Raw genomic sequence first — 115,343 nt, 5'->3', positions numbered from 1 at the left:
ACATTTTGGCACAAAGGTAAATTTATCAAACAAAAATAATAAAGGTAAGATAGAGATAGAGTACTATTCTGAAGATGATTTACAAAGAATCTTAGATATACTTAATCTATGATGTTTCACGTGAAACAATTATGAAAGGAATGACAAAAGTTGGAGGCTTTAATTGGCAAAATAAATGAATTATCACCATATATATTGAGCATGTTGGTGATAATAATACTATTATTATTTATAATAGTAATAGTTTTAATTAAGGATATAAATAAGCTTGAATCTAAGTATAGAAGATTAATGAAGGGAACTAGTAGCAAAAATCTAGAAGAAATGCTAGTTGAAAAAATTGATAGTATAGAAGATAATAAGAAAATAGCAGAGGATGCATTAGAAGAGTGTAAGAAGCTAGACAAAAAGATTCAACAATGTATTCAAAAGGTATCTATAGTTAGATATAAAGCTTTTGAAAATGTAGGTAGTGATTTGAGCTTTTCTATAGCATTATTAGATAATAAGAATGATGGTATAATTCTTACAGGAATTTATGGACGCCAAGATAGTACTACTTATGCTAAGCCTGTTGATAAAGGAATTTCAAGATATGATCTTTCTGAAGAAGAATTATATGTATTAAATGAAGCTATAAAAAAAGAAACGGATATAAATGAATAAGAATGTTAATGGTACTTCTAAATGGAAAATATTTAGAAGTACCATTTTTGTTTCACGTGAAACATTTTTATAAAATTATTACTAAATTATATATCTTTTAAATTGTCATAAGAATATACTTTGTTATATTTTAATGAAAAATGATAAATTCCTTTAGAAATAATATCAGCTAATTGCATTACCATATATAATCTAGTATTTTGGAGAACTAGAAATTCAAAATTACCAGATATATTAACTATACCAAGAATGCTCATATTACCTACTGGAGGAAGATCTTTATTTAATGCTAAACCGGGGGTTAGAGATCTTTTACTAATATATATTTTTCCTATATTATTTATTTTACCTAAGCAAGAATCTATAGCTATTATATAGGGATTTTTAAATGCTAAATTTATTTTATTTAGAACATCAGATAAATTCTTAGCATGAATAGGATTTTCTAAAGAACCATATATATGAATTTTACCTTTACATAAATATTTTAATTTATATCCTATTAATGGACCTAAAGAATCACCAGTTGACCTATCAGTGCCGATGCAGACGAAAATTATTGGTCTGTTTTCTAAAATGATAGGTTGTAGTTCTGAAAAAAGATAATTGCATATTTTTATATATGCTAATGGTTCAGACGAATCAACTGAAAAATTTTCAACCATAAGTAAACCTCCTTATTAGAGTTATTTCCAATAAAGGAGGTTTTATTCAAACTATAAATATATATTGGTTTTAGATAATTTATTTAAATGATAAAGCACATAATCTAAATCTTCTTTAGTAGAAAAATGGCTGATACTTAATCTTACAGTGCCGTTTGGATAAGTTCCAATAGTTTTATGTGCTAGTGGTGAACAATGAAGACCACTTCTTGTCTTTATTCCATTTGTTTCTAAGTAGTAACTAACTTCTGAAGGATCCATGGACTTCATATTAATTGATATGCATGTAGTTATATTTTTTCCAGTCAAATCACCGTATACAATCACATTACTTATATTTAGTAATCCATTTAATAAATACTTTATTAAGTTATGATTATGTTCATATATATTATTTAATCCAATAGAATTTATATAAGATATTGATTCATATAATCCAACAATACCAGGCATGTTATGTGTACCGCATTCAAATTTATCAGGCAAGAAATCTGGTTGTTTTAATGAATAAGATAAGCTTCCTGTTCCACCCTCTAATAGAGATTTACATGCAGTATTATACTTTTCATCTAATATAAATCCACCAATTCCTTGAGGACCTAAGAGACTTTTATGACCAGTGAATGCAATGGCATTAGCTTTTATAGATTTCATATTGATTTGTAGAACACCAGCACCTTGAGAAGAATCAACTAAAAATAATATATTATATTTTTCACATAATGCACCTATTGAATATAAATTTTGTATTGAGCCAGTAACATTAGATGCTTGTGTTATTACTATAAGTTTTGTTTTAGATGTTATCTTACTCTCTATATCATTTATATTAATGAACCCTTTAGAATCAGCGTCTACAATATCAATATCAATATCAATACCTATGGAATCTTTAAATGAAAAAATTGGACGTATCACAGAATTATGTTCCATAGATGATGTTATTACATGATCTCCAGATGAGAGAACTCCTTTTATTAGGATGTTTAGTGAAGTAGTTACATTATTCGTAAAAATAACATTACTAGGTGAATCAAATCCAAAAAAATTACAAATAATTTCTCGTGTATTATATAAATATCTATTACTTTCAAGCGAATTACTATAATTTCCTCTTCCAGCACTACCACCTATGTTTAACATGTAATTATAAATTCCATCTAATACTTGTTTGGGCTTAGGAAAAGTAGTTGCAGCGTTGTCTAAATAAACTTCCATGTTACACCTCTAAAAATAAAATATTAATGATTATTGTATCACTAATAATAAAAACACTCAAATGATGATTATACAGAATACTTATTTATATAAATACGTATTTATGGAAATACATATTTATAAGAATATAAGAATAGGTATTCTTGAAAATTAATAATCATTATAACTAGAAGATATTTTATATTAAATATTACCATGGGTTTATATTTCAAAATTAATATCCTTAAAGCTAAGTTGTATATATAAATATGAAATTAGGATGCTATAATTTAAGTATATTAGTATTTATATTGTCTATAAATAATGATATTATTTATAATAAATATGAGAAATATTTATATATAATATTAAAAGAGGTGTTAAAATGGATTACTATATAGTAGTTTTTAAAAATACACATGATGCAATGAGTGCAGAAAAAAAATTAAATGAATTGAATTTTAAATTTAGGATAATGCCTACACCAACAACGATAACAATGAGTTGCGGAATTTGTGTAAGAATAGATGATGAAGAAGAAATAAAATTAATTAAGAATGACAACCTATTTGAATATAAGAATATATATTTAAGAAAGAGTGGAGAATATGTAGAAAGCAATTAATGAAGGGAGAGTATAGTTGAATATAAATTATTTAGTTCACATATTATCAGATAATACAGAATTAAACTTTGGAAGAATATCTATAAGTGTAGGAGAACTAGAGGTATTCGTAAATAAGGGATTAAAAATTTTATTTTTAGTTTTCTTGATGTTTATATCAATAAAAATAGGAAACTATATAATAAAAAAGTTTGTAGATAATCAAATAAAAAGTGATGGAAGATTATCAATGGATTCACAACGTGCAAAAACGCTAGGTGAAGTCATGAAAAGTGTATTAAAGTATTCTGTCTATTTTATTGGAATAACGGCTATGGCCTCGATTATATTTGGCGGAATATCTATCACATTTGCAAGTATTGGAGGAGTAGCTTTAGGTCTTGGAGCTCAAAGTTTAATAAAAGATTTAATAAATGGATTCTTTATTTTATTTGAAAATCAGTTTGGAGTTGGGGATTATATAACAATAGGAAATTTTAGTGGAATAGTTAGCAGTATAGGTATTAGAACTACAATAATAAAAGATTTTAATGGTGATATTCATTGTATAACTAATGGATCCATATTAGAGGTGACTAATCACTCTAGAAGCGATAGCAGCTTTATAGTTGATGTAAATATAGCATATAAAGAAGATATTGATAATGCAATTAGTGTTATAGAAAAAACATGTGAAGAATTTAAAAAAGAAAATGAAAAAGACATAAAGGAACCTATAAATGTTTTGGGAGTCGTAGCATTAGGAGCATCAGGCGTTACAATAAGGGTACTAGGAAAGGCAAAGCCATTAAGACAGTGGGATATGGAAAGAGAACTTAGAAAGCTAATAAAAGTTACATTAGATAAGAATAATATTGAAATACCGTTTCCTACTAATATGATCAATACAAATTTTTAGAATGAAGAAAGGATGGATAAATAGATGGTAGAAAACTTTAATCTTGGAGATATAGTTGAAATGAAAAAAACTCATCCATGTGGAACAAATAATTTTGAAATAATAAGAATTGGTGCTGATATAAAGATAAAATGTGTTGGATGTGGAAGAATAGTTATGATTCCAAGACGAAAATTTCAAAAAGATGCAAAAAAAATAGTAGCTGTTGCAGAAAGTTAAAGAAAATACTTGAAATATTTTGAATTGAATGATAGAATATTTAATTGTAATCCCTGCTGTACAAAGTACAGCCGTTAGTCCGAGGGGAGGAGGTGAAAATGATGAGAAAATACGAAACTATATTCATATTAAACCCATCATTCGATGAAGAAACTGTTAAAGCCAACATCGAAAAGTTTAAGGGTGTTATTGAAAATGGTGGAGGAACTGTAGAAAACGTTGATTTCTGGGGTAAGAGAAAACTTGCTTATGAAATATCTAAAGTAAGCGAAGGTTACTATACTTTAATCAACTTTACTGCTGGAACTGAATTACCAAGAGAATTAGATAGAATATTCAGAATCACTGATGGTGTTATCAGACATATCATAGTTAATGAGCAAGCATAAGGTGGTGTTTTGTAATGAACAAAGTAGTTTTAATCGGTAGATTAACAAAAGATCCAGAACTTAGATTTACTCCAGGTACTGGAAGTGCAGTAACAACCTTAACATTAGCAGTTGATAGATATAACACTAAGACTGGTCAAAGAGAAGCAGATTTTATACCTGTAGTTATATGGGGAAAACAAGCTGAGAGTGCTGCCAATTATTTAAGCAAGGGAAGTCAAGCTGCAATAAGTGGTAGAATTCAGACTAGATCATATGATGCTAAAGACGGTACTAAAAGATATGTAACAGAAGTTGTTGCAGATGCATTTGGTGGTGTACAATTCTTAGGAGGCAAAGGAAACAATGCTTCTGGAAATACCTTTGGCGAAAGTAATGAATATTCAGCGCCAATGAATGATCCATTTAGTGGTGCTAATTTTGATGAGGATATCACACCGGTTGATGATGGAGATATGCCTTTCTAATAATTTTAGGTGAGGAGGTAAGAAAATGAGCAGAGAAGAAAATAACGGCAGAAGACCAAACGGAAGAATGAGAAGATCAAGAAAGAAAGTTTGTGCTTTTTGTTCAGATAAATCTGAATTTATTGATTACAAAGATATCAATAAATTAAGAAAATATGTTACAGAAAGAGGTAAGATTTTACCAAGAAGAATTTCTGGAACATGTGCTAAGCATCAAAGAGAATTAACTAGTTCAATTAAGAGAGCTAGAAACATAGCATTATTACCATTCACAACAGAATAAGAGTAATAATACAGCCCCTGAGAAATCAGGGGTTTTTTAGTACATAAAACAATAAATATATGGGAAATATTAGAAAAATATTCATAAAATATTGCAATAAGTATAAAAAAAATTTAAAATAAGAATACAGGGTTTGGGGTGAGAGGAGATTGGTTATGAAAAAAGAGAGTTTTAATATAATGACCAATATTAAAATAATAGAAGAGTTGAAAGCACAACTTATCTGTATCATAGGAGAATTTTTCAGGCTTTTAACTAAAGGAAGCAACGTAGCACAAGATGCCATATTAGAATGTATATCTGGAGCTATAATCATTTTATATGTTTTAGGTGAAAAACTTGGATATTCATTTAAAGAAGTAGATAATATAATGAAGTCAAAGCTAGATTTGGGTATAAAAGCAGAAGATCAAGTTGAAAAAGAAAGTAAAAGTCTAAGTAAATTAAAAAAGTATATAAATAACAGAATAGATTAAACTAAATATATTTTAGGAGGCTTTTTATGAATAATAATGCTATACTTAAACGTATGCTTAAACCTGGATTATTAATAATAAGTTCAATTATATTATTTACAAAAAATTATTTTGGGTTAGGCATAATTGTTTTTATTATATATTTAGTGGATAATTTTTATCAGCTAAATTATTTTTGGAAGAAAGAAAATGATTTGCAGAAGTTTGTAAAAAGCATAGACAATGGATTATCTGAAAATGTACTTCAATTTATTTATCCGTTAGCAATAATAAATAATACGGGAAAAATAATATGGAATAACAATATATTTAATTCTCTTAAATCAAAGGATGAATTAAAAGATAGTAACATATTGAGTATAGCTAGAGGATTAAATCTTGAAAAAATAATAAATGGTGAAGATAAATTACATCAGAGATTAGAAATTAATGATAAGCTATATGATGTATATTTTACGCAAGTTACAATGCAAGAAAAAAACTTATACTTGTTATCATTTAATGATATTACTAAGCTTATAGATTATGAAACTACCCAAGAAAGTGTTATGTTAATTGAAGTAGATAACTTTTCAGAGGCTCTAGATAATACTGATGAAAATAATAGGCCTTTATTAGTTGCGGAAATTGAAAGAAATATAAATTCATATGCAAATAATTTAAAAGCAATGATAAAAAAATATGATACAAATAAGTATGTATTATCTATTCAAGATAAATATATAGAAGATGAGATAACACAGAAATTTAAAATTATAGATGATATTTCTAAGATAGATAAAGGTAATAAGCTTGAAATTACTCTTAGTATAGGTGTAGGAAAAGGTGGAATGTCTCCTCAAGAAAACTATAATAATGCAAATATAGCAAAAGAATTAGCATTAGGTAGAGGCGGAGATCAGGCGGTTGTTAAAAATAAAAATGATATAAAATTCTTTGGAGGAAATAGCAAAGAGTTAGAAAAACGAACTAAAGTTAAGACACGAGTTATAGCTAGAGCTCTAAGTGAATTAATATATGAAAGCAGTAAAATATATATAATAGGTCATAAGAATCCAGACATGGATTGCTTCGGTGCTTCTATTGGACTCGCAAGTATTATAAAGCAAATGGGTAAAAGTTGTAATATAATATTAAATAGGGATATAAACGCAATAGAATATTATTTGAATAAATTAGCTAATCAAGAGAAATATAATGAATTGTTTATATCATCTGAAGAAGCAAAGAATAATATGGATGACAGAACTTTGGTTATAATTTTAGATGTTCATAATAAAAGCTATATTTTAGATTTATCTTTAGTTGAGAAAGCTAATCGAAAGGTGATCATAGATCATCATAGAAGAAGCCCTGATATGATTGAACACGATATATTAAATTACATTGAAGTTTACGCATCATCAACTTCAGAAATGATAACAGAAATAATTCAGTATATGGTTGAAAAGCCTAAATTGACTAGATTAGAGGCAGAAGGACTTCTTGCAGGAATATATATGGATACAAAGGGATTCTCCTTCAAAACAGGTGTCAGAACATTTGAGGCTGCGTCATTTTTAAAATCATTGGGAGCTGATATGATTGAAATTAAAAAGATGTTTACTGATGATTTAGATGATTACTTATTAATTGCAGAAACAATAAAGGATGCAGAGGTTAAAGATAATATAGCTATTGCTGTTGCACCTCCTAACATTGATACTGTTATAATAGCAAAAGCAGCAGATGAATTACTCAATATATCAGGAATATGTGTAAGCTTTGTTATAGGTAAGGTGAACGAAGATATATATATTAGTGGACGTTCTCTTGGTGATATAAATGTTCAGATTGTATTAGAAGCATTAGGTGGTGGTGGTCATATGAACATTGCAGGAGCTAAAGTTGAAAATATGTCTGTAAATGAAGTTATAAATCAATTAGAAGAATCAATACAAAAATACTTAAGGATAGGTGAATAAATATGAAGGTTATTTTATTACAAGATGTTAAAAAGATTGGTAAAAAAGGTGATGTTATAGAAGCATCAGATGGATATGCAAGAAACTTTTTATTTCCTAAAAAGCTAGCACAAGAAGCTACAGAATCTAATTTACACATATTAAATAATAAAAAAGAAAATGATAGAAAGCAAAAACTAGCAGAGATAGAAGCAGCACAAAAGCTAGCTGGTGAATTAAAAGGAAAAGAAATAACTATAAAAGCTAAAACTGGTGAGAATGGAAAGCTATTTGGAGCTATTACAAGTAAAGATGTTGCTGAATTAATAAAAACACAATATAAAATTGAAATTGATAAAAAGAAGATTGTAATGGATACAATAAAATTAGCTGGAGGATATGATATTGAAATTAAACTATATCCAGAGGTTAGTACTAAAATGAAGGTTGTTATTGTTCCACAAGAATAGGAGGAATAAATTTTGGATTCAAAAAAAGAAGCTAATTTATTAAAGGATGTTATCTCGTCTAATCTATCTTTAGAATCACAAATCGATGCTATTTATGCTATAACTAAGAATATCCTTGATAAAGGTGCTTTTAGGGCTAGAACTATAAGATTTAAGTTGGAAAAGTATATACAATCCTCAAGTTTGGCAGAAAGACTTTATGCAATAAATACTATTTTAGCAGAAGGCCAAGATTTGAAAATAGTTCCAAAAGAAGATGAATTACAGAAAGTATTAGATAGAACTGTAGAGCTAGTTTCTAATGAATTAGCAAAAAGATATGTACAAAATAAGATAGAAGCTCAAGTAGAGCAATCTATTATGGAAAAGCAAGATAAATATATAGATGAAGTAAGACTATCAGTTATTAATAAACAAAAAGGTGCAGAAAATAAGAAAACTCTTGGTAAATTAGAAAACTTAATTAAGCTTGATAGTAAAGTTACAAGTAAAAATATAATGAGTTTTTTAAGACCAAAAACATTCGATGAAGTGGTAGGACAGGAACGAGCTATAAGATCCTTAATATCTAAATTATCGTCTCCGTATCCACAGCATATTATTTTATATGGACCTCCTGGTGTAGGAAAAACTACTGCTGCAAGGATAGCTCTTGAAGAAGTGAAAAAATTAGATTTTACTCCATTTGATGAAGAATCTAAGTTTGTTGAAGTAGATGGTACTACATTAAGATGGGATCCAAGAGAAATAACAAATCCACTTTTAGGATCTGTACATGATCCAATATATCAAGGTAGTAAAAGAGATTTAGCAGAGACAGGAATACCTGAACCTAAGACTGGGTTAGTGACAGAAGCACATGGAGGAATACTTTTTATAGATGAAATAGGAGAATTAGACTCTATGCTTCAAAATAAACTTTTAAAGGTTTTAGAAGATAAGAGAGTAGAATTTTCATCTTCTTATTATGATCCAGATGATGAAATGACTCCAAAGTATATAAAATACTTATTTGATAATGGTGCACCAGCGGATTTTGTTCTTATTGGAGCTACAACTAAAAGTCCGAGTGAAATTAATCCAGCTTTAAGATCAAGATGTACAGAAGTATATTTTGAGCCGCTTTCTTCAGATGATATAGTTAATATTGTTGAAGATGCAGCAAAAAAACTTAATGTTATATTAGAAGATGGAGTTGCAAAAAAGATAAGCAACTATACATTTGAAGGTAGAAAAGCTGTAAATATATTAACAGATACCTACGGATATGCTCTTTATTCAAATAAAGAAAATGTTAATAATATTGAGATAAAATTATCTGATTTAGATGAAGTAATATCAATTGGAAGATATATTCCGTTTGAAAGATTAGATGATTTAGATAAAAGAGAAATAGGAAATATATATGGATTAGGAGTAAGCGGATTCTTAGGATCAACAATAAGCATAGAAAGCGCTGTATTCCCTGCAAAGAAAAAAGGTGCAGGAACTGTTAGGTTTAATGATACTGCTGGATCTATGGCTAAAGATTCCGTATATAATGCAGCATCTGTTATAAGAAATATAACAGATAAAGACATTAAAGATTATGATATCCATGTTAATGTAATTGGCGGAGGAAAAATTGATGGACCTTCAGCAGGGGCTGCAATTACTCTTTGTATAATAAGTTCATTATTAAAGAAGCCTATAAGACAGGATATAGCTGTTACAGGAGAAATATCACTTCAAGGTAAGATAAAGCCTGTAGGTGGCATATTCGAAAAGATTTATGGAGCTAAGAGAATGGGAATAAATTTAGTATTAATTCCGAAAGATAATGAAAAAGAGATACCAGTAAATAATAGTGGAATAGAAGTAAAGGCTATTGAATCTATAAATGAATTAATGGAAATTGCTTTTAACTAAATTAAATAGGCTTCCTTTTGTTAGAGGGAAGCTTATTTAGATTAAAATAAATAAGGAAGGAGGAAAATATTGTGGAGAATCCAGCAATGAGAAGTTTACCTCAAAGCATAGAAGCGGAACAGTCCGTTATAGGTTCTATGATTATAGATAAAAATTCTATTGCTAAAGTAATGGAAAGTTTAGAAGAAGAAGACTTTTATAGGGATGGCCATAAGGCAATATATAAGGCAATATTAGAGATGTTTAGAAATGATATGGCAGTTGATCTAGTAACGCTCTTAGAATATCTAAAAAGCACTAATATGCTTGAAAGAGCTGGTGGAGTAACATATATAACAGAACTTAGTGCATCTGTTCCAACAACAGCAAATTTAAGTGCGTACATAAAGATAGTAAGTGATAAGTCTACTTTAAGAAAATTGATTAAGGCATCAACTACAATTATTGAAGAAAGTTACAATAAACAGGATAAAGTTGAAAGTGTAGTTGATATAGCTGAAAAGAAAATTTTTAATATAGCAGAGAATAGAACATCAAAGGATTTTGAACCTTTAAGTGATGTTTTAGAAAGAGGATTTCTTCAAATAGAAAAGTTATTTAATAATAAGGGAGAAATCACAGGCGTTGGTTCTGGTTTTACAGACTTAGATTCAATGACCTCAGGATTTCAATCAGGGGATATGATATTAATAGCTGCAAGACCTTCTATGGGAAAAACAACATTTGCACTTAATATTGCTGAACATGCAGCTCTTAGGGAACATAAGAGTGTTGTTATATTCTCACTGGAAATGTCTAAGGAACAGCTTGCATATAAGCTCCTTTGTTCAGAAGCAAATGTAGATATGTTAAAGCTTAGAACTGGTGCATTAGAAGATAGCGACTGGGAAAATATAGCCAGAGCGACAGGGCCGCTTTCAAAGGCAAAGGTTTATATTGATGATACTGCTGGTGTAACTGTAATGGAAATGAGATCTAAGTGTAGAAGATTAAAGCTTGAATATGGAATAGATTTAATAGTTATAGACTATTTACAACTTATGTCTGGTGGAAGTGGAACAGACAATAGACAACAAGAAGTATCAGAGATTTCTAGATCTATAAAAGCCTTGGCAAAGGAAATGGAATGCCCAGTAATAGCACTATCTCAGTTATCAAGAGCTCCAGAGCAGAGAGCGGATCACAGACCAATGTTATCTGACTTAAGAGAATCTGGATCTATAGAGCAGGATGCTGACTTAGTTATGTTCCTCTATAGAGATGAGTATTACAATAAGGAAACTGAAGATAAAAACATTGGTGAATGCATAATAGCTAAACAGAGAAATGGTCCAGTTGGAACTGTAAAAATGGCGTGGCTTGGTCAATATAGTAAGTTCGGTAATTTAGATGTCATACATAAAGAATAGTTAAAGTTATTAAGGTTAGATATAAGAAATATTTATAGTAGATATTTCTTATATCTAAAATTATATATATAAAGAATATGCTATTTACAATAAAGTCTTTATAAAAAATATTACTATCATGAAATATTAGGTAGTTTTAAAATTTTTAATTTAGCAGTATTATTATGATAAATATGAGATATTTCTTTAATATCAATATTATCTAAATAAAATATTCTAGTGAAAATAGTTTTTGTATTATCTTTAGATTTTATTCTTAAGATTAAAAATTTATTTTTATAAAATAATTCGAAATTATGTTTATGTGTATAAAAATTTTTTATAGTTATAAAATAAAATAAAGGTTTTTCAGTAATCTCACATATAGGAAGATTAGATATAGAATCATTCTTGTGTAATATAGAATCTATGAAATTGTCTATGTCTAATATGGAATTATTATAAATCAAAGAAACATTGTTCATATAAATTCCTCCCTTCATCTTATTTATAGTTTATGAGGAATTAAAACAAGCTATCCTATGATTGTGCTGGATTTAATTTTAAATCTTTATATAAAAGCATAAAAAATCAATTTGTAACAAATAAATTAAAAATGGGGGCATAAAAATGAGTAAAAAAATAGGTTTTATAGGCTGTGGAAACATGGGAAGTGCAATTCTCGGCGGATTAATTAAATCAGGTTTTGTTAATGCAGATGAGATTATAGTTTCTACTAAAACAGAATCTTCTTCAAAAAGGTTAAAAGATGAATTTAATGTTTTAACAACTTTTGATAGTAAAATGGTTGCGAGAGAAGCTAAAACAGTAATTTTAGCTGTTAAGCCTAATATGTATAAGCAAATAGTTGAACAAATAGAAGGTGAATTAACAGAAGATAAGTTAATTATCACTATAGCTGCTGGAATCACAATAAATAATATGGAAGAATGGCTTGGAGATGATGCAAAGATAATTAGAACTATGCCAAATACTCCAGCGTTTGTAGGAGAAGCAATGTCAGCTGTATGTCCAAATGAAAATGTAAGTAAAGAAGAGCTTGCATATTGTATAAAAATGTTTGAAAGCTTTGGAGAATGTGTTGAATTAGAAGAAAAATATTTTGATGGATTTGTTGCAGTGGCTGGATCATCGCCAGCATATGTATATATGTTTATAGAAGCTATGGCAGATGGAGCAGTAAAGCTTGGAATTCCTAGAGCAAAAGCTTATAAAATGGCAGCACAAAGTGTTTTAGGATCTGCTAAGATGGTATTGGAAACTGGAAAGCATCCAGGAGAATTGAAAGATGCAGTTTGTTCTCCAGCAGGAACTACTATTGAAGCAGTTGTTGAGCTAGAAAAACTAGGATTTAGAAACAGTATAATTCAAGCTATGGATAAGTGTGCTGAGAAATCTAAGAATATGCACAACTAAAAAAGCAGCTATGCTACAAATATAATATTATCAAAAATATTTTTAATAAATGCTGTGGATAATTCTAAAAACTAAATTTTTTAGAATTATCCACAGTTTTATTTTTAAAAAGGATTTTATACACAGTGGATAAAATTTTTTTTTGATTTTGTGGATAAATTTTTATAAATTACGATGCTTTAATAAAATGCGTGTTATATTTTAAATTTTAAGTATATTAAATTTGAGCTACACCACTTTTAATAGCGGCTTCTTTAACAGCTTTAGCAACTAAGTCTTGAACTTTTAAATCAAATGCTTTTGGAATTATATTTTCAGCATTTAAATCTTCTGCAGATACAGAGTTTGCTATTGCATAAGCAGCAGCTACTTTCATTTCTTCATTAATTTCTGATGCTCTTACATCTAATGCACCCCTGAATACTCCTGGGAATGCTAATACATTATTGATTTGATTTGGATAATCTGAACGTCCAGTTCCCATAACGGCAATTCCGGCTTCTTTTGCATCTTCAGGGAAGATCTCGGGAGTTGGGTTTGCCATTGCAAATATTATTCCATCTTTATTCATTGTTTTAACCATTTCTTTTGAAACAATATTTGGAGCAGAAACACCTATAAATACATCAGTACCCACCATTGAGTCTTTAAGAGTTCCAGTAACATTATCTGGGTTAGTTATATTAGCTAATTCTTGCATATATATATTATCACTTAAATCTTTATCTCTGCTTATTACTCCATTAATATCACACATAACTATGTTTTTTACTCCAGAAGAAAGTAATAACTTACATATTGCAGTTCCAGCAGAACCAGCTCCATTAATGACTACTTTAATATTATCTAATTTTTTATTTACTATTTTTAAAGCATTTAATAATCCAGATAAAACAACTATAGCTGTACCATGTTGATCATCATGGAATACTGGAATATTTAATCTTTCCTTTAATCTTTTTTCTATTTCAAAACATCTAGGAGCTGAAATATCTTCTAAGTTAATTCCACCTAAAGTTGGAGCAATATTTGCTACAGTTTCAACAATTTCATCAACATTTTTAGTATCTAAAACTATAGGAAATGCATCAACATTACCAAATTCTTTAAATAATACACTTTTACCTTCCATTACTGGTAATGCAGCAAGTGGACCTATATCGCCAAGCCCTAATACTGCAGTTCCATCAGAAATAACTGCAACAGTGTTCCATTTACGAGTATAAGTATAAGCCTTTGATGGATCTTTATGTATTTCACGACATGGTTCTGCAACACCAGGGGTATATGCTAAGCTTAAATCTTTTGCATCTTTTACTTCACAAGTTGGCTTTATTTCATATTTGCCTCTTTTTTCTTCGTGAAATTTTAATGATTCTTCATATATGTTCATAATGGCACCTCTTTATATTAAATATTTTAATTTGATACTAAGATATGTTTATACAATAATATAATAAATTATTATTATAGCTTGATTATGGCTTGGACCAACGTTTAACATTTATAATGAATACAAATGAATATCAAAGTAAATGATATACATTGTAGTAATATACGTATAGAAACATTATACGAATTATTTAGAAAAAAATCAAAAAAATATTCGATATGTAGTTGACCATCAAAAGCTACTTTGTTACTATTTAAAGGGAGAGGTAAAAAGTTTTTTTATGCGCTCTCCCAAGTAGAAGAAAACAATTAATATGTTTATTTAAATTAAGGAGGCAGGATAAATGTCAGCATTTATTGTTTTAGGAGCTCAATGGGGAGATGAAGGTAAAGGTAAAATGACAGACTACTTAGCAGAGGACGCTGATGTAGTTGTTAGATTCCAAGGTGGAAATAATGCAGGTCATACTGTTGTTGTTGGAGATAAAGAATATAAACTACACTTAATACCATCAGGTATTTTATATGATGATAAATTAAATGTTATAGGTAATGGAGTAGTATTAGATCCAAAGGCATTATTTGAAGAAATAGATTATTTAGAAGGTGTTGGAGTTAAAGTTACACCTGAAAAATTAATAATAAGTGATAGAGCTCAACTTATCATGCCATATCATAAAGTATTAGATAGATTAAAAGAAAAAGCAAGAGGAAAAAATGATATTGGTACTACTGGAAAAGGTATAGGCCCATGTTATACAGATAAATTTGAAAGATGTGGAATAAGAGTTTGCGATTTAATGCATCCAGAAGTTTTTGCTGAAAAATTAAAAGAAAATATAGAAATGAAAAATGCTTATATAACAAAAGTGTTAGGTGGAGAAGCATTAGACTATAATGAAATATTAAATGAATATTTAGAATTCGGTAAGAGATTAAAGCCATTTATTGAAGAGACATCAGTTAAAGTTTATAACGATATCAAGGCTGATAAGACAGTGCTATTTGAAGGTGCTCAAGGAATGCTATTAGATATTGACTATGGAACATACCCATATGTTACATCATCAAATACAACTGCTGGTGGAGTATCTAATGGTGTTGGTATTGGACCTAACATGATAACTAATGCTGTAGGTATAACAAAAGCTTATACTACAAGAGTGGGTAAAGGGCCATTCCCAACAGAATTACTTGATGAAACTGGTGAATGGATCAGAGAAAAAGGTCACGAATATGGAGTTACTACTGGTAGATCAAGAAGATGTGGATGGTTAGATTTAGTTATAGTTAAAACTGCTGTAAGAGTAAGTGGATTAACTTCATTAGCTGTTACTAAAATAGATACATTAGCAGGATTAGATACACTAAAAGTATGTGTTGGATATAAATTTGATGGAAAAGTAATAGATTATTTCCCAGCAAGTTTAGAAGATTTAGCAAAATGTGAACCAGTATATGAAGAATTTGCAGGTTGGGGCGAAGAAGTAGCTAATGCAAGAAGTTATGATGAGCTTCCAGAAAACGCAAAGAAGTATCTTGAAAGAATTGAAGAATTCACAGAAACTAAGATTTCTATAGTTTCTGTTGGTCCAAAGAGAGATCAAACTATGAGAGTAAAGGATCTATAGTATAGTGATTTAATCTGATATTGACTTTACTTTACGTATAAAATATAATTTTTGGTGTAACATAAAATTTGACTTTTATACATAAAGAAGGTGAAGATATGATAACTAAAGACATGACAATTGGTGAAATTGTAAATGCAGATTCATCTAAAGCAGAAGTATTAATGAGCTTTGGAATGGGATGTGTTGGATGCCCATCTGCTCAAGCTGAAACTTTAGCTGAGGCAGCTGTAGTTCATGGAATAAACTTAGAACAATTATTGGAAGCATTAAATAAATAAGCATTAAAAAGAGAAATCATTTTGATTTCTCTTTTTTTATTTATAAAATATAAAAAAATTATAGAAAATAAGATATATTTACAAGATAAATTTGTTTTGAAACGAGATTATTTCCTTGGAAATAATTTGAAAATATTTTACTAATTACATTATAATATTTATTATGGTAATATATACTATAATAGATATTAATAAAACTATAAGTTTATTAAGTGAGGTGAAAAATTATATGACTTGGCTTAAGTCATATAAATATAAGATATGGTTAAAAATTATACTAAAACTTATGAAATAAATTATTACGATGTAGATTATAAATTAAAATGTAAGATGTCTTCTATAATAAACTTTATTTGTGATGTTGGAACTCATCAATCAGAATCTGTCGGTGGAGGAATGAAGTATTGTGAAGACAATAATTGTGCCTGGGTTTTTTATAAATATGATATAAAAATGAAAAGATATCCAATGTTTGGAGAAAAAATAAACATAACTACAGAACCAGTTGGATTTAAGAAATTTTATGGATTAAGAAAATATATTATTAGGGATGAAAAAGAAGAAATAATAGGTGAAGCTTTAGCATTATTTTTCTTAATCAACATAGAAAAAAGAAGACCTATGAGAATACAAAAGGAACAGTATGATTTCTATGGAGTAGATGGAGATATAGATTATGATATTTCTATGGAAAAAGTTGAAAAGATGCAAACTGCTGAGTACTCAAAAGTATTTAATATTAGATATAGCGATATAGATTCTAATAAGCATGTGAATAATGTAAAGTACGTTGAATGGGGATTAGAAGTTATTCCAGTTGAAGTTATAACTAATTATGAATTGAAAAGAGTAAAAGTAGATTTTGAAAAAGAAACTACATATGGAGAGAAAATTGATGTTTTTGCAGAAGTGAAGAAAATTGATGATAATCACTTAAAATCTTATCATATAATAAAAGATAGCAATGGAAAAGAGCTGACAGCATTAGAGTTTGATTGGGAAAGAGAATAGATAAAATCAGAGTTTAGTGAATAACAACCGAAATCCAATAAATGATATGATCGATTGTAGGAAAAATTTAGATGAAGATTCTAATAATAGAGGTTATACCAAAACAGTCTACTTTAAAAACAAGTTTTAGAAAAATAATTTTGGAACAACCTCTACTGAAGGATTTAAGAATTCAAATTATTAATATAATACTAAGTACATTTGTATATTGGATTTCTTTGTATTTATCAAAATCATACTTAAGCTGTTTACATAAAGTAAAGCAATCAGAATTTTAGAACTTAATTTTGGTTATTTCTAAACTAATTAAACTAAGTTTATTATTATTTATTATTTGAAGCAGATTTAGCGGATGTGTATCCTGAGCTCCAAGCCCATTGTAGATTAAATCCACCACAATCACCGTGGACATCCATTATTTCGCCGCAGAAGTAAAGATTCTTAATTAATTTAGATTCTAATGTTGATGAATTTATTTCTTTAGTATTTACTCCTCCAACTGTCACTTGAGCATTTGAGAATCCATTTGTATCAATGCATGTAAACTCCCAATGCTTTAATCTATTTATAAATATATTTAAGTATTTCCAATCTATATTGCTACAAGGTGTATGGATATCCTTTATACCACAGTCTTTAAGAATAGTTGGAATAAGCTTTTTATTAATTAATCCTATTAAAGCAGATGACATTTCCCTGTAACTAAACATTGAAAAGTGAGTAGAGAAGAAGTCATCAATTTCTTCTTTTGTTTTATTTGGGAACATATCTACTACTAATTTTACTGTTGAATTTTTGCTTAAAGCCTTAGATGCATAATAAGATAGCTGCATTATTGGAGGCCCTGAAATGCCATAGTCAGTAAATAATACTTCACCTTTTTCTGAGCGGATAAATTCATTATCAATAAATATGGATACTGAACCATCAAATTTTATTCCTGATAAGGCTTTTAGATAAGGATAATCTAGTTTTAATTGAACTATACCAGGAATAGGTTCAATAATAGTATGACCAAATGATTTTGAAATTTTATATCCAGAACCATCAGAACCAGTCTTAGGAGCAACCTTTCCTCCACAACTTAAAATCAATTTATTACATGAAAAATTTTTAAAATCTTCATTATTAGTAGATATTTTAAAATTTTTACTTTTTGATATATTATTAACTTTACAGTTTAAATATAGAGGTATCTGTTTTTCTTCTACAGCAATTCTAAATATATCTATTACAGATGAGGCTTGTAGTGATTGAGGATACATTTTGCCGTTTTCAAGTTCAACAAAAGGTAATCCTAATGATAAAAATAAACTTTTTGTATCTTCTACTGTAAAATTACTTAAAGTGTCACAATAAAATTTATCATTTTCACTATGATAAGCATTAAAAGGTTCAAATATTGTGTTATTACTTATGTTACATCTACCATTTCCAGTGGCAAGAACCTTTTTACATATCCTGTCGTTACCTTCAACTATTGCTACATCCATTCCAAAATCTTTTGCAACAATGGCGGCCATTACTCCTGAAGCTCCGCCACCAATTATAAGTAAATCGTGATGAATCATTATATTAATCACTCCTTATTTTTTATAAGACATATTAAAGAAGGTAAAAATAAGCTTCAATATGCTAAATAGATTTTAACATAGTAATAAAAATGTTAAAAGGAAGGAATACTAAATTTGGTGATTATATTATGGAAGTAAAAGTAATAAATAATAAATTAGAAGATTTTGAAAGAGTATTTAAAGTAAGAAGAATGAATTATGATCAAGTTCTGGTAAATTATTCTGGTGGAAATGGATTAAAATGTTTTGAATTTAACGATGTAGAATTTATGGGAGAAACAAAAATAGATGAGTTTTTGATAGAAAATAAAGAATACTTAAAAATAAAAATAAAAAGAGGAATTTCGGTTGTCTTCTATAGTGCATTAAAAAATTCATTAGAATCAGAAATTCATGAAGAAGCTAAAAGATTAAATGTATTAATAGATAAATATAAAGTAAATAAGAGAGGCATATGGGAAAAGGATATAGTATTGATGATTAATGAAAAAGTTCCCTTACAAGTTAATGCATCTGGACAAAATTTTAAAAAGGATAGCTACAATATTGATATTAGAATAATTCAGAAAGATGAATTTTTACAATTATGTAATGTAGAAATAGAAAGAATTAATAAAGAAATACGTAGTAGAAGATTAGAGATAGATAGCTTTGAAGCCGCAATAAATCAAGTTTGAAAGAGTATTTCATTTAATATTTAAATTTAATATGGATCAAAAAATGAAGTGATTTTAAAAAAATTTTAAAAAATATGTTGACACTTAATCTAATTTTCTGTATTATAGTCTATGTGGTCAGCGCGACAAGGTGTTAAAAGACATCAAGCGAAGACAATATAAAGCATGGCTCCTTGGTCAAGCGGTTAAGACACCACCCTTTCACGGTGGTAACAGGGGTTCGATTCCCCTAGGAGTCACCATTTCTATCTTATGGGCGCATAGCTCAGCTGGGAGAGCACCTGCCTTACAAGCAGGGGGTCACAGGTTCGAGCCCTGTTGTGCCCACCATAAGATGGCTCAGTAGCTCAGTTGGTTAGAGTGCCGGCCTGTCACGCCGGAGGTCGAGGGTTCGAGCCCCTTCTGAGTCGCCATAAAAAACAAGCTTTAATAGCTTGTTTTTTTATTTATTATTAATATTTAAGTATTGTAATGATTTATAAAAAAGAAAATAAATATGTATGTATATGATTATTCAAATTAGCTTTATCTAATTTCGTTTTATTTTTATAGACTAAATATAAGATTTTTGCGTATAATTTGATATAAAAGAGGGTATCCTTAAAAAAATAATTTTTAAGGATACCTTCTTTTATGAACAGATAATTAAAAAATTATCTATTTCTATTTAGATTTTGTTTTATTCTTATATCATCTGAATAGAATTTACACAATTTAAAATCGCCTAAAAGTCTAGAAGCAATTCTTTCAGAATAATGTTTGCTTATTGCAGGAAGGGTTAAATTAGTAGAAATAAGCATCTTTTTATTTGTAAGAATTCTTTTATTTATTATATTAAAAAGTTCTGTAACAGAGAATTCATTTATATGCTCTGCACCTAAATCATCTATAATTAGTAAGTCACATTCTAATAATAGTTTTTCTATTCCGCTATCAGCATTTTTAAATCTTAAATCTCTTAATATCTTTATTAACTCTTCTGATGTTTTATAAACTACTAAGTTTCCTGTGTCTAAAATAGATTTTGCTATACAATATGATAAATAAGTTTTTCCACTACCAGGATTACCGTAAAATAGTAGGTTAGTATTGATTGTTTTAAAGTTAGGTAGATATTCTTGAAGAATGTAATTTAAATTGTTTTCGATATTTTTTCTTTCAGAATATTTTTCATTTTCATTTCTATGAGATGAAAATAAACTTAAATCAAAATTATCAAAATTACAAGTTTTCACTATATTCTCTAAATCAGAATCTTTATAATATAGGTCAATTAACTTTTGGCTATAGCAAATACATTTTTTATTACCTATAAAACCTGTGTCTTTGCATTTTTTGCAATGATAATAGATATTTAGATAGTCAGTAGAATAACCTCTTTCAACTAGCATTTCACATTTTTTAACACGTAAATCAGTGATTTTTTCTTTAAATTCTTCTACGGTTCTTTCGCTGTTATCTGATTTTATTACTGATAGAGCCATTTGTAATGAAAGCTTTTTAATTTTATTATCTAAATCTATTATTTCAGGATATTTTTCAGCTATTTCTGCTTTTCTTTGCTTTAATGCTTTATTTTCAGATGCTCTTATATTATCATATATTTTTAAAAGTTCTGTTTGATAACCATTAATCATCATTATCCCATCCTAATAATTTTTTTTCTAAAGAGTCGTAGTCATATTCTCTAGGTTCAAAGTTATTAAATCTAAGCGGTGGCTTCTCTTTAATATAAGAAGATGTACCTTGAGCCTTATTATACTTATTACTATTGACTTGTTTTTTGTCTTTAGCTGCGATATCTTCTAATGTTCTAAGGTTATTACTATTCCAGTTATTTAAAATACCATCAATATACTTGAAATCTGCTCTATTCAATCTTTCAAAGCATATATCACAGGCTTTTTGAATTATTTCTATGGAATAATTATAAGTTAGTAACCATTTTTCAATCATTTCCTGTTGAGGTTTCATTATATCTGTATTATTAATTCCGAGATAAGATAGTATTTTTCTGATATTTCCCCATTTATCTTCAGTCTTTTTGATTAAATTTTGAGCCTGCTCAATATTAGTTATTTTTAAGTCATGCCATGATAAAGCCACTTTTTCTATATATCTTGGATCGCTTTTACCTTTAGAAATGCAATATTCCATTAGTATTAAAATTAATTCAGAAGAAAAACCAAATTCATTCTGCCAATTTAAATATGTGGACATCTCAGTAGGGGAAAGTGGTCTTGCTAAAAGAGATTCTATATCCTTTAACATATCTTTAGTATTATTGCTATTTAAAGCAGATAGTAAGTCAACTTGATTTTTGTTACCATTATTTGAAGTATTATCTAAGTCCAAGAATTCTATATTAAAGTTTCCCATTTGATCTATCTTATTTAGTCTGATTATTCCTTGATCACTCCAATAATTAAGAGCATTCATTATATCTGATTCTAATAAGTTAAGAGAGGAAGCTAATATTGATGAGCTTACCCCAGGCTCACCTGAAGTATTAAATTTTAATAATAGCAAATAAACTTTTATAAATTCGCCTCTAGCTCCTAGCATATATTTTTCAATGAAAGTATTACTAACAGGAGTAAAGTTTAAAGAATTATTCTTTAATATGAAAGTGCTCATTTTGCCACCTACCTTTTTAATTATATTTATGATTATGTAAATAATTATAGCATATTATACTTCAATGTAGGGAAATAATAAATACTATGTACTCGACAAGCAAAAAAATACAGACCTATGATTAATAGTCTGCATTTCTGTATTAAAGCATGAGCTTTTTTGTATCAACAACTCCTTCACCTTGGATGCTCTTTGAAATATCTTCGATGGGAGTACAAGCAACCTTTAGTAGTGATAAAACATCTTTAAAATTAACTTTAGGATTTTTTTCACATATTAATGCACATAATCCACTTATATAAGCTGTAGATAGGGATGTGCCAGAAAATGTTTTATAAGCTGCATCAAGTTTATGAGGATATAATTTTAAGCCATTTTTTTCTGATATATAGTTCTGATCACAATTTAAAGAAACAATATTAACACAGGCAGCAGATAAATCAGGTTTCACTGATTTTTCATATAATCCACCAGAAGAGTATTCATATGGCCTTAGTGTATTTGATGTAGTATCTAATCCACCAACAGTTATACAATTACTTAAAGTTGATATTCCCATAATTGAATAATTATCTTTTAAGCTGCCTGATGGAAGAACTGGGATTAATCCTTTTGTTATAGCCTTATTCAACATTGAATCAAACAATGATATTATAAATGTATTATGAGATAATAATTCAAAAGGTAAACAGAGAACTTTAATATTATTTTTTTCAGAGATACTTATAACATGTTCTAATGAATAAAGGACATCTGAAGCAAATCCTTTTCCTAATTTATCAAATGCTTTATAGCAAAATAATTTGCTCTTATGGCAGATTCCTTTATATAAATCATTTGATTCAGTACCATTGCTACATAATATACCAGCTATACATGTCCCATGTCCATTATCATCATAAGGATGAGTTAATTCGTTTATTACATCTATGAACAATTCTATTCTATTACTTGGCTTTATTAGATCTTGATGAGGGTAGACGCCACTATCAATGACTCCAACACCAACTCCAGCGCCAGACAATTTTGAATTTGAAGATAAATGAGTTTTATTTGCAGTAGATATACTCATACCACAAAGAAATAAGTATTCATCTAAATATATTTTTTCTATTTCTGGATATTCAATAATACGTTCAATTCCACGAGCTGTCAAATCAGCACTAATTATATTTATGGATTCGATAATATGATAAACTTTACCTTTATATGAACTTACTTTTTTAGCAAGGGAAGAATGAAAGTTCTTATATTTAATAAGTACTCTATAATTTTTATAAGCATTTTTAGATACATAGTATTTTAAATTATTATCTAATTTGCTTTTAGATGAAAACATAATTTTCTCCTCAATATTATTTCATTATATATTATATGAACTTTATCCATATTGTTAATACCAAAATATAGTATTTATTTATGATGACTATATAAAATTTAAGAATATGAAAATATTAAGATATATAAATACAAGAATATGAGAATATAGGAGTAGAAGAATAGAAAAATATATGCTTCAAATATTTGAGTAAGGTAGAATCTTTATTTAAAGCATATATTTTTAATAGGTTAATTAATGCTTCCATTGAAATACTACTATACCTATTATCATAAGTGAGATTCCTATAAAGTTATGTATGGAAAAACTTATTTTTTCACTATCAAATAAACCAAATGCATCTATAAGAGCTGCTGAAAGAAGCTGAGCAACTAATATAGTGCCTATTCCTACAGTTGGTCCCATACTAGCAACACTCTTCATAACTGTAAAAGTAATTACAACTCCAAGTACTCCACCAAGTAGATATAGCTTATTTGCGTCTTTTATTGAACCGTAGCTTCCTTTGCCAAAAAAGAATGAGATAATTAAAGCACAAACTAATGCAATACCTTGAACTATTACAGTAGTTTCCCAAACACCTACTTTTTCACCCAATCGTGTATTGAATACTCCCTGAATGCTCATTGCTATTCCAGAAATTATTGCAGTTATTATTCCAATCATACTATTTATCACCTCTAATATAGTATTTACAATTGAGAGAAAAATATTAAAGTGGCATTGAATTTACAAATTATAATTTGTAAATAATAAGTAAGAAGTAATAAACTAAAAGTGAGTAGTTAGAAATAACTGAAGTTAAAAAGATAAAGCTATGTATTTCTACTTAGAAAATACAAATTAATGTTTAAAAAGCTGAAGGCTTTTTTCATTATCTATTACTTCTTACTTGTTAGTTTTTACCTATAATAGCTAAATCTAGATTTGTAGCACAAACAGAAAGGGGATGCCGCAGATTATTTAATGCGGTATCCCCTTAAATGATTATTCTAAATTTAATTTTAATTTTTTAGTTTAAATTTTTCGTTAATGACATCTTCTGAGAACCCTAAAAATTCTCCAACAGCTAATATATCTTCAAATAAAGTTATGTAATGATCACGACATGGTGAAACAATTAGATCATTTATATCTATGTATAAATTAAGAAACTGATCACTTAGACAATTTTCATTAGTAGCTACATTTATAGAAGTAATATCATCATAATTATGCTCTATTCCCAATGTTATTAAATTAGATAAACAATTAATATATTTTTCTAAGATTAAATCTGAACAAGTATCTTCAGTATTATTATTTAAGTAAGAATAACAATTAGTTGCTTTGGCAAATTCACCCAAAGCTACTTCAAATTCTAAAAGCTTACGAACTCTCAATTTATATGAGTCTAATTCTGGATTAATTGAGATTGAACTGATTATTTTTTTATTTATTTCAAACATTGGATTAATATTCATAAAAAATCCTCCTATAACTTTTAAAAACTAATATTATTTTACAAAATCTTTTAAAGAAAGAAAAGTAGAGAAAACGACTACAGAAAAAATTATTTTAACTTAAATAAAAAATAGCATGAATTATTACTCATGCTATTAAAAAAAATCAGAAACTTTTTAATTCATAAGATTTTATAGGTATATTTTTCTTAGCTGCCGGAAGCTTCCAAATTTCTATATTTTTAATTTTCAATTTAAGAAAATTATCTTTATCATATAAATCAGGATAATTTAATTTAATAGTTTGCTTCTTATTATCTTTTGGAACATATGGTAAGTTCCCAAGAAGAATAAAATTATCCTCAAAACATTTTACATTAAAGCCATGTAAAGATAAAGTATCGAAAAGATTACGAGCAATTCGCTTTATATAACCTTTATTATCTAACCTTAAGTTTATACTCTTTGTTTGATCCAGAGGATATACAGTATCGTTTGCATCTACTCTGAAGGTTTTATATGGAGCTATAAGTTTATCTACTAGTGGATATAGTTTATCTAAATCAGGATTTTCTATTGATATTAAAGGTATAAATGGTTGTGGCGAATTTCTATTTGTTCTAAACTTTCTAGATATATTTTTTTGAATTGGTGAAATTACTTGATAAGCTTCCTCATCAAATAATGCAACTATGTAGTATTTCATTATTGAACCTCACACTCTCAATTATTGTTTACTTAATGTTTAATAAATTATATCATATTAATGGAAATAAAAAAATAGAAGAAAATTTAAAAAATAAGTAATAATCATAATTATGTAATTAAAGAATAAATTACATAATTAATACAAAAATAGCCATAATATAAAATAATGATATTTAAATACATAAAAAATAAATTGAATGCCGTTAAATTTAAGTTCTGTTAAAAAAATATATTTAAATAAATTTATATTATGTTATAATAAGTAAGATAGATTTTTATAATTATAATAGGTTAATAATGCGGTTTTATATAGATTATATAGATTTTATAGATAGGGTGAATATAGATGGAAAGATTAATCATAAATGGAGGCAATTTGCTCAAAGGTAGCGTGGAAATTAATGGCGCTAAAAATGCTGCCGTAGCTATATTACCAGCAACTGTAATGGCACATGAAGGTAAGTGCATAGTTGATAATATACCAGATATTGAAGATGTTCATTGCTTAGAAAGAATATTAAAGAGCTTAGGCTGTTCTGTAAATAAAATTGATAACAATACTTTAGAAGTAGATAGTACAAATGTAGATAATTTTGATGCGTGTATAGAAGATGTAAGAAGAATGAGAGCTTCTTATTATTTTATTGGTGCTTTACTTGCAAGATTTAAGGAAGCTAGAGTGGTTCTTCCAGGAGGATGTCCTATAGGAGTAAGACCTATAGATCAGCATATAAAGGGATTTGAAGCTTTAGGTGCTAAAGTTGTAATAGAACATGGTGCAGTTAAAGTTAAAGCTGAGAGATTAGTTGGCGCAAATATTTTCTTTGATGTTGTGTCAGTAGGTGCAACCATAAATGTAATGATAGCAGCAACATTAGCGGAAGGAGTTACTACATTGGAAAATGTAGCAAAAGAACCTCATGTTGTTGATGTAGCTAACTTTTTAAATTCAATGGGTGCAAATATTAAAGGTGCAGGTACTGATGTAATCAAAATACAAGGTGTAACAAGGCTAAAGGGCTGTGACTATAGTGTTATACCAGACCAAATTGAAGCTGGTACGTTTATGATTGCAACTGTTGCTACAGGCGGAGACGTGTATATAAAAAATGTGATACCAAAGCATTTAGAATCCATTTCAGCAAAACTTACTGAAATGGGTGCAACTATTGAAGAGGGCGATGATTGTATTAGAGTAAAAGTTGATAAGGAATTAAAAGGCGTTAATATTAAAACAACACCTTATCCGGGATTCCCAACAGATATTCAACAACCAATGTCTTCGTTATTAAGTGTGGTTCCTGGCAGAAGCCTAATAACTGAATCTATATGGGAGAGTAGACACAAGCATATAGATGAATTAAAGAAGATGGGCGCTAATATAAAGGTAGAAGGCAGAGTTGCTATAATTGATGGTGTTGAAAAATTGACAGGAGCTATTGTAAAAGCTACAGATTTAAGAGCTGGTGCAGCTATGGTAATAGCAGGATTAATAGCAGAGGGAACAACTGAAATAACTAGTATAGAACATATAGATAGAGGGTATCCTCATATAGAAAATAAATTTAAGGCATTAGGTGCTGATATTAAGAGAGTACATGTAGAAGAATAAGAGAATGCTGGGGAGGGTCAAGAATGGTATTTTGTTCTTTGTATAGTGGAAGTAGTGGAAATAGTATGTTTATTGGCACTGAAAAGGCAAAAATATTAATAGATGCTGGACTCCCAGGAAAGAAAATAGATATGGCATTTCAAGAGATTGGTCAAAATCCTAGAGATGTGAAAGGGATATTCATTACTCATGAGCATAGTGATCATATTAAGGGAGTAGGTGTCTTATCAAGAAAATATGATATTCCTATATATGCAAATGCAGATACATGGTCTGCTATGGAAGGCTCTATAGGGAAAGTAAAAGAACATAACATAAAAGTAATTGATAAAAGATCACTTACTCAAATTGAAGATATTAATATAAAAGCATTTAATATTCCACATGATGCTAGTTCACCAATGGGATATACTGTTAGTGATGAAAAAAAGAGCATTAGTGTGGCAACTGATTTTGGGACTTTTACTAAGGAAATATATGATAATATTAAGGAATCAGAAATTATATTACTTGAGAGTAATCATGATGTTAATATGTTAAAATTTGGTCCATATCCGTATACATTAAAAAGAAGAATATTAAGTGAGATAGGACATTTATCTAATGATGACTGCGGTACAGCAATAATTGAATTAGTGAAACATAAATTAAATAAAAAGATTATTTTAGGACATTTAAGTACTACTAATAATCATCCCGATTTAGCTTATCAGACTGTATTAAATGTGATAAGAGAAAATGGAATTAAAGAAAATGAAGACATAATTTTAACTATGGCGGATAGACATAGCCCAAGTAATTATATAACTATTTAGTTAAATAAATAAATTTAATATATAAATAAAGAAATTTAAGGGAGGACTTAGACATGAGTTTATATACAAACTGGACTGATATGGTTGTAGAATATGTTAAGACTAAAGGAGAAAATGCTTTCTGGGCAGAATATAGCAAATTAGAAACTGCAATATATAAAGATTTATTAGCTAATCATAAAGAATCTAAGAAAACTACAATTGGAGATTTAGCTATAGATTATGATTCAACTATAGAATTTGCAATGGGGTTTGTTGACGGAATAAACGACAGCTTAAAGAATCCATATGATTTAGAAACTTTAGAAGCTGATACAGAAATAATATTAGACATTGATTTAGAAACTTTATACTTTAATATGTTAGATGCTAAAGCAGAATATTTATATACATTACCACAATGGGATGGAATTTTCTCAGCAGAAAAGAGAGAAGAAATAAAGAAATCATATAAAGATTCTAAGACAGTAAGAAATACTGAAAAAATAGGTAGAAATGATGCTTGCCCATGTGGAAGTGGGAAAAAATACAAAAAATGCTGTGGTAAATAATTACATATAAATGAATATAATTATTTTTAATAAGGAATTCCGAACATTAACTTGGATTCCTTATTTTTTTAAGTTTTTATGCTAAAATAATTCACAAATAAAGGTAGAGATGGTATAATTAAATAAAAATTAAATAAATGGACTGAGGTGATAAGGATTTATGGATAAAAACGTGCTATGGGTGAATGAGCAAAGAATACTTAGAACCATAAAAGCATTAGAAAAAAATAATATGAATGGTTATATGGTCGCATCAAATGTGGACTTAATAAGTAAGATTGAAGAATTAATATCTCCAAAGTCAAAGGTTTCATGTGGAGGATCAATGACTTTATTCGAAACAGGTGTTATTGATCATTTAAAGAGTGGTAGGTATGAATTTTTAGATAGATATAAAGAAGGATTAACTCAAGATGAAATAAAAGAAATATTTAGACAATCCTTTTTAAGTGATGCGTATGTGACAAGTACAAATGCTATAACTGAGAATGGAGAAATATATAATGTTGACGGTAATGGAAATAGAGTAGCTGCAATGTTATACGGACCAGATAAGGTAATAATAGTTGCTGGCGTTAATAAAATAGTACCTAATGTAGAAGAAGCTATAATTAGAACAAAAGAGTATGCATCGCCTATAAATGCAAAAAGATTAAATAAAGAAACTCCTTGCACAAAAATTGGAAGATGCGTAGAGTGCAATAGTGATAATAGAATATGCAATGAATATACATTAATAAAGAGACAAATTGATAAGAATAGAATACATGTTATATTTCTTAATGATAACCTTGGATATTGATATTTATAAATAAATAGAATGAGTACTATGGCAGTGCTGATAATTGGATTGATACTATCGACCCATTTATCAGTGTTTTTTATTTTCTGGGAAATAAATTTATAAAAGCAATAAGTATTATGATAAAAAATTATTATGATCTCATCAATTAAAAAAGTAAATAATTAAAAATTGATATTAAATCTAGGAGGCTAATTACATGAATTATAAATTAGGTATTAAATATTTTCTTAATAGAAATCTTAAAGAACATTCAGAAAGAGTATTTGAAGGAATATCTAATGGAAGAAAAAAGGCGTTAGATAACTGGTTTAAAGATAAATGGGTTCAAGTTAACAATATCAAAAATTCACTTATTGCATTAGAAAATGATGATGAAGTAATAAATGAATTTTTAAAAGAAACAGTAAGCAAGTATGAAGAATTTTGTGAAATATTTGTGTTGGATAATGAAAGAAAAGTATCAGTTTCATCTTGTAAGATACATATAGGGATAATGATGAATGACTTACCAAATTTAAAGCGAGGACTAGAAGGTAAGCCACTTATGTATGGGCCATATATTGACAAACGAACATTAGATACAGATATAAAAGGAAAGAAATTTTCTGATGAAGTGACATTGATGTTTTCCATGCCATGTAAGAATCATGCAGGGGATATAAGAATATTATGCTGCAGAGCCTTAAATGATGATATGAGTAATGTAATACAAGATGAAGATACTCATATATATAAAGATTCTGGAGACAACTATCTATTTATGGTCAACTCAAATAGGGGGATTAAACCAGGAACTGCTATATCAAGAAGTAGATTTGAAGATAATACATTTACATTAGGTGATAATCTTAAGGATGGAGTAAAGACTAAAAAATGGGGAGTTGTACAAATTAAAGATCATACAGAATTTGAAATAATTTTTAATGATCCATCTACAAAAGAATTGCACTCAGGTGTTGCTAGTACAATAAAAAATGGTGAAAATTTAGATTGCTGGCCGGGTTATCCAGATTATAGACATATTATGGTCGGGGGAAAGGGGACTTTGATATATCCTCCAAACTGTGATGAAACATGGGGAATGATGTGTGAAGGGGATATAGCAGAAATTTATGATTTTAAAGGAATTAATTTAAAGGTCCCAGCTACAATATCTATATTAACGGGTATTTTATTTATAGCTAATGGAATTTTAAATAAAATATTTCCTAGTAAGGAATTTATTTTTTTAGCAATAAGCTGGATTATAATTTGTATATCATCAATGATAATAAGCAGAAAATTAATCGTATCTCCTTTAAGTAAAACAATTGATATACTTCAAGATATAGCAGAAGGAGAGGGGAATCTTACCAAAAGGGTTGATAAGATATCAGCAGATGAAATTGGTGAATTATCAAGGTGGTTTAATAAGTTCATAAATAGTCAGATGACTATGCTTAAGAGAGTTAAAAAATCAGCTAAGACAACTAAAAAGTCAGTAAATATAGTTTCAAGAATAACATCAGAGCTTAAAAGCGGAATGTCTCAAATTGAAAAAACCGTAGTTAATTTACTAGAGAACTCACAAGAACAAAATGATACATTTCAAGAAACTAAGAATAAATTTTCAGATATATCAGCATCAATTCAAGAAATGGATAGCTTGATATTAGAAATCTCCAATGTTGTACATGATACTAATGAAAGTTCACAAAAAGCTGATGGTGTAACAAAGATTGCACTTAATAGTATGGAGGAGCTTGAAAGCTTAATCAAGAAAACGGTAAATTCTATAACTAACTTACAAGAACATTCAAAGCACATAACAAATGTAGTAAATGTAATTAATGATATAAGTCAGCAAACTCAGCTATTGGCTTTAAATGCATCTATAGAAGCAGCAAGAGCAGGAGATAGTGGAAAAGGATTTGCAGTTGTAGCAGCAGAAATATCTAAGTTAGCATTAGAAACAGAAAGTGCTACTAAATCTATAAGTGGCGTTATATCAGATGTTCAAAAACAAACACAGTCTACGTATGAATATGCTGGACGAATGAATGATAAGGTAGATATGTCAATAAGTAGTGTTAGGGAATCAATTGATTCATTTGCAAAAGTCAATGAAGATGTAAATATAATATCTACAGCAATGCAATCTATATCAGAAATAACATCAACTCAAAGTCAGGATGTAAGTGACGTTATGAATAATGTTTCAACTATGGCAGATAAAATTAATGAATCAACAGAATTAAGTTCAAATCAAAGTGAAAGATCACTTGAAACAGTTAAAAGGATATTGGGGCATATAAATCAATTAAAACAAGCAACAGAGGCACTAGAATATTCAGCAGAAAATATGGATGAAATGGTAGGTTCATTTAAATTATCTTAATGTTTAAATTCACAGTTTAAATAAAGGACGTAGAACTAAAGTTTAGTGAATGACACCGAAATAAAGCTCTCAAATTGGGCTCGCTTGCTACCAAAATGAAGCTAAAAATTTAAACATCAATGATCGTGCCCAAAACCGTTTGCTCCAATGTAAAATTAGACAAACAATTTTGGAACAATCATTGATGTAAAAATTTTAAAGCTCCATTTTGGAATGCAAGTCTCCGCCCAATTTGAGAGCTTTATTTCTTTGTTTCATCTAAGCTCAAAGTTTCAGTATTATTGGTGTTACACATAAATATATTTTTAAATTAAGGAATAGTTATTTAAGCAAGCTAATATTTTATAATTTTTAAGAAGGCAACAATATATTCAGATATAGAATATTCTAAAAAGCATAAAATATAATTAACAAAGTTGAGTAACTATGATTTTAGAGAAAACAAAGAAATTCAATATATGAATAGGCGTAGCATTGTATTGGAAATTTCAGCTTTTAAATTCTTTGGCAGAGGCTGTTTCAAAATTGTTTGTCCAAAACTTGTTTTTTTGGACCAAACATTTTTGGGTGCAGTCTCTGCCATTAGAATTTTTAGATCAAATTTCACTACAATCGAGCCTATCATATATTGAATTTCGACTGTTATCCACTAAACTCTGATTCTACGTCCTTTATTTATGTTGTGTGGCATCTATGTTTTTTGCTTTTAATTAATATGATAGAATATTACGTAGAATAAATCGAGATATTAATTAGTATCGAGATATTAATTAACAATAAAGGATGTGCGGTTAATTTATATGAATATAACGGTTATTTCAGTAGGGAAATTAAAAGAAAAGTATTTAAAGCAGGCAATTGATGAGTATTCAAAAAGATTATCACGTTACTGTAAATTAAATATAATCGAGCTTGCAGATGAGCAGACACCAGATAATGCATCAGAAAAAGATGAACTGATAATTAAAGATAAGGAAGGCAATAAAATATTAAGTAATATAAAAGACAATATGTATGTTGTAACTCTGGATCTTAAAGGAAAAATGTTATCTTCTGAGGAGTTGTCTAAATTTATTGATAATTGTGGTGTAAGAGGCGATAGTAATATGTGTTTTGTAATTGGTGGAAGCTTGGGTTTAAGTGAAAGTGTTTTAAAAAGAGCTAACTATAGTCTTTGTTTTAGTAAGATGACCTTTCCTCATCAGTTGTTTAGAGTGATGTTGCTTGAGCAGATTTATAGGGCATTTAGGATAAGTTGTGGTGAGCCGTATCATAAGTGAATGCGAAATTTACTGAAATTGGATAATAATATAGATAGTAAGAATAAAGGAGAACTTCCTTTATTCTTTACTTTAGGATATAATGTATAATGTCGAAATAGTAATAATGAATTATACAAGCTATATCTTTACAAAAGAACGTATGTTCTGATATTATGAAATATATAGAAATAACATCTATGAAGGGATGAAGCTAAATGGAACAAGAGCAATTATCATTAGTAAATGATGTGATAAATGAAAGCATTAAGAGTGATAAAAGTTCACATGATTTAAAACATAGAAAAAGTAGATATAGTAATATGAGAGAAATGTTAGATAATGAATATAAAAATACATACATAGAAGTAGATACTAAAAAAGTAAGTGATAAAAAATCAAATTTTAATTATGTTGATATTTTTGCAGGTGCAGGAGGATTGTCATTAGGGATAAAGCAAGCTGGATTCAATAAAATATGTGATGTTGAGATATTACCATTTGCATATGAGACATTGAAATATAATTTTCCAGAAGCAAAGCACTATAATGGCGATATTTCAGAATTTGATGTAAAAGAGTATGTAGGAAATAATAAGATACATTTAGTTGTTGGTGGTCCTCCATGCCAAGGATTTTCTGTTGCAGGAAAGAGAAAACCAGATGATCAACGTAATTTTTTATTTAATGAGTATTTAAGAGTGGTAAGAGAACTAAAACCATATTTCTTTGTATTAGAAAATGTACCTGGTATAATAACATTAAAAGAGGGCGAATTCTATCACAATATAATAAAAGGTTTTAATGAATTAGGATATGATGTTTCAGTTAGAATATTAGAGAGTGCAGATTATGGAGTACCTCAATTGAGAACAAGAGCAATATTTGTTGGTAATATGTTTGGAATGAAAAATCCATATCCTAAGAAAATTTTTAAGCCAGAAGAGTACAAAAGTATTGATTCAGCAATAAAAGATTTAGAGAATATGCCTAGAAATTCAGAAATAAATCATGAATGGACTAGGCATAGCAAACAAATGATTGAGAGAATAAGCAAAGTATTACCAGGAGAATCATTATATGAAACATTTTCGGATTCATATAAAAGACAAAGAATCGGTCAGCCATCTATGACTATTAAAGAAAATCATGGAGGTACGCATATTCATTATAAATTAAATAGATGCATATCAACAAGAGAAATGGCTAGGATACAGACATTTCCAGATAACTTTATATTTAAAGGAACATATAAGCAGGGTTTTGTTCAAGTAGGAAATGCAGTTCCACCATTATTAGCTAAGAATATAGGATTAGCCATTAGAAGTTATATAGAGAAAATAGATAAAAAATAACTAGAGCGTGTGAAAAATTTTCTGTAAATAGCTTTCTATGATAAGATTTTTAAGATTAGATAACCTAAAAATTATTTAAGTTATATTTTCAATATAATATCTATTTTTTTACATGTCAAGTGCGCCCTGTCTTAGGGCGTATTTTTTTGTATTATAAAATGATTAAACTAAGCGTCCTTCAAACATAATTGATAATTCTCCATAAACTCTACCCCAATTACGCAAAGGTAGTGTCCACTTCTTTGTAGCCTCAAAAGTAGCTAAATACAAAGCTTTAAGAAGAGATGTATCACTTGGAAATACGCTACGCTGACGGTTAAGTCTGCGATATGTACTATTAAGACTTTCGATTGCATTAGTTGTGTAGATAACTTTTCTTACATCTGCTGAAAATTTAAATATAGGACTTATAACATCCCAATTATCAGACCAAGATTTCATTGCGTTCGGATAGTGGCTTTGCCACTTCTCAGTTACTTCAATCATCCTAGAATGTCCATGTTCTTCTGAAGGTGCATGGTATATTGTTTTAAGATCAGCTGCAAATTCCTTTTTGTCTTTATCTGATACATATTTTAATGTATTTCTAACTTGATGCACCAAGCATCGTTGATATTCAGTATTAGGAAATGCCACGTTTATAGATTCCTTGATTCCAGGAAGTCCATCAGCACATAATATCAAAATATCCTTAACCCCTCTATTTTTTAACTCATTAAGTACACTTAACCAATACTTGCTACTTTCATTTTCTCCTATTTGAATACTTAGAACTTCTTTTCTACCTTCCTCATTAATGCCAAGGATAACATATGCAGCTAATTTTTTTATTACATGGTTATCTCTCACTGAAAAGTGGACGGCATCTATAAATATTATAGGATAAATACTTGATAACGGTCTTTGCTGCCAATCCTGAATGTCAGGAAGTAACTTATCAGTTATATCTGAAACCATACCATCACTGACTTCAAACCCATAAATATCTTCAATTTGTTCTGATATTTGTCTTGTTGTAAGTCCTTTTGCATACATTGAAATAATTTTATCTTCAATACTTGAGATATCTTTTTGTCTCTTTTTCACTATCTGTGGTTCGAAAGTTCCTTGTCTGTCTTGTGGAACTTCTATTGGAATTTCTCCATACTTGCTACGTATAGTCTTTTGCTTTTTTCCGTTTCGTGCGTTAGCACTGTCGGTACGTTCATAAGGATCATATCCTAGATGATTGTCCAACTCTGCAGTAAGCATACTTTCAATAGTTCCACCTAGTAAATCTTTAAGTGAATCTTGAATATCATCAGCAGTATGAATGTCATATTCTTCAATTAATTGAGTTATGATATTCTTTTTCCTTTCATTTAATCTTTCTCTTCTTTTACCCATAAAAAACAGCCTCCTATGATATTTTAATTTTATCATAGAAAGCTGTTGTATTGTATAATTTACAGAGATTTCTTCGCAGGCTCAATAACTATACATATTTGTATAGTTATTTTTAGAATAATTTTATGTATTTGAGTTCAATTTTAAAGATAGTTTGTTTTTCCAATCTTCTAAGTCATACCAAGGACATCCCTTACAACCATTTTCATCAGAAGGTGATGTACCATTCCAATTTTCATTTCCTTCTGAGTACCACTTAATTCCCATATATGTACCACGTTTATTAGTAGATACACACGCATCACAATATCTTGACTTTATTAAATTAGTTTGATTAGTGAGCAATTGGAATTTCGATTTTATTTCTTCTTCTGTCATAGAATCAAAATTGATTGATTCTCCATTAATCCATCTTTGAGATGGAAATTTATGATCTATTATTAATTCATTAGCCTTTTTGGGAAGATCAAAGCAAGCATCTTTAAGAGGAAGTACAGTTTTTATTTTATGATTTAATTTTTTTGAAATATTATAACGTTTTACTACATAGATTTCATGTCTTGGAAGTCTAATTAATAAATCAAAAGTTTGTTTTTTACCACAGCTTGGACAATCCATTTTACGACTAGCGATTACATAGCCTTTAATCTTCAAGTTTTTGATACGAGCTGCAGGTTGTGGGTTAACTTGAGGTACAGGGCCACATTTTCTACATTGCCAATTTGTAAAAGGAGAATTTGGATTTAGAGCATTAAAAACTACTTCTGTATCAGAGGCATCGAGATTTCGCCAATATTCTAGTTGTTGAGTGTTCCAATTACTATAGTTATTAGGATGTAATGCTGAATAGCATTGTTCAGCATGGGCAAAAACATCAACTTTATTTTGAGGAATATTGATTCCTTGATATCTAGATATTATTGGGATACACCCTGACCAAGTTCCAATTGGATACTTAAAACGTACTTCAATAAAATAATCCTCCATAGCTGGAACCTTAAATTGTTTACCTAAAGTTATATTATTATTAACTTTTTTATTTTCGTAATCCATATGAACCTCCATATAATTTATACTATAATTATACAAGTTAGTAAAAATATAATCAACCAATGATAAAAAATAGAAAAATAATATCTAAATAGAAGAGGGAATTTTATGAAAGAAAATACACGTATTAAAATAACAAAATTTCTACAATGGAACGATAGAAATGGTTGCTATACAGATGAAAATTGTGATTTAGAAGAAGTACCAAGAATGACATATGAAGAAGCAGTAAAATATTTCTTTGGTGTAATAAATGATGATTTGTATTACAGCGTAGCAGATAATATTTTTGAACTTACATATGATGAAGTAATAAAATATGCAAGAGAAAATAATATATATGAAAGTACAATGAATAAATTACAAGTATTAATTAATGCTAAAATTATTGATGATGAATTGTATAGAAGTATATTGAATTAAAGAGAATAATTAAATATATATTATAATCATGTAAAAATAAAAGAAATACTTAGAGACATAAGAGCTTTAGGTATTTCTTTCTTTATTATTGCAAATAAATCAAATAGAAGGGAGTTGAAATTTAATGACTAAGAAGAACGAAACCAAAGTAATAAAAGAAACAAACTACTGCAAAATCTACAGCAAGGTAAGCATAGAAGATGATGAATACAATAGCTGTATAGAAAGAATTGAAGTGAAAGAAAAGAAGCGTGAAGAAATACGGTTTGCATTGTACAAAGATACTGTAAGAGGTGATAATCGATATGTTCCAAGAAGTCTTGATGTAACTGAAATACAACTACTAGAGCTGATAAAAAAGGCTATAAAACAAAAAGTATTTTCAAATGAATTCATAGAAATGCTTCAACAAGAATTGAATAATACAGTAAAAAAATCCTAATTGCTAATAAAAATAGTGATTAGGATTTTTCTATGTTAGATTTTGATAGATATAGTAAATATCTCTAACTATATTTTACTATATAACGACAATATTTGCCAAGTAAAAATATAATAAAATGATTTGTAGTAAAAATTCTAAATAACCATATCTAATAAAAAATCGCCCCAGCCCGCCCAGAAGAAAGGGCGATTTTTGTATCTGTAAACCTAGTAATGTAGCCAATCGCCCCAGTTGCCCTAGTTTCCCTAGTATAAATAATAATAATATAAAAAGAAAACTCTAAAATAGAAAATGCCATCAAAATAGTAGGGGCAACAGGGGAAACAGGGGCAAAGCTAGGAAACATGAGAGTTTGAAAGCAGGGCGAAAGATAATTTCAAAGTGGAAACAGGAGCGAATACAAAAAATTGTAAAGAAACCCGCTAAAAAATACAAACGGGAATAAAAACCCGTTTGGAAATCTAGTAATGTAGTCAATTCTCCCGTAAAACCCGTAAACCCTATAGAAATAAGAGTGTCTCTAATAAGAGAAAAAATAAAGGTCCAAATTCTAATATAATGACACAACAAAAACTAACGGGAAAACGGGATTTTCGGGTAAAGCTAGAAAACATAAGGATTTCAAAGCGGGAGCAGAAAATAAAAAAACGGGTACAACGGGAAAATAAAAAAAGAAAGGTGAAGAAAAATGAAATCAGAAAAGAAACAGCAACAAAAAAGAATAAGCATAGTTTCAATCAAGATGGTAAGAGAATCAAGTGTTCTGTATGACATAAGAAAAATAAGCTCACCAAATGATGCTATAGGTCTAGGAAAAAGATTTCTGCAAGACGAGGATAGAGAAAAGCTGATTGCATGTTGTCTTGATACAAAAAATCAGCCAACAGCAATAAATGTTGTATCAATAGGAAGTCTAAATAGTTCAATTGTACATCCAAGAGAAGTATTCAAACCAGCAATACTAAGCAATTCAGCTTCAATAATACTTTTTTATAACCATCCATCAGGAGATACAACACCAAGCAATGAAGATAAGCTGATAACAGAAATAATAAAAGAAAGTGGAGAAATTCTAGGAATAAAGCTACTTGACCACATAATCATAGGAAATAATTCATATAAAAGTTTCAAAGAAGAAGGATTAATATAAAAAATAATAGGAGTGATAAACATGATAGAATTAACACATTTAAAAGAAATAAACAAGGCAGATAGATTACCAAAGGAAGTTCAAGAAAACATTGAAGGAATACTATCAATACTAGATGAAGAATACGGAGCTGATAGAGATCAATACAAAGATAATGGAGGATATGTAATAATTGTTGAAGATGAATCAGATTTTCAAATAATAAGGGAAAAAGCTCATATAGATGTTGATGATGTAATAGTTGAATATGTAGATAATATAGAATGCAGTAATAAAAAAATATATACAAGCTCATTAGCTTTGTGCAATAGTGACTATTCAGTATCATTAGTAATACCTTTTGAAATAACACCTAAAAATATTCTAAATCAAATGTAAATTGAAGGAGCTGAAAAAGATGATAATAAATACTAACCTTTCACCAATAATAAAAAATTTCATGATGAATGATATAAATAAAGTAATCAATAAATACAACAATATGGAAGAAGAAAAGGTTCAAAAGATAGAAAGTCTAATATCAAAAATTGAGGATGAAGAAATTCGCAAAGAGCTTCTATCAGATTTTGAACAGACATTGAAAATCTCAATGGAAATAGATAATACAGATGTGGATAACTCAATAATAAAAGCATATTTGTGGATAAAAAATAATTGCACTGTGGATATAAATATAAATAGATTAGTAAGAGTATTTGAAGATGTAGAAGCAGATGGATATGGTTTCATATATGATGATAAAGTCATATATAAGATGAATGCTGGTTTAGAAAATTTAGAGAGAAATAAGCTGGAATATCTTCTTGAAACAGAATCATTCATAAGTAATACATTTGATAAAGATACATTAATTGATATGTGGATAAATAAAACTTCTAAAGAAGAGATTGCAGAAGAATTGATAAGGGAAATTGATGCAAATGAGCTTTTGAATATGAGGTCTGAATCGATGTTTGATAATAATAATGATGAATATATGTTTGCAGAAATAGATTGCTAATAAGGCTACTTTCTAATAGAGAAGGTAGTCTTTTTTCATATGCAAAAATAATTGAAGGAAGGATGATGAAAAATGTTCAAGAAAGAAAATCGCTATGTAAGCAGACAAGTAAATGAGGTTGTTCCAATATAGCTTCAAATTCTATTGTGGAGCATGATAGATTCACTAAAGGAGAAAAAGAAGTTGGACTACCTACAGATTTTCAGACTAAAGATAAAAGGAGATAAAGTTCTAATAGAACATGAACAAGAGGTTCCACCATATAAAGAAAAATACGAGGTTGAGAAAGAAAAGTTTTCAATAGAGCATGATATGAAAATATATGTAATAGATAGTGTTGATTACAGCACAATGATTTTTGTAGAAGAATACTAAAAGGACAAAATATGACCAAGTGGGATGTATATAATACCATTACCAATAAATATAGAAGGTGGAATTTTACAAGGAAGAATGCAGAAGAGAAAAAAATCACAATTAGTTATTATTAGATTAAAGAACGAAAGGGGGAGAGTAAAAATAAGAAAAATAAGAAAAGCAGACCCTAGTGATTTCAGTGGAGTATATCAAGATATGGTTGAAAACTTGGGAGTTGAAGTCACTAAAAGGGTACATAAGTATTACAACGGACAACAAGTAACTTTCCCTATGAGATTGTATTCTAAAAAATATGTTTTAGAAAGACTAAAAGAGTATGATGGTACAAATCTAAAAGCACTTTCTAGGGAATTAGGGTATTCAGAAAGATGGCTAAGACATCTAATTGAAACAGCTAAAGATGAAAAAAATAATCAAAATGGACAATAATTGTCCAAGCAGTAGTAATAAAATCTAAATATAAAATAAATGGAGGCGAATGATAATGAAAAAAGAAAACCTAAAAAAGATAATAACAATGGGATTGATAGCAACAAGTTTGATTGCAGTTGCACCAATGCAGGCTAATGCAGAATGGAAACAAGGTTCTTCAATTGATCCAAGCGGAAATGTGCAACACAATGGATGGTATTACACTAATTCAGATGGAAGTCATAAAACAGGATGGTTACTTGATAAAGGAAACTGGTATTATCTTGATCCTGATGCAGATGGATATATGGAAAGTTGGACTATAAAGACTATTAATGGTGTTCAATATGGATTTGATAGAGACGGAAAAATGGTTAATGGTAAGGTTAATTGGAACGCTAATAAGACAGAAGCTACTGTAAATGGTGTTCAATATGACAATATAGAACCTGTAAAAGAAATAGCATCAAAAACAAGTTCAAGTGATGAAAGAGAAACACCAAGTAATTACTATAAGTTTCATATAAAAGGAATGTCTGAAGATTATCGTCAAGTTGATGCATATAGAAGCTTTTTAGTAAATCCAAATACTAATGAAATATTAATAGGTAAGGTAGTAAATCCTTTGGATGGAAGAACATATTTAACTAATTACAAAGGAGAATTGCAATTTGGATTTCAATTAAACTATAGTACTAGAAAATGGGAATATTACAACAGAAAAAGCGGAGCTTTAGAGACAGGAACAAAAGAAATTAATGGGGAAACATACAACTTAGATGATGTACATTTAAATGATTTTAATTATGAAGCTGGAAGTGAATTCATATGTAGTAATGATGAAAGTACATTAGCTTATACTGAGGATTATTTAATAGAAAATTCCGCTAAACAGTCATTCTTAAATGAAGGTATTGATGAAGCAAAATACATACAGATAACAACATCAACAAACTAATAAGCAATGATATAGGAGAGATAAAAGATGGAAAGAATTGAAGTTGCAACAAGAAAATCATTAAAAGATGCAATTGATAATAAATACAAAGTCATAGTTATTATAGGTGATTTAGCAGATGAAGTATTAAAGGAATTAAATGATAAGAAAAAAGAAAAGATAAGTAAACTATCAGATTTATCAATAATACTTGGATGGTTTTTGTGGCCATTATTAATAGCAGGAGTTGCAGGAAAGATAATAAGTAAGGATGATTTCAAAAAATATAATGCAAGTATAGAAAATGGTACTATTGTTTTAACAAGGAAAAAATAAATTAAAAATGAATCAAATTTGAAAGAGCTGTTTAAGATGATAAAGGTCTTAAATGGCTTTTTCTATGTAAGGAAAGGTATAATGCAGATGATAAAAATGTTACAGATAATAATTTTGGTATTGGAGCTGATACTAGAAGGAATGTCAGAAGAAAAGGCTATAAGCAACATATCAAAAAAGTTTGGAATTGCAGAAGAACTGATAAGAAAGTTCTTCTAGCAATTCAATAAGGTGGAGAAATCCATCTTTTTTTTGTATAATTACTAATAACTATATAAAGTGAATAGGAGAATAAAAATTATTATGGATAAAGAAAACTATACATATGCTGATATAGTGAATGAAATTATAAGAATACAAAAAATTGATGCTGAAAGTGATATATATGAGTCAGAAAAAAAACGTATTAGACAGTTAGTTATTAGAGGATGTGAAAGTATAGGAAAATATTGGGGTATTGAACCACTTATAGAATATATATGTGGAGAAAAATTCTTCTATAGAGTAGTAAACATAATACTACAAATGACAGAAGATCCAAGAATAAAGAAAATAATGAATAGAATAAATAGTGATAAAAATATAAAAGAAGAAGAAGAAGAAGTTCATATAATTAATGAGGTATCAATAAATATATTGCTTGATGGAAAGTCAAAAAAAGAACAAAACGAAATAAAAAAGGAATATAATGCAAAAAATGAATTCATCAAATCAATTGAAGGAATACAAAAGAAAATGGAAGAGCAATTTAAGGTTAGTTATAATGAATATATAGAAGAATTTTTAAATGAATTCTTAAAAATGAAAGCATATAATACAAAAACAGCTAAAGAAAGATTAGAAGAAGTGAATAATGAAATATTGCAAACTATAAATGAAAAGACAAATACAATTAAGTATAATAATAGTTTAAGAAAAATTATCATAGATATCGATTGGGAAAATATAAATAAAGAAGAGATAAAAGAGAAGATAAAAAAAATAGGTAAACTATATTCTAAAAATTCAGATGATGTTATAAAAGATATTGATAGGATTAAGTTTAAAGAAAATGGACAAATAAGCCTTAGATAAGGTTTATTTTTTTTGTCAATATACAAAAAATATAGTGATTACAATGGATTTTTTGTTCATTTAAAGTAAGATGTCATTGTTATATCATAGAGGTAAGGATATCCACAAAAAAACATTGATGTAGAAAGCAAGCTTGCATTATTTAATAAATTGAAAAGGAGATAATGCAATATGGCAGTTAAAAAAGTTAATCATAAAGCAAGACCGCAAATAAGACCAAGAAGAAGAATACCATTTTCATTAAAACCAATGATAGAAGAAGGCGAATTTGAAGCTAAAATAACCAATGCAGAAATAGCAGATAGTGTAGATTTTGGAAATGATAAAATTCCAAGATTAGCTGTTGATTTTCAGTTGAAAGATGGTAGAAGATTAAAACAAAACTTATTGCTAATAGAAAGTACTAACAATCCAGCATATCAGCTTATAATGACTGTATTTGGTTGTTTAGAAGATGCATATGTAGATGGTTTAATTGGCAAAGAAGTTGGAATTGAAGTTGTTCATAAAAACACTGATGCTGGAACTTTTGCAAACGTAAAAAGAGTGTTTAGCATAAATGATGACTGTGAAGAAGATGCAGAAGCAGAAGAAGAACTTTCATCTGAATTGCATGAAGAAGAAGTAACAGAAGAAGCTCCATATGATTCAGATGGAGAAGATGAAATGGACATATAAACTAAATCCTAGGAGAAGATAGCGCTCCTCCTAGGGTGTTATCTATCTCCTTGAACATAAGAAGGAGAATAAATACATGATGCAAATAACGGAACAAAGTTTAAGAGCTGGAAAGCAATATGAAGTAGGATGCTATACCATCAAAGATAGTGGAATATATTACCCTGTAAATAAAGATGGAAATGTAGTTCTTGATAAGGTATGTGAAGTAGTTTTTATAGAAAAAACAATTGAAAACATTGATACAAATGAAGTAATAATAAAACTAACTTACAAATATAAAAATAAATATAAGTCATTGATTTTGTCTATGGATGTACTTAAACCTAATAAGTTATTAGAACTGTTAAGGTTTGGAGTCAGTATTCCTCCAGAAGATGAGAAGCTTTTAGGAAGGTATTTACTAAAATTAGTACAACAAGTAGAAAATGAATGTATTTATAGTAATGTTGGATGGCATAAGGATTCACAAGGAAATCTACAATATAGATTGAGTGAAGCAATATCTAATCAAACAGCTTCAGTTGTAGCAGTAAATAATCCCGATGCACCAAATTTCAACTTGAAATGTAGTGGAACAGTTCAAGCATGGGTTGATATGTGCAAAGAAGAAGTAATCGGAAATACCCATCTTGAAGCTATGCTATGTTTTGGATTTTCAGCACCTATAGTCGGATATCTGTATAGAACTACAAGCTATCAAGATACATTGGTAATACATGCAGTAGGTGACAGTACCACAGGAAAGACAACGGCAGGTAAATTGGCTGTATCACCATTTGGTTTCCCAGATTCAAGGGATAATGGCATTTTCAGAACATGGAACGGAACCACTAATGCAATAATAAGATCTCTTGGAGGTAATTTTGGAGTACCACTTGTACTAGATGAAGTTTCTATGATTAGAAATAGAAATATCAGCAGTGAGCTGTATACAATAGCATCTGGTGAAGATAAAGCAAGACTTACAAATGATATTGAGCAAAGAGATAGACCTAAATGGAGTACAACCATAATATCAACTGGTGAAAAGTCAATATTCAGTAAAGCTAGTAACAATGCAGGTCTTAGGGTAAGAGTAATTCAATTTGAAGGAATTACATGGACAAGTTCAGCTACTAATGCAGACAATATCAAAGCAGTAATAAGTCAAAACTATGGATGTGCTGGTGTTGAATTTGGGAAATACATCTTTTCTAAAGGAATTAACATCATAGATGAAAGAATGGAATATTGGTACAATAGGTGTTTAAATGAAATACCTGATAGTTCTTTTAAAGATAGAGTTGCATATAAATTTGCCATAATGATGACTGGTGGAGATATAGCAAATCAAGCTCTACAATTAGGAATTAACTTAGATAAAGTTTTGGAATTTCTAATTGAAAATGAAAAGAACAACATCCCTGATAGAGATTTAGCAGAAAAAGCATTCTATGATGTAATCGAAACAATAATTGCAAACATGAGTAAATTTGCAATAAGGGGCATAAGCCTTTTTCCTAAAGATTACTGGGGAAAAATTGAAACTACCTCTCAATGCTATAAAGTTGTATTTCTAAAAAATAAACTTGAAAGCGAATTAATAAAGCTAGGATATGAAGATTCAAAAGTAGTAATAAGAGCTTGGAAGGAAAGAGGTTATTTGTTAACTGAAAAAGATAAAACAACTAACAGACTAGTTGTTAATAAAAATAAAAGGGAAACTGTATATGTTTTAAAGGTTCCACTTGATGAATTGAAGAGCTATATTCCTAAAAATAGTATTTTAAATTCATAAAAAGCCCCTGCAAAGCCCTAAACAAAAGGGCGATTTGAGTATACACAAACCTAGTAATGTAGCCAATCGCCCTAGTTACCCTAGTTCCCCTGTATAAATAATAATATAAAAAGAAAAGCTTCAAAATAGAAAGTGCCATCAAAACAGCAGGGGCAACAGGGGAAACAGGGGTAAAGCTAGATAACATGAGGATTTTGCAGTAGGGAAACATAGGATTCTAAAAAGGCATACTGGGGCGAATGTAAGAAGAAAGGAAGATAACAATGTCAGTAAAAAGAATAAATTCAGATAAAAAATCAGTAGCTAATGAAGGAGTGGTAACAATGAATAATAATGAAGTAAACAATTTTGAAGAACAAGAAACACTAATGTCTAATGAAACTGTAATCTCAGAAGAAAAAGACATAAAAGAAGATGAAGTCTCAAACAAAACTAAAGAAGAAAATAGTATAGAAGTAGCTGAATGCATAGCTGATGCAGTACCATTTTCAGCTAAAAACACAGCAAGAAGTCTTGCAACTAAAGGTGTTTTCACTCTAGTAAAAGCAAAGACAGGAAACAGAGCAGTAATAAACAAAGAAGCAAGCGAATACCTTCAAAATCCAAGTACACTTCAATTTTCTTACAATGAAGATAGTCTGATAATAGGAACTAAATTACCTAATAATAACAATAACTTCAATGTAAAAGCATATAATAATAGATTAATAATATATTCAGTACCTCTAGTAAGAGAAATAGCCGAAAGGTTCAAACTAGATTTCAGTAATAGAACTTCAATGACATTTGATGAAGCTGAATACACAAGCTATGAAGGTTCACCAGTTCTAATCATAAAGATAAAATAGTAATACAAATCATAAGAGTTTTTGGAGCAGACAAAAGCTCCAAAGACTCCAATAAAAATAGAGCTAATAAATGTTTTACGAATGAATATAAAATGTTTGATAAATATATATTATTAATTTGATACTAGGAGGATGGTAAACATGGAAAAACAAAGAGAACAAGCAACAGTAAATGAAATAATAGAGGTGATTTCAGACATCATCCTTCAATGTATCAATAATAAGAATGATGAGGATGTGAAGGAAAATGTCAGTAACAGCAAGAATAATAGCTAATCAGCAGGCAAAAAAGGTAGCAATCTATTGTAGAGTTTCAACTACAGAGCAGGCAGAAGAAGGTTACAGTATAAATGAACAGAAAAAACTTCTCACATATGAATGTGAAAAGAACGGAAATACAGTATATAAAATATATAGTGATGAAGGTATTAGTGGAAAAAACATAACAGCAAGACCAGCATTAAAAGAGCTTCTAAATGATGCTAATGAAGGTAAATTTGATAGTGTCATGGTATGGAAGATAAATCGTATAGGCAGAAATCTTAAAGATGTACTTGATATGGTAGATTTGTTTGACAGAAATAACATCACATTCAAATCAGCTACAGAACCATTTGATACAACTACACCAGGCGGAAGAATGCATTTTCAAATGGTGGCATTGATAGGTGAGTTTGAGCGTGGAACAATAGCACAGAATGTAAAAATGGGAATGATGGCACGAGCTAGGGAAGGACGCTGGAATGGCAACGTTGTCATAGGGTATGATTTGAAGCTGAAAGAACATACTACAAATAAAAAAAGAAAAGATACAGAACTTGTAGTAAATGAAAAGGAAGCTGAAATTGTAAGAACTATCTTTACAATGTACTCTCAAGGAAATGGATATAAAGCTATTGCTAATTACCTTAATAAGTTTGGATATAAAACTAAAAAAGGTAATCCATTTAGTCTTACAGCTATAAAGGATATCTTAAATAATCCTGTATATATAGGAAAGATAAGATATAATTTGAGACCAAATTGGAGTGAAAAAAGAAGAAAAGGAATAAATTCTAATCCTCTAATAGTAGATGGAAAGCATGAAGCAATAATAGAACAAGAACTTTGGGATAAAGTACAAAGTATGCTTCAAACTTCAAAAGGAAAGCCATCAAGAATATACGATGGAGAGTTTCCACTAACAGGAATACTAAAATGTCCTCAATGTGGAGCTGGAATGGTAATCATGAGAACTTCAAGGACAAGAAAAGACGGAACTAAACGAAGATTGGAATACTACTGCTGTGGGAATTGGAAGAATAAAGGAACAGCAATTTGCCATTCAAATGCAATAAGAGTAGATAAAGCTAATGACTATGTTTTTGGTAAGCTTTCAGAACTACTAAGTAATGATAAGCTTGTAAAAGATATAGTAAAAAACATCAATACAGACAGAAAAAATAAGGTAGATCCATCAAAAGATGAACTTCAAAAACTAACAAAGGAACTTGATAAGATTTCAGCTAAGAAGGACAAACTGTTTGAAGCCTTTGAAGAAGATATAATAACTAAAGAAGAATTCAAGGAAAGAGTAGCAGAACTTCAATCAAGGGAAAGACTTCTTCAAGAAGATGTAAACAATCTAAAGATGAACGTTTTGGATGACAATGTACAGCAAGTCTCATATGAAGTGGTAAAAGAGACATTGTCAAAGGTAGGAGAAATGCTTGGAAATTGTAAGTCGATGGAGCAGAAGAAAAAGTTACTTCATATGCTGATATCAAAGATTACTATAAATGAATTGAGGGAAGTTGATTCAATACAGATTAATATAAATGATAACTTAATATCATATCTGAATAACGGAGGAGAACCCAATCCAGATGGAGGAGGTTCTCCTTTTTCTTTTGTTTCAAGACGAAAGCTGATGATAAATTCTGTGAATATAAGAATTTGCATATAAAGCATGATATAATTAAATTAAGATGAATAATGATGTGAAAATTTACTTAGCAGAATTTAAGTAATATTAATTAAGGTGGTGAATAGAATGCAGAATAAAATAGATAAATTATTTATAAGATTAGCAGAACTTTTTAGATTAATAGAAAAAGAAGGGTTAATTCCAGTAAAACTTGTTGAAGAAAAGGATATTGTTGATGAATTTTATAACAAAAGCATAAAAATGATTTTAGAAGGAAGAATACCTGAATATATTGATTTAGTTTTATCCTTTGAATTAGCCAAAATTTTAAGAGACAAGAATGTTAGTGATGAAACAATTAAGTGTTTAATTCTCATAAAAAAATTAATAGAACCTATAAGAAATTTAGAATATGATAATATAATCGAATTTTCAAAGATTTGGGCATCAACAGAAGTATATCATAAGATAAATGATGAAATACTTCAAGAATATATTCAAAGAGAATTCGAAGATAGTAATGTAAAGGAAGTATGCAGAATTAAACTGGATAATATTATTGAAATTGAAGATTAATTTTGTTATTAATAAATTTAGAATAGGCTATAATAAAAATATAAATAGTAGTTAGGAGTGTGAATATTGACTAAGTATAGTGATATAAAACACGAAGATTTGATAATGAAAAAAGCAATGGACGTCTTTGCAGAAGAAGGTCTAAAGTTTTTTGGAATAGATAAGAAAGTAAAAGATTCAAGTTCGACAGAAATAGTTGTACTAGAAGCAAAGAATCTACACATGGATTACACTTTTCTAATGGAAGATGATACATACATCCATGTAGAATTCCAAACAACAGATAAAGGAAAAGATGACCTTAGAAGATTCAGAGCTTACGAATCATTACTAAGTTTTCAAACTGGAAAAGATGTAGTAACATATGTTGTATACTCTAATGGAATTCAAAATGTAAAGACAGTATTAGAAACAGGAATAAATGAATATAGTGTAAAAGCAATATCTATGTTTGATAAAGATGGCGATATTGTGATTCAAGAAATTGAAGAAAAGCTAAATAATAATATTGAAGTCACAAAACAGGATTTAATTGCATTAACATTTACACCTATAATGAGTGGAAAGCTAAGCAAGCTTGATAAGATAATAAAATCAATAAAACTTGTAAAGAAAATAGACAATGAATATAGATATGATGTTGAATCAATGCTATATGCATTTGCAGATAAATTTTTGGACGGAAAAGATTTGGAGAAGGTAAAGGAGGAGATAAGTATGACAAAGCTTGGAGAAATGCTAGTTGAAGATGGAATCAAAAAGGGTAAGATAGAAGGAAAAGAAGAGCAAGCGATAGAAACAGCAAAGATTGCAATAAAAAAAGGACTTTCAGATGAATTGATATGTGAGCTAACAGGACTCTCAGAAAAAGAAATAAATGCGATTAGAATAGCATTAAATGAATAAGAAGTAATTGTTAGTTATAGAAGGATATCATAAAAAGGTATCCTTTTTCAATACAAAAAGCATTATCACTTGGGTATGATACGGAGAACCGTATCATAAGTAAAGGCAAAAATGACCTTAACCAAGTAATAGCAATGATTAATACCATTTTTATAAGTGGAAATACTGTATCACAAGTAATGATTTTTCAATAGGGATTAAGAGCAATATTTCAAGAGAACAGTATAAGAAACTGCTGCATATGTTGATTTCAAAGATTAACATAAATGAGTTAAGGAAAATTGACTCAATATAACTAACTATAAATGATAACTTAATAATGTATCTAAATAGTGGAGGAGAACCAAGTCCAGATGGAGGAGGTTCTCCTTTTTCTTTTGTATCAAGAAGAAGGTTGATGATAAATCCTGTGAATATAAAAATACACATATAATATCGCTGGAATGTTTATATTCGGCTTTGGTGATTCGGTCTTCGGACCTTCTTTCAATGGGATGCTATCCAAGTCTGTGGATTCTAGTGAACAAGGAAGAAATCAAGGAGGCAGCCAATCTATTCAGGCTTTAGCAAGAGTGATTTGGCCTATCATTGGATGTAAAATCTATGTATCACTTGGGCATGCTGCATCTGCTTCTATGGGTATAATCCTTATAGCAACGGCAATACCAGTTTTGCATAAAGGTATGCATATAAATTAAAACAAGCTTTTTAGACAGGTTCGATAGAGAACGTCATGCTTGGATAGAGATATACAATATATAAATTATAAAGAAAAAAATCTGCGGAAAAAAGATGCAGAAACTGAAAATATGAAAGAAAATCATATGTATAAAAACAATGATGAAAATAATATAGAAGTTAATAATAAAAGTAATAGATATGTTAATAATGAAAGCAATATACAAATTAATGAATACGAAGAAGTAAATTTATTGCAGCAACAAAAACACAATAATAAAAATAGTATCCCAGAAATAAATGATGCTTTGAGTAAAGATCGCTTAGTAGTCCGGAACTAGCAGCAAATAATGTAGTAGTACCCCTAATTAAAAGAAGCAAAAGAAAATCTTTAAAAAAGAAAAAACATACTAAAGGTGAGGATTACAATTGGACTCTTGAAAGTAATATGGAAGCTTTGGCAGCAGAAAATTTGGATGAAGACAGTGAAACTGCATGCATAGATGAAGATATAAATGATGACTGCATAGAGGGATTAAGACCTGGTGAAGCAGTTATTCCAAAGGACATGAACTGATGGCAGTTTGGAATTTTGAATAGTGAACTTTGATGAAATATAATATGTCAATATCATACAAGAAAAATTTAATAATTTGTGATATTTTAAAACCGTATAAAAGAGTAAAGAACAAAATAAAATAATTAAAAAAATAAAGGAGAAAAAATAATGACAAATCAGGATACAAAATGCGTTATAGTAATAAATGAAGAACTTCCTCTAGGAATTATTGCAAATACCTGTACAATACTTGGGATTACATTAGGAAAACATGTACCTGAACTAGTTGGAGAAGATGCAGTTGATTCTTCAGAAAAAAGTCATTTGGGCATTATCACAATTCCAGTTCCTATACTAAAGGCAAACAAGGAATTACTTAGAGCACTGAGAGAAGAGTTATATACTGATAATTATAAAGATGTTATTACTGTTGATTTTTCAGATGTTGCACAAAGCTGCAATGTTTATAGTGAATATTTGCAAAAAGCCTCAATGACGCCTGAATTAGAACACTCATATTTTGGGCTTGCTATCTGTGGCCATAAGAAAAAAGTCAATAAGCTAACAGGCAGCATGCCATTGTTACGATGATTGTATAAAATATAATACTATAATAATCGTAGGTATCAAAAAGACTTAATTCTATGTCAACATCAGAATATAGAAAATATATACAAAAAATAAATCATGTATAGAGTCTTTTGGTAAAGAAATTCTTGCATTTACTGTATTTATTTCTAAAGAGACATTTCCAGTTTAAAGTGCAGAAAGTGTAGTTTTAGGAAAACTTACATTTACCTCTGATATATAATAATTATTATCAGGTATAAGTATTTTAGCTACATCATTACCTTGTTTTTTTTATGTTTCAATTGCCTCATTAGCTTTATCTTCAGTAAATATTATATTTTCTTTTTTAGCTCTATCATTTCCTGTAGTTATTTGAATTGGAATTTGTGTGACGGAGCTGTCATTCTTTTCACTTACAACAGGTATGCTAGTTTGTTCATATTTTGAAGTATTGGATTTATGTTTTGATGAAGAAGAGCTAAAACTAATTGTAGCTTTTTTATTAAATCTTCCTGTAATAGCTTGGAATTTTTATTCATTAAAGTATCCAATTAATCTAATAAATGAATTTGCATCAGCATTAACTAATTTATAATTTTCATCTGTTCCTATTAGTTTATCATTGTCAGAATCAGAATTGGAAGATCTATACCATTCAAAGTGTATGGCGTCATTTAGGGTAATATCTCTATCAATTGTAAAAAATAATAAAAAAAGGTTGCAATTAAATAAATAATATGTTATTATAAATGAGTAGCAAATTTGCTAACAAAAAAAGTTTCATTTAGGTAAATAGTTTCTCGAGAATTAGAGATTATTATATCAATTTAGAATCTTTAATTTTAGGAGGAATATTTATGACAGATAAGACAATAACATGCAGAGATTGCGGAAGTGAATTCATATTTTCAGTAGGAGAACAAGAATTCTATAAAGAAAAAGGATTCGAAAATGAGCCTACAAGATGTCCATCTTGTAGAAGAGCTAAAAAAGAACAAAATAGAAGATAATTTTAGATTGTTATAGGTTGTAGTTTAGGCTACAACCTTTTTTGATATTCTATTATAATAAAAATGAATAATATATTAATTAAAAACCTCACTTATTAGCGATACGGAGAACTGTATCATAAGTGACAGACCAAAACTTGCTTTTTGTGGGGGGGAACTTATATAGCAGTGAAAGTAAATGTGAAATTTGCTGAAATTATATAATTAAAAATTAACAGAGAATCGTATTAAAAAGAATTAATTTATAAGTATAAATCTATAAACGAATTTTAATTTTTAATATTAATAAAAAAATTTTAAAAAGATTGACAAAAGCTAAATATATAGTTATCATTATGTCATAAAATTAAATATATGCCTCACTTTACTGTGAGGTAGAGGCGCAGAATCCAACAGTCTTTAGCAGAGCTAGAGAGAGCAATGAAGCTATGGAGAAGGGGATTTTGCCGAAGTTTGCAATATATCTCAGTGTTGCTTGCTGGGTCTGTAGTTAAGAGCTGCAGGACTGTCTTAATAAACTCCCCAGTTTATTAAGTTGTGCTATCTCAATTAGAAAGATGAGGGGATATTATATGAAATTTAAGCTAGGCCATATAGTAGTAGTTTTTATAAATTCATATAATATTATCTAAAATATTGAAGATAGTACCAGCCCTTTGGGTTGGTTTTTTTATTATAAAAAAGGAGAGGGTAAATATGAAAAAAAGATTATCAGCACTAATTTTAGCTGTGGTAACAGCAACAATGACATTAACAGGATGTGGGACAAAGGCTTCATCAGAAAATGTGTTTAGAGTAGGGATGGAAGCAGGATATGCACCTTTCAATTGGACTCAGCTGGATGATTCAAATGGTGCAGTAAAAATAGAAGGAAGTTCGGAATATGCTGGCGGATATGACGTAGAAATAGCAAAGAAAATAGCTGATTCATTAGGAAAAGAATTAGTTATAGTTAAAACTGAATGGGATGGATTAGTACCATCATTAACATCGGGAAAAATAGATGCTATTATTGCAGGTATGTCTCCAACAGAAGAACGTAAGGAAACAATAGATTTTTCAGATGTTTATTATAAGTCAGACCTAGTAATGCTAGTAAAAAATGGTGGAGCATATGATAATGCAACGACACTAAATGATTTTTCAGGAGCTAAAATAACAGCTCAATTAAATACTTTCCACTATTCAGTAATAGATCAAATACCATCAGTTAATAAACAACCAGCTATGGATAATTTCCCAGCTATGAGAGTTGCTTTAGAAAGCGGAGTTATAGATGGTTATGTCACAGAAAGACCAGAAGCCTTAAGTGCTCAAATGGCAAATGACAACTTTAAAATGATAGAATTTAAAGATGGTTTTGTTACATCAGAAGAAGATACAGCTATAGCAGTTGGTGTACAAAAGGGAAGTGAATTAAAAGATAAGATAAATGAAATTTTAAAAGGAATATCAGAAGAAGAAAGATTAGAAATAATGGATACGGCTATTAAAAATCAACCAGCGGCTCAATAGCTCAGGGTATAGATTATTATAAAAAGCCTAAATCCTATAATTAAATATTTTAAGGAGAGTTTTTTATGAGTCTAGAATGGATAATTAAGATACTGCAAAATAACTGGCCAATGCTTTTACGTGGGGCTGGAATGACATTATTAATTTCTATAATAGGAACATTAGTGGGAACGCTTATAGGTCTTATAGTGGGAGTTATAAGGACAATTCCTATTCCAGAAAAAGGAACTAAAAGAGTATTTCTAAAAATAATTAACTCAATTTTATCGATTTATATAGAGTTTTTCCGTGGAACTCCTATGATAGTGCAAGCTATGGTTATTTATTATGGATCTGCGGCAGCTTTTGGAATAGACATAGATAGAGTTTTAGCAGGACTATTTATAGTATCAGTAAATACAGGTGCATATATGTCTGAAATAGTAAGAGGTGGTATTGTTTCAATAGATAAGGGACAATTTGAAGCAGCGCAAGCAATAGGAATGAATCATTTTCAGACTATGATAAATGTAGTATTACCACAAGTTGTTAGAAATATTTTACCAGCAACAGGTAATGAGTTCGTAATAAATATAAAAGATACATCTGTATTAAATGTTATATCTGTATCAGAACTATATTTCCAAACTAAGACTATATCAGGAAATAATTTCAGATATTTTGAATCGTTCTTTATATCATGTATAATCTATTTCATTATGACATTTACAGTTACAAGAATATTAAGAGCAATAGAAAAGAAACTAGATGGACCAGAAAATTATATTATTGCAGGAAATCAAATGCAAGTTGAAACACCAGAAGATATAGCTAAAAAAGTTAATGGTAATGTGGTAGCTTAAGGAGGAATCGAAATGGAAAAAATAATTGAAATTAAACACTTAAGTAAATCCTTTGGAGACCATAAGGTTTTAAAAGATATAGATTTTTCAGTTAATAAGGGAGAAGTTGTTTGTATTATAGGATCTTCAGGATCTGGAAAATCAACATTATTAAGATGTGTAAATCTTTTAGAAAAACCAACAGGCGGGGAAATTATATATAATGGTGAAAATATATTAGATGATAAACATGATATATATAAATATAGAACTAAATTAGGAATGGTATTTCAGCAATTTAATTTATTTAACAACCACAATGTTTTAAGTAACTGTGTAGTTGGACAAATGAAGGTCTTAGGAAGAAGTAGAGAAGAAGCTGAAAAAGTTGCTATGAAGTATTTAGAGATTGTAGGTATGAGTAATTATATAAATGCTAAGCCAAAACAATTATCTGGTGGACAAAAACAAAGGGTAGCAATAGCAAGAGCATTATCTATGGAACCTGATGTAATATTATTTGATGAGCCAACATCTGCTTTAGATCCTGAAATGGTTGGAGAAGTATTAAAGGTAATGAAGGAACTTGCAGAAAGCGGACTTACTATGCTAGTTGTAACTCATGAAATGGAATTTGCAAGAGAAGTATCAGATAGAGTTGTATTTATGAATAATGGTATTATCGAAGAAGAAGGAGATCCAGAAGAGATTTTCAATAATCCTAAAAAAGAAAGAACAAGAGAATTCTTAAAACGTACTTTAAAAAACTAGGTTTATGCCTAGTTTTTTTGTATATAAACAATAGATTAAATGATGTTGAACATCAAAATTATTCTCTTACTGATGGATTTGCGCCTCATGGAGTCTAGCCTGTACTATTACAAAGGCATGGATTGATGAAGAGAAAAATTATATTTATATTTTTAGAAACAATGTTACAGTAAAATTGGTGATTTATACAAAAATATGTAACATTGTTTTTATATGTTCAAAATATATTGAATATAGATAGTATATAATATAAAGTTATAATTAAATTAGAAATTATATGGGGTTTAAATAAGCATAAATTGGAGGAAGATTGATGCACAAAGAAGTAGTAAAAAATATGACATCTGGTAATCCAACTAAATTAATTATTAGTTTTGCAATACCGCTACTATTGGGAAACATATTTCAGCAGCTTTATAATATGGTTGATACAGTTATTGTTGGAAGATTTATTGGAGTTAATGCATTAGCCGCTGTTGGTTCAACAGGTTCTATAAACTTCTTAGTATTAGGGTTTGTTTTAGGACTTACTCAAGGATTATCAATATTAGTGGCACAATATTATGGGGCAGATAATTATAAGAAAATTCGTAAATCCATAACAATGTCAGTATACCTATATGCCATAGTAGGAATTATAATAACTGTTATAAGTGTAATGTACTCCAGAGAGTTATTGGAGATATTAAGGACTCCAGATAATATTATTAACGATGCTGATTCTTATATTAGAATTATTTTTGCAGGAATAATGGTAAATATTGCTTTTAATTTTCTTTCAGGAATACTTAGAGCATTTGGTGATGGAAAAACACCATTGTATTCATTATTTATATCTTCAATAATTAACATAGTTTTAGATATTTATTTTATAGTAGTTTTAAAGATGGGGGTTAATGGGGCTGCGTATGCAACTGTGATTGCTCAACTTATTTCTTCTATATTCTGTTACTATAAAATTCATAAAATAAAAGAGATAAGAATACATAAAGAGGATTGGAAATTTAATGGATCACTATTTAAAAAGTCATTTATATTAGGAATACCTGTAGCACTTATGAATTCTGTTACGGCAGTAGGAGTCATGGTACTTCAAGTTGTTGTTAATGGATATGGTGCAGTTTATGTTGCGGGATATTCAGCAGGATCAAGGGTTATAGTTATTTTAGAGCAGGTAGGAAATACGTTTGGTTTTGCAATAGCAACATATGCTGGTCAGAATTTAGGGGCAAATAAGATTGATAGAATAAGGGAAGGCGTTAGAAATACAAATGTTATTTTAGGGGTAATAAACATTGCATTAGGAGTTTTAGTTGTATTATTTGGTAAAGAGCTATTAGCTTTAATTGTATCTGGTGGTGAAACAGAAGTTATTTCAATAGGATATCAGTATTTAGTTGTAACTTCACTTTTATTGTGGGTTTTAGGGTTATTATTTGTTTACCGTTCAACTCTTCAGGCCATAGGTGATACATTTATTCCAATGATATCTGGAATTGTAGAATTTGTAGCGAGAATTGGGGCAGTAATTATTCTATCATCTTTACTTGGATTTCTTGCTATACCAGCAGCAGAAGTTGCTGCATGGATTATGGCTACAATTATTTTAATGATTACATATTATTATAGAATCAGAAAATTTGAAGAAAATTATAAAAGTAAAGAGAGTTCTTAGGAACATATCGTTTCACCATAAAATTTACTTAAATAATAAATTGATACCAGTTTATTAAGTTCAATTTAATAATTTAATGAAGGATTGTGAGTAATATTGAACATAAAATAAGAACTAAATTTATAACAAATAATATTATAGAATAGGGAATGCTTTTAGGAGGTAGCTTTATAGTGGATTATAATTATTCTGATTATAATGAAGGAAATATAGATTTTGAGAGCATTACAGAATATGATAAAGAAGAATTATACTTATTAAACATTCAGCATTCAGCTGATATAATCATTATTTTATCAGATATTTTATCATATGTCTCAACTATTGAGAGCATCGAGTTAATTTATAATAAATATGATAAGAACACCAAAAGGGTACCTAATCCAGATATCCCAGCGGTTCAATCCATACAATTATTAATGTTAGCAAGAGTAGCATACACAGCAATTAGCTTTATAAGGTATCAACATTTATATGAAAGAAAGATTAATGGAGAGTTTGATTTTTCTCTTGAACCAAACGTAAATGCAAATATATCAAATATATTGAGAACCTTAGGAACATATTATGCATTAATAGCAGCTATAGGTATATACAATAGAGATATTAGTCAACCTATTATTGGAATATAGCATATTTGTGAATATATAAATATAAGAATATAAGAATATAGGAATATAAATATATATAAATACAAAAATATAGGAATTTATATATAAGATCGGGAGTATGTTAGCATTAATTAATCTAGTAATACCAACTTAAAACGGGATATTAAATTATACTATATAAGAAAATTCAATATCCCATCTAAATAGCATACCTTTAATTAATAAATGTTATTTTAATTTTGCTTCTAACTCATTGGATATTGCAATATTATAAATATAAGCATTAGATATTTCATTCATAAAATCTACTTTCATATCATCTGGTAGATTAATTTCCCCTAGCATATTATGGTATTTCATAACATATTCTTTGATGTCATTTATATCAGGAAATTGATAATAATTTAATCCTTCTTCGGGTATTTTATAGTTTTTAGTTAATATAGAAAGAAAAGTTCTTCCGCCAAATAAATCTGCTAAGAATCTTGTATACGCATATGGAATTATGAGTTCAGGTTTATATTTAGATATTTCTTCTATTCTTGCAACACATGCTTCTGTTGATGATAATGGCTTAAGGAAATTTAATCCATCTTTTAATAAAAAATCTAAATCTTTTCTCATGCGCTCAGAACGATATAATTCTTTTGTAACAAATGGTTTAATGATTTCATTATCTTTATTCTTATCTAATGCTTCTTCTATTGCCCTGTACATTCTTTCTAAATTATAGATATATTCAGCATATCCTTTTAATGTAGCAGTACCATCTAATATTTTTTTTATATATCCAGTATTTTCAGCTGCACTATGAAGTTGTGCAGTTTTTTCTCTAATACTCATCATAAATTTCATGTTAATTACCTCTTTTATTTGAAATTATTTCTTAATAATAATATAAATCTTATGATAATAATTATCAAGTACTAAATTATATTTATTTAATGTGAAGTATCATTAAAATACTAAGAAATACTAGTGTTTTCTTTATAATTCACTATATATCACAAAATATTAAAATATTTTATAATTATGTATGTAATTTAATGATATATATTTTTGTGGAATCTTTTAGAGTTTATTTCAAATACTAATTTTATTGATTACTTAATATATAAAGAGGTAAATATGAAAAAAACATTATATGATTATAAGGATATAATAAGAAGCGTTCCATTAAAAGATAAGTACACAAAACAAGAATTATTAATAAAAGATTTTTTAATTGAAAAATATGATGATATTGAGATATATTATTCACCACATAATGAATATTTGAATGTAATAGCTAAGATATTTATAATTGGAATAACACCAGGATTTCAACAAATGAGTACAGCTATAGCAACTGCAAGAAAAGAAATTGAAATTAGTGATAATATCGAAGAGATTCAGTATAAGTGTAAAGCTAATGCGAGATTTAGTGGTGCTTTACGAAAGAATATAATAAGTATGCTTGATGATATAAAGCTTAATGAAGCGCTGAACTTAAATAGCTGCGCTGAGCTGTTTGAAGAAAAAGATTATTTATTACATACAGTATCTTTAATTCCTTATCCTGTTTTTGTGAAAAAAGAAAATTATTCAGGACATAAACCTAAATTAATAAATAGCAATTTTTTGATGAGGTATGTTTATAAAAATTTCATAGATGAATTTAATATGCTTAATGAGTCTAAAAATATATTATTAATACCACTAGGCAGAGCCGTTGAAGTTGTTCTGTGTAAACTTCAAGAAGAAGGTATAATTAATGATAATCAAATACTTAAAGGGTTTCCTCATCCATCAGGAGCAAATGTTAATAGAATAAAAGTATTTAGTGAAAATCAGAAGCAAATGATAGATTTTGTTAAAGATAAATTTCTAAGATAATTGGGAAAGGAGAAATTGATGTGAAAAAAGTAAGTAGTGATGAAGATATAAAGCAAGAAATAAAGAACAATATGATGGAAGTAGTATTTTTTACAGGAAGCAAATGTGGAGCATGTGAATCAATAAAGATTAAAATTGAGAGCATTATAAAAAGATATCCTAAAATTCAAGCTTGTGAAATAAATGGAGAAGATAATTTAGAGGTTGCAGCTAAATATAATGTATTTTCATTTCCTATATTTTTATTGTACATAAAAGGTAAGGAGTATTTAAGAATAGGTAGAAATGTGAACTTATTAGAGCTTGAGAGGGATATTGAAAGATATTATAAAATGATATTTTAATTTTTATGTATAAAAACTGATAGGTAAATACCTATCAGTTTTATATTTTTTACGTATTATACATATAGAATTTTTTAAATTAAAATAATATCAGAAGATAAAGTGAAAAGAGGGGAAATGTAATGGATAAAAAAGACCCTAAGGTCTTATGGAAATTATTTAAATCAATGTTTATGTTAAGTGCATGTACATTTGGAGGGGGATTTGTAATTGTCTCTTTAATGAAAAAGAAATTCGTTGAAGAACTTGAATGGATTGAAGAAGATGAGATGCTTGATATCACAGCAATTACACAATCATCACCAGGGCCACTTCCAGTAAATGCATCTGTAATTATAGGATATCGTATGTATGGTATAATTGGTTCACTTGTTGCAATTTTAGGTACTATTATTCCGCCAATGGTTATCATATCTGCAATATCATTATTTTATAATCAATTTAGAGAAAATAAATATATAGCAATAGCTCTTCAAGTAATGCGTGCAGGGGTTGCGGCTGTTATCTTGGATGTCACTATTAATCTTGCAAAGAATGTTTGTAAAACAAAAAGAGTGATGTATATTGCTATGATGGTTATTGCCTTTATAAGCACTTACTTCTTTAATGTAAGCGCAATGCTTATAATATTAATTTGTTTAAGTATAGGGATTATTGATTTATTTGTATCAATGAGCAAGAAGGAGGCATAACTAAGGTGATATTATTATTAAAGCTATTTTTTGCATTCATACAAGTTGGACTTTTTAGCGTAGGTGGAGGATATGCAGCAATTCCTCTTATACAGGCTCAAGTTGTTAATATATATGAACTTATGACTATGGAAGAGTTTACTGATCTTATAACAATTGCAGAAATGACACCAGGTCCGATTTCGATTAATGCATCTACATTCGTTGGAACAAGACTTGCAGGACCATTTGGAGCATTTATATGTACACTTGGATGTATTATTCCATCATTTATAATATGTTTAACTTTAGCTCATTTTTATTACAAATATAGAAGCTTTGGTGGGGTTCAAGTTGTATTAGCTTCACTTAGACCAGCAGTAGTTGCGCTTATTGGATCAGCAGGTGCATCAATATTAATGCTTGGCTTATTCCAAAGTGATATTTTTTCATTTGCAATCAGTGATTTTAGAGTGATAGAATTTATATTATTTGGAGGATGTTTATATATCCTTAGAAAATATAAAGCAAGTGCTATTGCAATTATTTTTGGAAGCGGAGTAGTTGGAACTTTACTTTATGTAATAAAAGATTTTATATTTTAGAGTTATTTAAATAATAGAAATATATAGATAATAGTTGAAATTTATATTATAAAGAAATATACCATAATAAAAGGTTAGAAATGTCATTTAAATATTAAATATAAAAGGTATCAGAAAATTAATTTTTGATTTTAAAATTGATTTAACTGATACTTTTTATTATTTAGAACTCATATTAAAGCTAGAGCATATGTCAATAAGTTCTTCAATTGATTTTGAGATGTATTTATTTTTATGGTATATGAGTTTAATCTGACGTTTTATGCTTACATCTCTAAAACTTAATATTTTTAATTTACCTTTTTTACATTCATTATTTATAAGCATTTTTGATAAGATAGCAATTCCCTTACCATTTGTAACAGCATTTTTGATAGCTTCTGTATTAGTACAGGTCCATTTTTTTACCACATTAATATTATGTTCAGCTAATAATTGCTCAAACTGATTTCTATCAGAACTTCCAGGTTCTCTTGAAAGCAAAGATTGGCCTTCTAAATCTGAAAGTGATAGCTGCTTCTTACTGTAAAAAGGATGAGCTTTACCGACTACCATTACTAATTCATCCTCGCAAAATGGAATTTTCACAATATCTGGATTCTTGATTATTCCTTCAACTATAGCTACATCAAGCTCACTTCTACAAATCATATTTTCAATTTCAAATGTATTATTTATAGTAACAAAAGTATCTATATTTTGAATTCTATTTTCAAGACGTTCAATAATATCATTCATTAAATATGTCCCGACAGATACGCTTCCACCAATTCTTATTTTAGTTGATTTTCCTATGTTTTTCATAGCAAGCTCCATATTTTCAAATGAATCAACAATATGCTGAGCATGAGATAATAGCAATGTGCCTTCTTCTGTAATATGGAGTTTTTGAGAAATACGCTCAAAAAGCTTAACGTTATAGTGTTCTTCAAGTTCACGAATAGCCTGACTTACTGATGGCTGAGATATGAATAAAAGTTCTGCAGCTTTTCTCATTTTTCCACATTCAGCAACAGTTATAAATATTTTTAGATGCCTTATAGTCATAATATAAACCTCATAAAAAAATATAGTATAAATATTTCTAAGAATATTATACTATATTTTTTATATCCATTTTCTTTTAGATTATACAGAATAATAATTTGCATAATGTGTAGTTAATATATAATCAAGTTATAATAATAAAATTTTTTGTTTTAAAATGAACCATTTTTTAAATAGAAGGCTCTAATATGTAGAGATGCATCTCAAACAATTTTGAAAAGAGTGATGTAAGTGAATGAAACAGAAGTTGTGAAAAAAATCCAGGCTGGTGATATGAATGCTTTTGAGGAAATATTTGAAATATACAAAAATCAAGCCATTAGGTATGCATATCTTATTACAAATAATAAATTCACAAGTGAAGATATTGTACAAGAAACATTTGTAAAATGTTATCTAAAAATAAAAGATTTGAAAAATGTTGAACAGTTCAAATCCTGGTTATTTAAAATCCTTACAAGGACTGCTTGGGATTATATGAAAAAGGATAAAGCTGTGCTTCCAGTTGAAGATATTTTTGAAAAAGCAAAAAATGAAAATATCGATAAATCATTACATTCATATATAAGGAATGAAGAATCAAAAATGCTTCGTGCTGAGATTGATAATTTAGAATTAAAGCAAAAAACTGTTATTGTATTATATTATTTTAATGGATTTACAATAAAAGAAATTGCTAAGATTATGGGGTGTTTTGAAGGTACAGTAAAATCAAGACTTCATAGTGCAAGAAAGAACCTAAAAGTAGCCTTGATGAATGTTAATAGTGCTCAAAGTAATAGTAAAAAAGGATGTGAAGTTCAATGCAATTAAAATCTAATAAAGATATTGATAAAGAAATTACAGAATACTTAAATAATAAAGCTGAAGAAGCATCAGCACCAGATGATATGTTTTTTAAAATTAGAGGAGAAGTTCTAAGAAGAAATGAAAGGGGATTTTTAAATATGAAATTTGGAAGATTAAAGATTAAAACATTATTAGCAGCAGGAGTTTTGTGTATAGCAACAACAATAACTTGTATAGCAGCAACACGTGGAGCCTGGATATCATCAAGTTCTCATCTTACTGAAATTACTAAGTTTCCAACAGAAAATGTAGTAAAAGATACAGTTGGCTTTTTACCTAAATATGTAGAAAGTTTTGATGGTGGTTTTGAGTTTAAATCATTTAACTTTAGTAATAATGAAATACAAGGTGATAATGGTAAGACTACATTACAAACAAAGTCAGCAGATTTTAGATATTCAAGAAATGATGAAGAGAAAAATCAATATTTAAGTTTGAGTGCAATAAAGATTGATGAAAAAGAAATCCAACATGAAGCAAATGAAGAAAAAACAAATTATAATAATGTTGATATTTATTATACTACTTTTCAATATAAAGCTGTGCCAGTAGATTATGAAAAAACAGAAGAAGATTTAAAATTAGAATCAGAAGGAAAGCTACAAATTGGATATGGAGCAGATGAAATTTCAGAAGATACTATGCAAAGTGTTTCGTGGTATAAAGATGGCATAAGTTATTCTATTTTAAATTCTAATTATAATGATGTAAGCAAAGAAGATATGATTAAAATGGCTAAAGATATTATAAATAAATAGAGATTTAGCATATATACACATAGTTGAAATCCCATTAAGTGATATTATTTAATCTTGCTTAGTGGGATTTGTTTTAGAGATGATTTTTATATTTACAATGTTTTTATGTTTATTATAGAGTGTATTCTCTTGGGGGATTTCCAGAGAAATCAGCTATTACTGCTTTTGCATTATCTAAATAAAATACTTCAAATATTGGATTTTCAGCATTTTTATATTGCCCTTTAACTATAGGATTTTCCATGCAGCCTTGTTTAACTTCCATGTCATTTTCAAACATTGCTCTACCGTTTAATCGAATCCATGCATATGATGGGCTTGATACTGATATTTCGATTTCAGGATTTGCTTGTATATCTTTATAGACATCTTTTGTATTATTTGTACAGAACCATAGTCTCCCTTCTTTTTCAAAGCAGAACATAAATGGGCGGCATTTTGCTTTGCCATCACGTCCTACTGTTGCTAGGTATTGCACTGGATTTTCATTTAAAAATTTTACTACTTCATTCATTTTATAATTACCTCCTGAAACTCTTCTTATGAGTTTGTTTCTATGAATAAATAATAAAATATAGATAGAGGCCTGAAAAGTACGCACTTTAAAGTGGTATAGTTTCTTAAGGGATACTCTTTAGAAGGAATGTAGGATTAAGTGTTGAATACAAATTTTAAATATAATAAGAGTATGTAGTCAAAATGATTATAAGTGCCATATTAAGTATTATGTTCAACTTAATATTATCTATAAATTTTTCAATAGTATCTTTTGGTATGTAATATGCTATAATGAACTAAATATATAGATAACTTTAAAAAAGGAGGGGGAAAGCTATGGAAAAGAAACTGCCAGACTGCCCTGTAGAAATTACATTAAAGCTTATAGGAAACAGGTGGAAGGTGTTAATTATGCGTGATCTTCTAACTGGAACCAAGAGATTTGGAGAATTAAAAAAGTCTATTGGAGATATAACTCAAAAGGTTTTAACCTCAAATTTAAGAGATATGGAAGAAAGCGGTCTTTTAACTAGAAAGGTTTATGCAGAAGTTCCACCACGAGTAGAATATACATTAACTGAAATGGGATATAGTCTAAAACCAATTTTAGATGCTATGATTGACTGGGGACTTAATTATAAAAAGTCTATTGAATAGTGTAAATAAAAGATGAAATATAAGAGTTATATTTTTATATGAAAATGTGTAAAATTTCATATTGAGTGATTTTGATAAAAATATATTTAGATGATATAATTACTATTAATAACAATTTTTGCGTGAAGGGGCAATGTATATGTTTACATACAAGCAAATAGAAAGCTTAAATGATTTAGAATTACAAGTATATGAATATATAATTAAAAATCATGATATAGTTTTAAAATTGACAATAAGAGAGTTAGCTAAAAATGTTCATGTTTCAACTACTACTATATTGAGATTTTGTAAGAAAATGGACTGTGAAGGATTTTATGAATTTAAATATAAATTAAAAGAACAGATCGCAGAAACAGATAAAGATTTTAAGTTAAATACAGATGATTATGCTATTATGGATTATTTTGAACGTTCTAATCAGCCTTCAGAAGTACAAAAAATATTAGATGCTACTAAAATTATTCACAAAAGCAAACAAATTATTTTTTTAGGAATAGGGACATCAGGTATTTTAGCTAAATATGCTTCTAGGTGTTTTGTTAATATAGGGAGATTTGCTGTATATATTGATTATCCATATTTTCTTGTTCCTGATGGATTCTATGATGAAATAGTAATTATCGTCTTTTCTGTAACGGGAGAGACAGAAGATATAATAAATCAATTAAGACAATTTCGAAATTTTGATTGTGTAATTATTTCTATAACAAATAGTGAAATGAGTACAATAGCTAAACTATCTGATTTAGTAATTAGTTATTATTTGCCTTTACAAATAAAAGGAGAGAAAAAAGTAAATTTAACTTCTCAAATTCCAGTAATGAATATTATTGAAAAGCTTACTTTTCATCTATCTCAGTTAGAATGTAATAATAAATAGTTATTTTTTAGTAACATGTTTTTTTTTGAGTGACAGGTTTTATTAGATATAACCTATCACTCTTTTTTCTATTTTAATGATTTTGAAAACGATATACTTTATAATTAGCTTGTAGTTGCAATTACAAATTATATTAAAAAGAAAATAGTTATTATAGCAGTTTGTTTTTTATAAATAGAGGAGGTTTTTTATGAATACTTTTTTTGAAAAAATACAAGAAAAGATTGCGCCAACAGCTGGGAAAATAGGAAGTCAAAAACACTTACTATGTATACGTGATGGAATGATGGGTGCAATGCCATTGATTATTATTGGTTCCATGTTTTTGGTTTTTGGTAACTTACCTATTAATGGTTACACAGAATGGTTAGCATCACATGGCAACTTAGATGTTTGGATTGGAAAACTGGTCAACGGTTCATTTGGTATTATGGGATTAGTTGCTTCATTTTCTGTAGCATATAGCTTGGCAAACTCTTATGAAGTTGATGGTTTATCAGCAGGAATTATCTCATTATCTTCTTTTATAATTTCTACACCAAGCGTTATGGCAGATGCAGGAGAAGGAATTCCAATAGGGTTAATGGGCAGTAAAGGATTATTTGCTGCAATCGTTATTGGTATAGTATCAGCAGAAATTTTTCGTTATTTTGTTAAAAAAGATATTGTAATTAAAATGCCAGACGCAGTTCCACCAGCAGTAAGTAAGTCATTTACAGCATTAATTCCTGGAGCTGTAATAATATTATTATTTGGAGTATTATATAAAATATTTGAAGTGACAAGTATTGGAAGCATTCATGATGTGGTTATGATTGTTTTAGGAAAACCACTTGGATTATTGGGAGGAACATTAATAGGAACAATAGTTGTTGTTTCTTTAAATTCATTATTATGGTTGTTTGGGATTCATGGAGGAAGTATAGTCAATTCAATATTCCAACCTATGTGGATTATGAACACAGATGCTAATCGTCTTGCATGGCAGGCTGGCGAAAAAATCCCCAATATAATAACACAACCGTTTATGGATAATTTTGTTTATATTGGTGGTAGTGGTGCAACTATAGGATTAATAATATTATTATTTTTTATGGCAAAATCTACACATACAAAAATGTTAGGAAAATTAACATTTGTGCCTGGAATATTTAATATTAATGAGCCTGTAATGTTTGGATTGCCGGTTGTTATGAATGCAAGTTTATTTATTCCATTTATTTTAGCACCAGTTATGAATGCAGTGATTACTTATTTTGCCATGACCTCTGGTTTAGTAATGAAAACAGTAGGTATTAGCGTAGCCTGGACAATGCCACCAATAATTAGTGGATTTTTAGCAACAGGAGGACATTTTAGTGGTGCTCTATTGCAAATTGCATTGATATTTATGGATGTTTTAATTTATTATCCATTTTTCAGAATGGTGGATAGGAATGAGATAGAGTCTGAAAATAAATAATTAAAATATATTTAAAAAATATTTAATATGGAGGAATTAGTAATGAAACGTTTATTAGATTGTGACAGTAGTGATTTTTTATCAATGACTTCTAAGGAGTTAAAACAATCAATTTTAGCAGCAGAAGGGCGTACTATTTGTGCAGAAATGGTAGTAAGCCGTGAACCGTTAATGAATGGAATCACAAATGCAGAAGTGGCAAGAGCTAGTGGTGCAGACCTTATGTTATTAAATGGATTTGATTTATTAAATCCCCAAATAGGCGGATTACCACAATGTAATGAGCCTATAAAAGAATTGAAAAGACTTGTTGGACGCCCAATAGGTGCAAATATCGAGCCAGTTGACTTAAATGCTGATATGCTTGAAAGTAGGTTAGAAATTCCAGAAGGACGTCAATGTTCAGAGAAAACATTACAAGCAGCACAAGAGTTAGGATTAGATTTTATTTGCTTGACTGGTAATCCAGGAACAGGTGTAACTAATAATGCTATTGTAAAAGCTATTGAGTTAGCTAAAAAACATTTTTCAGGATTAATCATTGCAGGCAAAATGCATGGGGCTGGTGTAAATGAGCCGATTTGTGATTTAAAGACTATTGAAGAATTCATAGATGCAGGAGCTGACATTATTCTTGTACCAGCAGTTGGTACAGTACCAGCATTTACAGAAGAGCAATTAATAAGTATCGTTAATTGTGCACATGAAAAAGGTGCTCTCGTTTTAACAGCGATTGGGACAAGTCAAGAAGGGTCTAGTAGTGCAGTGATTGAGCAATTTGGATTAAAGAATAAAGTATGTGGTGTAGATATACAACATATAGGAGATGCTGGATATTCTGGACTAGCACCTGTAGAAAATATTTTTGCATTATCATCTTCAATTAGAGGGATAAGACATACTTTAACAATGATATCACGTTCTATTAATAGATAGATATTATTAAATAAAATTATAGACGGTTGTGGAATTCCACAACCGTCTATAATTTTATAATTTTAAGAGAAGTGGAATAGATAATATAAATGGAAATAAAATAGATTTAGCTATTACATCCACGGAATAGAAAGAGTATAAAGTAAAATTAAATTCAGGTAATAATACAGCTATTTTGTATATTTATATATTCATATTAATTTGTGATTGTGGCATCAATGATAAAAGCACTGTGATTGATTTTTTTCCAATTTGAAGGGGTAAAACCAGATGCATTAAGTAGCGAATAAATTTCATTTTTACTATAAATTTTATAATCTCCAGAATTAGTTTTAGGAAGAAAATAGTTTAATATCGTTAAATACCATTCAAATGGAACTGTTGGATCACCTAATATAAGAGTTCCAGATGGAGTTAGTACACGTTTTATTTCTTTTAGAACTTTTTGTGGATTTGTATAGTGGTGAAATGAAGCATTACAAATAACGAGATCGAACTTATCATCATCATAAGGCAAATTTTCAGAATCGCCTATATCTAATTGTACTTTATCGTTAAGTTTTTTCTGAGCTTCATAAATCATATTCTTAGAGAGATCTAGTCCAAAAAGATTAGCGTCTGTACAGTCACTAAGAATAGAGAGAATATTGCCATTTCCACAACCTAAATCTAAAATATCTTTAGGTTGTTTTTTTAAAACTCTATCTATAATTTCATCATACATGCACTTTACAAATTTTCCATCATGGCTATTATTATAATTCTTAGCAATTTCATTAAAATGTAGTTCCGAATTCTTTTTTATATTATTTTTCATATTCATCGACTCCTTAATTGAATTTATTTCAGTGACTATTATTCACTCAGTTATTATTTAAATACCTCAGTTAAAGAACTGAGGCTTTTAGATCATTAATTTAGTCATAATTTTTATGATTTTTTCACGCTTTTGTTTAGAAGAAAGAGTATTATCATTAATGATTGGCATTTGCCCATATAGTATAAAAGCAGATGTGTATTTTATATCATCAATATGAATGACATTTTGTTTATTTAAATTATCTAAAAGTTTTTCTACATAAGGTAATATTAATTTGATTATTTCTACTTCTAACTGTTTATGAAGCATCTCATTTCCTGATTTATGAAAGAAGTCATGATATTGTTCTTTTCCATCAGTTTCAATAAATTTATCTCCAATTAAATTTAAATAATCTTGTAACTGAAGTCCTTCTTTATTCAAAATTTCTATAATAGGAGCACTACATTCTTTTGCATATATTAAAACAGCTGTATTATATAATTCTTGTTTAGACTTAAAATATCTATAACATAAACCAGGCACAACATTTATTTCTTTTGCAATATCAGTCATTGAAGTTGCTTCATATCCATTTTGTGAAAATACTTTCATAGCAGTATCTATTATTTCACGTCTTCGTACTTCTGGGTCTTTTGAAATTCGCATATTAATAATCCTTTCTAGTTATAAGAAAATTTTCCTATTTATGTTTAGTATAAATCTTGAATGAATAATTGTCAATGAATGTAATTCAATTTTGTATAGTAAAATTTTGAATTATAATTGAATGTTTTATATTAAGGTTTTTTCATTACAACATTTAACGCATAACTAAAATTATTTCAATGGTTTGTAGAATTACATTCAATAAGACAATATTTTATTCAATACTTGAGATTAAGTAATCTGATATTATATAAGCTTTCATACTTAATTCAATCTTTAATTCTTGGCAGTTTAACTTGAATTCTTTTCTTAAAGATTCAGTATTATGGTATTTGCCATCTAGAAACAATTATTTTTTAGAAACGCCATTTTTATGGGTTTAATTACAACATCATATCTGTATAGTATTGTTTAACCAAACAGAATTAATAAATCAATATGATCAGTTCCAAAAGTGTATTTTCATTTTGATTTTGTAGTGCAGAGATGTCTATTTTAGCCAAATATTTTTGATTACATTTAATTTATAATATAGAAAAATTATACTATTGATTTTACCTCTCCCTCTGTTTTTGTCACTAGTTTTCCAAAATATGCTTTTTATTTGTAAAATTTTATTAAATAACATTATACCATAATTATATGTTTTTCTCTTATTTTACCATAAGAATTACACTATTTTGACTTAATGTTAATTATCAAGAGAATTCCTAAAATGACTAAATATCTAAAATTTTATTAGATTTTAATTTACTATTAGTTAATAAGAAAGAAGTTATAAATGAGACTAGAGGAACTGTTAATATAACTCCAATACTTCCTGATATGCCTTGCATTATTTCAATTCCAATTGAATACATGTTAATAATTTGATTATATTGCATATTATAAGAGTAGTTTAGAATAAGCGTATTAATAGATCCACCTGTAAATGCTAATATAAGTGTGTTTGACATTGTCCCCATCATATCTTTACCAACGTTTATTCCAGATTTAAAAAGTTCCTTACCAGATAAATCTGGATTTTTATCGTATATTTCATTAATTGTAGAAGCTACAGACATGCTAACATCCATTACAGCACCTAATGATGCAATTAATATACCTGCAAATAGAAGGCCTCCAATTTTTAAATTAGTGTTATTTGCAACGAAGATTAATTCTTCAATTTCAGATACGTTATAGCCAGATATTTTAGCCAGATGTCCAAAGCCAGCTGCAAAAATTCCAGCAATAATAACTCCGATTACAGTACCCAACATAGCGCTTACTGATTTTATTGTTATTCCATCAATAAGATACATAGAGACAATGGTTACGAGGATTACTACAATAACTGCTGATAGGAAAGGGGAGTATCCTCTATATATCATTGGAATGAACATAAATATTATGCAGATAAATGTGAAGACTAAACCTATAGCAGATTTAAACCCTTTCTTACTGCCTATAATGCAAAGTATAAGTAAAAATAGTCCTATAAATCCATAAATAATAGGCGATCTATCATAGCCATAAACTGATGCAACATAATCATCTCCAGAAACACTTAATGAAACAATAACTCTCATATTTTCTTTACAATCAGCACCATATAAATACCCGTTAAAGCTTGAAGCATAGACATTCTTTCCACGATGTTCTCCACTGAGTATTTTAAGTTTAACTCTTTGTTTTCCGGATGATGAGCCATATTCGCTAGAGTTATCATTAATAACTTCTTGAACAACTGCTTTCTCAAAACTGGTATTTTGCCTGTTTATAAGTTGAGCCTTATCAATTTGATTAAACAAATATAAGAATATGAAAAAGCATATTCCAAGTAAAAGAATTATCCCATGTCTTAAGCTAGCATGTTTATCATTAAATAATTTTGAAATCATTAAAAGCCCTCCAATTTTATAATTAAGATGCAAATAATTAATTAAATAAAAAGAGTGCCGTATTTGATTAATAATTAATCATGTAACGACACCCTTTTTACTACTATTTAGTTTTGGTAATTGTAAATGTATCGTCTATTTTTTCACCATTGTCTGTTCTATATGTGTTTATTGTAAATGTATTATCAGTAATATCTACTATAGAATATGTTGGAACATCTTCTTGCCATCTTGCAGCAATATATGATTGTTGAGTTTGAACTAAATCATAGTATTTGCTACCAGAACCAGAGTTTGCAGTCATGTATAATATTCCATCGGGATTAGTTACATTTATAGATTTATTAGTTACAGCCGATGGATCTTCAATACTTGTTAAATATTCATTATATTTAGAATCAATAGGAGTTTCTCCATCTATATATGCATCAAATTCATCTTCTGTAATAAGTTTAGATTCATTTTTAGATCCACCTTTTAAGATGAAAGATCTTGAATAAGTATGATCATGTCCTGTCAATACAACATCAACATTATTATCTTCTAAAATTGGAATTAAGCTGTATCTTAAGTTTACTATTTCTGGTTCATTAGAATGTTCACCAGAACCGTAGATATCTTGGTGTAAAGTAACTATTCTCCATTTAGCATCTTTATTTTCGCTAATAGCTTTTTCTATTAATTTTTTATGTTCAGCAATGTTAAGATTATTAGTGTTTAGCATTATAAATAATGCATCACCATATGAATAATAGTAATCTCCGCCTGCCATAGTAGAACCTAATTCAGAAGCATTTGGATTATTGAAATGGAAAGAGTAGTTTCCGCTTGGAGCATCATGATTTCCTATTGCTGTAGCAACTGGAAGTGATTTTAATAAGCTTGGGCTTAAGTAACCAGCATATTCAATTTCGTTTTTATCATATGTTTTAGAGGCATTTTTCTTATCTCTTGATTGAATTTGGTCACCAGCTGAAAGCATAAAGCTAGCATTTGGCTGTTTTTCCAAAGCTTTTTTTATTGTGTTATTCCAGTTAAAGCTATCATTTCTTGTAGCTTTATCTTGGCCCTGTTCTTCTGATGAACCTGTAGCAATATTTTCACTTGATGATCCTATTTGAGGATCTCCTACAAATATGAAAGAGAATCCATCGCTGCTATTTTTAGTTTCGTATTTTATTGGAGCAAGCCATTTACCATCAACTTCGTAGCTGTAATAGTAGTTTGTCCCACTTTGGAGATTTTTTACTGTAGCTTTATTAGAAATAAATCCTTCAACAGCATCTTCATGAGAAACATTGATTTCATCTGAGTCTGTTAAATTAATGCTTTTACCGAATCTTAAATGCGGTGTAGCATCATTTTCCTTTGAATACCATGCAAAATTTAATTCTGATTCGTCTTTTCCGGGAGTTAAGGAGATTTGAGTAGGATTATTTTTTATACTTTCCCATTCCTTGCACCATTTATCCCAGTCCCCATTTGCGGCGGCAGTTGTTTTGCTTGCTTCAGTCCAGCCATCATTATCAGCTGCAAAAGAATAGATGCTTGCAGTTAAAAGCATCGTCGTAGTTAATATAAGTGTTATTAATTTCTTAGTACGTTTTATCATTATGATTTCTCCTTTATATAAATAAATATCTCCTCATTCATTTTATTTCATATAAATTTATAACTGAATAAATATTAAGAAATGATAACAATTTTAACTAATCAACAACAGAATATATTAATTTATAACATAGAGAACATTAATTTTAACTTGCTATAGGTCTATTATTAGAACGAGTTTTTATTATAAAAAATACAAGAGACTGTTGCAAAAGATTAAATAATACTATGGATTATTGAACATTTAAATTTCAATAATATATTCATAGTGATTACATTTCTTAATGCGACAGTCTCATGTTCATGAGCAAGTATGTTATTAATCATTACCATATATGTTATTTATAGTTTATTTTTCATATAATTTAAGAGATCATAAGGTAATTGAAACTATAATTGATTATTAATTATTGATAATCGAAAAATGCAATACATTAATAGTCATTAACATCAAATTCTCTATCTTTGAAGTAATATTTTCTATCATCTTCTGTTATTTCACGTATGATTCTACATGGATTTCCTACTGCAATTACATTATCAGGTATGTCTTTAGTAACAACACTTCCAGAACCTATAACAACATTATTACCAATATGCACGCCGGGATTTATAACAACACTTCCTCCAACCCATACGTTATCTCCAATTGTTATGCCTATTCCATACTCATAGCCAGAATTTCTTGACTCAGGATGGATTGGATGGCCAGCTGTATAAATAGATACATTTGGTGCAAACATAACATTAGTACCTATTTTAACTTTGCCTACATCAAGTATTACGCAATTGAAATTTGCATAAAAGTTTTCGCCAACTTCTATATTTTTTCCGTAGTCGCAATGAAATGGAGGTTCGATAAATATATCTTTTCCACATTTGCCTACGATATCTTTAATCATTGCTTTCATTTCATCTTTTTTATCAGGTGAACATGAATTGAATTTATGAATTTTAAGTCTTAAATCTAATCTTTCTTCACTAAGGCCATCAAGCCAAGCCTTATATGGCAGACCTGCTAACATTCTTTCTTTTTGATTCATATTATTATACTCCTTTTATTATTCTCTTTTTAATATACTCAATTAATATTAAATTATCGTGTAAAGTACTAATTCATTAATCTATTTCAATTTAGAAATAGATTAATGAATTAAAATATATTTATAAAATTTATGGTAAAGGTATTTTATAGCGTTAGTTTATTTAATTATATAGGGGTAATTCACTAATCTATATTTCATTTTGTATAAAAATTTAGATTAGTGAATCAAATTTTTATGAAAATTACTATTAGCCGTTATTAAATAATTGATATTAAAGTTATTTATTCATTAAAAGAATTACTACTTCACATGATTTTAGGTTAAGTTCATGATCAGCTGATAATCTAGGATTCATGTTAGATAATAAAATTTTATTATTGTCTCTTTCTAACTCTAAAGTAGTGTCAGTTTCACCAAAATTAGCTGCAACTAAAATCTTCATATTATCTAATTCTCTGTAGAATGCAAAGATTTTATTCTTATCTAAATATGCTGGCTCAAAATCGCCATAAGTGAATATTTCGTTATATTCTTTAGACTTTCTAAGAGCAACTAATTTTCTATAATATTTAAGTATTGAATCTTCATTATTTATTTGTGATTCAACATTGATTTCTTTATAGTTTGGATTGACTTTAATCCATGGTGTTCCCTCAGAGAAACCAGCATTTTTACTATCTGACCATTGCATTGGAGTCCTAGCATTATCTCTGCTACGATCACAACATATTTTTAGTGCTTCCTCACTACTTAAGCCTGCATCTATTGATACTTGGTATTGATTCTTTGATTCAAGATCATCATATTCATCAAAGCTGTCCATAGGACAATTTCTCATTCCTATTTCTTGTCCTTGATATATAAATGGTAAGCCTCTAAGTAGGATATTTGTAGTTGCAAGCATCTTTACTCCAGCATCATTTGAAGCATAGTCTGGAAGATAACGAGATGCACCTCTTGGCTCATCATGGTTCTCAATAATATTAGCTAAAAAGCCAACTTTTTTACATTTCATTTGAGAGTCAAAGATGGCATTTCTCCAAGCAGTGAATTCAAAAGGTTTTGAGTCATACCATCCATGTTCTCCTTCTGCAACACAATGTGCAGAGAAATCAAACATTGTTGAGAAATGACCATTATCACCAATAAATTCAGGAAGCTCATCTTCATGCATATTGAAGACTTCAGCAACTGTGAAGGCATCATATTTATCAAAGGTTTTACGTTTCATTTCTTCAAGCAATTCACCAACACCATCAACTTCTTCAACCATTTTTGTTATGCTAGCAAGTCCATCTGGTCCATCTGGCTCAAAACTTGGAAAGTCTAAATCTTTTTTGATATTTATAATAGCATCAATACGGAATCCAGCAAGCCCCTTATCAAGCCACCAATTTATCATTTTGAATAACTCGTCTTTAACTTTAGGATTTTCCCAATTAAGATCGGGTTGTTCCTTAGCAAATGCATGTAGATAATATTTATTTGTTCCAGGCACTGGCTCCCAGGCACTTCCACCAAAGTAAGAACGGTAATTGCTTGGGGGATTTCTATTTTTACCTTCTCTAAAATAGAAATAATCAGCATATTCGCCATCAGGATCAGCCAATGCTTTTTGGAACCATTCATGTTTGTCAGAACAGTGATTTATTACAAGATCCATTACAATATGCATTTCTCTCTTTTTAGCTTCTTCAAGCAATTCATCAAAGTCTTCCATTGTCCCAAATTCCGGTGCAATACTGTAATAATCTGATATATCATAGCCTTGGTCTACGAATGGAGATTTGTACATAGGTGAAATCCAGATTATATCTATGCCCAATTCTTTTAAATAGTCTAATTTTTCTATAATTCCACGAATATCACCGATACCATCATTATTTGTATCATTAAAACTTTTTGGATATATTTGATAAGCTACTTTATCATGCCACCATTGTTTTTTCATAAAAAATCCTCCTGTTTAAATTAAAATCATATATGTTAGCTACAAATTAAAAAATGTATTTCTTATCTTTTTAATATAACTGTATTATATATTTTTAATGGGAGAATTACTTATATAATTCCGCATAAAAAGTTACACTATTTTGACTTCTTATTTTTATCTATATTTTCAAAGAAATAGTATAAAATACAATAAAAAAATAAACCTGACAAAAGCTTAATTAATTTTTGTCAGATTTATTTTCTAAATTTGATTTCTATGATCTTTTCTATACTCTGATGGAGAAACATTTTTTTGCTCTTTAAATCTTTTAATAAAATATCCAATATTGTCATAACCACAACATATTGCTATATCTATAATTTTTGTATCTGTTTTTATAAGACACTCAGCAGCTTTTTCTATTCGGATTTCATTTATATATTCAGTAAGTGTTTTTCCTATAAGTTTTTTAAAATATCTACAGAAGTATTGCGTGTTCATGCCTACAAGACCTGCAATTTCGTCTAAGGAAATTCTTTGACTGTAATTTTTACGAATAAAAGTAAGAACTATTTTTATGTTTTCCAGCTTATATGTATCACTTTCTTCTGTGTTATCAGCATTTAAAAAACTGTCATTTTCATAAAGGCATGCTATAAGCTGATATAAATATGATTTCACCTTCATATAAGAACTTAATTCATCATTATCCGATTCCTTAATAATCTTTTCATATAATTTTTTAACAGGTTTCCATATAGGATTATCTTCTAATATAAAAGGTGGAAATTGAATTTTTCCTTCAATAAGAGGTCTGATAATTTTGTATTGTATAGCATCAAAGTATTCAAAGCTGAGCATTTTTAAATCAAATACCACAGCAGATTCATTACATCCACCATCACTTACAATTGAATGAATATCACCAGAATTTATAAACATAAATGTAGGTTCTGTAATTTTATATTCCTTCATATTTGATGTTACAGTAAATGAACCTTTTTTGAAGAAAATTAACTCGGTTTCATCATGCCAGTGTAGGTTAACGATAAATTGTTTATCTGAATTCCATTTATAATTGGCTAATGGAAAGTTCACAGTACCATGTGTGATATTTTCCTTCAACTCTTCCTTTTCCATTGTTAAAATCCTTTCAGAAATATTATAATTCTTATATTAATTATAACATGTAATAGGTTATAACATATAAATTAAAAGTGAAAATGAATATCTATAATAATAGTATATTCTGTGTGATATTGATGTTAAGGTAAAATTATTAACTAATAATATCTGGTTTTATATGAAATTAATATGTAATATATAAATAAAAGTAAAATAAAATCTAAAATTTATGCATTAAGGAGGATTCTGAAATGGAGAAAAAGATAATCAAGACAGATAAAAATAAAAGACAGCTAGACGAAAACTTAAATGGTAAGTTTCCGCTTAAAGTTTATTATGATAAGCTTTCAGATTTTGTACATGACTCTGTAGGTTGTCATTGGCATCCAGAATTAGAGTTCATGTTTATTACTCAAGGTGAAATGGATTATCAAGTAAATGAATCACATTATATAATTAAAAAAGGTGAAGGGATTTTTGTAAATGCAAATGTTCTTCATGGATCTAATAAAATTAGTGAGGAAGATTGTCATTATAAAGCAATCCTTGTTGATTCATCATTGATAGGTGGAATAACCGGTGGAATCATTTATGAAAAATATATTAATCCAATTTTATCGTGTGCAGAGCTTGCAGCTCAACCTTTATGTATGGATATTGAATGGCAAAAAAGAATTATAGATTTATTAGTAAATTTATCTATGCTGTACAATATGAAGTCTGAATGCTATGAGTTGGACATGCTTAGAGATATACTTTCAATATGGCATATACTGTATGAAAATACAATGAAGAATAAAGTTTATATGCAATCAGAGTCTAGAGAAGTCACAAGAATGAAAAATGCATTGTTATTCATTCAGACTTCATATAATGAAAAAATAACATTAGATAACATTGCAGCAGCTTGTTCTTTAAGTAAAAGTGAAATGTGCAAATTATTTAAGAAAATACTTCATCAAACTCCCATGGAATATATAATGTCATATAGAATATCAAGGAGTTTGCCTTTAATAGCATCTGATAAATACTCTGTAACTGAAATAGCACAAATGGTTGGATTTACAGGTGCTAGTTATTTTACAGAATCATTTCGTAAGATTATGGGAAAAACTCCTTCTCAATATAAAAAAGAAATATTATCTAAGTGATACATATTCAATAATTAGAGTAAAAATTCCATTAAGGAAATGTTATCATAATATTGTTATAAAAAAACCTATAATATTTATATATTAGACAATATAATAATATTATACTTATAATCGGTGTGGGACTGAAATAAAATTAGATTCCACTCCCCTTATAAGTTTTTTTATTCTTTAGGAAATTATATTATTGGACAACCTGTGGATAAGTTATTTAAAAAAATATTGCAATAGACTAATGCATAGTTCCTAAAGAATAAAAAATAAATTATATGCGCCCGGCCTTTTTTTCGGCAAGCTCAGAAAATCCAGAGTGCGCTGAAAAAAATCGACGGCTTAAAGGATTACGTTTTATAAAAGCTATTGTATTCTATTGGATTTGCATTTTTATAGAAGACTATATCATAGTCGCCTTGGCGATTTTTTTATTTTTGAACAGAAAGGTGAGGAATATTGATGAAGGAAAAGAAAACTTCCTATATGCTAGCAGTTATTACTCTTGTTAGCTTAAGTTTTATTTTAGGAACCAGTGAATTTATAATGATAGGAATTCTTCCAGAAATTTCGGAAAGCCTTCAAATTTCTATATCGAAAGCTGGAGGACTTGTTACTTTATTTGCACTTGTATATGCAATAGGGACACCAATTATAACAACATTTGCTGGAAAATATAATCGCTATTATTTTATTTTATTAATCTCTGTAGTTTTTGTTATTGGAAATCTTTTAAATGCAGTATCTTATTCATATGGTGTACTTTTAGGATCAAGAATAATTACTGCATTAGCTTCAGGAACATTGATTTCTTTATCATTAGCATATGCAAATGAATTTGTTCCACAAGAAAATAAAGCTAAAGTTTTATCTTGGATATTTTCTGGATTTAGTATAGCTTCAGTAATTGGAGTGCCAATAGGAAAATTTATAACTAATATGCTTGGATGGAGAGCATCTTTCCTTGCTATAACTATAGTGGCTATAATTATAACAATAGCAATGTGGAGATTACTGCCACCTGCTAAGCCTACAGAAGTTACTAGTTTAATGTCACAGCTATCTTTGCTAAAAGATAGAAGAATATTATTTGGAGTTGGACTTCCTCTTTTTAGTCTAGCGGGGACATATTCATTTTATACTTATTTAACGCCAATATTAGAAGATAAATTATTAATACCTACAGGATATGTTAGTATTATACTTTTATTCTTTGGAGTTGCAGCGATTATTAGTAATTTAGCATCAGGAGCTATTGCGGGCAAGCATGGAATAAATAAGATGCCAGTTATATATATTATACACACAGCCTTATTAACAATATTACCATTTTCAGTTAATAATGCGATGATCTGCATACCTTTGATTTTTGTATTATGCGTAATGATGTATCTTACAAATGCACCTATTCAAATGCATTTTATGAATGTAGCAACAGATGATTATCCTCAATCTCTAACATTAGCTTCCTCATTAAATTCGGTATTTGCTAACTTTGGAATTTCATTAGGATCTTTTGCTGGTGGACAAGTGGTTGAATATGCGGGAACTCAGTATACTGCGTTTGCTGGTACAATTCTCCTTATAATTGCAGTTGTATTTGCTTACTTATTAATTTATAGCGTCAGAGAGAAAAAAAGTGTTAAAATCAAAGATATAAAAGGAACTGTGGCAGCTAATTAATATGATTTTTAATTGAAATATTTATATATAAGTTTTAATAAAGTTTCTACATTAAAACCTATAACTAATGTTTTGGTTAACATTGTTAAAGTATTTGATATTAATAAAATACTCTAATGTAAATTCTTAATCAAAACATATATAATTAAATAATTATGAGAAAAAGGACTATACAAATGATATGTAATCATTATGTATAGTCCTTTATATAATATTAAGCTACATCAAATTTAGTAACTTTTCTTTCAGTGATTTTAGCTGTGCTTCTGCCAACTAAAGCACCACTATCCATTAAGAAGATGTCTTTCTCAATGATTAGGTCCATAAGAGCTAAAATTTGATCTTTATCAAGAGTCTGTTTTACACCATTTATGCTGAAGGTGCTTGTTTTGCCACCTTCAGTTGTGAAGATCATAGTTAAGATGTACTCCATAATTAAATTACTCCTTTCTTTTAATTTGTTTATTATCTTCAAGGAGCCTCAGGGACTCTCAAAAGGTAATAAAAATGCAAAGATAATATTAATTATTTACTAAGTCAGAAGAAACATTTAGTAAAGTTCCCCTTGTAGTAGGTGATAAGACGCCTTTTATTGCTTCAGCTACATCATATATAGCTTGAGCATCAGCATTGTTTCTGACATTGGAAAAAGTTTTCTTAGTGAAAACTGGATCTCCTGCTTTATCAACAGAAGTTTGAATTTCTATTGCCATATTTGTTGAGTTTACAATTTTGTTCACAGCCATTTTAAAACCTCCTTTATTTGTGTGCTTCAATTAAGATATACGAAGCTTAAAAAAATTTTTCACAATGTTTTATAAATATTCTAATCAAAGAACATATTTATTTTTCATCATATTCTATAACGACTCCAAGCTTTGTAGAAATTATGGTGTTCAATTTACTAATTGAGGCTGTTAAGGTATTAATTTGCTTTTCAAGTCTTATGAGTAGATAACTACTTACTGCAACATGAAAGCCAACATTTCCAATAAGACTTATAAGCTCATTGATTTCCATTATTAATCACTCCTTTCAATGAATATATACGACAATGTAAATGGTAATATAAACAAAATAGGCTTTAAAATAAATTATTTAAATAAGCCTAACATATGCGCAGGCTATGTCCTTTGAAATAGCTTTTAGAAATGGCAGTGTAATAATTATTTATAAAGATACTCTTTAGAGAATGAAGTATACAATATATCAATGCTAGATAAATCTATTTATTCATTTAATAATGGCAAATAATCTGATTTTTTGATATATTTCTACAAAATGGTTGCGTTATATTAAAAACTATGTTATTATAAATGAGTAGCAAAAAGCTAACAAAAATAATTAAGATAATTTAAGTTTCGTTTGGATAAATAATTTCTCATAAATTTAGAAAGTATTATCATCAAATAGAGAGCTTTAAATTTAGGAGGAATATTTATGACAGATAAGACATTAACATGCAGAGATTGCGGAAGCGAATTCATATTTTCAGTAGGAGAACAAGAATTCTACAAAGAAAAAGGATTTGAAAATGAGCCAACAAGATGTATATCTTGTAGAAGAGCTAAGAAAGAACAAAATAGAAGATAATTTTAGATTGTTATAAGGCTGTAGTTTAGACTATAGCCTTTTTTGTTATTAAATTTCATATAAAGCGCTAAACTAGTTATTGTTTTTTATACAATCATAATAATGATTTACTGCTAAATCGACTATTGTGCTCACACATACATTAAGGCTTGAATGATTATTTTTTATTTCATTAATTTTTCTTACTGTAGAAGAACGAAGAACATAACATCGCTTAACATCTGGAACTTCATCATTAATTGATGGGATTGAGCCATGACATACAGGAATATTTAAATTATCTAAAGAGTTATAGCTGCTTAAAATTTTATCAACATGAGATTGAGAGGAAGTTGAATATTCATTATTATAAGTTGTACAAGTATTAGAAGATTTATTGATATCATCAAAATTGAATTCTGCAATACATTTACCAACAGGAATTACTGCTTCATCTCCCTCAGCAAAAGTGAATGTATCAAACTCATCTATAACATCAATATTATCTAGTGGCTCAGATTTTTTATAACTCATAAGATTCTCCTTTATAAATACAATATTTATATGTCATTATTTTTATAGTAATAATGCAATTTTAATATACGATAAGAAATATATATTTTTGAGAATAGAAGAATATAGAAATATAAAAATAGATAAATATATATATAGTAAACTTGACTCACATGTATTTTTTGAATAAACGATTTATAGTAGATGCAAGAGTTGATCTTTTGGCTTGAGAACATGGGAATACAAGAATATTTAGATAAAATTAAATACACGAATTTGTGAAAACGAAAACAAAGTCGATATTTAAAATATTATGGAATAAATATATAATAGTGATATAGAACAAGTAAAATGTGAGGTGATTTACTTGAAAAACGAAGAAAAGATAAAAATGGTTATAGCTACACTAAGTAGTAATGCTTTAAAGAAAGGGGAACAAGGGATAACAGCACAAGATATTAGTGAGGTTCTTGGAATAAAGAGAAATGTAATAAGTCATTATTTAAATAGGATGGTTGATGATGGACTAGTAATTAAAACAAAGACTAGGCCTGTATATTTTTTATATAAGGAAGTAATTGATCAATTCAATAATGAACAATTAAATCAAGAAGATGATATTTTTAGTAAGGTTATAGGGGCAAACGGTAGCTTAGCTAATGCTATTAAGGAGTGCAAATCTGCGACATTATATCCTGGGAATGGACTACCTATTCTTTTGACAGGAAGTAGTGGTGTTGGAAAGAGTTTTATGGCAAAGCTGATTTATGAATATGCTAAAGAGAAAAAGGTAATAAAGGAAGATGCAAAATTTATAACTTTTAACTGTGCAGAGTATTCAGATAATAAAGAGCTATTATCATCAAAGTTATTTGGTTATGTTAAGGGAGCTTTTACTGGAGCTGATAAAGAATCAACTGGTGTAATTGACGAATCTGAAAACGGTTATTTATTTCTTGATGAAGTGCATAGGCTATCACCAGAAGGTCAAGAAAAACTATTTTTATTATTGGATAAAGGAGTTTTTGAGAGAATAGGGGAAAGTGGTAATCCAAGAAAAGTAAATGTAAGGTTAATATGCGCAACTACAGAAAAACTAGATGAATTTTTAATAGATACATTCATAAGAAGAATACCTATCATAACTAACTTACCTAGCATTGATGAAAGGCCAATTGATGAAAGGGTAGAGCTTATATATAGATTCTACAAAGATGAAAGTGATATATTAAAGAATGATATTTTTGTGGATAGTGAAGTTATGAATAATTTATTATTCATGAATAAGGTTGGTAATGTAGGTGCTCTTAAAAATGCTATTAAATATAGCTGCGCAAGTAGCTTTAGAAATAGTGTTTCAGGTGAAATAGTTATTAAGCTAGATAATTTACCAGAGTCATTTATTAATACTGATAAGATAAAAAAGGTGTATTTTGATACAAATTTTCATATAAAGTATGGAGAAAAAATATTTGATATAGTATGTAAAAAAGAGACTACTATAATAATTGAACAATATATAAATATGATAGAAGAAATTTATGAAATTACAGAAAAGTATAATGAGAACTTAATAAAATTTGATGAATATAGAAAAATATTAGTGACCAAGCTGAATACAATTAATGAAGCGATAATATCTAATGATGTTCATGAGAGTGATAGTATCAATTTCAAATTATCTTTAAATGTAGTAGAAAAAGCAATAAGTAAATTAGAAAGTAACTATGGAATAAAATATTACAATAATAGTTCTAGAATAATTACATCGGCATTATTATTATTTGAAAATGCTAAAGAACTTAATAATCCAGAAATAATTAATATGCAGAAAGACATAATTAATATACTGAAGAATAAGAATTTTAAATATAACTATATTGCAGTAAAAATACTGAAATATATAGAAGAAAATAAAGAATTTAATCTTGGGATAAATGGTGAGTTGTATATTACACTATTTATTTATATGCTTACAAAAAGTAATGATATAAATGATACAAATGGTATAATAGTTGCCCATGGTGATTCAACTGCAAGCAGCATAGCAAGCGTAGTGAATAAACTTCTTGGAGACTTTATATTTGAACCATTTGATATGCCAATAGATATGAATCCTGAGGAAGTAACAGGAATAATAAAGAATTACATTAAGAATTTTTCAAAGAGTAAAGGAACTATATTTTTAGTGGATATGGGTTCTCTGTTTGAAATATATCCAAGTATAAAAGATATTATGGAAGGTGAAGTTGCTGTTATCAATAATATAACTACTCAGCTTGCTTTAAGTGTTGGAGATATGATAATTAAAGAAAAGAGTATAAAAGAGATAATAGATACAGCAGTAAGAGATACAAAAATAAGCTATAAGTATTTTGAGAGCAAAGAGAAGAAAAAAGCTATTATTACATGTTGTGCTACTGGTATTGGAGTAGCAACTAAAATAAAAGACATAATAAAGAGTTGTATAGATGATGAAAATATAGAAGTATTGGCCTACGATTACTTTAAGTTAAAAAATAATGGATTAAGTGATGTGGTATTTGATGATTATGAAGTTGAATTAATAATAAGTACACTAGACTTAAAGATAAAAGGATTTGATGTGATTTTATTAAGCGACTGTTTTAGAAAAGATGGTGAAGAAAGACTTAGAAAAGTATTTAGTAAGATTGTAAAAAGCAGAAGTGCAGATGTTTTAATTAAGGACTTAATAAAGCTACTATCCCTTCAGAATATTATAAGTAGAATGATTATACTAAATCCAGAAAGAGTAATAAATGATGTAGAAAGAATAATCAATATACTGGAAATCGAATTAGAAGTTAAATTAAATAGTGACTTAAGGTTAACATTATTTATTCATACGGCAATAATGATAGAAAGGGTAGTATTAAACAGGGACACAAAGCTTGATGATGATGATGAAATACATATAAATTGTGACACAAAGGATTTAGAGTTAGTACAGAATATATTAGACAATGAGTTAAAAGAATATTCAATAAAAGTTCCATCTTATGAAACAGCAGTAATAGTGGGCATTATAAAAAATAGAATATAAAATCTGAATTATTTAAAGAAGCGTTACACAAATGTGGCACGCTTCTTGCTTTATATAAAAGTATCAAAGAAACATATGCAGAAATTATTATAGAAATAAATTAAGAAAGGAATGAGTTTATGTTTTTAAAAGAAAGAGATAGACTGATTAGAAAGTTTGATAATGAAACCGTATGGATAGAGCCATGGGGAGATAATAGTCTTAGAGTTAGAGCAACATTATTACCAGAAATGCCTGATAATAAATGGGCATTACTTGATAGACAAGAAAAAGAAAACGATAACTTAAAAATTGAAATAAAAAATAATGAGGCTTCAATAAAAAATGGTAATATATCAGCAACATTTACATCAAGAGGAACAATAATATTTAGAAATCAAAAGGATGAAGTTATTCTTGAAGAATATATACGTCAAAGAGCGGTTTTAAATGATACTGGAAATGAAGATGTTAATGTAAAAACTATAAAAGCATTTTCATCAACTTTAAAATTAAATCCACGTGAATTTAAGCCAATACTTGGAGGCGATTATAATCTTACAGTTAGATTTGAATCTGATCCAGAGGAAAAAATATTCGGTATGGGACAATATCAACAAACATTTTTAAATCTAAAGAATTGTTCCATAGAATTAGCACAAAGAAACTCACAGTCATCTGTTCCATTTTATATTTCAAGTAAAGGATATGGTTTCTTATGGAATAATCCAGGTGTTGGAAAGGTCAACTTTGCTAAAAATATTACAGAGTGGCAGTTATATTCAACAAAGGTTTTAGATTATTGGATTACAGCAGGGGATACGCCAGCTGAGATCGAAGAAAAATATGCAGAGGTAGCAGGTAAAGTACCTATGATGCCAGATTATGCATTAGGATTATGGCAAAGTAAGATGAGATATCAAACACAAGATGAAGTTATGGAAGTTGCTAGGAGATATAAGGAAAAGGGCATAACACCATCTGTTATAGTAATTGACTTTTTCCATTGGACAGAGCAAGGACATTTTGATTTTGATGAAAGATATTGGCCAGATCCAGCTAAAATGATTAAAGAACTTGATGAAATGGGAATAAAAGCAATGATTTCTGTATGGCCAACAGTTTCAACAAACGCTAAGACATATCAAGAATTCTTAGAAAATGGATATTTGATCCATGTTGATAGAGGCGTAAAAATGACAATGCAACAGCTTGGAAATACAGTATTTATTGATACAACAAATCCAAATGCGCAAAAATACGTTTGGAGTAAGCTTAAAGAAAGCTATGTAAGTAAGGGATTCAAGCTATTTTGGTTAGATGTAGCTGAACCAGGATACATGGTATATGATTTTGATAATTATAGATATTATAATGGACCAAGTCTTCAAGTTGCTAACTTATATCCATTAGAATATACAAAGATGGTCTATGATGGATTAAAAGAAGAGGGTGAAGAAAATATAGTCAGCTTAGTAAGATGTGCATGGGCTGGAAGCCAAAGATATGGTGCACTTGCATGGTCTGGTGATATTGATTCAAGCTTTAAAGCATTTAGAAATCAAGTAAATAGCGGATTAAATATGGGAATAGCGGGAATACCTTGGTGGACTACTGATATAGGAGGTTTCCATGGTGGAAATCCTGATGATGAAGAATTTAGAGAATTAATGATACGTTGGTTCCAATATGGAACATTTACTCCAGTGCTAAGAATGCATGGTGATAGGCAACCACACTCAGAGCCTTTAGGTACAGACGGTGGAGGACAATGTTCAAGTGGAGCTCCAAATGAAATTTGGTCTTATGGAGAAGAAAATGAAAAAATATTTACAAAATATATTAGAATTCGTGAAGCTTTAAAACCTTATATTAAGGAGTTAATGAAAGAAGCACATGAAAAGGGAACTCCAATAATGAGACCATTATTCTATGATTTCCCTAATGATAAAACAGCTTGGAATATAGAAAATACATTTATGTTTGGACCAGATATTCTAGTTGCTCCAATTATAAATTACAAAGAAAGAGAAAGAGAAGTTTACCTTCCAACAGGAGAAAATTGGATAGATGCAAATACAGGTAAACAATACAGCGGAGGCAATTACTATACGATTGATGCTGATATTGATTCCATTCCAGTATTTTATAAACTAAACAATGAAGCAGTTAAGCTTCCTATGTTTAAGGACATAGTGAGAGGAGAATAGAAATGTATAAGATTATTATTGCTACACATGGAAATTTAGCACAAAGTATAAATGACACGCTTAGCCTTTTTGTTGGTGAAGATAAGGAAGTATATTCTATATGCTTAGATGACAAAGGCATATCAGAATTTGAAAAAAAGGCAGATAATGTAATTGAAGAAATTGGAGCAGATGAGGTGCTTATTTTCACAGATTTATTTTATGGGAGTCCATTTAATGTATTCTCATCTAAAATTGAAAAGTTTACGAATTCATATGAAATAATTGCAGGTGTGAATATGCCTGGAATATTGGAAGCCGTACTTAAACAAAAGGATATGACACTAAAAGAAGCATTGCCTTCAATTATAGAAGCTAATAAGCCAGTTATATTTAGTGAAAAATTTAATTTAAATAATATGAATGAAGATGATGAATAAAAAGGAGGAAGAAATTAATGGAATTACAATTTTGGCAAATGGCACTGGTTATTTTATACGGCCTATTTATTAACTATGAAAAAAACAGTACAATGTTTGGAACATATCAACCTGTAATGTGTGGTTTTGTGGTTGGATTGATATTAGGTGATGTTAAAACTGGATTATATGTTGGTGGAACATTACAATTAATGTCACTTGGTATTAGTAATTTTGGTGGAGCATCAGTTCCTGACTATCAAACAGCAACTATTGTTGGTACATTTATAACTATATCTACTGGTCAAAAGCCAGAAGTTGGAATTACTATAGGCATTCCAGTAGCATTATTCATGGTTCAATTAGATGTATTAAGAAATACATTTGGTATATTCTTGCAACACAAAGCAGAAAAATATGCAGAGTCAAGAGAATATAATAAAATTCAGTTAATGCAGATGGTAGGTGTGGCTGTAACAATGTTAACTACAGGAATACCAGTATTCTTAGCTGTAGTATTTGGACCAGATCTTGTAAACACTATTTTAAATTATACTCCAGAATGGCTAATAGGTGGATTATCAGTAGCGGGAGGATTACTTCCAGCTGTAGGTATTGGATTACTATTACGTTATCTACCAGTAAAAAGTTATATTAGTTATCTTATTATAGGTTTTGTTCTTGCTGTTTATTTAAATATACCAATATTAGGAGTAGCTCTATTAGGAGCAGCAATAGCATTACTTAACTATAAAAAGAGCACTCAATTAGAAGCTCAAACTCAAACTGTAGGAGGTATGGATGAAGATGAATAATGAAGTAAAACAACAAGAAACAGTTTTAGATAAAAAAACACGTTATAAAGTTTTATGGAGATGGATATTTACAAGTAGTGTATCATCAAACTATGAAAAAATGCAGGCACTTGCTTATTGTTATGCTATTATGCCTTTCCTAAAATTCATTCATAAAGGTGATCCAGATGGTCTACAAACAGCAGTAAAAAATCATTTACAGTTCTTCAATACAAATCCATGGATAGCTCCATATGTATTAGGAGTAAACATAGGTATTGAAGAAAAAGAAAAAAATAATGCAGCTGAAGCAATAGCATCTCTAAAGACAGGACTTATGGGACCACTTGCTGGGCTTGGTGATAGTATGTTTGTTGTTATACCTTGGACAATATTTGGAGCAATTGCTGCCAATATGGCTCTTCAAGGCAGTGCTATTGGAATAGTTCTATGGCTTGCAGTTGGAATTACATTAAAAATGTTAAGTTTTCCTCTTTTTGAAATGGGATATAAGTCAGGTACAAGTTTAGTAAATTCTTTAGGTAAAAAGTTAAAAACAATTTCAGAATGTGTTGCAATACTAGGTTTAATGGTTGTAGGGGCCTTAATTCCATCAGTTATTAAAGCAAATATAGCTTTCGAATTTGCCCAAGGTGATGTAACAATGAAAGGACAAGATATTTTAAATCAAATTATGCCAGGAATAATCCCAGCAGCGCTTGTGTTTTTAGTTTACTATCTTTTAGGTAAAAAAGTAAAACCAGTTTATTTAATACTATTAGTTATGGTAATTGCAGTACTTGCATATGTATTAAAAATATTAAAATAGGAGTTGATTAGTTATGGAAGGAATTACACATATAAGAATAGATGACCGTCTTATCCATGGTCAAGTAGCTACAATGTGGACAAATGAATTAGGGGCTACACGCATAATGGTTATAAATGATGAAGTAGCAAATAATGATATGCAAAAATCATTACTTAGGATGGCAGCGCCACCTAATGTAAGTACATCTATTATTACTAGAGAAACAGCAGTAAAAAATATATCATCTGGCAAGTATAAAGGACAGAAAGTATTTATTGTTGTTAAATCGCCATTAGATATATTATATTTACTTAATAATGGGTTAGATATAAAAGAAATAAATGTAGGAAATATGTCAGCAAAATCAAATACAGAAGTTATAAAAACTACAATTAGTGTTACTAAGGAAGAAAAAGAAGCATTTAAAGAACTTATAGAAAGAGGAGTAGAAGTGACAGCAATAATGACACCTGGAGCTCCTAAAGTATATCTTAAAGATTCATTATAAAATAAACTAAAGAAAGGAGATTAGCATAAATCAAATAAATTTCATGCTAATTTCCTTTTGCTTTAAATCGAAAAAAAATATATTATAATTTTAAAGTATTATTTTAAACAGGAAATTATTATTTAATTTCTTTAGAACTTATATAATTTTATGTATTCAAATATAGCCGTATAAAGGAGATGAAAATTATGAAGGGTATAGTTCATATAAGAATAGATGATAGATTACTACATGGTCAAGTTGTAGCATTTTGGAGTAATTCATTGCAAATATCAAGAGTAATGGTAATAAATGATGAAGTAGCTAATGATGAGCTTCAAAAAACATTTCTAAGAATGGTGGCTCCAGCCAATATAAGAACGTCTATATTGGGTAAAGAAACAGCAGTAAAAAATATTTTAAATGAGAAATATTTAGGACAAAGAGTAATGATAATTGTTAAGAATCCCAAAGATATATTGGATTTAATGGATTTAGGATTGGATATAAAAGAAGTGAATGTTGGAAATATGGCGTCACGAAAGGATACTATTCAAATAAAAAGATCAGTTAGTATAACTAATGATGAGCTTGGAAATTTCCTACAGCTTGAGAAGAGAGGGGTGCTGTTAACTGCGATGATGGTACCTGATGAAGGTAAAAATTATTTAAAGGATTACTTAAAAAAGGCTGTAAAGGTTTAGTAAATATAAGAATAAGCGAATAAGTAAATATATATTCTTAGGAATATATATTTACTTATTAATTCTATATTTACTTATAAAGTGAACCTAGGTCAATATTTTGAACACATTTATTCCTGCAAATAGCCAGTGTTTTTTATAACAAATGATAGGCAAGCTAATGCACATGCACCAGTAGCCCCTCTATTATAATTGAAGTTTTCAATTTCAATATCCACATTTCTTTTAGTGGGAATAAACATTAATTGATTTTCTATAATTTCTAAAATAAATGTTCTAAATTCATCATTTGTGAATAACTCACTATTTAAGTATATTTTATCTGCATCTTGCATGATTAGAGTATTTGCTATTGATGTACCAAGAAGTTTAATTCCTAATACAATACGTTCTTTGAAATAGGGATCATTAAGCTTATATGCATCTATAATGGTTTTAATATTTATTTCATCAGATGTTTCAACTAGTGAGTGAAGAACTGTATTAGTTGAATTTTCAAAAAGATATTTAGCATTTTTTATTAACCATGATTCAGATATGTATGTTTGTAAACAACCATTTTTTCCACATTCGCATTTAGGCCCATTAATATCTACTACTGTATGACCTATTTCACCTAAATAAAAGTTAGATTTGAATCCAATATGATTCGAATTAAAGAAAGAACAAAATAGGCCATGACCAACATGCAAAAATAAAAATTTTTCTGGTGTTTTTAATGGATTAAAAAGATATTCACCTAAAGCCATACATTCAATATTGTTTTCTGCAATAATTGGAAAATTAAAGTTTTTATTTATTTTTGATAAAGAAAAATCTTTCCACATTTTATTGTTAGATATAATGGATTTATTTATTGAATCAAAGTGCCCTGGAATTGCAATGCCAGCTCCTATTATCTTAGAAGTATCTAATGTTTCACAGGCAGTATTAATCATATCTATAATTAATTGATTTATATGCGTTACATTAAAATCGTTTAATTCTTTTTTTAGATTATAGACTACATTTCCGCAGGCATCTGTAACTGAAAGAAAAAGGCCTTTCATATTAAATTCAATGCCCAAAAAGAATCCAGCTGAAGGGTTTAGTATTAGAACTTTTCTTTTTCTACCAGAGCCCAGTGCTCCTTGTACTTCTGCACCAGTTTCAATTATAAGGTTTTTGTCTAATAATTCACCTACAATACTAGTAATAGTCGCAGGTGTAATACCAGTCGAGTGTGCTATCTCAATACGAGAAGTCTGTGGATTCCTATAAATAAACTCTAGTACCGTGCTCATATTTAAGTTAAAAGCATCTAAATTTTTTTTATTATACATTATAAATACCTCCGTTTATAATACATAGACTATTTTACTCTATTTTTTGATTGATTTAAAGCTTTTAATATTAATAAATTATAAATTTAATATTTACAATTAAACGATTACGTGATAATATTTATTTATAAATTATAAATAAAAAGGAGATAGAGAAATGAAAGTTTTTTTTGAATTCTTAGAAAAAAGACTGGCACCATTAGGAGAAAAGCTTGGAAATCAACGACATTTAAAAGCATTACGTGAAGGAATTATGATGGCAATGCCATTGGTATTAATTGGATCTATATTTGTTTTAATTGCTAGTTTTCCAATTGATTCGTGGACAAATTGGTTAAAGACACATTGGCAATTAGATGTTTTATTAAATACAATGGTTAACAATACATTTGGTCTTATTGCACTAGTAACAAGTTTTGGAATTGCTTATCGTTTAGCTGAATCCTATAATACAGATGGACCTTCTGCAGGCGTGTTGGCTTTAAGTAGTTTTCTATTAGTTACACCAACAATAACCGATGCTAATAACGCTGCTGGAATTCCATATGGAATGTTAGGGGGAAAGGGCCTATTTGCTGCAATCGTTGTAGCTATTATTTCTGCTGAAATTTATCGATGGTTTATTCAAAAAAATATTACAATTAAAATGCCAGAAAGTGTTCCTGAGGTAGTAAGTAAATCGTTTTCGGCGCTAATTCCTGGAACTGTAATAATTTTATTCTTTTCAATAGTTCTAAAAGTGTTAGATGTATTGGAGTTAGGTAGTTTAAATAATGTTCTTGCATTTGTTATTGGCAAACCTTTAGGCCTTATTGGAGGTACATTGCCAGGCACATTTATAGCAGTTCTTCTAAATTCTATTTTCTGGTTCTGTGGTGTTAATGGTGGACAAGTTGTTGGATCTGTTATGAATCCAATATGGCTTCAATATACAGATGAAAACAGATTGGCTCAAGCTGCTGGAGAAGTTTTGCCTCATATAATTACAGCTCCTTTTATGGATTTATTTGTATATATTGGTGGAGGCGGTGCAACTATTGGATTAGCACTATGTCTAATATTTTTTAGTAAGAGCAATGAGTATCGTACACTTGGAAAGATTTCAGGCATTCCAGCTTTATTTAATATAAATACAGCAATTTTATTTAGTTTCCCAACAGTACTTAATCCAATTATGATAATACCGTTTGTTTTAACACCTGTAGTAAATGCAATTATTACGTATTTTGCAATGGTAAGTGGACTTGTCCCCCTTACGACTGGTGTAACATTACCTTGGACAACACCACCTATTATTGGAGGATTCCTTGCTACAGGAGGAAGCTGGCAGGGTGCAGCACTGCAGGTGGTTTTAGTAGCAGTTTCATTCCTTATTTATTATCCATTCTTTAAATCTGCAGATAAAAGGAATTTAGCTATTGAAAAGAAAAATAATTAAGAGGTGAATATTATGAATTTAAAAATAAGCTTTGATTTAGAAAAAAGTTTTGCTGAATTTTGTAAAGGAGAAATGAAGTATTATTTTGAAAAAATATTTTCTATAAATATTAAAGAAACTGAAAAGGAAAGTGAAGCTGATATTATTTTACAGATTATTCCTGATTTAGACATCAACAAGAATGACTTAATTGAAATAAAATTATTAGAAGGTAAAGGAAAAATTCAATCAAATACACGATCTGGTCTGCTTATTGGTATTTATCGTTTCTTTTCAGAATTTGGTGTAAGATATTTACGTCCAGGAAGAGAAAACGAGTACACAGTAAAAAGAGACATTGAGGATTTTATTAGCAAAAAAATTACTATTTCAGAACAGGCTAGTTTTAAACATAGAGGTATTTGTATTGAGGGCGCTGATTCTTTTGAAAATGTTAAAAATTTTGTTGATTGGTTACCTAAGATTGGTTTGAATAGCTTCTTCATTCAATTTGAAAATCCATATTCATTCTTTAAAAGATGGTATGAACATGAATTTAATCCGTACTTAGAAAATGATGAATTTAATACAGATATATCACAAAAAATGAGTGATTTAATTGATGAAGAGATTTCTAAGAGAGGTATTGTACATCATAGAGTTGGACATGGATGGACAGGTGAAGTATTAGGTTATTCGTCAAAATATGGATGGGAATCTGGTTTAACACTACCTGAAGAGAAGAAACCATTGGTAGCAGAACTAAATGGAAAGAGGGAATTGTTCGGAACTGCCCCTATATTGACTAGTTTGGATTTTTCTAATCCTGAGGTTTCTAGTAAGATGGTACAGTTAATTGTCGATTATGCAAAAGAGAGAAAAGATGTTGACTATCTTCATGTATGGTTATCTGATGCACGAAATAATATTTGTGAGTGTGAAAAATGTCAGAAAGAGATACCTTCTGATCAATATGTGCGTATCTTAAATGAATTAGATAATGCGTTAAATAAAGAAGGACTTGAGACAAAAATATGTTTTCTATTATATCATGAATTATTATTTGCACCATGTAAAGAAAAAATAAATAATCCTGATAGATTTACAATGATGTTTGCACCAATTACAAGAACTTTTGAAAAAAGTTATGCAGATGTAGATTATGAAAAAGGGGTTCCAGAACCAAAAGAATATCAAAGAAATAAAATAGTTCTTCCCAATTCTTTAGAAGAAAATCTATCATATTTATTCAGTTGGAAAAAAACGTTTTCTGGAGACAGCTTTGTTTATGATTATCCGCTAGGACGTGCTCATTATGGTGATTTAGGTTATATGAAAATTAGTAAAATAATTTATAGAGATATTCAATTTCTAGATAAGTTAGATCTAAATGGCTATATCAGTTGTCAAGAATTAAGAGCTGGATTTCCACATAATTTCCCGAATTATGTAATGGGGAAAATGCTTTGGAATAACAAATTATCTTATGAGGATTTAAAAGAAGAGTATTTTGAAGCTATGTATGGGGAAGAATGGATTCAAGTATGTGACTATTTGGAGAAGCTATCAGAATATTCATCATGTGATTATTTCAATGCAATTGGAGATAGACTTAATACAGAACTCTCAATTAAATATAAAATATCTAATAATTTAGCTAATGAATTTCTATCAGAAATAGAAAAAAACACTGAAGCTGTAAGTGGACTCCAGAAAGAACAATGGAGACAGTTAGGTTTTCATAGAGAGTATGTTTGTAAACTTTCAAAAGCTTTACAACTACTTTGTGAAGGAAATAATGAGCTAGGACAAAGACAGTGGAGAGACTTATTAGATTTCATTAGAAGAAATGAACCATATATACAAAATAATTTAGATGTCTATAGAGTAATTGAGGTGGCAAAAAATTACACAGGTTTCATTTTATAGAGTTTATAGAAAGAAGTATGGCATCAAAAGTTTATTTGATGCCATGTACTGTGAGGTAAGTAATGTTAAAGAAAAATAAAAGGTCTATAATTCCTATATTTTTATTACCGTTATTAATTGTTTATGTAGTATTTCAATTATATCCCATTATTTTAAATGTAATTTATTCTTTTCTAAATTGGAATGGAATTACTAAATGGGCTAATTTTATTGGCTTAGAAAATTATAAAGAAATAATATTTGATGGACTTTTTTGGAATGCATTTAAAAACAGTATTTTATTTGCGATTTTTGGAACACTTTTTCAAGTCTTTATTTCGTTTTCTATAGCATATTTTGTTGAATTTAACTCGTTTAAATTTAAAAAAATAATCCGATTAGTTTTTATAATGCCTATAGTTGCCACTTCTGCAACAATTGGAATTATAATGAAGGCGATTTTTAGTTATAATGGGGTTTTGAATATGTTCTTTAAAAAGATAGGAATGGGAGAAATTAATTGGTTAGCGGACCCTGTATGGACTTTTATAATGATTATTCTTGTATCTATATGGAAGGAGACAGGAACGCTTTTTATTTATTGGATGGCGAGTTTTAAATTAGTTTCTACATCAATAATTGATGCAGCTAATTTAGATGGAGCAACAGGAAGAGCAATGTTTATCCATATCATTTTTCCAATAATTAAGCCAGTTGCATTATTTGTTACAATGATTACTTTCTTAAATTCACTAAAGGTTTTTGATATAATTCAGACTCTAACCTCTGGTGGTCCATATTTCTCAACTGATATGTTATCGACCTATATTTACAGGACAGCATTTTCAAGTAGTTTCGGTGCACCAAGACTAAGCTATGCGAGTGCAGCTTCAGTACTGTGTTTAATTTTTATATTAATAATTGCATATACATCTAAGATTCTTCTGAAGAATATTAAAAGGAAGTGAGAGAGTGATGATTAAGAAAATTACCTTAATCTTATTAATGTTTATATGGTTTTTACCATTTTTAATCATGTTATTAATAGCTTTTAATAGCCAGAATACATTATCTTTTAGTGATTTACTTAACATTAGCAATATTACCTTTAGTAATTTTACTAATGCATGGCAGGAAGCTAATTTTTCTCAATATTTTTTGAATACGATTATCATAACAATTTCTTCTGTGATAATTATACTCTGTATCACTTCTTTAGCTGGTTATATTATGGGGAGGTTTGAGTTTTGTGGAAAGAAATTCATATATTCTATTTTGGTACTTTCAATGGGAATGCCTATGATATTTTTTTCAATACCTGTGTACCAGATATTAAGAATGTTAAACTTTGAAAATTCAATAATAGGGTTAATTTTAGCAGAGATAGGTGGAGGGCATGTCATATTTATACTCCTTTTTGTTAGCTTTTTTCGGTCTATTCCTAATGAAATTGAGGAAGCAGCTGTGATTGATGGTGCAAATTCTTACAATATTTTTTTGAGAATAATGTTTCCGCTTTCAAAACCTATTATTGGAACAGTAGTTATAACACAGTCAATATGGACATGGAACTCCTTTTTATACCCGTTAATTCTATCAATTAACAATCCAAGTATTAGGACATTATCAGTAGGATTATATTCATTTCAAGGAGAGAACATTGTAGATTGGGGAAGTATATCTGCTGGAGCTTGCATAACTATAATACCAATAATTATTTTATTTATTATTTTCCAAGACTACTTTATACAAGGAATATCAGGAGCCATAAAGGAGTAGGGTATGATGAAAAAATTATGTGCAGTTGTATTTATTCTATTATTTACATTGACCGGATGTGGAATTGGAGTAGATATTGTTGAATATGGGAATGAAGGAAAAAATTTAGATAATAGTAATGAGATTATTAAGACAGATAAAGAAGAAAAAGTAACATTAAATATTGTAGACTGGAGTGATAGTACAAAAAAATCTAGAGAGAAACTCAATGATCGTTTTATGAAAGACCATCCTAATGTTACTATAAATTACACTACATTAACTCAAGCTCAGTTTAATGAAACAATGTTATCTGGAATTAGATCAGGAAATGCACCAGACTTATTTCCACTTCCTAGTACTGTATTTTTTTCTACTGCTATTAATGAAGGATGGTTCATTCCCTTAAATAGGTATTTAGATTCTAATTTCTTTTCATCTTTAAAAGATAATGTATTTAAGCAAAATATTACAACAAAAGAAGAGAGTATATATCTTTTGCCAGAAGCAGAAGAAATTCCAAGTACTTTAATTTTTTATAATAAAAAGGTACTGAAAGAAGCAGGAATTTCTCTTAATCAACTTCCAACAACCTGGGAAGAATTTCTTAATATTACCAAGCTAGTGAGTGAAAAAGGAAATGGAAAATATTTTGGAATAGTTACAAGTGGAGCTCAAAAAAATAGAATAGATTTAGAATTAAGAAGCTTTGCAGAAGTAGCAGGAGCTAGATTAGGACCTGCTGGTCAAATTTTTTTAAACAATGGAGAAAATCAATTTGATTCTCCTCAAGTAATGGAAGCATTAGATTTTTACAATGAATTATATCAAAATGGCTGTTTTCATCCAGATTCAGCTTCTCTTTCTGCACCAGAGGCAAGGAATATTTTTGCGGAAAATAAGGCTGCATTTATAGTTCAAGGATCATGGTGTATTCCAGTTTGGGAAGAGGATAATCCAGATTTAGATTTTGGAGTGATGAAAATTCCGGATAAAAATAAATCTCAGAGCTCTAAAATGATTCGTCCTTTTACTAAGGGATGGATGGGAATATCATCTAGCAGTAAACATCCAGATATAGCAGCAGAGTATTTGGAATACTTATATTCCTATGAATATCAAAAGGAACTTGTCAAAAAAGGTGGTTTTGTTTCAATTAGGAATGACTTGGGAGAAGAGGATATAGAAGATGAGGTAATGAAGTGTTACTATCAGTTATCTATGGAACAGAGCATTGAAGTTATAAATCCGATAGAAAAAAATGAATATTTAGAATTAGTTTATACAAATTTACCTCAATTAATACCGGATTTTGGAGACATATCATCTAGCATCCTTTCTGGGGATAAGAATTATAAGGATAAAATGAAGGACTATTCAAATAAACTGCAAGAAAAGTTAAAAATGTCTATTGATAGTGTTAAAAAGAAATATCCTGTTAAAATTGATGATTTTAACTATAGTGACTAAAAACTAAAGGGAATAGCTTTTTTGCAGTTATTAAAAGATTGAAAATATTTTATATGTAAGCCAGGAGAAAAGGAAATATAGAATAATTCGAAAATGTTATTAAACCAATTGAATGTCAGTTTTAATACTCAGAATATAAATAATTGCTGAATAAAAATAGGAGGAAAGTTGCATATGAAAATAATTGAATTTAATGAAGAAGAAAATAGTAAGAATCTCAATAGAATTCTTTTAGGGCATTTAGCAGAAAGAACACATCTTAAAACAAGAAATGAAAGTAGTATTTCATTAGCAGCTTTTGAAGAAGATAATTACATTGGAGGAATCACGGCACAAAAAGTATTTGAGACCTGCTTTGTAGATTTATTAGCTGTAGAAAAAAAATATCAAGAACTTGGAGTAGGAAGAAAATTAATTTTAGAATTAGAAAATGAAGTTAAAAGGCATGGGTGCAAAAAAATTTTTTTAACTACACAGGACTATCAAGCAAGAAGGTTTTATGAAAAAATGGGATATAGTGTGGTTTTCGAACTAAACGATATTCCATTTAAAGGAACTACTAGGATTTTCTTGATAAAGGGTGTTTAAATCAACTGATTATTCATACATTTCTAAAGTAAATTAAAAATATAACTGGGAATTTCATTTCTAGTATATTTAATAAAAAATATTTAATAAAGGATTATTAAAAAAGGTTGTAAATGTTTAGTAAATATAAGAATAAGCGAATAAGTAAATATATATTCTTAGGAATATATATTTACTTATTAATTTTATATTTATTTATAAAGATTGCATTTATGTAATATAAAATGGAATAAATATTCACTATAAATAATTCAATTACAAATTAACATCATAATTAGATATTTATTAAATTCATAATAATATATCAATGAGATTAATAATTTTCAGAAATAAATTTATTAATAAATTATTCCTAAATATATAAAATGTGTTATAATATTATAAAATATTTAAAATTGGGGGGCATTTTTTTATGTCAAGAGTGTATAATTTTGCAGCAGGACCAGCTGTTTTACCAGAAGAGGTTCTAAAAGAAGCAGCAGCAGAAATGTTAGATTACAAAGGAACTGGAATGTCAGTAATGGAAATGAGCCATCGTTCTAAGGCTTTCGAAGAAATCATTCAAGACGCTGAACAAGATTTAAGGGATTTAATGAACATTCCTGATAACTACAAAGTATTATTTCTTCAAGGTGGAGGATCAACACAATTTGCAATGATTCCAATGAACTTAATGAAGAATAGAGTTGCAGATTTCATTATAACAGGGCAATGGGCAAAAAAAGCAGCAGCAGAAGCAAAAAAATATGGTAAAGTAAATGAATTAGCATCTTCAGCAGATAAGACTTTTTCATATATTCCAGACTTAACAAAGATAGAAGTTAGCGATGATGCAGATTATGTATACATTTGTCACAACAATACAATTTATGGAACTACATATCATAATCTTCCTGATACTAAAGGTAAGATTTTAGTTGCAGATATGTCATCTGATATATTATCTGAACCAATAGATGTAACTAAGTATGGATTAATCTTTGCTGGAGTTCAAAAAAATATTGGACCAGCTGGTACAGTAGTTGTAATAATTCGTGAAGATTTAATTACAGAAGATGTACTTGAAGGTACTCCAACAATGCTTCAATATAAAATCCATGCAGATAATAAATCTTTATATAACACACCACCAGCTTATGGTATATACATTTGTGGAAAGGTATTTAAACACCTTAAGAAACTTGGTGGCTTAGAAGCTATGAAGAAGAGAAATGAAGAAAAAGCTAAGATTCTTTATGATTATCTTGATTCAAGTGAATTATTCAAAGGTACAGTTGTAAAAGAAGATCGTTCTTTAATGAATGTACCATTTGTAACAGGTAATGAAGAATTAGATGCTAAATTTGTAAAAGAAGCTAAAGCAGCTGGAATTGAAAACATCAAAGGACATAGAACTGTTGGTGGTATGAGAGCAAGTATCTACAATGCTATGCCAATAGAAGGTGTTCAATATTTAGTTGACTTTATGAAGAAATTCGAAGCTGAAAATAAATAACCATTAGAGTTTAGTGGTAGACAATCGAAATAGAGCTCACAATTATGCTTGCTTGGCAGAAACTGTGAGCTCTATTTCTTTGCATCATCTAAACCCATTTGTTAGTTTTATAAGTGGGAAGAAATCTATATAAGTTAAATGAATAGTAGATTTTAAGACAATTAATAAAAGTGAATCAAATAAAGAATTAATAACTCTCACATTAATAATTAAGAATTAATGTGAGAGTTATTTATATGGAACTAATCATAAAGTATTACTTAATTTTACAGTTACAAATGACATTGAGAGTTACAAATGACATACGGTATTATCCATGACTATAGTGCTAAGAAGCATTGATTAAAACGATATCAGAATATAAAATGTGAGTATAGAAAATAAACGGCCGTTAATTAATAGAAATTAAGAATCTATATTTACTTTAAAATAAATTAGAATTTCATTAAATTGAAGTTAGTAGGAGTGATTATTATGAAAAGATATAATGTTGTTATTGTTGGAGGAGGAAGTACTTTTACACCAGGTTTCTTAAAATCATTTTGCAGATTAAAAGAAGAATTTCCACTTAATAAATTAGTTTTATTTGATATAGATGCTGAAAGACAAGAACCAATTGGAGAGTTTGGAAAAATATTAATGAAGGAAAAATATCCTGAAGTTGAATTCAATTATACTACAGATGTTGCAGAGGCTTATACTGATATGGATTTTGTATTCATGCAAATGCGTGTTGGTGGACTTCCAATGAGAGCACAAGATGAACATATTCCATTAAGTATGGGACTTATAGGACAAGAAACTTGTGGAGCAGGTGGAATGGCTTATGGATTAAGATCAACAAGAGAAATGATAAAAGCAATTTATGACATAAGAAAATATGCTCCAAATGCATGGGTACTTAATTACTCTAACCCAGCAGCAATTGTTGCAGAAGCATTAAGAAGAGAGTTTCCAGATGATAAGAGAATTTTAAATATATGTGACCAGCCAGAAAATGTTGTTCGCTCTTGCAGTCGTCTATTAGGTTGTGACTGGGAATCATTAGATCCTGTTTATTTTGGATTAAACCACTATGGATGGTTTACTCATATATATGATAAAGCTACAGGTGAAGATTTACTTCCTAAACTAAAAGAATTAATAAAAGAAAGAGGATTCTTACCACAAGATGCCGAGCAAAGAGATAAATCTTGGTTAGACACTTATGGAATGGTTCAAACAATAATGGAGGACTTCCCAGATTATTTACCAAATACCTATGATCAATATTATTTATATCCAGATTACAAGGTTTCTCACCTTGATCCAAACTTCACAAGAGCTGATGAAGTTATGGCTAATAGAGAAAAACGTGTATTCAATGAATGTAGAGAAGTAATCGCAGCTGGAACAACAGAAGGAAAGGTTAAAATTGAAAGTGATGCTCATGCTGAAATGATGATTGAAGTAGCACAATCAATTGCTTATAACCAAAATAGAAGATATATAATAATTACAGAAAATAATGGAGCAATAAATAATATGCAAGATGATGCTATGGTAGAAGTAGTTGCTGAGCTTGGAATAAATGGACCAAGACCTATGGGCGTTGGAAATATACCTCAATTCTATTTAGGATTATTAGTGAATCAAGTATCATGTGAAAAGTTATTAATAGATGCTTATTATGAAGAATCTTATACTAAAGCACTTCAGGCATTTACTTTAAATAGATTAATAAACGATGCTAAAAAGGCAAGAAAAGTATTAGATGCGTTAATTGAAGCAAATAAAGGCTACTGGCCAGAACTTAAATAATATCTAAAAGTAATATTATTCAATATTTATACTAACAGTACTTTAAGAAAGGTAATTTAACAATATATACAGATTTATTAAAACTATAATAACCACTTATATTTAGTATATTGAAATATTATCATATATTAATTTGAAATCTATGCTATCATAATCTCATGATATAAATTTTATATAAGATATTTTAATAGTAAATTTGTATATAAGTTAATATTACCTTTCCATATGTATTAAGAATTTTTGTAGTGAATCATAGATGATAAATTATAGTATTAAAATAAATTTAGAAAAGAGGAATGGATATGGGTAAGCAAAATAAAGTGATGGATTTCTTTTCTGCACTTGGCAGAAGCTTAATGTTACCGATTGCAACTTTAGCAGCTGCTGGTCTGTTATTAGGATTAACTTCTGCGTTATTAAAACCTCAAATTCAAGAGGTACTTCCATTTTTACAGATAACAGGCGTTTCATATTTTATAACAGCTATAAAAACGATTACTGCAACTGTATTTGGAATGATTCCGGTATTATTTTCAATTTGTATAGCCTTTGGATTGGCTAAAGAAGAAAAAGAAATTGCAGCATTTGCAGGATTTATAGGGTATTATGTTTTCTTATTAAGTGCATCATTAATTATTGGATCAGGATTTTTTGACTTTAGTGCATTAAAAATGGCAAGTATTCTAGGTGTGGCAGATACAATAGAAATGGGAGCATTTGCAGGTATGCTGACTGGTATATTAACAGCAGTACTTCATAATAAGTTTTATAACGTTGAATTTCCAGTTGCTATTGCATTCTATGGTGGCAAAAGATTTGTTGCTATAGTAGTTATTGGTGCAATGACTGTTTTAGGACAAGTGATTCCATTTGTCTGGGTTCCAATCTCTTCAGCAATTACTAGCTTAGGAAATATGATAGCTAGCCTAGGACATTTTGGTGTATTCATTTTCGGATTTTTAGAAAGATTATTAATTCCAACTGGACTACATCATGTTTTAAATGGTATATTCCGTACTACTTCCGTTGGTGGTGTGTATGAAGGGGTTGAAGGCTGTTTAAATATTTTCCTTCAATTCTTTGATAAAGTTCCTATATCTGAGCTAAGACAATATACTGCATTCTTAGGACAAGGTAAAATGCCATTTATGATGTTTGGACTCCCAGCAGCAGCTTATGCAATTTATAAAACTTCACCTAAAGCAAAACAACCAAAAGTAAAAGCGCTAATGATTGCTGGTGTAGCTGCATCTATTGTATCAGGAATTACAGAACCTTTAGAATTTGCATTTATGTTTGTTGCACCACCTTTATTCCTTTTCCATGCAGTTATGGGAGGGATATCTTTTGGATTGCTAAGCTTACTAAATGTTGGTATAGGAAATACTGGAGGCGGTATTATAGATTTCTTAATCTATGGTGTTTTAGTTCCGGGATCAAATTGGTATATAGTAATTCTAGTAGGTATTGTATTTGCGATAATTTACTACTTAGCTTTCAAATGGTACTTCTCAAGCAGAAATCTTTCTATTGATGTAAATGAAGATGAAGTAGAAGACACTTCAATTCAATCAAATGGGCAAGGTGCAAGTGATTTAGCTACAAAAATCATAGATGGATTAGGTGGATTTGATAATATTGTGGCAGTTAATAATTGTATTTCAAGATTAAGAGTTGACGTTAAAGATATGTCATTAATAAATGAAACTTTATTGAAATCTACTGGCTCTATGGGAATTGTAAAACCTTCAGCAACTCATATTCATGTTATTTATGGGCCTAAGGTTGAAAAGGTTGCAAAGCAGGTAAAAGAGGCTATGAAAAGATAAAAATAAAAAGAGCAGCTATTGATGTTGCTCTTCTTTGTTAATCTATATTAGTTTTGCTTTTTAATCTATTTATATATAGTTCTAGAATTGATTCTACAATAAATTGTATAGATAATCTTGACTTAATGTCTATACCATAAAACTTTGTATTTTCAGTTTCACCATGTAGAACTATATTGGCTATTTTAGACAATTCACTATCATAATTTGAAGTTATTGCAACTACAGTGGCAGAATTAGCTTTGCTTAATGCTGCTGATTTTACAATTGGGACTGTAGATCCACCAGAGCTTCCTATTATAAGAATATCATCTGTATTCATATGTGAAGCATCACGATAAAGAAGTGGGGGATCAATGTAAAATGTACATGGTCTGTTTAAGGATAACAGCATGTTATAAAAATATTCTAATGGCATTTGGGTGAGTCCTCTGCCAAAGATATGGATATTTTTATTACTGCATAAACAGTCAACGATATAGTTTAAATCATCTAAATTTAGATTTAATATAGTACTTTTTAATTTATAAAGACTGTTTGAAATAATTTCATTTACTTCAACATTAGAGGGATTATCACTATTTTGGGATAATGAATCAGATTTTAATTGAAATTTTAAGTCGTTAAATCCCTGCAAATTTAATTTTTTACACAAACGAAGAATAGTTGCTGTGGATACATAAGTGTTTTGTGCTAATTGATTAATATTCATTTTTATGACTTTATCTTTGTTAGAAAAAACATATTGCAATACATCCTCTTCATTTGTAGTTAATGTCTGCATTGCTTTAGGATCAAATTTATTTATCATTACCAGTACCCATCCTTTTAAATACTATATATCAATTTTAGATTGATTTAAATAATAAAGATAATGTTGAAGTATTATATCAATAATATAAAATATACCAGTTCTGCTTTTTACATCAGAATTAGAAAATATGCGATCTCTTGAGAAAAAATATAATGTAGTATCTGCAAGTTGAGATAATGGATTATTTGTAAGTGGAGTAATCGCAATAATATGTACATTATTACTTTTTGCTATTCTAGCGGCCTTTAATATAGAAGGATTAGAACCTGTAACGCTTGCTAGAATTAGAACATCATTTTCAGTAAGGTTCTGAGCAGAGTGATATGCTATAGTATCAGTCTTATATAAAGTTGTTGAACGTTCAGTAGCTAAGAGATATCTTTGCATATATTCAAAAACCATACTAGTAATTCCAGTAGAAAATAAATGAACTTTTTTGTCACTTAAAAGATAATTAACAACTACATCTATATTTTTTGTATCAAGTAAGCGACTGGTATTTTCAATTTGAGTATATAAGTCCATTAATACATTTTCATTATTTATAGGATTAATATCGATTACTTCTTGAGAATTTAAACGATTTTTTAAGGAAAATTTTAATTCAGAGTATCCACTGAAATTTAATTTTTTACACAAACGTAGGATTGTAGCTGTTGAGAAAAATACTTTCTCTGATAATTCATGAATACTCATATTTAAGACTTCGGATGTGTGAGTATCTATGTATTGTAATATGGATAATTCGCTTTGTGTTAAAGTATTTAAAATATTATTATCAATAAAATTTAACAATAGATATCACTCCTGTTCCATAACTATAATTTTAAGTTTATCAAAAGGAAATACAAATTGCAAGAAAGAGGAAGAAGCAATGAACATAATGGTTTTGATTGAAACTATGGTGGTGTTATTTGTAATAATGCTAATTGGGTATATATTAAATAAATTGGGGATATTGAGAGCGGAATCAAATGATGTATTATCAGAATTAATAGTAAAAGTAACGGGACCAGTTTTAGTTGTTAGTTCTGTTTGTAGTACAAATGAAATGACAGATAAAAATCAAATTATTAAAATTTTCTTTATTGGAATTTTATTATATGTAGTTTTAATTGCTTTTTCTCAAATCGTAATAAAACTATTCTGTGCAAATGATGAAAGTAAAAATATATATTCATTAATGCTTGTTTTTACTAATACATCTTTTGTAGGATACCCTGTTCTTAGGGCATTGTATGGTGATTATGCCATTTTTGCTTCTGCAATTTTACATATGCCATTTAATGTTTTAATTTACTCTTATGGAGTATATATGATTCAAAATAAAGGTGATTCAAAAAGAAAATTTAGAATTGAAGATGTTTTAAACGTAGGAGTTATTGCAGCAATAATTGCTTTAGTAATATTTTTACTTGGTATAGAGGTGCCGCAAACAATACAAAAGATATTATCTATGATTGGAGATATAACTATTCCATTATCAATGATGTTAATAGGGTCTTCATTGGCACTTATACCAATAAAATATGTATTTAGCAATATAAAAATATATATAGTATCATTTATAAAATTAATAATTATGCCGCTTATTGCATATTTTATAGCTAACTTATTTACAAGTGATAGTTTTATAATTGCACAATTAACAATAGCAACAGCTCTTCCAGCAGGATCAATGATTGTAATGTTAACAACTCAATATAAAGGCAATGTAAAAGCAGCATCTATAGGTGTTTTCATAACTACAGTTTTATCAGTAGTAACTATTCCTTTAATGATTTATTTATTGTTAACATAAGTGAATTTTTAGATAAAATTTAAAAAAATAGAAATGCAATAATATAAAAATATGGCAATACAAGAATATAGCCATATAAGTTTAGCAGTCAGATTGAAATATAAATATTAGATATATAGGAGGATTAACATGTTTTCATTTTTAAAAAAGAAAGAAAAAGGATTAGAATTAAAAGCTTATTTATCAGGAGAAATAATAGATATTACTGAGGTTAATGATGAAGTTTTTTCATCAAAAATGATGGGAGATGGAGTAGCTATAATTCCAACAACTAATTTAGTAAAGTCTCCAGCAGATGGGGAGATAACAGTAGTTATGTCTGAATCTAAACATGCAGTGGGAATTAGATTTGAAAATGGAGTTGAAGCACTTATACATGTTGGAATTGATACTGTATCAATGAATGGACAAGGATTTGAGGTTTTTGTAAAAGAGGGAGACAAGGTAAAGCAAGGTGATAACCTTATTAAATTTGATCCAGGCTTAATAAAAGAAAAGGGATTTGTGGCAGATACGATGCTTGTAATAACTAATCATTTAGATTATCCAAGCATGGAATTAATAACAGGAAATGAAGTTTATGCTGGTGAAAGTACAGTGGTTAAATTTTAAAGGTTGAATTAAAGATATAGGCCATATGATTTTAGAGTAATAAAAATATCATATAGCTTTTACTTTTATATTTTTTTATTAAAGCATTCTTTTTAATATAGTTAATAATACTTTTGAACAAGACAAAAAAATACGATGGTAGTATAATAATATACAAATTAACAATTAATTTTAATAAACTATGAAAAAATTAAAATTTAGTTGAAGAAAGAAGGGATTAATATGTCTCAATTTGAATTATTTAAAAGTGTAATAGTCGGTAAATTTAATAACTTACAGCAGATAGAGCAAGAAAAAAATAATGGGAACGTAATTCATCCAATTGCAAAGCATGTAAATGCAATTGTTAATGATAAAATTGACAATTTACCAGATAATTTTAAAGGTATTTTTGTATTAGAAGAAAGCTATTATACATTTGTTGATGCAGATAGAACAAATATATTACCTCATTTATTTTTATTTGAAGAGACAGAAGATGGTAAGGTAAGACTTACATCTTATGAGGTTCCTAAATCAATAAATAAAAAAGATTTTACAAATTCAAATCCTGATTTAAGATTAGATTATAATGAACTTGAGATATCAGAGAAATTTAATCCTATGACATATGAGTACAGTGAGAAAACTGGATTTTATGGAAAAAGCTTAAGTCAATTTGGACCTGATACGACATTTTTATTAGAAGAAACTTTAGATAAAGATAAATTTGAAGTAAATGAAATACTTAAAAAAGGTGATAGGGTTTTAGTTGGTTTTGAATCGCCAATAATATATTTAAGGTCACAGGAATAACAAGATATCAATATACATGATTATTTAGTTGAAAAAACAAGAATAATGGCCTTATCCTAGATAAGGCATATTAATATTTTTCATTTTTTGATAAAGAACGACTATAATATTAAGAATAGTAATACAGATTATCAATTTTAAAATTGGTTATCTGTATTTTTTATTTTGATAAATAATTTAATAGACGATGAATTAACTTATATTATAAATGTATATTTGTCAACAAGAATAGCGGGAATATTCTATTTTAGGTTATTAAAAATCACTTAGATATAGGAATGAAGGTACTTTAGACAAGATAGAAAATAAGAAAGATGAATTAATATGTAAAAAAATAGTAGATTTATACCTCGATATATAATACAATAATTTTAATATTTACAAAAATACAAATAAGTGTAAGTGGGTATTATTGAAATTTATTATGGGGAGAGGGAATATTTATGGGTAAAGTAATAAAAAAATTAAGAGAAGAAAGAAATATGTCACAGGAAGACTTAGCAAAACTGACGTGTATTTTTAATCAAACACAAATTAGTAAGATTGAACTTGGCATTAGAGTATTAAAAGAAGATGAAGTAATAATATTTGCAAATATATTTAAAGTCACAATAAGTAAATTATATTCTTATAGTTGAAAAGTTTCATATGATTTAATATTTATTTGATAAAAAGGAGAGCGGGATTTATGGCGGGAAACAAATATTATTGGCTTAAACTTCAAAACAATTTTTTTGAAAAGGAAGAGATAAAAATACTTTTAGCAATGCAAAATGGAACAATTTATGTAATCATTTACTTAAAATTATTACTTAAAAGCATAGAAACAGAAGGCGCACTCATATTTAAAAGAACAATACCATATACACCAGAAATGATATCGTCGATTACGGGTGAAAATATAGATATAGTACGGATAGCAATAGATATTTTTATAAAGCTTAAGCTTATGGAGAATTTAGAAAATGGAGCTTTGTTTATGAATGAAATACAGAACATGGTTGGGGCTGAATCAAAATGGGCAGAGATTAAGAGAAAGCAAAGAGAAGAAAAAAAGCAGATACAAGGCAATAAAAACAATAATGTGCATGAAGGTGATAAGAGTGAGCTCATTGAAAATTATGGGGAAAACAATATAGAAGTTAAGTTTGAGGACAATGTCCAAGAGGTGTCTGAAAAAAGTCTTATAGAGAAAGAGTCAGATACAGAAATAGAGAAAAAGAAGAATAAGATATATATGGATCTCACATTTATAGATGACATTATTGACAATGTGAAGATTACACAGGAAGAATATAATAAACTCGGTATGAAGCATGGAACTGTTAATGTAAATACAATTATTTTAAAGCTTGATAATTATATAGTTAATGGCAAGAAAAAATATAAAGATCATTACAGAGTGATTAATACCTGGTGTTTAAATAATACGAAAAACAATAATAAAACTTCATATGGAAAAAATAATGATAAGACTAAAGAAGTAAAAAGTAGAAGTCATAATATGTTTACTTTTGATTAAGGAGGTATGGATATGGGGCAACTGCCACAAAACATTCAGGTTGAAGTTGAGATATTAGGTGGGATAATGCAAAATCCTAATATGCTTACAGAAGTTTTAGAAAGTGTAACATTTGAGGATTTTTATATTAAAAGACATGTAGTAATTTTTGAAGGTTTATGTAGACTGTTTGCTGAAGGTAAAGATATAAATATAACAATGCTTATTGATGCCATTGGCAGAGAGAATTTAAAAGATGTTGGAGGAGTAACTTACATTACTGAATTAGCTACAAGCGGATTACTTATAAATCCTGAGAAGTATATTGAGATTTTAAAGAATTGTTCATACAGAAGAAAAGCCATAAAGGCAATGCAGAAATATATGAACAAATTTTATGATGATAACGAAAATCCAAATAAATTATCTGGTGAGCTTATTAATCTGCTTGTTGATTCATCAACTGTCCACAGTTCAATATTGAATGACACAAAGTTATTAACATTAACTGTGGAAGAAATAGAAAAAAGATATAAAAACGGTGGACAAATCTCAGGAATGGAAACAGGATTTATAAACTTTGATAGGGCGACTAATGGACTTAAAAAGGGAGAATTAGTTGTAATTGGCGGAAGGCCATCTATGGGTAAGACCTTAATGGCTCTTAATATAGGAGATAAACTTGCAGAGAAGGGATATTGTGTAGGGCTTATGGAACTTGAAATGACTCCGGAATCACTAGGATTTAGAAGGCTCGCATATAATTCCAATACCGAAACACAAAAGCTACAGACAGGCAAATTGAATGATGAAGAATTTTACAAAGTAGCAGCTGCATTCAACAGACTTGCTAAAAATGATAAAGTATTCACAGACTGTAGCAGTTATCAGAGTATACTCACAATAAAAGCAAAAGCTAAGGCAATAAAACAATCTCATGGATTAGATTGTTTTATAGTTGATCATTTAACTCTTATGGACATACCTTCTAAAAATAATAGAAGTCAGGAGATTGGTGATGTTACGAGAGCTTTAAAATTGCTTGCTAAGGAATTAGACATAAATGTAATTCTAGTATGCCAGCTATCAAGGGCAGTTGAATTAAGAAGTAATAAGAGACCTATTATGAGTGACTTACGCGAATCAGGGAATATTGAGCAGGATGCAGATTTAATTGTATTTGCATACAGAGATGAGTATTATTATCCAGATACGGAAGAAAAAAATATTATAGAATGGATTATCTCAAAGCAAAGGAATGGCAGAACAGGTACTCTTAAATTCAGGTATCTTGATAAACTACAAAAAATAGAAAATTTATAATTCATAGCTTTATAAAATAAAAAGCAGATGTAATTTTCAAATAAAGTAAAATTACATCTGTTTTTTGTTGTCTCATTTTTTATGAAAGATAAGAAAGTGAACTATTAGAAATAAGTCGATTGTAAATCTTATTTAAAATAATTTGCTTGTCTTTATAAACTTTACTATAACTTATGTTTTTCAATTCTGAATAAGCTTTAAGTGAATATCCTTTAATAAAAATAAAGTTTATTAATTCTTGTTCTTCAGAGGTAAGAGTTTTTAATGATGCTTTTAATATATCGCAGTCAATTTTATTCATGATTAATTCATCTAGGTCTATTTCTTCTGACTTTAGTATGCTTTGTAATTCATCAGTTAAATGTATTAAATTAGAAGAAGCAATTGAACTCTTCTTTAAATTACATTTAACAAGGTCCTTTAAATTATTTTTTATTGCATTAATTGAATAGGCAACAAATCTATGTTTGTTTTCATCATAAAGTAAAAGACATTTAGCTATACTTTTGTAACATTCACTTTTAATATCATCAAAGTCATAACCATTTAAATGAACTTTACTAGAAATGTTTATTATGAATGGTTCAAACTCCTTTAAAAGTTCCTCTTGTGCAGTTTTATCATTGGCTTTAGATTTCTTAACTAAATTTTCTACATAATCATAATCCAAGGGTAGAAATCCTCCTTAAATAACATAATAAAATATATAGTTAATTTTAGATAAAACCACTATATACAGTATATACGACTTTTAATAGGAGGTACTACTTGTAAATGAATAATAGTCTGAAATAGAATATTGGCTAGGTGAAATAAACGGTGATATAATTAATTTGCTAAATTATAGAATACAAAAAAAGAATGATTATTTTTAAAATTCAAAGGAGGAGGGTTTCTATGACTGGGTATTCTAAAAGATTAATGATGATTAAACAGAGATGGATTAATTCACTTCCAACCATCATAGTTTCTATTTTTTTATTTTTTTCAATTCTTAAATTGTTTGGAATAGTACATGTGATAATGACATCTTTTTTAACACTTGTATTTAGAATTCGCCACACTCAGGATTTTAATTTTAGAGAACTGTTAAGGTCTTATTTACTTATGATATTAGTGTGTTTTTTTTCTTTTTTAGCAACAATAAATATTGAGTTATGCATAATTTGTAACTTATGCGTACCTTTCTTTTTAGTATATATGATGACTAATAAGTTTACTCCAAAATCTTATTTTGTTTATACGATGGAGTTTGTTTTTCTTCAATTAATTCCGATTTCATTTTCTAGTTTTTTAATGCGTTTTGTTGCATTAATTTATGGATTTATTGTGGTTACTTTTAGTTTATATATTCATAAATATATCATGAAAAGAAAGAGACATTTTGGAACAGTACGTAAAGGGATGAAAAATTTATCAGCACAATTGGATAAAATGTTGAGAAATGAAAGCTTCAGTGCTGAAAAAGAAGAATTGGTTCAAATGATGTATCATATGAACCAGGTTATTTACAGTACTCGTAATTATTCATATTTAGCTAATGGCTATGGTAAAATAAATTATTGGTTTATGATTGTTTTTCAAAGATTTCATTATTATATGAACAATTTTATTTCGGGAGATATTTCTGATAATGATAAGGTATATTACAATAATTTAAAGGATATTTTTTCTTTTATGGAGACTAGAATAAATCTAGAAGATAATTCATTTTTAATAGAAAGAATTAATTATTTTAAGAAAAATTATTATTTATCTGATTTGAAATCCGAACAAGCAATGAATTCAATTTTAGGGCTTTTGACTTATGCTTTATCAGATTTGCGATATGTATCTATTAATAAATCAGAAGAAAAATGGAAATTACCTAAAAAAGTATTTTCAATACAAGGATTTCGCAATTTCTTAAGAATTGACCTATTTCAATTAAGATTTGCTTTACGATTATCCCTCGTTTTATGCATATCATTTCTTTTTTGTCGTGTAACAAAATTAAATCATGGATATTGGTATCCAATGAGCGCATTTTTAATGTTAATGCCAAATTCAGAGGAGAGTCTTTTAAAGATAAATAACCGTATTTTAGGGACAATCGCGGGAAGCTGTATAACTTTGGTTTTAGGACATGTTTTTCATGGATTAAATCAATATATGATTATTATTTTATTAATGACATGCTTGATGTATTATGCACCTGTAACATCTTGGACAATGCCTATGTATGCAACTTGTTATGGAATGGCTCTTGCAATGACATCGCTTAAAGTAGAATTAGTTATTGAATTAAGACTTATATATGTAATTTTAGCTGGAATAACTACCATTTTAGCTAATCGTTATTTACTTCCAAATACAATTAAAGTAGAATTTTATAAAAATATTAATTCATTATTTGATTTAGATGTTGAATTAATAGATGAAATACAAAAGAGTGGAAGAGAAGAATGTGACTTTAATATTTTCAGAGATTTGATTATTAATTCACGTTTATTGAGTGAAGAAATAGAAGTTTATATGAAAAATAATTTAAATAGCCAAGATAATGAATTTTATTCAAGATTAATACCAATTCAATATCGTTTTATTGAAGAAATTGAACAATTGAATAGCTATATTTATATGCATCAAGAACAATTAGATTTAGATGATAATATGATTTTGCAAGAGATCTTTAAAAACTTAAAAGATTCAATTAAAAGAATTCGTTTTAGTTATACTCACAATGAGCTGAATTCTTTTATGCAAACTGATAAAAATTTCCGTGCTTTTGGGCAATTAGATGATCATTTATATTTAAATACTATATTTTTTAATTGTATGGAAACAATAGAGAATCTAGAAAAAATAAGTTCTGAAATAAAAATGCAAAATATAATGAAATAGTAATTTAACTTCTAAATTATTTAGATACGACCATATTTATCCTTGAATTTGTGCTGATTTCTGAGTTTGACTAGTAATTGCAACAGGTATATGATATAAGCAATTATCAAACTACACTTAGAAATGGGGGAATAGTGTGGCTAAGAAAAGATACGAGATGGATATGTGCAATGGCCCTTTGACAGGAAAAATTTTAATGTTCACTTTTCCGTTAATGCTCTCTAATATAATGCAATTATTGTTCAATGCTGTTGATATGATTGTAGTTGGTCGTTATTGCGGAAGTAATGCATTGGCAGCAGTAGGGTCTACAGGATCTCTGGTAAATTTACTTATAAATCTTTTTGTAGGATTATCTGTTGGTGCAAATGTACTTGTTGCACGGTATTATGGAGCTCATAATAAAAAAGATTTAAGAGAAATTGTTCATACAGCTGTAGCAACTAGCATAATTGGAGGATTTATTTTAACTATAATTGGAGTGGTTTTAGCAAAACCATTACTTATAATGATGCAGACTCCAGAAGAAGTTTTGGGACAAGCAACCTTATATTTAAGAGTATATTTTTTAGGAATGCCTGTTATATCTTTGTATAATTTTGGAAGTGCAATTTTACGTGCTATTGGAGACACAAGGCATCCATTATATTACCTTACAATTGCAGGAGTAATTAATGCATTATTGAATATAGTTTTTGTTGTATACTGTGGAATGGGAGTTGCAGGATCTGCTCTAGCCACAATTATTGCCGAAGCAGTATCTTCAGGAATGGTTGTTATATGTCTTGTAAGAAATGAAGGAATATGCCGACTTAAAATTAAGGAGGTAAAAATACATAAAGTAAAGCTTAAGAAGATGATACAAATTGGCGCACCAGCAGGAATTCAAGGAACAGTATTTTCGCTATCTAATGTATTAATTCAGTCATCAATAAATTCATTTGGATCAGTTGCAATGGCGGGAAGTTCAGCGTCGGCTAACATTGAAAACTTTGTATATATGTCTATGAATTCTTTCCACCATACAG

General features: G+C 28.7%; 121 protein-coding genes, 3 tRNA genes, 1 pseudogene and 1 riboswitch (2 of these 126 only partly in view). Of the genes and pseudogenes, 94 read left to right on the top strand and 31 right to left on the bottom strand.

Going from position 1 to position 115,343, the window contains the following annotated elements; translation table 11 throughout:
* Positions 1-112: the end of a ParB/RepB/Spo0J family partition protein gene (locus tag CNEONATNEC86_RS21075; protein ID WP_125147927.1), read on the top strand. It extends 740 nt beyond the left edge of the window; only the last 112 of its 852 coding nucleotides appear in the window; the start codon falls outside the window, past its left edge; the stop codon is at positions 110-112.
* 38 nt (positions 113-150) lie between these two features.
* Positions 151-666: a DUF4446 family protein gene (locus tag CNEONATNEC86_RS21070; RefSeq protein ID WP_058293242.1), complete on the top strand. Its 516-nt coding sequence runs from the start codon at positions 151-153 to the stop codon at positions 664-666.
* A gap of 86 nt (positions 667-752) precedes the next feature.
* On the opposite strand, the gene yyaC is transcribed toward CNEONATNEC86_RS21070, so the two are convergent.
* On the bottom strand, positions 753-1,331 hold the full coding sequence (gene yyaC, locus CNEONATNEC86_RS21065) for a spore protease YyaC (protein WP_058293243.1): 579 nt from the start codon (positions 1,329-1,331) through the stop codon (positions 753-755).
* 51 nt (positions 1,332-1,382) lie between these two features.
* A complete protein-coding gene (locus CNEONATNEC86_RS21060) occupies positions 1,383-2,549 on the bottom strand; it encodes an aminotransferase class V-fold PLP-dependent enzyme (RefSeq protein ID WP_159136775.1) in 1,167 nt (388 codons plus the stop codon).
* Between the two features lie 364 nt (positions 2,550-2,913).
* Here CNEONATNEC86_RS21060 and CNEONATNEC86_RS21055 point away from each other — a divergent pair, with 364 nt between their 5' ends.
* The 11 genes from CNEONATNEC86_RS21055 (at position 2,914) to CNEONATNEC86_RS21005 (ending at position 11,615) form a co-directional block, all read left to right on the top strand.
* On the top strand, positions 2,914-3,153 hold the full coding sequence (locus CNEONATNEC86_RS21055; RefSeq protein ID WP_058293245.1) for a putative Se/S carrier protein: 240 nt from the start codon (positions 2,914-2,916) through the stop codon (positions 3,151-3,153).
* A gap of 16 nt (positions 3,154-3,169) precedes the next feature.
* Positions 3,170-4,051, top strand: coding sequence for a mechanosensitive ion channel family protein (locus CNEONATNEC86_RS21050; RefSeq protein ID WP_247607689.1), 882 nt, complete (start codon positions 3,170-3,172; stop codon positions 4,049-4,051).
* A 24-nt stretch (positions 4,052-4,075) separates the two neighbouring features.
* A complete protein-coding gene (locus tag CNEONATNEC86_RS21045; RefSeq protein WP_058293246.1) occupies positions 4,076-4,270 on the top strand; it encodes a DUF951 domain-containing protein in 195 nt (64 codons plus the stop codon).
* A 101-nt stretch (positions 4,271-4,371) separates the two neighbouring features.
* Positions 4,372-4,659 carry a 30S ribosomal protein S6 gene (gene rpsF, locus CNEONATNEC86_RS21040; protein WP_058293247.1) on the top strand — a complete coding sequence of 96 codons (288 nt, stop codon included), beginning with the start codon at positions 4,372-4,374 and terminating at the stop codon, positions 4,657-4,659.
* A gap of 14 nt (positions 4,660-4,673) precedes the next feature.
* Positions 4,674-5,126, top strand: coding sequence for a single-stranded DNA-binding protein (locus CNEONATNEC86_RS21035; protein WP_058293248.1), 453 nt, complete (start codon positions 4,674-4,676; stop codon positions 5,124-5,126).
* Positions 5,127-5,151: 25 nt separating this feature from the next.
* Positions 5,152-5,409, top strand: a complete 258-nt coding sequence (gene rpsR / locus CNEONATNEC86_RS21030; protein WP_058293249.1) for a 30S ribosomal protein S18 — start codon at positions 5,152-5,154, stop codon at positions 5,407-5,409.
* A 155-nt stretch (positions 5,410-5,564) separates the two neighbouring features.
* Positions 5,565-5,885, top strand: a complete 321-nt coding sequence (locus tag CNEONATNEC86_RS21025) for a MazG-like family protein (protein WP_058293250.1) — start codon at positions 5,565-5,567, stop codon at positions 5,883-5,885.
* 26 nt (positions 5,886-5,911) lie between these two features.
* Positions 5,912-7,849, top strand: a complete 1,938-nt coding sequence (locus tag CNEONATNEC86_RS21020; RefSeq protein WP_058293251.1) for a DHH family phosphoesterase — start codon at positions 5,912-5,914, stop codon at positions 7,847-7,849.
* Positions 7,850-7,851: 2 nt separating this feature from the next.
* On the top strand, positions 7,852-8,298 hold the full coding sequence (rplI, locus tag CNEONATNEC86_RS21015) for a 50S ribosomal protein L9 (protein ID WP_058293252.1): 447 nt from the start codon (positions 7,852-7,854) through the stop codon (positions 8,296-8,298).
* Positions 8,299-8,310: 12 nt separating this feature from the next.
* Complete coding sequence (gene lonC / locus CNEONATNEC86_RS21010; protein ID WP_058293253.1) at positions 8,311-10,206, top strand: Lon family ATP-dependent protease; 1,896 nt, start codon at positions 8,311-8,313, stop codon at positions 10,204-10,206.
* Positions 10,207-10,277: 71 nt separating this feature from the next.
* A complete protein-coding gene (locus CNEONATNEC86_RS21005) occupies positions 10,278-11,615 on the top strand; it encodes a replicative DNA helicase (RefSeq protein ID WP_058293254.1) in 1,338 nt (445 codons plus the stop codon).
* A gap of 116 nt (positions 11,616-11,731) precedes the next feature.
* Here the strand turns inward: CNEONATNEC86_RS21005 and CNEONATNEC86_RS21000 are convergent, their stop codons facing one another.
* Positions 11,732-12,079: a hypothetical protein gene (locus tag CNEONATNEC86_RS21000; RefSeq protein WP_058293255.1), complete on the bottom strand. Its 348-nt coding sequence runs from the start codon at positions 12,077-12,079 to the stop codon at positions 11,732-11,734.
* Positions 12,080-12,224: 145 nt separating this feature from the next.
* On the opposite strand from CNEONATNEC86_RS21000, the gene proC reads away from it, so the two are divergent.
* Complete coding sequence (gene proC / locus CNEONATNEC86_RS20995; RefSeq protein ID WP_159136774.1) at positions 12,225-13,031, top strand: pyrroline-5-carboxylate reductase; 807 nt, start codon at positions 12,225-12,227, stop codon at positions 13,029-13,031.
* Positions 13,032-13,248: 217 nt separating this feature from the next.
* On the opposite strand, the gene CNEONATNEC86_RS20990 is transcribed toward proC, so the two are convergent.
* The gene (locus tag CNEONATNEC86_RS20990; protein ID WP_159136773.1) at positions 13,249-14,424 is read right to left on the bottom strand and encodes an NAD(P)-dependent malic enzyme; all 1,176 of its coding nucleotides are present in this window, start codon (positions 14,422-14,424) and stop codon (positions 13,249-13,251) included.
* 343 nt (positions 14,425-14,767) lie between these two features.
* Between CNEONATNEC86_RS20990 and CNEONATNEC86_RS20985 the strand changes: the two genes are divergently transcribed.
* The 3 genes from CNEONATNEC86_RS20985 (at position 14,768) to CNEONATNEC86_RS20975 (ending at position 17,346) form a co-directional block, all read left to right on the top strand.
* Positions 14,768-16,054, top strand: coding sequence for an adenylosuccinate synthase (locus tag CNEONATNEC86_RS20985; RefSeq protein ID WP_058293258.1), 1,287 nt, complete (start codon positions 14,768-14,770; stop codon positions 16,052-16,054).
* 98 nt (positions 16,055-16,152) lie between these two features.
* Positions 16,153-16,335 (top strand): DUF1858 domain-containing protein, encoded by a 183-nt coding sequence (locus CNEONATNEC86_RS20980; protein WP_058293366.1) that lies wholly within the window; start codon positions 16,153-16,155, stop codon positions 16,333-16,335.
* 261 nt (positions 16,336-16,596) lie between these two features.
* Positions 16,597-17,346: an acyl-[acyl-carrier-protein] thioesterase gene (locus CNEONATNEC86_RS20975; protein WP_058293259.1), complete on the top strand. Its 750-nt coding sequence runs from the start codon at positions 16,597-16,599 to the stop codon at positions 17,344-17,346.
* Positions 17,347-17,669: 323 nt separating this feature from the next.
* Here CNEONATNEC86_RS20975 and CNEONATNEC86_RS20970 read toward each other — a convergent pair whose 3' ends face one another.
* The gene (locus tag CNEONATNEC86_RS20970) at positions 17,670-18,917 is read right to left on the bottom strand and encodes a BaiN/RdsA family NAD(P)/FAD-dependent oxidoreductase (protein ID WP_159136772.1); all 1,248 of its coding nucleotides are present in this window, start codon (positions 18,915-18,917) and stop codon (positions 17,670-17,672) included.
* Between the two features lie 131 nt (positions 18,918-19,048).
* On the opposite strand from CNEONATNEC86_RS20970, the gene CNEONATNEC86_RS20965 reads away from it, so the two are divergent.
* From CNEONATNEC86_RS20965 to CNEONATNEC86_RS20950, 4 genes are all read left to right on the top strand, one after another.
* Positions 19,049-19,597 carry a hypothetical protein gene (locus CNEONATNEC86_RS20965; RefSeq protein ID WP_058293262.1) on the top strand — a complete coding sequence of 183 codons (549 nt, stop codon included), beginning with the start codon at positions 19,049-19,051 and terminating at the stop codon, positions 19,595-19,597.
* A gap of 167 nt (positions 19,598-19,764) precedes the next feature.
* Positions 19,765-19,839: transfer RNA gene (locus CNEONATNEC86_RS20960), tRNA-Glu, on the top strand.
* Between the two features lie 12 nt (positions 19,840-19,851).
* Positions 19,852-19,927: transfer RNA gene (locus CNEONATNEC86_RS20955), tRNA-Val, on the top strand.
* A gap of 6 nt (positions 19,928-19,933) precedes the next feature.
* Positions 19,934-20,010 (top strand) — tRNA-Asp (locus CNEONATNEC86_RS20950).
* 240 nt (positions 20,011-20,250) lie between these two features.
* On the opposite strand, the gene CNEONATNEC86_RS20945 is transcribed toward CNEONATNEC86_RS20950, so the two are convergent.
* The 6 genes from CNEONATNEC86_RS20945 to CNEONATNEC86_RS20920 all read right to left on the bottom strand — a co-directional run bounded on the left by CNEONATNEC86_RS20945 (position 20,251) and on the right by CNEONATNEC86_RS20920 (position 25,721).
* Complete coding sequence (locus tag CNEONATNEC86_RS20945) at positions 20,251-21,234, bottom strand: ATP-binding protein (RefSeq protein ID WP_159117195.1); 984 nt, start codon at positions 21,232-21,234, stop codon at positions 20,251-20,253.
* Entirely contained in the window at positions 21,227-22,234 is a 1,008-nt protein-coding gene (locus CNEONATNEC86_RS20940; protein ID WP_159136771.1) for a DnaD domain protein, read from the bottom strand. The genes CNEONATNEC86_RS20945 and CNEONATNEC86_RS20940 overlap by 8 nt, the downstream gene beginning before the upstream one ends.
* 142 nt (positions 22,235-22,376) lie before the next feature.
* Complete coding sequence (locus CNEONATNEC86_RS20935; protein WP_058293265.1) at positions 22,377-23,573, bottom strand: S8 family serine peptidase; 1,197 nt, start codon at positions 23,571-23,573, stop codon at positions 22,377-22,379.
* A gap of 234 nt (positions 23,574-23,807) precedes the next feature.
* Positions 23,808-24,239: a DMT family transporter gene (locus CNEONATNEC86_RS20930; protein WP_058293266.1), complete on the bottom strand. Its 432-nt coding sequence runs from the start codon at positions 24,237-24,239 to the stop codon at positions 23,808-23,810.
* Between the two features lie 338 nt (positions 24,240-24,577).
* Entirely contained in the window at positions 24,578-25,036 is a 459-nt protein-coding gene (locus tag CNEONATNEC86_RS20925) for a dUTP diphosphatase (RefSeq protein WP_125147918.1), read from the bottom strand.
* Between the two features lie 145 nt (positions 25,037-25,181).
* On the bottom strand, positions 25,182-25,721 hold the full coding sequence (locus CNEONATNEC86_RS20920; protein WP_058293268.1) for a hypothetical protein: 540 nt from the start codon (positions 25,719-25,721) through the stop codon (positions 25,182-25,184).
* Positions 25,722-26,069: 348 nt separating this feature from the next.
* On the opposite strand from CNEONATNEC86_RS20920, the gene CNEONATNEC86_RS20915 reads away from it, so the two are divergent.
* The 7 genes from CNEONATNEC86_RS20915 (at position 26,070) to CNEONATNEC86_RS20885 (ending at position 34,497) form a co-directional block, all read left to right on the top strand.
* Complete coding sequence (locus CNEONATNEC86_RS20915) at positions 26,070-27,335, top strand: UDP-N-acetylglucosamine 1-carboxyvinyltransferase (protein WP_125147917.1); 1,266 nt, start codon at positions 26,070-26,072, stop codon at positions 27,333-27,335.
* Positions 27,336-27,358: 23 nt separating this feature from the next.
* Positions 27,359-28,150: an MBL fold metallo-hydrolase gene (locus CNEONATNEC86_RS20910; protein ID WP_058293270.1), complete on the top strand. Its 792-nt coding sequence runs from the start codon at positions 27,359-27,361 to the stop codon at positions 28,148-28,150.
* A gap of 53 nt (positions 28,151-28,203) precedes the next feature.
* On the top strand, positions 28,204-28,701 hold the full coding sequence (locus tag CNEONATNEC86_RS20905; RefSeq protein ID WP_058293271.1) for an SEC-C metal-binding domain-containing protein: 498 nt from the start codon (positions 28,204-28,206) through the stop codon (positions 28,699-28,701).
* Positions 28,702-28,861: 160 nt separating this feature from the next.
* Positions 28,862-29,503, top strand: coding sequence for a lactate utilization protein (locus tag CNEONATNEC86_RS20900; RefSeq protein ID WP_058293272.1), 642 nt, complete (start codon positions 28,862-28,864; stop codon positions 29,501-29,503).
* A gap of 199 nt (positions 29,504-29,702) precedes the next feature.
* Positions 29,703-31,883, top strand: a complete 2,181-nt coding sequence (locus CNEONATNEC86_RS20895; protein WP_159136770.1) for a methyl-accepting chemotaxis protein — start codon at positions 29,703-29,705, stop codon at positions 31,881-31,883.
* An 800-nt stretch (positions 31,884-32,683) separates the two neighbouring features.
* Complete coding sequence (gene rlmH / locus CNEONATNEC86_RS20890) at positions 32,684-33,163, top strand: 23S rRNA (pseudouridine(1915)-N(3))-methyltransferase RlmH (protein WP_058293274.1); 480 nt, start codon at positions 32,684-32,686, stop codon at positions 33,161-33,163.
* Between the two features lie 197 nt (positions 33,164-33,360).
* Positions 33,361-34,497 carry a DNA cytosine methyltransferase gene (locus CNEONATNEC86_RS20885; RefSeq protein ID WP_159136769.1) on the top strand — a complete coding sequence of 379 codons (1,137 nt, stop codon included), beginning with the start codon at positions 33,361-33,363 and terminating at the stop codon, positions 34,495-34,497.
* A gap of 162 nt (positions 34,498-34,659) precedes the next feature.
* Here the strand turns inward: CNEONATNEC86_RS20885 and CNEONATNEC86_RS20880 are convergent, their stop codons facing one another.
* Positions 34,660-35,883, bottom strand: coding sequence for an IS256 family transposase (locus CNEONATNEC86_RS20880; RefSeq protein WP_159135701.1), 1,224 nt, complete (start codon positions 35,881-35,883; stop codon positions 34,660-34,662).
* 123 nt (positions 35,884-36,006) lie between these two features.
* A complete protein-coding gene (locus CNEONATNEC86_RS20875; protein ID WP_159136768.1) occupies positions 36,007-36,936 on the bottom strand; it encodes a PX domain-containing protein in 930 nt (309 codons plus the stop codon).
* A 105-nt stretch (positions 36,937-37,041) separates the two neighbouring features.
* Between CNEONATNEC86_RS20875 and CNEONATNEC86_RS20870 the strand changes: the two genes are divergently transcribed.
* The 29 genes and pseudogenes from CNEONATNEC86_RS20870 (at position 37,042) to CNEONATNEC86_RS20740 (ending at position 58,012) form a co-directional block, all read left to right on the top strand.
* Positions 37,042-37,356 carry a hypothetical protein gene (locus tag CNEONATNEC86_RS20870; RefSeq protein WP_159136767.1) on the top strand — a complete coding sequence of 105 codons (315 nt, stop codon included), beginning with the start codon at positions 37,042-37,044 and terminating at the stop codon, positions 37,354-37,356.
* Between the two features lie 124 nt (positions 37,357-37,480).
* Positions 37,481-37,798, top strand: a complete 318-nt coding sequence (locus tag CNEONATNEC86_RS20865) for a hypothetical protein (protein WP_159136766.1) — start codon at positions 37,481-37,483, stop codon at positions 37,796-37,798.
* A 691-nt stretch (positions 37,799-38,489) separates the two neighbouring features.
* The gene (locus tag CNEONATNEC86_RS20860) at positions 38,490-38,951 is read left to right on the top strand and encodes a JAB domain-containing protein (RefSeq protein WP_159136765.1); all 462 of its coding nucleotides are present in this window, start codon (positions 38,490-38,492) and stop codon (positions 38,949-38,951) included.
* A gap of 21 nt (positions 38,952-38,972) precedes the next feature.
* The gene (locus CNEONATNEC86_RS20855; RefSeq protein ID WP_159136764.1) at positions 38,973-39,329 is read left to right on the top strand and encodes a hypothetical protein; all 357 of its coding nucleotides are present in this window, start codon (positions 38,973-38,975) and stop codon (positions 39,327-39,329) included.
* Positions 39,330-39,348: 19 nt separating this feature from the next.
* The gene (locus CNEONATNEC86_RS20850) at positions 39,349-39,951 is read left to right on the top strand and encodes a hypothetical protein (protein ID WP_159136763.1); all 603 of its coding nucleotides are present in this window, start codon (positions 39,349-39,351) and stop codon (positions 39,949-39,951) included.
* 144 nt (positions 39,952-40,095) lie between these two features.
* Complete coding sequence (locus CNEONATNEC86_RS21710) at positions 40,096-40,326, top strand: DUF960 family protein (protein WP_276508239.1); 231 nt, start codon at positions 40,096-40,098, stop codon at positions 40,324-40,326.
* Between the two features lie 24 nt (positions 40,327-40,350).
* Positions 40,351-40,758 (top strand): Mor transcription activator family protein, encoded by a 408-nt coding sequence (locus CNEONATNEC86_RS20840; RefSeq protein WP_230132327.1) that lies wholly within the window; start codon positions 40,351-40,353, stop codon positions 40,756-40,758.
* A gap of 55 nt (positions 40,759-40,813) precedes the next feature.
* Entirely contained in the window at positions 40,814-41,698 is an 885-nt protein-coding gene (locus tag CNEONATNEC86_RS20835) for a hypothetical protein (protein WP_159136762.1), read from the top strand.
* A 27-nt stretch (positions 41,699-41,725) separates the two neighbouring features.
* Complete coding sequence (locus tag CNEONATNEC86_RS20830) at positions 41,726-42,013, top strand: hypothetical protein (protein ID WP_159136761.1); 288 nt, start codon at positions 41,726-41,728, stop codon at positions 42,011-42,013.
* Positions 42,014-42,049: 36 nt separating this feature from the next.
* Entirely contained in the window at positions 42,050-42,232 is a 183-nt protein-coding gene (locus CNEONATNEC86_RS20825) for a hypothetical protein (RefSeq protein WP_159136760.1), read from the top strand.
* An 84-nt stretch (positions 42,233-42,316) separates the two neighbouring features.
* Positions 42,317-43,087 carry a hypothetical protein gene (locus CNEONATNEC86_RS20820; protein WP_159136759.1) on the top strand — a complete coding sequence of 257 codons (771 nt, stop codon included), beginning with the start codon at positions 42,317-42,319 and terminating at the stop codon, positions 43,085-43,087.
* A gap of 171 nt (positions 43,088-43,258) precedes the next feature.
* Positions 43,259-43,765 carry a hypothetical protein gene (locus CNEONATNEC86_RS20815; RefSeq protein ID WP_159136758.1) on the top strand — a complete coding sequence of 169 codons (507 nt, stop codon included), beginning with the start codon at positions 43,259-43,261 and terminating at the stop codon, positions 43,763-43,765.
* A 76-nt stretch (positions 43,766-43,841) separates the two neighbouring features.
* Positions 43,842-45,545 (top strand): DUF927 domain-containing protein, encoded by a 1,704-nt coding sequence (locus CNEONATNEC86_RS20810; RefSeq protein WP_159136757.1) that lies wholly within the window; start codon positions 43,842-43,844, stop codon positions 45,543-45,545.
* Between the two features lie 263 nt (positions 45,546-45,808).
* Entirely contained in the window at positions 45,809-46,393 is a 585-nt protein-coding gene (locus CNEONATNEC86_RS20805) for an amidophosphoribosyltransferase (RefSeq protein WP_159136756.1), read from the top strand.
* Between the two features lie 141 nt (positions 46,394-46,534).
* A complete protein-coding gene (locus tag CNEONATNEC86_RS21885) occupies positions 46,535-46,669 on the top strand; it encodes a hypothetical protein (protein WP_276508238.1) in 135 nt (44 codons plus the stop codon).
* The gene (locus tag CNEONATNEC86_RS20800) at positions 46,641-48,338 is read left to right on the top strand and encodes a recombinase family protein (protein ID WP_159136755.1); all 1,698 of its coding nucleotides are present in this window, start codon (positions 46,641-46,643) and stop codon (positions 48,336-48,338) included. The genes CNEONATNEC86_RS21885 and CNEONATNEC86_RS20800 overlap by 29 nt, the downstream gene beginning before the upstream one ends.
* Before the next feature lie 87 nt (positions 48,339-48,425).
* Positions 48,426-48,875, top strand: coding sequence for a hypothetical protein (locus tag CNEONATNEC86_RS20795; RefSeq protein ID WP_159136754.1), 450 nt, complete (start codon positions 48,426-48,428; stop codon positions 48,873-48,875).
* Positions 48,876-48,980: 105 nt separating this feature from the next.
* Positions 48,981-49,781: an RpnC/YadD family protein gene (locus tag CNEONATNEC86_RS20790; RefSeq protein WP_159136789.1), complete on the top strand. Its 801-nt coding sequence runs from the start codon at positions 48,981-48,983 to the stop codon at positions 49,779-49,781.
* Positions 49,782-50,203: 422 nt separating this feature from the next.
* A pseudogene (locus tag CNEONATNEC86_RS20785) lies at positions 50,204-50,479 on the top strand (MFS transporter); the annotation flags it as partial.
* Between the two features lie 39 nt (positions 50,480-50,518).
* Positions 50,519-50,800, top strand: coding sequence for a hypothetical protein (locus CNEONATNEC86_RS20780; RefSeq protein ID WP_159136753.1), 282 nt, complete (start codon positions 50,519-50,521; stop codon positions 50,798-50,800).
* A gap of 107 nt (positions 50,801-50,907) precedes the next feature.
* On the top strand, positions 50,908-51,036 hold the full coding sequence (locus CNEONATNEC86_RS21880) for a hypothetical protein (protein ID WP_268259372.1): 129 nt from the start codon (positions 50,908-50,910) through the stop codon (positions 51,034-51,036).
* A gap of 150 nt (positions 51,037-51,186) precedes the next feature.
* Positions 51,187-51,609: a DUF2000 domain-containing protein gene (locus tag CNEONATNEC86_RS20775; RefSeq protein WP_159117168.1), complete on the top strand. Its 423-nt coding sequence runs from the start codon at positions 51,187-51,189 to the stop codon at positions 51,607-51,609.
* 367 nt (positions 51,610-51,976) lie between these two features.
* On the top strand, positions 51,977-52,183 hold the full coding sequence (locus CNEONATNEC86_RS20770) for a hypothetical protein (protein ID WP_159117167.1): 207 nt from the start codon (positions 51,977-51,979) through the stop codon (positions 52,181-52,183).
* 262 nt (positions 52,184-52,445) lie between these two features.
* The gene (locus CNEONATNEC86_RS20765; RefSeq protein ID WP_058293279.1) at positions 52,446-52,598 is read left to right on the top strand and encodes a zinc-ribbon domain-containing protein; all 153 of its coding nucleotides are present in this window, start codon (positions 52,446-52,448) and stop codon (positions 52,596-52,598) included.
* Between the two features lie 367 nt (positions 52,599-52,965).
* Positions 52,966-53,149: riboswitch (Lysine riboswitch) on the top strand.
* Positions 53,150-53,294: 145 nt separating this feature from the next.
* The gene (locus CNEONATNEC86_RS20760; protein ID WP_058293280.1) at positions 53,295-54,113 is read left to right on the top strand and encodes a transporter substrate-binding domain-containing protein; all 819 of its coding nucleotides are present in this window, start codon (positions 53,295-53,297) and stop codon (positions 54,111-54,113) included.
* Between the two features lie 65 nt (positions 54,114-54,178).
* The gene (locus CNEONATNEC86_RS20755; protein WP_058293281.1) at positions 54,179-54,955 is read left to right on the top strand and encodes an amino acid ABC transporter permease; all 777 of its coding nucleotides are present in this window, start codon (positions 54,179-54,181) and stop codon (positions 54,953-54,955) included.
* Between the two features lie 12 nt (positions 54,956-54,967).
* Entirely contained in the window at positions 54,968-55,705 is a 738-nt protein-coding gene (locus CNEONATNEC86_RS20750; protein WP_058293282.1) for an amino acid ABC transporter ATP-binding protein, read from the top strand.
* A gap of 313 nt (positions 55,706-56,018) precedes the next feature.
* Positions 56,019-57,380, top strand: coding sequence for an MATE family efflux transporter (locus CNEONATNEC86_RS20745; RefSeq protein ID WP_159136752.1), 1,362 nt, complete (start codon positions 56,019-56,021; stop codon positions 57,378-57,380).
* 173 nt (positions 57,381-57,553) lie between these two features.
* A complete protein-coding gene (locus CNEONATNEC86_RS20740) occupies positions 57,554-58,012 on the top strand; it encodes a hypothetical protein (protein WP_058293284.1) in 459 nt (152 codons plus the stop codon).
* 207 nt (positions 58,013-58,219) lie between these two features.
* Here CNEONATNEC86_RS20740 and CNEONATNEC86_RS20735 read toward each other — a convergent pair whose 3' ends face one another.
* Positions 58,220-58,846: a biliverdin-producing heme oxygenase gene (locus CNEONATNEC86_RS20735; protein WP_159136751.1), complete on the bottom strand. Its 627-nt coding sequence runs from the start codon at positions 58,844-58,846 to the stop codon at positions 58,220-58,222.
* 273 nt (positions 58,847-59,119) lie between these two features.
* On the opposite strand from CNEONATNEC86_RS20735, the gene CNEONATNEC86_RS20730 reads away from it, so the two are divergent.
* The 4 genes from CNEONATNEC86_RS20730 to CNEONATNEC86_RS20715 all read left to right on the top strand — a co-directional run bounded on the left by CNEONATNEC86_RS20730 (position 59,120) and on the right by CNEONATNEC86_RS20715 (position 61,486).
* On the top strand, positions 59,120-59,866 hold the full coding sequence (locus tag CNEONATNEC86_RS20730) for a hypothetical protein (protein WP_058293286.1): 747 nt from the start codon (positions 59,120-59,122) through the stop codon (positions 59,864-59,866).
* Between the two features lie 20 nt (positions 59,867-59,886).
* Entirely contained in the window at positions 59,887-60,210 is a 324-nt protein-coding gene (locus tag CNEONATNEC86_RS20725) for a thioredoxin family protein (protein WP_058293287.1), read from the top strand.
* Between the two features lie 122 nt (positions 60,211-60,332).
* Entirely contained in the window at positions 60,333-60,902 is a 570-nt protein-coding gene (locus CNEONATNEC86_RS20720) for a chromate transporter (protein ID WP_058293288.1), read from the top strand.
* Between the two features lie 5 nt (positions 60,903-60,907).
* Entirely contained in the window at positions 60,908-61,486 is a 579-nt protein-coding gene (locus CNEONATNEC86_RS20715; protein WP_338132735.1) for a chromate transporter, read from the top strand.
* A gap of 159 nt (positions 61,487-61,645) precedes the next feature.
* Here the strand turns inward: CNEONATNEC86_RS20715 and CNEONATNEC86_RS20710 are convergent, their stop codons facing one another.
* Positions 61,646-62,533, bottom strand: a complete 888-nt coding sequence (locus tag CNEONATNEC86_RS20710; RefSeq protein WP_058293289.1) for a LysR family transcriptional regulator — start codon at positions 62,531-62,533, stop codon at positions 61,646-61,648.
* Between the two features lie 231 nt (positions 62,534-62,764).
* Here CNEONATNEC86_RS20710 and CNEONATNEC86_RS20705 point away from each other — a divergent pair, with 231 nt between their 5' ends.
* Together CNEONATNEC86_RS20705 and CNEONATNEC86_RS20700 are read left to right on the top strand one after the other, a co-directional pair.
* Entirely contained in the window at positions 62,765-63,346 is a 582-nt protein-coding gene (locus tag CNEONATNEC86_RS20705) for an RNA polymerase sigma factor (RefSeq protein WP_058293290.1), read from the top strand.
* On the top strand, positions 63,337-64,140 hold the full coding sequence (locus CNEONATNEC86_RS20700; protein ID WP_159136750.1) for a hypothetical protein: 804 nt from the start codon (positions 63,337-63,339) through the stop codon (positions 64,138-64,140). Before CNEONATNEC86_RS20705 ends, CNEONATNEC86_RS20700 begins: the two co-directional genes overlap by 10 nt.
* 112 nt (positions 64,141-64,252) lie before the next feature.
* Here the strand turns inward: CNEONATNEC86_RS20700 and CNEONATNEC86_RS20695 are convergent, their stop codons facing one another.
* Positions 64,253-64,654, bottom strand: coding sequence for a pyridoxamine 5'-phosphate oxidase family protein (locus CNEONATNEC86_RS20695; RefSeq protein ID WP_159136749.1), 402 nt, complete (start codon positions 64,652-64,654; stop codon positions 64,253-64,255).
* Positions 64,655-64,974: 320 nt separating this feature from the next.
* On the opposite strand from CNEONATNEC86_RS20695, the gene CNEONATNEC86_RS20690 reads away from it, so the two are divergent.
* From CNEONATNEC86_RS20690 to CNEONATNEC86_RS20675, 4 genes are all read left to right on the top strand, one after another.
* Positions 64,975-65,295: a winged helix-turn-helix transcriptional regulator gene (locus CNEONATNEC86_RS20690; RefSeq protein ID WP_058293293.1), complete on the top strand. Its 321-nt coding sequence runs from the start codon at positions 64,975-64,977 to the stop codon at positions 65,293-65,295.
* 139 nt (positions 65,296-65,434) lie between these two features.
* Positions 65,435-66,178 carry a MurR/RpiR family transcriptional regulator gene (locus tag CNEONATNEC86_RS20685; RefSeq protein WP_058293294.1) on the top strand — a complete coding sequence of 248 codons (744 nt, stop codon included), beginning with the start codon at positions 65,435-65,437 and terminating at the stop codon, positions 66,176-66,178.
* Between the two features lie 190 nt (positions 66,179-66,368).
* Entirely contained in the window at positions 66,369-67,640 is a 1,272-nt protein-coding gene (celB, locus tag CNEONATNEC86_RS20680; RefSeq protein ID WP_058293295.1) for a PTS cellobiose transporter subunit IIC, read from the top strand.
* A gap of 42 nt (positions 67,641-67,682) precedes the next feature.
* Positions 67,683-68,576 carry a DUF7916 family protein gene (locus tag CNEONATNEC86_RS20675; RefSeq protein ID WP_198157479.1) on the top strand — a complete coding sequence of 298 codons (894 nt, stop codon included), beginning with the start codon at positions 67,683-67,685 and terminating at the stop codon, positions 68,574-68,576.
* A gap of 196 nt (positions 68,577-68,772) precedes the next feature.
* On the opposite strand, the gene CNEONATNEC86_RS20670 is transcribed toward CNEONATNEC86_RS20675, so the two are convergent.
* From CNEONATNEC86_RS20670 to CNEONATNEC86_RS20640, 7 genes are all read right to left on the bottom strand, one after another.
* Entirely contained in the window at positions 68,773-69,399 is a 627-nt protein-coding gene (locus CNEONATNEC86_RS20670) for a class I SAM-dependent methyltransferase (protein ID WP_276508237.1), read from the bottom strand.
* 81 nt (positions 69,400-69,480) lie between these two features.
* Positions 69,481-70,044 (bottom strand): TetR/AcrR family transcriptional regulator, encoded by a 564-nt coding sequence (locus CNEONATNEC86_RS20665; RefSeq protein WP_125147912.1) that lies wholly within the window; start codon positions 70,042-70,044, stop codon positions 69,481-69,483.
* Between the two features lie 719 nt (positions 70,045-70,763).
* Positions 70,764-71,927, bottom strand: a complete 1,164-nt coding sequence (locus tag CNEONATNEC86_RS20660) for a YibE/F family protein (protein WP_159136747.1) — start codon at positions 71,925-71,927, stop codon at positions 70,764-70,766.
* A 103-nt stretch (positions 71,928-72,030) separates the two neighbouring features.
* The gene (locus CNEONATNEC86_RS20655; RefSeq protein ID WP_159136746.1) at positions 72,031-73,539 is read right to left on the bottom strand and encodes a purple acid phosphatase family protein; all 1,509 of its coding nucleotides are present in this window, start codon (positions 73,537-73,539) and stop codon (positions 72,031-72,033) included.
* A gap of 433 nt (positions 73,540-73,972) precedes the next feature.
* Complete coding sequence (locus tag CNEONATNEC86_RS20650) at positions 73,973-74,581, bottom strand: sugar O-acetyltransferase (RefSeq protein ID WP_058293300.1); 609 nt, start codon at positions 74,579-74,581, stop codon at positions 73,973-73,975.
* A 280-nt stretch (positions 74,582-74,861) separates the two neighbouring features.
* Entirely contained in the window at positions 74,862-76,535 is a 1,674-nt protein-coding gene (locus CNEONATNEC86_RS20645) for a glycoside hydrolase family 13 protein (protein WP_058293301.1), read from the bottom strand.
* 243 nt (positions 76,536-76,778) lie between these two features.
* A complete protein-coding gene (locus CNEONATNEC86_RS20640) occupies positions 76,779-77,657 on the bottom strand; it encodes an AraC family transcriptional regulator (protein ID WP_058293302.1) in 879 nt (292 codons plus the stop codon).
* Between the two features lie 236 nt (positions 77,658-77,893).
* Between CNEONATNEC86_RS20640 and CNEONATNEC86_RS20635 the strand changes: the two genes are divergently transcribed.
* Positions 77,894-78,793 (top strand): AraC family transcriptional regulator, encoded by a 900-nt coding sequence (locus CNEONATNEC86_RS20635; RefSeq protein WP_058293303.1) that lies wholly within the window; start codon positions 77,894-77,896, stop codon positions 78,791-78,793.
* Between the two features lie 453 nt (positions 78,794-79,246).
* The gene (locus CNEONATNEC86_RS20630) at positions 79,247-80,467 is read left to right on the top strand and encodes an MFS transporter (RefSeq protein WP_159136745.1); all 1,221 of its coding nucleotides are present in this window, start codon (positions 79,247-79,249) and stop codon (positions 80,465-80,467) included.
* Positions 80,468-80,681: 214 nt separating this feature from the next.
* Here the strand turns inward: CNEONATNEC86_RS20630 and CNEONATNEC86_RS20625 are convergent, their stop codons facing one another.
* The 3 genes from CNEONATNEC86_RS20625 to CNEONATNEC86_RS20615 form a co-directional block, all read right to left on the bottom strand.
* Complete coding sequence (locus CNEONATNEC86_RS20625; protein ID WP_058293305.1) at positions 80,682-80,900, bottom strand: DUF2922 domain-containing protein; 219 nt, start codon at positions 80,898-80,900, stop codon at positions 80,682-80,684.
* A gap of 88 nt (positions 80,901-80,988) precedes the next feature.
* Positions 80,989-81,213: a DUF1659 domain-containing protein gene (locus tag CNEONATNEC86_RS20620; protein WP_058293306.1), complete on the bottom strand. Its 225-nt coding sequence runs from the start codon at positions 81,211-81,213 to the stop codon at positions 80,989-80,991.
* Between the two features lie 97 nt (positions 81,214-81,310).
* Positions 81,311-81,487 carry a YvrJ family protein gene (locus CNEONATNEC86_RS20615; RefSeq protein WP_159136744.1) on the bottom strand — a complete coding sequence of 59 codons (177 nt, stop codon included), beginning with the start codon at positions 81,485-81,487 and terminating at the stop codon, positions 81,311-81,313.
* A gap of 420 nt (positions 81,488-81,907) precedes the next feature.
* Here CNEONATNEC86_RS20615 and CNEONATNEC86_RS20610 point away from each other — a divergent pair, with 420 nt between their 5' ends.
* The gene (locus CNEONATNEC86_RS20610; protein WP_125147907.1) at positions 81,908-82,060 is read left to right on the top strand and encodes a zinc-ribbon domain-containing protein; all 153 of its coding nucleotides are present in this window, start codon (positions 81,908-81,910) and stop codon (positions 82,058-82,060) included.
* A gap of 72 nt (positions 82,061-82,132) precedes the next feature.
* On the opposite strand, the gene CNEONATNEC86_RS20605 is transcribed toward CNEONATNEC86_RS20610, so the two are convergent.
* Positions 82,133-82,573, bottom strand: a complete 441-nt coding sequence (locus tag CNEONATNEC86_RS20605; protein WP_125147906.1) for a hypothetical protein — start codon at positions 82,571-82,573, stop codon at positions 82,133-82,135.
* Between the two features lie 346 nt (positions 82,574-82,919).
* Here CNEONATNEC86_RS20605 and CNEONATNEC86_RS20600 point away from each other — a divergent pair, with 346 nt between their 5' ends.
* The 7 genes from CNEONATNEC86_RS20600 to CNEONATNEC86_RS20570 all read left to right on the top strand — a co-directional run bounded on the left by CNEONATNEC86_RS20600 (position 82,920) and on the right by CNEONATNEC86_RS20570 (position 90,999).
* On the top strand, positions 82,920-85,616 hold the full coding sequence (locus tag CNEONATNEC86_RS20600; RefSeq protein ID WP_159136743.1) for a sigma 54-interacting transcriptional regulator: 2,697 nt from the start codon (positions 82,920-82,922) through the stop codon (positions 85,614-85,616).
* A gap of 119 nt (positions 85,617-85,735) precedes the next feature.
* Positions 85,736-87,805 carry a glycoside hydrolase family 31 protein gene (locus CNEONATNEC86_RS20595; protein ID WP_125147904.1) on the top strand — a complete coding sequence of 690 codons (2,070 nt, stop codon included), beginning with the start codon at positions 85,736-85,738 and terminating at the stop codon, positions 87,803-87,805.
* 2 nt (positions 87,806-87,807) lie between these two features.
* Positions 87,808-88,224, top strand: a complete 417-nt coding sequence (locus CNEONATNEC86_RS20590) for a PTS sugar transporter subunit IIA (protein ID WP_058293311.1) — start codon at positions 87,808-87,810, stop codon at positions 88,222-88,224.
* 17 nt (positions 88,225-88,241) lie between these two features.
* Complete coding sequence (locus tag CNEONATNEC86_RS20585; RefSeq protein ID WP_058293312.1) at positions 88,242-89,018, top strand: PTS mannose/fructose/sorbose/N-acetylgalactosamine transporter subunit IIC; 777 nt, start codon at positions 88,242-88,244, stop codon at positions 89,016-89,018.
* Positions 89,011-89,826: a PTS system mannose/fructose/sorbose family transporter subunit IID gene (locus tag CNEONATNEC86_RS20580; protein WP_058293368.1), complete on the top strand. Its 816-nt coding sequence runs from the start codon at positions 89,011-89,013 to the stop codon at positions 89,824-89,826. Before CNEONATNEC86_RS20585 ends, CNEONATNEC86_RS20580 begins: the two co-directional genes overlap by 8 nt.
* A 13-nt stretch (positions 89,827-89,839) precedes the next feature.
* Complete coding sequence (locus CNEONATNEC86_RS20575) at positions 89,840-90,316, top strand: PTS sugar transporter subunit IIB (protein ID WP_058293313.1); 477 nt, start codon at positions 89,840-89,842, stop codon at positions 90,314-90,316.
* A 188-nt stretch (positions 90,317-90,504) separates the two neighbouring features.
* Positions 90,505-90,999 (top strand): PTS sugar transporter subunit IIB, encoded by a 495-nt coding sequence (locus tag CNEONATNEC86_RS20570; protein ID WP_058293314.1) that lies wholly within the window; start codon positions 90,505-90,507, stop codon positions 90,997-90,999.
* A 110-nt stretch (positions 91,000-91,109) separates the two neighbouring features.
* Here the strand turns inward: CNEONATNEC86_RS20570 and CNEONATNEC86_RS20565 are convergent, their stop codons facing one another.
* Positions 91,110-92,321 (bottom strand): ROK family transcriptional regulator, encoded by a 1,212-nt coding sequence (locus CNEONATNEC86_RS20565; protein ID WP_125147900.1) that lies wholly within the window; start codon positions 92,319-92,321, stop codon positions 91,110-91,112.
* 157 nt (positions 92,322-92,478) lie between these two features.
* Here CNEONATNEC86_RS20565 and celB (CNEONATNEC86_RS20560) point away from each other — a divergent pair, with 157 nt between their 5' ends.
* The 9 genes from celB (CNEONATNEC86_RS20560) (at position 92,479) to CNEONATNEC86_RS20520 (ending at position 104,586) form a co-directional block, all read left to right on the top strand.
* Positions 92,479-93,759 carry a PTS cellobiose transporter subunit IIC gene (celB, locus tag CNEONATNEC86_RS20560; protein ID WP_058293316.1) on the top strand — a complete coding sequence of 427 codons (1,281 nt, stop codon included), beginning with the start codon at positions 92,479-92,481 and terminating at the stop codon, positions 93,757-93,759.
* A 12-nt stretch (positions 93,760-93,771) separates the two neighbouring features.
* Positions 93,772-95,667: a DUF4838 domain-containing protein gene (locus CNEONATNEC86_RS20555; RefSeq protein WP_058293317.1), complete on the top strand. Its 1,896-nt coding sequence runs from the start codon at positions 93,772-93,774 to the stop codon at positions 95,665-95,667.
* 62 nt (positions 95,668-95,729) lie between these two features.
* Positions 95,730-96,614, top strand: a complete 885-nt coding sequence (locus CNEONATNEC86_RS20550) for a carbohydrate ABC transporter permease (RefSeq protein ID WP_058293318.1) — start codon at positions 95,730-95,732, stop codon at positions 96,612-96,614.
* A 7-nt stretch (positions 96,615-96,621) separates the two neighbouring features.
* Positions 96,622-97,425, top strand: a complete 804-nt coding sequence (locus tag CNEONATNEC86_RS20545; RefSeq protein ID WP_058293369.1) for a carbohydrate ABC transporter permease — start codon at positions 96,622-96,624, stop codon at positions 97,423-97,425.
* 3 nt (positions 97,426-97,428) lie between these two features.
* Positions 97,429-98,874 carry an ABC transporter substrate-binding protein gene (locus CNEONATNEC86_RS20540; RefSeq protein WP_230132324.1) on the top strand — a complete coding sequence of 482 codons (1,446 nt, stop codon included), beginning with the start codon at positions 97,429-97,431 and terminating at the stop codon, positions 98,872-98,874.
* A gap of 174 nt (positions 98,875-99,048) precedes the next feature.
* Positions 99,049-99,462, top strand: coding sequence for a GNAT family N-acetyltransferase (locus CNEONATNEC86_RS20535; protein WP_058293320.1), 414 nt, complete (start codon positions 99,049-99,051; stop codon positions 99,460-99,462).
* 412 nt (positions 99,463-99,874) lie between these two features.
* Positions 99,875-100,957: a 3-phosphoserine/phosphohydroxythreonine transaminase gene (gene serC, locus CNEONATNEC86_RS20530; protein WP_058293321.1), complete on the top strand. Its 1,083-nt coding sequence runs from the start codon at positions 99,875-99,877 to the stop codon at positions 100,955-100,957.
* A 474-nt stretch (positions 100,958-101,431) separates the two neighbouring features.
* Positions 101,432-102,757 (top strand): 6-phospho-alpha-glucosidase, encoded by a 1,326-nt coding sequence (locus CNEONATNEC86_RS20525; protein ID WP_058293322.1) that lies wholly within the window; start codon positions 101,432-101,434, stop codon positions 102,755-102,757.
* Between the two features lie 302 nt (positions 102,758-103,059).
* The gene (locus tag CNEONATNEC86_RS20520; protein WP_058293323.1) at positions 103,060-104,586 is read left to right on the top strand and encodes a PTS transporter subunit EIIC; all 1,527 of its coding nucleotides are present in this window, start codon (positions 103,060-103,062) and stop codon (positions 104,584-104,586) included.
* Between the two features lie 37 nt (positions 104,587-104,623).
* Here CNEONATNEC86_RS20520 and CNEONATNEC86_RS20515 read toward each other — a convergent pair whose 3' ends face one another.
* Both CNEONATNEC86_RS20515 and CNEONATNEC86_RS20510 read right to left on the bottom strand, forming a co-directional pair.
* Positions 104,624-105,397 carry a MurR/RpiR family transcriptional regulator gene (locus tag CNEONATNEC86_RS20515; protein ID WP_058293324.1) on the bottom strand — a complete coding sequence of 258 codons (774 nt, stop codon included), beginning with the start codon at positions 105,395-105,397 and terminating at the stop codon, positions 104,624-104,626.
* A 24-nt stretch (positions 105,398-105,421) separates the two neighbouring features.
* Positions 105,422-106,195, bottom strand: a complete 774-nt coding sequence (locus CNEONATNEC86_RS20510) for a MurR/RpiR family transcriptional regulator (protein WP_058293325.1) — start codon at positions 106,193-106,195, stop codon at positions 105,422-105,424.
* A 79-nt stretch (positions 106,196-106,274) separates the two neighbouring features.
* Here CNEONATNEC86_RS20510 and CNEONATNEC86_RS20505 point away from each other — a divergent pair, with 79 nt between their 5' ends.
* From CNEONATNEC86_RS20505 to CNEONATNEC86_RS20480, 6 genes are all read left to right on the top strand, one after another.
* Positions 106,275-107,201 (top strand): AEC family transporter, encoded by a 927-nt coding sequence (locus CNEONATNEC86_RS20505; protein WP_058293326.1) that lies wholly within the window; start codon positions 106,275-106,277, stop codon positions 107,199-107,201.
* A gap of 129 nt (positions 107,202-107,330) precedes the next feature.
* Positions 107,331-107,813 (top strand): PTS sugar transporter subunit IIA, encoded by a 483-nt coding sequence (locus tag CNEONATNEC86_RS20500; protein ID WP_058293327.1) that lies wholly within the window; start codon positions 107,331-107,333, stop codon positions 107,811-107,813.
* Between the two features lie 222 nt (positions 107,814-108,035).
* Positions 108,036-108,608 carry a hypothetical protein gene (locus CNEONATNEC86_RS20495; protein ID WP_058293328.1) on the top strand — a complete coding sequence of 191 codons (573 nt, stop codon included), beginning with the start codon at positions 108,036-108,038 and terminating at the stop codon, positions 108,606-108,608.
* A gap of 443 nt (positions 108,609-109,051) precedes the next feature.
* Positions 109,052-109,246, top strand: a complete 195-nt coding sequence (locus CNEONATNEC86_RS20490) for a helix-turn-helix domain-containing protein (RefSeq protein ID WP_058293329.1) — start codon at positions 109,052-109,054, stop codon at positions 109,244-109,246.
* A 50-nt stretch (positions 109,247-109,296) separates the two neighbouring features.
* Positions 109,297-110,130 carry a phage replisome organizer N-terminal domain-containing protein gene (locus CNEONATNEC86_RS21705; protein ID WP_058293330.1) on the top strand — a complete coding sequence of 278 codons (834 nt, stop codon included), beginning with the start codon at positions 109,297-109,299 and terminating at the stop codon, positions 110,128-110,130.
* A 12-nt stretch (positions 110,131-110,142) separates the two neighbouring features.
* Positions 110,143-111,432, top strand: a complete 1,290-nt coding sequence (locus CNEONATNEC86_RS20480; protein WP_230132323.1) for a replicative DNA helicase — start codon at positions 110,143-110,145, stop codon at positions 111,430-111,432.
* Between the two features lie 79 nt (positions 111,433-111,511).
* Here CNEONATNEC86_RS20480 and CNEONATNEC86_RS20475 read toward each other — a convergent pair whose 3' ends face one another.
* Entirely contained in the window at positions 111,512-112,102 is a 591-nt protein-coding gene (locus tag CNEONATNEC86_RS20475; RefSeq protein WP_058293332.1) for a sigma-70 family RNA polymerase sigma factor, read from the bottom strand.
* Positions 112,103-112,329: 227 nt separating this feature from the next.
* On the opposite strand from CNEONATNEC86_RS20475, the gene CNEONATNEC86_RS20470 reads away from it, so the two are divergent.
* Together CNEONATNEC86_RS20470 and CNEONATNEC86_RS20465 are read left to right on the top strand one after the other, a co-directional pair.
* Entirely contained in the window at positions 112,330-114,315 is a 1,986-nt protein-coding gene (locus CNEONATNEC86_RS20470) for an FUSC family protein (protein WP_058293333.1), read from the top strand.
* A gap of 136 nt (positions 114,316-114,451) precedes the next feature.
* On the top strand, positions 114,452-115,343 hold the 5' portion of the coding sequence (locus tag CNEONATNEC86_RS20465; RefSeq protein WP_338132736.1) for an MATE family efflux transporter. It continues 485 nt past the right edge of the window; only the first 892 of its 1,377 coding nucleotides appear in the window; the start codon lies at positions 114,452-114,454; its stop codon lies beyond the right edge, outside the window.

Source organism: Clostridium neonatale, assembly GCF_900465025.1.
GTDB classification, from domain to species: domain Bacteria; phylum Bacillota; class Clostridia; order Clostridiales; family Clostridiaceae; genus Clostridium; species Clostridium neonatale.
The sequence above is the reverse complement of the archived record's forward strand: the minus strand, read 5'-3'. Positions and strand labels throughout refer to the sequence as shown.

Bases quoted from the DNA above. Each gene is read 5' to 3' on its own strand.
- CNEONATNEC86_RS20710 (WP_058293289.1), bottom strand. From the start codon at position 62,533: ATGACTATAAGGCATCTAAAAATATTTATAACTGTTGCTGAATGTGGA.
- CNEONATNEC86_RS20945 (WP_159117195.1), bottom strand. From the start codon at position 21,234: ATGATTAATGGTTATCAAACAGAACTTTTAAAAATATATGATAATATA.
- proC (WP_159136774.1), top strand. From the start codon at position 12,225: ATGAGTAAAAAAATAGGTTTTATAGGCTGTGGAAACATGGGAAGTGCA.
- CNEONATNEC86_RS20500 (WP_058293327.1), top strand. From the start codon at position 107,331: ATGTTTTCATTTTTAAAAAAGAAAGAAAAAGGATTAGAATTAAAAGCT.
- CNEONATNEC86_RS20610 (WP_125147907.1), top strand. From the start codon at position 81,908: ATGACAGATAAGACATTAACATGCAGAGATTGCGGAAGCGAATTCATA.
- CNEONATNEC86_RS20935 (WP_058293265.1), bottom strand. From the start codon at position 23,573: ATGTTTTCATCTAAAAGCAAATTAGATAATAATTTAAAATACTATGTA.
- CNEONATNEC86_RS20975 (WP_058293259.1), top strand. From the start codon at position 16,597: ATGGTTAAAAATTATACTAAAACTTATGAAATAAATTATTACGATGTA.
- CNEONATNEC86_RS20965 (WP_058293262.1), top strand. From the start codon at position 19,049: ATGGAAGTAAAAGTAATAAATAATAAATTAGAAGATTTTGAAAGAGTA.
- CNEONATNEC86_RS20655 (WP_159136746.1), bottom strand. From the start codon at position 73,539: ATGATAAAACGTACTAAGAAATTAATAACACTTATATTAACTACGACG.
- serC (WP_058293321.1), top strand. From the start codon at position 99,875: ATGTCAAGAGTGTATAATTTTGCAGCAGGACCAGCTGTTTTACCAGAA.
- CNEONATNEC86_RS20875 (WP_159136768.1), bottom strand. From the start codon at position 36,936: ATGGATTACGAAAATAAAAAAGTTAATAATAATATAACTTTAGGTAAA.
- CNEONATNEC86_RS20750 (WP_058293282.1), top strand. From the start codon at position 54,968: ATGGAAAAAATAATTGAAATTAAACACTTAAGTAAATCCTTTGGAGAC.
- CNEONATNEC86_RS20830 (WP_159136761.1), top strand. From the start codon at position 41,726: ATGGAAAGAATTGAAGTTGCAACAAGAAAATCATTAAAAGATGCAATT.
- CNEONATNEC86_RS20985 (WP_058293258.1), top strand. From the start codon at position 14,768: ATGTCAGCATTTATTGTTTTAGGAGCTCAATGGGGAGATGAAGGTAAA.
- CNEONATNEC86_RS20685 (WP_058293294.1), top strand. From the start codon at position 65,435: ATGTTTACATACAAGCAAATAGAAAGCTTAAATGATTTAGAATTACAA.
- CNEONATNEC86_RS21035 (WP_058293248.1), top strand. From the start codon at position 4,674: ATGAACAAAGTAGTTTTAATCGGTAGATTAACAAAAGATCCAGAACTT.
- CNEONATNEC86_RS20625 (WP_058293305.1), bottom strand. From the start codon at position 80,900: ATGGAGTACATCTTAACTATGATCTTCACAACTGAAGGTGGCAAAACA.
- CNEONATNEC86_RS20480 (WP_230132323.1), top strand. From the start codon at position 110,143: ATGGGGCAACTGCCACAAAACATTCAGGTTGAAGTTGAGATATTAGGT.
- CNEONATNEC86_RS20630 (WP_159136745.1), top strand. From the start codon at position 79,247: ATGAAGGAAAAGAAAACTTCCTATATGCTAGCAGTTATTACTCTTGTT.
- CNEONATNEC86_RS20565 (WP_125147900.1), bottom strand. From the start codon at position 92,321: ATGTATAATAAAAAAAATTTAGATGCTTTTAACTTAAATATGAGCACG.
- CNEONATNEC86_RS20835 (WP_159136762.1), top strand. From the start codon at position 40,814: ATGAAAAAAGAAAACCTAAAAAAGATAATAACAATGGGATTGATAGCA.
- CNEONATNEC86_RS20905 (WP_058293271.1), top strand. From the start codon at position 28,204: ATGAGTTTATATACAAACTGGACTGATATGGTTGTAGAATATGTTAAG.
- CNEONATNEC86_RS20860 (WP_159136765.1), top strand. From the start codon at position 38,490: ATGAAATCAGAAAAGAAACAGCAACAAAAAAGAATAAGCATAGTTTCA.
- CNEONATNEC86_RS20615 (WP_159136744.1), bottom strand. From the start codon at position 81,487: ATGGAAATCAATGAGCTTATAAGTCTTATTGGAAATGTTGGCTTTCAT.
- CNEONATNEC86_RS20570 (WP_058293314.1), top strand. From the start codon at position 90,505: ATGAAGGGTATAGTTCATATAAGAATAGATGATAGATTACTACATGGT.
- CNEONATNEC86_RS20790 (WP_159136789.1), top strand. From the start codon at position 48,981: ATGAAAAAAGCAATGGACGTCTTTGCAGAAGAAGGTCTAAAGTTTTTT.
- CNEONATNEC86_RS20925 (WP_125147918.1), bottom strand. From the start codon at position 25,036: ATGAATATTAATCCAATGTTTGAAATAAATAAAAAAATAATCAGTTCA.
- CNEONATNEC86_RS20595 (WP_125147904.1), top strand. From the start codon at position 85,736: ATGTTTTTAAAAGAAAGAGATAGACTGATTAGAAAGTTTGATAATGAA.
- CNEONATNEC86_RS21020 (WP_058293251.1), top strand. From the start codon at position 5,912: ATGAATAATAATGCTATACTTAAACGTATGCTTAAACCTGGATTATTA.
- CNEONATNEC86_RS20765 (WP_058293279.1), top strand. From the start codon at position 52,446: ATGACAGATAAGACAATAACATGCAGAGATTGCGGAAGTGAATTCATA.
- CNEONATNEC86_RS20920 (WP_058293268.1), bottom strand. From the start codon at position 25,721: ATGAAATACTACATAGTTGCATTATTTGATGAGGAAGCTTATCAAGTA.
- CNEONATNEC86_RS20805 (WP_159136756.1), top strand. From the start codon at position 45,809: ATGTCAGTAAAAAGAATAAATTCAGATAAAAAATCAGTAGCTAATGAA.
- CNEONATNEC86_RS20535 (WP_058293320.1), top strand. From the start codon at position 99,049: ATGAAAATAATTGAATTTAATGAAGAAGAAAATAGTAAGAATCTCAAT.
- CNEONATNEC86_RS20910 (WP_058293270.1), top strand. From the start codon at position 27,359: ATGGTATTTTGTTCTTTGTATAGTGGAAGTAGTGGAAATAGTATGTTT.
- CNEONATNEC86_RS20820 (WP_159136759.1), top strand. From the start codon at position 42,317: ATGGATAAAGAAAACTATACATATGCTGATATAGTGAATGAAATTATA.
- CNEONATNEC86_RS20620 (WP_058293306.1), bottom strand. From the start codon at position 81,213: ATGGCTGTGAACAAAATTGTAAACTCAACAAATATGGCAATAGAAATT.
- CNEONATNEC86_RS20690 (WP_058293293.1), top strand. From the start codon at position 64,975: ATGGAAAAGAAACTGCCAGACTGCCCTGTAGAAATTACATTAAAGCTT.
- CNEONATNEC86_RS20545 (WP_058293369.1), top strand. From the start codon at position 96,622: ATGATTAAGAAAATTACCTTAATCTTATTAATGTTTATATGGTTTTTA.
- CNEONATNEC86_RS20755 (WP_058293281.1), top strand. From the start codon at position 54,179: ATGAGTCTAGAATGGATAATTAAGATACTGCAAAATAACTGGCCAATG.
- CNEONATNEC86_RS20590 (WP_058293311.1), top strand. From the start codon at position 87,808: ATGTATAAGATTATTATTGCTACACATGGAAATTTAGCACAAAGTATA.
- CNEONATNEC86_RS20670 (WP_276508237.1), bottom strand. From the start codon at position 69,399: ATGAATATGAAAAATAATATAAAAAAGAATTCGGAACTACATTTTAAT.
- CNEONATNEC86_RS20855 (WP_159136764.1), top strand. From the start codon at position 38,973: ATGATAGAATTAACACATTTAAAAGAAATAAACAAGGCAGATAGATTA.
- CNEONATNEC86_RS20850 (WP_159136763.1), top strand. From the start codon at position 39,349: ATGATAATAAATACTAACCTTTCACCAATAATAAAAAATTTCATGATG.
- CNEONATNEC86_RS20580 (WP_058293368.1), top strand. From the start codon at position 89,011: ATGAATAATGAAGTAAAACAACAAGAAACAGTTTTAGATAAAAAAACA.
- CNEONATNEC86_RS20645 (WP_058293301.1), bottom strand. From the start codon at position 76,535: ATGAAAAAACAATGGTGGCATGATAAAGTAGCTTATCAAATATATCCA.
- CNEONATNEC86_RS20675 (WP_198157479.1), top strand. From the start codon at position 67,683: ATGAAACGTTTATTAGATTGTGACAGTAGTGATTTTTTATCAATGACT.
- CNEONATNEC86_RS20490 (WP_058293329.1), top strand. From the start codon at position 109,052: ATGGGTAAAGTAATAAAAAAATTAAGAGAAGAAAGAAATATGTCACAG.
- CNEONATNEC86_RS20650 (WP_058293300.1), bottom strand. From the start codon at position 74,581: ATGAATCAAAAAGAAAGAATGTTAGCAGGTCTGCCATATAAGGCTTGG.
- CNEONATNEC86_RS20540 (WP_230132324.1), top strand. From the start codon at position 97,429: ATGATGAAAAAATTATGTGCAGTTGTATTTATTCTATTATTTACATTG.
- CNEONATNEC86_RS20515 (WP_058293324.1), bottom strand. From the start codon at position 105,397: ATGATAAATAAATTTGATCCTAAAGCAATGCAGACATTAACTACAAAT.
- CNEONATNEC86_RS21705 (WP_058293330.1), top strand. From the start codon at position 109,297: ATGGCGGGAAACAAATATTATTGGCTTAAACTTCAAAACAATTTTTTT.
- CNEONATNEC86_RS20795 (WP_159136754.1), top strand. From the start codon at position 48,426: ATGCAGAATAAAATAGATAAATTATTTATAAGATTAGCAGAACTTTTT.
- CNEONATNEC86_RS20900 (WP_058293272.1), top strand. From the start codon at position 28,862: ATGGATAAAAACGTGCTATGGGTGAATGAGCAAAGAATACTTAGAACC.
- CNEONATNEC86_RS20980 (WP_058293366.1), top strand. From the start codon at position 16,153: ATGATAACTAAAGACATGACAATTGGTGAAATTGTAAATGCAGATTCA.
- CNEONATNEC86_RS20800 (WP_159136755.1), top strand. From the start codon at position 46,641: ATGTCAGTAACAGCAAGAATAATAGCTAATCAGCAGGCAAAAAAGGTA.
- CNEONATNEC86_RS20555 (WP_058293317.1), top strand. From the start codon at position 93,772: ATGAATTTAAAAATAAGCTTTGATTTAGAAAAAAGTTTTGCTGAATTT.
- CNEONATNEC86_RS20635 (WP_058293303.1), top strand. From the start codon at position 77,894: ATGGAGAAAAAGATAATCAAGACAGATAAAAATAAAAGACAGCTAGAC.
- CNEONATNEC86_RS21025 (WP_058293250.1), top strand. From the start codon at position 5,565: ATGAAAAAAGAGAGTTTTAATATAATGACCAATATTAAAATAATAGAA.
- CNEONATNEC86_RS20865 (WP_159136766.1), top strand. From the start codon at position 37,481: ATGACTAAGAAGAACGAAACCAAAGTAATAAAAGAAACAAACTACTGC.
- CNEONATNEC86_RS20665 (WP_125147912.1), bottom strand. From the start codon at position 70,044: ATGCGAATTTCAAAAGACCCAGAAGTACGAAGACGTGAAATAATAGAT.
- CNEONATNEC86_RS21880 (WP_268259372.1), top strand. From the start codon at position 50,908: ATGGAAGCTTTGGCAGCAGAAAATTTGGATGAAGACAGTGAAACTGCA.
- CNEONATNEC86_RS20730 (WP_058293286.1), top strand. From the start codon at position 59,120: ATGAAAAAAACATTATATGATTATAAGGATATAATAAGAAGCGTTCCA.
- CNEONATNEC86_RS21060 (WP_159136775.1), bottom strand. From the start codon at position 2,549: ATGGAAGTTTATTTAGACAACGCTGCAACTACTTTTCCTAAGCCCAAA.
- CNEONATNEC86_RS20470 (WP_058293333.1), top strand. From the start codon at position 112,330: ATGACTGGGTATTCTAAAAGATTAATGATGATTAAACAGAGATGGATT.
- CNEONATNEC86_RS20550 (WP_058293318.1), top strand. From the start codon at position 95,730: ATGTTAAAGAAAAATAAAAGGTCTATAATTCCTATATTTTTATTACCG.
- celB (WP_058293316.1), top strand. From the start codon at position 92,479: ATGAAAGTTTTTTTTGAATTCTTAGAAAAAAGACTGGCACCATTAGGA.
- rlmH (WP_058293274.1), top strand. From the start codon at position 32,684: ATGAATATAACGGTTATTTCAGTAGGGAAATTAAAAGAAAAGTATTTA.
- CNEONATNEC86_RS20605 (WP_125147906.1), bottom strand. From the start codon at position 82,573: ATGAGTTATAAAAAATCTGAGCCACTAGATAATATTGATGTTATAGAT.
- CNEONATNEC86_RS20885 (WP_159136769.1), top strand. From the start codon at position 33,361: ATGGAACAAGAGCAATTATCATTAGTAAATGATGTGATAAATGAAAGC.
- CNEONATNEC86_RS21055 (WP_058293245.1), top strand. From the start codon at position 2,914: ATGGATTACTATATAGTAGTTTTTAAAAATACACATGATGCAATGAGT.
- CNEONATNEC86_RS20840 (WP_230132327.1), top strand. From the start codon at position 40,351: ATGTATATAATACCATTACCAATAAATATAGAAGGTGGAATTTTACAA.
- CNEONATNEC86_RS20990 (WP_159136773.1), bottom strand. From the start codon at position 14,424: ATGAACATATATGAAGAATCATTAAAATTTCACGAAGAAAAAAGAGGC.
- CNEONATNEC86_RS20700 (WP_159136750.1), top strand. From the start codon at position 63,337: ATGCAATTAAAATCTAATAAAGATATTGATAAAGAAATTACAGAATAC.
- yyaC (WP_058293243.1), bottom strand. From the start codon at position 1,331: ATGGTTGAAAATTTTTCAGTTGATTCGTCTGAACCATTAGCATATATA.
- CNEONATNEC86_RS20815 (WP_159136758.1), top strand. From the start codon at position 43,259: ATGGCAGTTAAAAAAGTTAATCATAAAGCAAGACCGCAAATAAGACCA.
- CNEONATNEC86_RS20495 (WP_058293328.1), top strand. From the start codon at position 108,036: ATGTCTCAATTTGAATTATTTAAAAGTGTAATAGTCGGTAAATTTAAT.
- CNEONATNEC86_RS20870 (WP_159136767.1), top strand. From the start codon at position 37,042: ATGAAAGAAAATACACGTATTAAAATAACAAAATTTCTACAATGGAAC.
- CNEONATNEC86_RS20585 (WP_058293312.1), top strand. From the start codon at position 88,242: ATGGAATTACAATTTTGGCAAATGGCACTGGTTATTTTATACGGCCTA.
- CNEONATNEC86_RS20880 (WP_159135701.1), bottom strand. From the start codon at position 35,883: ATGGGTAAAAGAAGAGAAAGATTAAATGAAAGGAAAAAGAATATCATA.
- rpsF (WP_058293247.1), top strand. From the start codon at position 4,372: ATGAGAAAATACGAAACTATATTCATATTAAACCCATCATTCGATGAA.
- CNEONATNEC86_RS20940 (WP_159136771.1), bottom strand. From the start codon at position 22,234: ATGAGCACTTTCATATTAAAGAATAATTCTTTAAACTTTACTCCTGTT.
- CNEONATNEC86_RS21045 (WP_058293246.1), top strand. From the start codon at position 4,076: ATGGTAGAAAACTTTAATCTTGGAGATATAGTTGAAATGAAAAAAACT.
- CNEONATNEC86_RS20970 (WP_159136772.1), bottom strand. From the start codon at position 18,917: ATGATTCATCACGATTTACTTATAATTGGTGGCGGAGCTTCAGGAGTA.
- CNEONATNEC86_RS20735 (WP_159136751.1), bottom strand. From the start codon at position 58,846: ATGAAATTTATGATGAGTATTAGAGAAAAAACTGCACAACTTCATAGT.
- CNEONATNEC86_RS20720 (WP_058293288.1), top strand. From the start codon at position 60,333: ATGGATAAAAAAGACCCTAAGGTCTTATGGAAATTATTTAAATCAATG.
- CNEONATNEC86_RS20760 (WP_058293280.1), top strand. From the start codon at position 53,295: ATGAAAAAAAGATTATCAGCACTAATTTTAGCTGTGGTAACAGCAACA.
- CNEONATNEC86_RS20745 (WP_159136752.1), top strand. From the start codon at position 56,019: ATGCACAAAGAAGTAGTAAAAAATATGACATCTGGTAATCCAACTAAA.
- CNEONATNEC86_RS20660 (WP_159136747.1), bottom strand. From the start codon at position 71,927: ATGATTTCAAAATTATTTAATGATAAACATGCTAGCTTAAGACATGGG.
- CNEONATNEC86_RS20915 (WP_125147917.1), top strand. From the start codon at position 26,070: ATGGAAAGATTAATCATAAATGGAGGCAATTTGCTCAAAGGTAGCGTG.
- CNEONATNEC86_RS21885 (WP_276508238.1), top strand. From the start codon at position 46,535: ATGGAAAAACAAAGAGAACAAGCAACAGTAAATGAAATAATAGAGGTG.
- rplI (WP_058293252.1), top strand. From the start codon at position 7,852: ATGAAGGTTATTTTATTACAAGATGTTAAAAAGATTGGTAAAAAAGGT.
- CNEONATNEC86_RS20775 (WP_159117168.1), top strand. From the start codon at position 51,187: ATGACAAATCAGGATACAAAATGCGTTATAGTAATAAATGAAGAACTT.
- CNEONATNEC86_RS20525 (WP_058293322.1), top strand. From the start codon at position 101,432: ATGAAAAGATATAATGTTGTTATTGTTGGAGGAGGAAGTACTTTTACA.
- rpsR (WP_058293249.1), top strand. From the start codon at position 5,152: ATGAGCAGAGAAGAAAATAACGGCAGAAGACCAAACGGAAGAATGAGA.
- CNEONATNEC86_RS20505 (WP_058293326.1), top strand. From the start codon at position 106,275: ATGAACATAATGGTTTTGATTGAAACTATGGTGGTGTTATTTGTAATA.
- CNEONATNEC86_RS20895 (WP_159136770.1), top strand. From the start codon at position 29,703: ATGAATTATAAATTAGGTATTAAATATTTTCTTAATAGAAATCTTAAA.
- CNEONATNEC86_RS20825 (WP_159136760.1), top strand. From the start codon at position 42,050: ATGATAAAGGTCTTAAATGGCTTTTTCTATGTAAGGAAAGGTATAATG.
- CNEONATNEC86_RS20810 (WP_159136757.1), top strand. From the start codon at position 43,842: ATGATGCAAATAACGGAACAAAGTTTAAGAGCTGGAAAGCAATATGAA.
- celB (WP_058293295.1), top strand. From the start codon at position 66,369: ATGAATACTTTTTTTGAAAAAATACAAGAAAAGATTGCGCCAACAGCT.
- CNEONATNEC86_RS20930 (WP_058293266.1), bottom strand. From the start codon at position 24,239: ATGATTGGAATAATAACTGCAATAATTTCTGGAATAGCAATGAGCATT.
- CNEONATNEC86_RS21000 (WP_058293255.1), bottom strand. From the start codon at position 12,079: ATGAACAATGTTTCTTTGATTTATAATAATTCCATATTAGACATAGAC.
- CNEONATNEC86_RS20640 (WP_058293302.1), bottom strand. From the start codon at position 77,657: ATGGAAAAGGAAGAGTTGAAGGAAAATATCACACATGGTACTGTGAAC.
- CNEONATNEC86_RS20695 (WP_159136749.1), bottom strand. From the start codon at position 64,654: ATGAATGAAGTAGTAAAATTTTTAAATGAAAATCCAGTGCAATACCTA.
- CNEONATNEC86_RS20520 (WP_058293323.1), top strand. From the start codon at position 103,060: ATGGGTAAGCAAAATAAAGTGATGGATTTCTTTTCTGCACTTGGCAGA.
- CNEONATNEC86_RS20575 (WP_058293313.1), top strand. From the start codon at position 89,840: ATGGAAGGAATTACACATATAAGAATAGATGACCGTCTTATCCATGGT.